Origin of the sequence: Streptomyces albus subsp. albus (assembly GCF_000725885.1) — a bacterium.
In the GTDB taxonomy this organism is placed as follows: Bacteria; Actinomycetota; Actinomycetes; order Streptomycetales; family Streptomycetaceae; genus Streptomyces; species Streptomyces albus.
Genome location: NZ_JODR01000011.1, coordinates 1 through 115,343, shown reverse-complemented (window position 1 = coordinate 115,343; position 115,343 = coordinate 1). Strand labels below are relative to the sequence as shown.

The following is a 115,343-nucleotide window of genomic DNA, read 5'->3' as shown; positions in this document are numbered from 1 at the left end:
GGACCGACCTGGACGCGGTCACGCTGAGCGAGGAGAACGCCGCCCAGGCCGCACAGGCGGTGCTCGAAGGGAGCGTCGACGCGTCCTTCCGCGCCCTGCCGGCGGACCAGGTACCGGCCGGGATCAGCACCGAACGGCTCCTGGACGCACCCCTGGAACTGCTGGTCGGCCCCGGCCACCCGCTGGCCGGCGCGCACCGGGCCACCCCGGCGGACCTGGCCGGTCACCGCATCTGGGTTCCCGGGATCAGGCCGGGCACGGAGTGGGCGGCGTTCTACCAGGCGCTCTCCGAGACCTTCGGCCTGAGCATCGACGCGCTCGGCCCCCACTTCGGTGACGAGGCCCTGATGGACGCGCTGGCCGACTCCGCCTCGCTGGCCACCCTCGTCGGCAGCGGGGACCGGTACCTGTGGCCGCAGGCCCACGATCTGCGGCGCATCCCCTTGCACGGCCCGACCCCGGTCTACCCGCACGTCCTGCTGTTCCGCAGCGGGGACCGGCACCCCGTGCTGACCGCACTGCGCGAGCATCTGCGCAGCACCCGCCCGCGCACCCCGCACGACGTGTGGGTGCCCGAGTGGGTGGCCCGCTGACCGGGCGCCCGGTCGGCGGACCCGCCCCGGCCCCTCCCGGCGGGGCCGGGGCGTCGGTGCGGGCACGGGGCCGCCCCGGGAGTCAACCACCAGGCGGCGAGGCGGAGTCGGGTGACGCCGGGGCAGCGGCAGCAAAAGCTGGGGAGTCGCCGCACCCCGCATGCTCGCGGCCGGCCGGGGTGCGCCCCCGCTGTGGGACCTGCCGGGCTGGCGGTCGCTGTGCCGGCAGCCCTCGCCGCGCTGCGGGGGCGCCCCGCCGGCCACCACGGGGCCGAGTCCCCCGGCAGGCCCGCCCGGCGGACGGACACCACGGGCTCCCGCTCCCGGGGACAGGAACCGGCAACGGTCAGCACCCCTCGGCGGTGCGGGCCGGAGGGGCGATCTCCCTTCCTCCGCACGGGGCCGTACCCAGCACCGCGCCCGGCGCCACTCCGAACAGTGATCTCCCTTCCTCCGCGCCGGGCCGCCCGGCGCGGAGGAAGGCGGTGTCCGGCCTCAGCGGCCGTCGCGGGCGAGGAACGCCAGGAGGTCCTGCCGGCTGACCACCCCGCTCGGCCGGCCGTCCGCGAGGACGACCGCCGCGTCCGCCCGCTCCAGCACGGCCATCAGTTCGCCCACGTCCTCCCCCGCCCCCACGTGCGGCAGAGGTGCGCTCATGTGCTTGTCGAGCGGGTCCCCCAGTGAGGCCCGCTGCGCGAACAGCGCGTCGAGCAGTTCCCGTTCCACGACGGAGCCGATGACCTCCGCGGCCATCACATCGGGGTGTCCCGCCCCGCGTTTGACGACGGGCATCTGCGAGACGCCGTACTCGCGCAGCACCTCGATGGCCTCGCCGACGGTCTCCTCCGGGTGCATGTGGACGAGGGAGGGCATGGGGCCGGCCTTGTGCCGCAGTACGTCACCGACCCGGGCGCCGGTGGTGCCGCCCTCCTCCAGGAAGCCGTAGTCGTTCATCCACTCGTCGTTGAAGATCTTGCTCAGATAGCCGCGTCCGCTGTCCGGCAGCAGGACGACCACCACGTCGTCGGGGCCGAGCGGGCGGGCGACCTCCAGCGCGGCGACGACGGCCATGCCGCAGGAGCCGCCGACCAGGAGCCCTTCCTCCTTGGCCAGGCGCCGCGTCATCTGAAAGGAGTCCTTGTCGGAGACGGCGACGATCTCGTCGGTGACGGAGCGGTCGTACGCGTCGGGCCAGAAGTCCTCGCCGACGCCCTCGACCAGATAGGGGCGGCCCGAGCCGCCGGAGTAGACGGAGCCCTCGGGGTCGGCGCCGATGATCCGTACGCGGCCTTCGCTGACCTCTTTCAGGTACCGTCCGGTGCCGCTGATGGTGCCACCGGTGCCGATGCCGGCGACGAAGTGGGTGATGCGCCCGTCGGTCTGCTCCCACAGCTCCGGCCCGGTGGTCTCGTAGTGGGAGCGGGGGTTGTCGGGGTTGCTGTACTGGTCGGGCTTCCAGGCGCCGGGGGTCTCGCGGACGAGCCGGTCGGACACGTTGTAGTACGAGTCGGGGTGCTCGGGGTCCACGGCGGTGGGGCAGACGACGACCTCGGCGCCGTACGCGCGCAGGACGTTGATCTTGTCGGTGGAGACCTTGTCGGGGCAGACGAAGAGGCAGCGGTAGCCCTTCTGCTGGGCCACGATGGCCAGGCCGACGCCGGTGTTGCCGGAGGTGGGCTCGACGATGACGCCGCCGGGCCGCAGCCGGCCCGACTGTTCGGCGGCCTCGATCATGCGCAGTGCGATCCGGTCCTTCACGGAGCCGCCCGGGTTGAAGTACTCCACCTTGGCCAGCACGGTGGCCTGGATGCCTTCCGTGACACTGTTGAGCTTGAGCAGCGGGGTGTTGCCGACAAGCTCGATCATCGACTCGTGATACTGCACCGTGGTCTCCGCGCGTAGTCGGGGTCGCGGGCCGCGGGGTCGCCGGCCCGTGCCGACACCATATTGGGCAACACGCGCACCCGGGGGGCGCGTTGCAGCATGGTCCGCACCGGGCAACACAGTCATAAGGGGTTCGAGCCCCGGCGCGCGAGGCGGAGTTCACCACTCCCCGTGACCGCAGAACGGAACCTGGATGACCCACGCACCCCATCCAACCGGCACACGCACCCCATCCAACCCATCCACCCCAGCACGAACATCCCGGGAGGCGGAAGAGCACAATGCCGATGTCGAAGGCGTCGAGCGCCAGAGTGGCCCGACGGATCGCTACCGCAGCGGCCTACGGAGGTGGTGGGCTCGGCCTTGTCGGCGGAGCGGCCGTCGGGCTGCTCTTCACCGAACTCCAGATGGCGAAACGTCACATCGGCGGCTCGGAGGACGAGCCGCCCAAGGCTGACGGTCTGTACGGCAGCGCCTTCGGCAGGCTGTACCCGGGACGTCCGCTGCGGCTCGCCTTCCTGGGCGACTCCACAGCGGCGGGGCAGGGCGTGCACCGGCCCCGCCAGACGCCCGGCGCCCTGCTGGCATCCGCGCTGGCGGCCGTCGCCGAACGCCCCGTGGAACTGCGCAATGTCGCTCTTTCGGGGGCCATGTCGGACGATCTGGAGCGGCAGGTCACCCTGTTGCTGAGCGAGCGGGAGCTGTCCGAGGCGCCGGACGTGTGCGTCATCATGATCGGCGCCAATGACGTCACGCACCGTATGCCCCCGGCGCGCTCGGTCCGCTATCTGTCGGACGCGGTGGCGCGGCTGCGCACGGCGGGCTGCGAAGTGGTCGTCGGCACCTGCCCCGACCTGGGCAGCGTCGAGCCCGTGGGACAGCCGTTGCGTTGGATCGCGCGGCGGCTGTCGCGTCAGCTGGCCGCGGCGCAGACCATCGCCGTGGTGGAGGAGGGCGGCCGTACGGTGTCGCTGGGCGATCTGCTCGGCCCCGAGTTCTCCGCGAACCCGCGCGAACTGTTCGGCCCGGACAACTACCACCCGTCCGCCGAGGGCTATGCGACGGCGGCGATGGCGGTGCTGCCGACCCTGTGCGCGGCCCTCGGGCTGTGGCCCACCGAGGACGAGCGGCCCGACAGCCGTCGCCGGGAGGGCGTGCTGCCGGTCGCGCGGGCCGCGGCGGAGGCGGCGGCCGAGGGCGGTACGGAGGTCACCGGGATGCGCGGCCCGTGGGCGCTGCTCAAACACCGGCGCCGCCGCCGGCTGCCGCCCCCGGAGGAGGCCACCCCGCAGCACGAACGTGAGGCCGAACGCAGGTGACGCCTCCAGGCCGGGCACGCAAGGTGAACGTCTCCGGACCCGAACGCAGGTGACGCACCCGGACCGGGCACGCAAGGTGAACGTCTCCGGGCCGGGAACGCAGGTGCCGCCTCCCGGCCGGACGGGAGCCGCATCCGGTGGGCGGACCGGCGCCTTGACCACCGGGCCGGTGGCAGCGAACCGTGGGAATCAGCGGGAAGAGGTCCGCATCACACCGTGCGGGCCGTGACCCGGACCCTACGGGCGGGTAGCTTCCGCTGCGTACGGCGCGGAACGGCTGCCGCGGCGAGCCGAGGAGCTTGTGCCGCAGCCGCCCGGAGCCGTCGTACCGCTGTCCACCGCCACCCGCCGACCCCCAGGAGCCCAGATGCCCGAAGCAGTGATCGTCTCCGCCGCCCGCTCCCCCATCGGCCGTGCCTTCAAGGGCTCCCTGAAGGACCTGCGCCCCGACGACCTGACGGCCGAGATCGTCAAGGCGGCCCTGGCCAAGGTGCCGGAACTGGACCCGGCCGACATCGACGACCTGATGCTGGGCTGCGGACTGCCCGGCGGCGAGCAGGGCCACAACCTGGGCCGGGTGGTCGCCGTGCAGATGGGCATGGACCACCTGCCGGGCTGCACCATCACCCGCTACTGCTCCTCGTCCCTCCAGACGACCCGGATGGCGCTGCACGCGATCAAGGCCGGTGAGGGCGACGTGTTCGTCTCCGCGGGTGTCGAGATGGTCTCCCGCTCGGTCAAGGGCACCTCCGACGGGCTGCCCGACACCCACAACCCGGTCTTCGCCGACGCCGAGGCCCGTACCGCGGCCCGCGCGGAGAAGGGCGGCGAGGGCTGGAGCGACCCGCGCGAGGACGGCCGGCTGCCGGACATCTACATCGCGATGGGCCAGACCGCCGAGAACCTCGCCCGGCACAAGGGCGTCACCCGCCGCGAGATGGACGAGTTCGGCGTGCGCTCGCAGAACCTGGCGGAGAAGGCCATCGCCGACGGCTTCTGGGAGCGCGAGATCACCCCCGTCACGACGCCGGACGGTACCGTCGTCAGCAAGGACGACGGCCCGCGGCCGGGCGTCACCCTCGAAGGGGTGGAGGCGCTCAAGCCCGTTTTCCGCCCGGACGGCCTGGTCACCGCGGGTAACTGCTGCCCGCTCAACGACGGCGCCGCGGCACTCGTGATCATGTCCGACACCAAGGCGCGTGAGCTGGGCGTCACCCCGCTGGCGCGGATCGTCTCCACCGGTGTCTCGGCGCTCTCCCCCGAGATCATGGGGTACGGCCCGGTGGAGGCCAGCAAGCAGGCGCTGGCCCGCGCGGGCATGTCGATCGGCGACATCGACCTGGTGGAGATCAACGAGGCGTTCGCGGCGCAGGTCATCCCCTCCTACCAGGACCTGGGCATCGACCTGGACCGGCTGAACGTCAACGGTGGGGCCATCGCCGTGGGTCACCCCTTCGGGATGACCGGGGCCCGCATCACCACCACGCTGCTCAACTCGCTCCAGTGGCACGACAAGCAGTTCGGACTGGAGACGATGTGCGTCGGCGGCGGCCAGGGCATGGCGATGGTGCTGGAACGGCTCAGCTGATCGTTCGAACCGCCTATACGCCGATGAGACAAAAGCGCCCCCAGGATGTGATATACACCCTGGGGGCGCGGCATTGCCGCAGGTCACAGCGGTGCGGTCGAGCGCGGCCCGACTCATGGCCTGTCCCTTTCGCCGGGATTTGCACTACGGTCGGAGAACCTTGGACTTCCTTCCCCGCAGCGCTGCTGTAGGAATTCAGGGACAACGACCGGGGGGACCGCGTCGGGGGGATCGAACCGGAACCGGGAGTCAAGTCAGTGAGCGCCATATCCCTCATCCTGCTGTGCGCGGCGGCCGTGGCCACCGCGTTGGGCGGTGCGGCACTGCACACGGCGCGCGGGCTGCGCCGGCAGCTGACGGCGCTGCGTGCACAGCTGGCGCCGGCCGAGGCGGAGGGCACCGGCACGGTACCGCCCGCCCGGACGGCCGCGAAGGCCGCACCGGGAGGGGACGAGGAGGCCGACAGCGCCTTCGCCCGGCAGATCCGCGCCGCCGTCGCCGCCGCGCTGGCCGACGAGCGGGAGCGCGAACTGGCCGAGGCACGTGCCTTCTGGGCCGCCCAGGAGGCGCGGGACGCGGCCCCCGGCTCCGGCGGGCTGCTGGCCGGCCACGGCACCGAGTACGAGATCGCCGAGATCGCCCCGGGCGACCTGAGTGACCACTTCCTCGACTGCGCCCGGGCCGCGGACGCCGCCGGACCGGCCGCGGAGACGGACGCGCTGCCGGGCTCCGGCCCGGTGGCGGGCGAACTGTTCATCCCGCGCCAGCCCGGCCCCGAGGACGGGGACCGCAACCCGGACGCCGGGACCGCCTGGGACGAGCACACCGGCCCCGGCGGTCTTCCGCCGATGGACGGCAGCCTGGAGGTGGACGTGGACGAGAACCTCCCGCAGCGTCCGGAAGCCGACCCGGCGTCCCGCACCCTGCGTGACGGCTCGCAGGACGATGCGTCCGGCGCGGGCCGTGGCGAGCGGTCCGGTGCCGCGGCCGAGGAGGAGCCTCCGGACCTGGCGGCGGCCCGCCGCCGCCACCCCTCCCAGCCCGACTACAACCTCAACGGGGAGCCGGTCGTGCCCGGCGCGGCGCCCTCCCCCGCGCCGACCGTCACCTACCACGAGCGCACCATCGAGCGGCTCGCCGGTCTGGCGGACGCACAGGTGCCGCTGGCCGACGTGAGGCCTGGTCCGCTGGGCACGCTCGACCTGTACGTGTTCGAGGACGGTACGACGGTCTGCCTCTCGCCGGGGCACCGCGCCACCAGCGAAGCGCTGGCCGACGCCGTGCGCCGGGGTGAGGCCCCGGTGCTGATGGGCGGCTCCGGCATCGCCGGCTCCTACGCGCTCACCTTCGGCTACCCGGACGGCAGTACGGCCTACCTGCTGGCCGACCGGGTCATCACACCCCTCTGACGGTCACGGTCACGGCCACGGCCGCGCGCCTGGCCGCTGCCGTCACACCCCGCCGACCGCCACCCTCACGCCGCGCTGACCGCTGCCGTCGCGGCCCGGACCGCCTCCGTCGCCTCGCGCAGCACGGGTTCGGCGGTCTTGGGCGGTGCCGCCTCCAAGGCGGCGGTCAGATCGTGCCCGGCGACGGCGAGTTGGTCGCCCACGGCGAAGATCCCGGCGTCGGGCATCGTCCGGGGCTGCCGGCCGGGGAACTCCAGGCGCTGCGCCAGCACGGCCAACTCGCGGGCCAGGGCGAGCCCGTGGGCCGCGGCCGAGCGGCGCAGGGTGCTCTGCGGCATGGCCCGCAACCGGTCGGCGAGCCGCTCGACGGCGGCGGTCAGGGGTCGGGTGTCAACGTGCGGCACCCGGTCACCCTATCCGGCCGGCCGTGCGGGCCGGGCGTTACCGCACTGTTGCCAATGCCCCAACACTCAGGCAACGTGGCGTCAAGGACTCGTTGCACGAGCGTCCGGAGGCGCCGATGTCCCAAGTCTTCTCCCAAGAGACCCACCGGAACATGCTGTCCCGCATCCCGCAGTGCACCGGCCGCGAGATCTCCGACTGGCTGCGCACCGTGGACGAAGGCCCCGCTCTCCTGCGCTTCGAGGAGAAGGTGAGCTGGCTGCGCGGAGCCCACAACCTCGCCTACGGGCACGCAAAGGCGATCATCCACGAGCACGATCTGCGGCGCGCGGCGCGCCACCGCTAGGCCCGGCCGACGTGGCGTTCGGGACCACGATGCGAAGACGTTGAGGACACCCCAGGAGGGGCGGAACCACTACGGCACAGCGCAGGCCACCCCGGCACAGCGCAGGGCCCCGGGAGGTGAACAACACCTTCCGGGGCCCTTTTCGCGTATCCGAGTGCTGTGCGCGCTCTTCCTGGCCGGCGGCCGGCCCGGCGCGCCCGGTGGGGTGCGCCGGACGACGGCCGGTCGTCAGTTGTCGCCCTGGAGAATGGCCACCAGGCGCAGGAACTCCAGGTAGATCCACACCAGGGTCAGCGTCAGCCCGAAGGCCGACAGCCACGCCTCCTCCTTGGGGGCGCCGTAGGCGATGCCGTCCTCGACCTGCTTGAAGTCCAGCGCGAGGAACAGCGCACCCAGCACGACGCCGATGACGCCGAAGAGGATGCCCAGGCCGCCGCTGCGGAAGCCGAGGCCGTCACCGCCGCCGAAGACGGCGAACAGCAGGTTGACCGCCATCAGCAGGACGAAGCCGATGGCCGCGGCCATCACGAAGCGGTAGAACCGCTGGGTGACGCGGATGATGCGGGTCTTGTAGAGCACCAGCACGGCGGTGAAGACCGCCATCGTCCCCAGCACGGCCTGCATGGCGGCGCCGTTGACCCACTGGTTGACGTAGTTGCTCAGCGCACCGAGGAAGAGACCTTCGAAGGCGGCGTACGCGAGGATCAGCGCGGGCGACGGCTTGCGCTTGAACGACTGCACGAACCCCAGCACCATCGCCACCAGGCCCGCGCCGACGGCGAGGCCGAGCGACAGTCCGGTGATCCAGGACACCGCGGCGGCGACGACGACGAGGCCGAGGGTCATACCCGTACGGGCGACCACGTCGTCCATCGTCATCCGTCCGGCGGACGGCGGGGCCGCCGGCGGCGCGTACGGCTGACCGGGTGCCTGCGGCTGCGGGGCGGCATAGGGGTTGGCCTGCTGGGCGTACGGATTCGTCGCGTAGGGGTTCCCGGCCTGCGGCGGCTGCTGCTGTGCGTTGAAGCCGGCGTAGCCGCCTGCGCGGCTGAAACCCCGTCGCGAGAAGACCGGGTTACTGCTCCTCATCTCACTCCTCCATGGCCACACGGCGCGGCCTCGCAGTCCAGCGTAATGCGTTAGTAAAAACAGCACGCTAGTGCAGAGTCAACAACGAAGAAAAGACGCCGATTGTTCCCTGTGCCACACAGGTGCCGCCGCCTCACCCGGCCGGGTCAGGACCGCAGCAGCAGGACGACGCCCGCGAGCACGGCACCGAGGAGCAGGGCGCCGGCGCCGTGCGCGAGCCGGTGCGGTCGCGGCAGCGGGAGCAGCGAGTCGGCCGCGAGCCGGCCGGGGCCGGTGAGGGTGAGCGCCATCGCGGCCACCACCAGCAGGAGTTCGTATTCGATGCCGGCGGGCGCGAAGAAGCCGCCGCCCCATTTGACGGCGAGCGCGTTGAGCATGGTGCCGAACACCGCGGCGCCCGCGAGCGGGGCGAGCAGGCCGAGGGCGAGACCGAGTCCGCCCAGCGTCTCGGTGAGCCCGGCGACGACGGCCATGGCCTTCGGGGAGGGGTAGCCGGCCTGGCCGAAGAACTGGGCGGTCCCGTCGATGCCACCGCCGCCGAAGGCGCCGAACAGTTTCTGGGAGCCGTGCGCCGCGACGGTCAGCCCGACCGCGAGGCGCAGCACGAGCAGTCCGACGTCGAGTCCCCGCTGTTCGGCGGGGCCCGCGTCGGCGTGGGCGGCCGGGGTGGGCGCGGTCTCGGTGAGGTGGGGGGACGGCATGGGGCCAGGCCTCCTGCTGCTGGGCGCGCGGACCGGGCGCGCGACGGTCGGTCGAGTTGTTCAAATTCGAATTGCGGGCCACCGACCGTAACAACTGAGTTCGAATTTGAACAACCTCTAGGATGGCCACATGGCGAAGACCCGGTGGCTCGACGAGCGAGAGATGGCGGCATGGCACGGCTTCCTTGAGGCGACCAGCCGGGTCTCGCGCCGCGTGGAGCAGCAGCTGAAGGAGGAAGCGGGGCTCTCCCATCCCCAGTACGAGATCCTCGTCCGGCTCGCGGAGGCACCCGGCGGCCGGATCCGTATGACGGAGCTGGCCGAGGGGCTGTTCACCTCGAAGAGCAATCTGACGTACCAGGTCGGCCAGCTGGAGAAGCAGGGACTGGTGCGGCGCCGCTCCTGCCCCACCGATGTGCGCGGCGTCCTCGCCGTCCTCACCGACGAGGGACGCGACACCCTGCGGGCCGCGGCTCCCGGCCACGTCACGGCCGTCCGCGCGGCACTGATCGACGCACTGGAGGACGAGGAGATCGACGTCCTCGCCCGCGCGCTGGGCCGGGTCGGCGCACAACTGCGCCCGGCACGCCGGCCCGACGGCGGCCCCGACGGCGGCAGCACCCCGGACAGCGGCACCCGGGGAAGCAGCGGCCCGGACGACGACAGGCCCGGCTCCTCCTCCTGACCGCAGCCGCGCCGGGGAGCGGGGCGGGACGGGACGGGGCGCGGGGTACGTCAGTCCGGCAGCGCGGCGTCGAGGGCGGCGCGCACCGTGCGGCGGGCGGTGCAGACGGGCACGGTCCCCAACAGCACGTGGTAGGCCAGCCCCTCCGCCTGGGCCACCAGAGTGACGGCCAGGGCCTCCGGTTCGCCGCCGTCGCGCAGCACCCCCGCCCTCAGCAGGCAGTCCGCCAGCCGGGTGCGCAGCTCGGCGTAGAGGCCGCGGACCCGTCCGGCGACGGCGTCGTCGGCGAGCGCACCGGCGTTGAAGGCGTGACGCACCCTCATGTGCGCCCGGGACGCGGCGTCGTGGGGGATCAGCTCGTCCAGCACCACGGCCAGCACCTCTCTCGGCGGCGCGTCCTCGGGGTCGGCGCCCAGACGGGAGCGGATGCGCTCCTCGCTGCGCCGGTTGCCCCGGTCGAACGCCGCCTCGATCAACTGCCGCTTCGCCGGAAAGTAGTGCTGGACCCGCCCGGGTGAGACACCCGCCTGTGCGGCGACCTCGGTCAGCGAGACGCCGGGCAGCCCGTGCTCGGCGACGACGGCGAGGACCGCGTCGGCGATCTCCGCGCGCCTGCGGTCGTGGTGCAGACCGGGCCCGCGACCGCGGGTGCGTGCGCTCGGCGGCATGCGCTTCTCCTTCTCCCCGGACCGGGCAGCCCTCGTCCGGCGCCCCCCGTCTCCGTATCCCAATGTTGCCACATTGAAAAACCCTCCAGGACGGCTTTACGGTGTGACCACATCGGAAAAGCCTGTCCGTGCGGGCCGGCGGGAGGGAAGGCCATGGCATCCAGGGCAGGAGCCGTGCTCGCACTGGTCTGCACGGCGCAGTTCATGGTCGTGCTGGACGTGTCCGTGCTGAACGTCGCGCTGCCCGCCGTCCGGGACGCGCTCGGTTTCGCACCGGGCGGCGAAGGTCTCTCCTGGGTCGTCACCGCCTACACACTCGCCTTCGCCGGCCTGCTGCTGCCCGGTGGACGGCTGGCCGATCTGTGCGGCCACCGGTTCGCCTTCACGGGCGGCCTGACGCTCTTCACGGCCGCCTGCCTGGCCGGCGGGCTCGCCACCACCCCCGGGTTCCTCATCGCCGCCCGGGCCGCCCAGGGAGTGGGCGCCGCCGTGCTGGCGCCCGCCACACTGACCGTGCTGACCACCGCCTTCCCGGAGGGACCGCGCCGCATCCGGGCACTGGCCGTCTGGACGGCCGTCTCCTCGGTCGGCGGCGCCGCCGGCAATCTGCTGGGCGGTCTGCTCACCGAAACGCTCTCCTGGCGCGCCGTCCTGCTCGTCAACGTCCCCGTGGGATGCGCCGCACTGCTGCCGGCCCTGCGCCTGCTGCCCGGGCCGCGTACCGCACCGGCCGCACCGGGGGGCGCGGGCATCACCGATGCCGCGAGCCGCACAGACGACGGGAGCGACAGGGACGACGGCGGTCGCGGGACCGGTGCGGCCGTCCCAGCCGGCGCCCGGCCCCGGCTGGACGTACCCGGCGCTCTCACCGTCACCGTGGCCATGGCGGCCCTCACCTACGGGGCCGGCCGCACCGGGGAGGGGTCCTGGCGGGATCCGGTCACTCTGTCCGCATTGGCGGCCGGGGCCCTGGCGCTGGGACTGTTCGCCCTGATCGAGGCCCGGTGGGCGCCCGCGCCGCTGATCCCGCCACGGCTGCTGCGGCGGCGTACGGTCGCCGTCGGCAACACGGTGGTGCTGCTGGCGGGGGCCTGCCTCCAGATCCCCGTCTGGTACTTCCTGACGTTCTTCATGCAGGACGCGCTCGGCTACTCGGCACTGCGCACCGGGCTCGGCTTCCTGCCCCACACCCTGGTGGGCGCCGCGGCGGGCGTCTGGGTGACGCCCCGTCTGATGCGCCGTTTCGCACACCGCACGCTCATCCTGTGGGGCGCTGCGCTGTGCGGGGCCGGATTCCTGTGGCAGAGCACCGTGACGGCCGGCGACGGCTACCTGGGCGGTGTACTCGGACCGGCCGTGGTCTTCTCCCTGGGCGGCGCCATATTCGTCACCCCGGCGACGGCCGTGGTGACCTCCGGGGTCGCCGCCGAGGACGCCGGTGCCGTCTCCGGACTGCTGAACACGGCCAAGCAGTTCGGAGGGGCGCTCGGGCTGGCCGCGCTGTCCGCGGTCGCGGGGCCGGAGGGGGACGCCTACGGACGGGTGTTCGCCGCCATGACGCTCACCCTCGCCGTCATCGCCGTCCTGGCCCTCGTCCTGCCCCGCCCCCGGCAGCCGCGTGCTCCGGCTGCCGGGGCGGTGTCCCGTTAGCGGGACGTGCGCAGCACACCGGCGAGGCGCCGCAGCCCCTCCCGGATCTCCTCGGGTGTGTGCGTGGTGAAGGACATCCGCAGCGTCGCCGGGTCGGGCGTCCCGGCGAAGAACGGCGCACCCGGCACGTACGCCACGTCCCTGGCGACGGCCTCCCGCAGCAGCGCGGTCGCGTCGTGCCCCTCCGGCAGCCGCGCCCAGACGAACATGCCGCCCTCCGGACGGTTCCAGGTGCTGCCGTCGGGCAGCGCGGCGGCCAGCCCGTCGACGAGGGCGTCACGGCGCGCCCGGTAGGCGTCGCGGACCCGCGCCAGATGGGCGTCCAGGTCGCTGTCCGCCAGATAGCGGGCGGCGGCGGCCTGGTCGACGGTCGAGCAGTGCAGGTCGAGGGACTGTTTGGCGATGACGCAGGCGCGGCGCAGCGCTGCGGGCGCCCGCAGCCAGCCGAGCCGCATCCCCGGGGCCATCACCTTGGAGAAGCTGCCCAGCAGTACCGTGCGGTCGGCCGCCTGCGGCAGCGAGGAAAGCCACGGCTGGTGCTCCCCCTCGAAGCGCAGTTCGCCGTACGGGTCGTCCTCCAGCACCCACAGGCCGTGCCGTGCCGCCACCTCGGCGACCGCCTGCCGGCGGGCGAGCGGCAGCGTGCGGCCGGTCGGGTTCTGGAAAGTGGGCACCAGGTAGAGCAGCTTGGGCCGCTCGCGCTCGACCACCTCGGCCAGCGCCTCCGGGTCGATCCCGTCCTCGTCCGAGGGGACGGGCACCACGCGGGCGCCGGCGAAACCGAAGCACTGGAGGGCCGCCAGATAGGTGGGGTTCTCCACCACCACCGTGTCGCCGGGTTCCAGCAGTGCGGTCGCCAGCAGGGTGAGGCCCTGCTGCGAGCCGGTGGTGACCAGCAGGGCGTCGGGACCAGTGGCCAGACCGCGCCCGGTCAGCCGCTCGGCGACGGCGTTCCGCAGGGCCGGATCGCCCTCGGTGGTCGAGTACTGGAGCACCCGGTGGGGCTCCTCGGCCAGCACCCGGTCGTAGGCGGCGCGTATGCCGTCGGCGTCGAACAGTTCCGGGGCCGGCAGACCGCCGGCGAAGGAGATCACCTCGGGGCGTTCGGTGAGCGCCAGGATCTCCCGTACGGGCGAGGCGCCGACGGAGGCGGCGCGGGCGGCGAGCGGGGGTGCGGGGGCTGCGGCCGGGGCGGGACCCATGAGCGTGCTGGGAGTCATTGGCGCAGCTTAGAGACGTGGGAGGGGCCGCACCCAGTGATATCCGGTATGTGGGCAGGGGCCCCGTGGCGCCCGCTCCGCCGCCCCCGCTCCTGTGCCCGCCCGGGGTGTGCGGCGCAGCGGTCACAGGGCATGGCCGCCGGCCACCTGGACGACCTGCCCGGTGATCCAGCGGGCCTGGTCGGAGGCGAAGAAGACCACCGCGTCGGCGATGTCCTCGGGCAGCCCCACCCGGCGCAGCGGGATGCGGGGCACCACCTCCTCGACCAGTTCCCGCGGCATCCAGCCGGTCTGCACGGGTCCCGGCGCCACGGCGTTGACCCGGATGCCGTGCGGCCCCAGATCGAGCGCCGCCGCCCGGGTGACGGCCTCCAGGGCCGCCTTCGAGGTGCCGTAGGCGGTCTGCCCGGGGAAGGCGCGGGCGGCGTCCGTGGAGATGTTGACGACGGCGGCGGGCCGCCCGCACCGGGCCAGTGCGGCGGTCAGCAGGGCGGGCGCGAAGGTGTTCACCCGGTAGCTGCGCTCCAGCCCGTCCAGCGTCAGGTCTCCGAAGCCGTCCGGGAGTTCGCAGTGCGCGGCGTTGTTCACGAGCACGTCGACGGGACCGACACGTGCACCGGCCGCCGCCAGCAGCGTCCGGACCGCGTCCCGGTCCGCGAGATCCGCCGGGATCAGGACGGCGTCCGGCGCCCCCTCCTCCCGCAGCTCCCCGACGAGCGCCTCGGCCTGCTCGCGGCCCGGCGAGGTGTGGGCGTACGACACCCCCGGCGGGCTCGCCGCGCCCGGGTGCCAGTGCACCGCCATACGCGCCCCCAGCCGGGCGAAAGCGCGGGCCGTCGCCTCCCCGATGCCGCCCACGGCGCCGGTCACCAGCACGGTGCGTCCACGGAGTCCCGGGTCGATCATGCGGTCACCCTGGCACCGGGCACGGAGGCCCTCAAGCGGATTCCGGGCCGGTGCGCGGGCGGGCCCGGAGCCCGTCGCGGGGCCGGTGCGCGGGGGCGGGTGCGGGCCTGTCCGCGTCCGGTCGCGTCAGCCGTGACGGTCGGGCCGGCGAATCGCCGGTTGGGATCACGCCGAACGGGTACCTGCGGGCCGATATTGGGCCTGGAGCGATTCGCGAGCCCGCGAGCCCATGACCAGCGAGCCGGCGAGAAGGCGAGAGAAGGAGGCCCGGAGATGACGGCGGAGATGTCCGAAGGGGAGATGGAGGTATCCGTGGAGCTCAGCGACTGTGCCTGCGAGGACGCCGAGGCGGTCTTCGGGGTGCTGAGCGGGATGTACCCCTCGGACTGGGGTGAGCTGCGCCCCGAAGGCCGCAAGGCGAACGTCTGGATGTCGCGGTTCGACGTCTCCGGCGACGGCGGCCGGCCGCAGTCGGTGCCGCTCGGTTCGCGGGTGACGGCCGAGTTGCAGGGATCGCCCTACGCGGTCGAGCGCCTGCACCGCGCACTGCTGGACGCCTTCGGCGTGGTGGAGGTGCTGGAGGTGGCCGGCGACCAGGAGAAGCAGCTGCGGCTCCGGCTGGAGACCCACGCCGGCTGAACGCGAGCCCCGCCCGGCGTGGCCGGCCGCCCCGCGGTACCCCGGGGCCCCGGGCTGTCCGGGCTGCCCGCCCTTCGGTGCCGTCAGCGGGGTCGTGCCGTCAACGCTGTCGTGCCGTCAGCGCTGCCCGGTCTTGCAGGCTTTCGGGCTTTCGGCTTCCGTGTTTCCGCGCTCCGGTGCCGGGTGACACGGCACAGCCCGGCGCCGGGCCGCCCGGCGAAGCCGCAGCGTACTGACCGGGGCCGGGGGCCGGCAGGGGCGCCCGGCGGGTCGGGCCGCACCCGTGCCGGCCGGGGTACGGAAACCGGGGCGGCGGCGTGCGGCGCGGCTCCGCAGCGGCTCCGGGTGGGGGCGGGGCGGCGCGTGGGGGCGGGCGCTGCCCGGAGGTGCGCCGTCCGTTTCGCGCCAAAGATGACCGTGCCACCGGGGAGGGTGACCCCATGGTCCGGTTGTCACTCAAAAGACTGTCGGACGCCGCCGGCGCCGCGTACGCCGTGCGGGACGGCGACGACTTCGGCGGCGTGCGCGGTGGATGCGCGCGGGCGGCGCGCGTGCCGCCGCAGGGGCCGGGGAGGGCGCCGTGCCGGGGAGGTGCGGCAGCCGTCCCAAGTCGGTTGGTGCCCGGAGCCGGACTCGAACCGGCACGGCCCTCAAGGCCAACGAGGTTTAAGCTCGTCGTGTCTGCATTCCACCATCCGGGCACCGGTCTCCGGGACCGCTTCGTGCACCGCCGGGCGCACCCGGCCCTCCCCAGGACGCGGGATGAGCCTATCCAGGGTCATCCCCCGAACAGCGGATCGACAGACCGATGTTGTCTTATTTTATTGGCAACTGACGGGGCATCAGCGTCACATGCGCCACTTCGCAGCGCTCTGACCCGTGGCCTGTGCGCGCCAGAAATGACGGAAACTCGACGTTCGACCGTTCGGTCACCAGCGCTCCAATCCGATGGCATATGCCACTGGCCTGAGCCGAGGGCCTGGTGAGCGCCCCCGCAGCCGACCGGCCCGCACTCCGCGAGGACACCCCCCCGGCACGCGATGCGCACCCCCTCCCGGCGGCCCGCGCGCACCCCTCCCGGCGGCCCCACCCGGCACCAGGCGCGCACCCCGGCCGGGCCCCGTACAAGCACCCTCGCACCCGTGGCCGCTCCTCGTCCCTCTCAGGGTCCGCCCTCATACCCAAGGATGACAACGCCGCCGCGAGCTACCTCCCAGGACTGCCCCGGAAACCGGAGCGGGGGCTGATCCGGTGACGCGGAGCGCACGGAACGATGGAGGTCAGTCGGAAGTTCCGACTTTCCGATTTCTTCCTCCGTCCACGTCCCGACAGGAGCACCGCGCCGTGACGACCAGCACCCGTCCGCACCACTCCGCGGGTGGCCCGCACTACGGAGCCCCCGCAGCCCACTCCAGCACCGGCGTCGCCGCGGCACGGGCCACGGACCTGTGCAAGGTCTACGGCCAGGGCGAGACCCAGGTGATCGCCCTCGACCATGTGTCGGTCGACTTCCGGCAGGCCGAGTTCACCGCCATCATGGGCCCCTCCGGGTCCGGCAAGTCCACCCTGATGCACTGCATGGCCGGCCTCGACTCGATCACCAGCGGCAGCGCCCGCATCGGCGACACCGAGCTGAACGGCCTCAAGGACAAGAAGCTGACCCGGCTGCGCCGCGACCGCATCGGCTTCATCTTCCAGGCGTTCAACCTGCTGCCGACGCTCACCGCGCTGGAGAACATCACGCTGCCCATGGACATCGCCGGCCGCAAGCCCGACAAGGCGTGGCTGGACCGGGTCATCCAGACCGTGGGCCTGGCCGACCGGCTCAAGCACCGGCCCAACCAGCTCTCGGGCGGCCAGCAGCAGCGCGTGGCGGTGGCCCGCGCGCTGGCCTCCAAGCCGGAGATCATCTTCGGTGACGAGCCGACCGGCAACCTCGACTCCCGGGCCGGCGCCGAGGTCCTGGGGTTCCTGCGCAACTCCGTCCGCGAGCTGGGGCAGACCGTCGTCATGGTCACCCACGACCCGGTGGCCGCCGCCTACGCGGACCGCGTCGTCTTCCTCGCCGACGGCCGCATCGTCGACGACATGACCGCTCCCACGGCCGAGAGCGTGCTGGAGCGGATGAAGTCCTTCGACGCCCGCGCCCGCCGGAGCTGACCGGGCTTTCCGGCACCGCGCCCCCTTCCAGGACCCACGCAGAAGGACCACCAGGACTTCCCCATGCTCCGTACCGCCTTGCGCAACGTGCTCGCGCACAAGGCCCGGCTGCTGATGACCATGCTCGCCGTACTGCTCGGCGTGGCGTTCGTCTCCGGCACCCTGGTCTTCACCTCGACCATCTCCGAGGCATTCCACAAGAGTTCCGAAAAGGGCTACTCCGACGTCGACGTCTCCATCCGCCAGGACAGCGGGGACGCACCGGAGGGCCGTGACACCGTCTCCCCGCTGAGCCAGCGCACCCTCGACGGGGCAGCCCGGCTGCCGGGCACCGAGTCGGCCACCGGTGTCGTCTCCGGTTTCGCCGCGCTGTCCGACAAGGACGGCAAGCTGGTCGGCGAGGGCTTCTCCTCCCAGGGCGCCAACTACTACGCGGGCGGCAACGGCAAGGGCACCGACGCGCGTTACCCGATGAAGGAGGGTGTGGCGCCCCGCGAGCGCGGCGAGATCGCGCTGGACGCCAAGACCGCCGAGCGCACCGGCTACAAGGTCGGTGACACCGCGCGGATGTCGGTCAACGGCCCCGTGCGCGAGGAGAAGATCACCGGCATCTTCCGCACCGACGACGGCAACGTGGCGGCCGGCGGCACCCTGGTGCTGTTCGACAACGCCACCGCCCAGCGGCTGTTCGCCAAGCCCGGCGAGTACACCGAGATCCAGCTGAAGGCCGAGCCCGGCGTCTCCCAGGCGGCGCTCAAGGAGCGGGCGGAGAAGATCCTGCCCGAGGGCGCCGAGGCCGTCACCGGCAAGCAGCTCGCCGACGACGAGTCGCGGATGATCGAGGACAGCATGTCCGGCATGAAGACCAGCCTGCTGGCCTTCGCGGGGATCGCCCTGTTCGTCGGCATCTTCATCATCGCCAACACCTTCACCATGCTGGTGGCCCAGCGCACCAAGGAGCTGGCACTGCTGCGCGCGGTGGGCGCCGGCCGCCGCCAGGTGACCCGCTCGGTGCTGATCGAGGCGCTGGTCGTGGGTGCCGTCGCGGGCCTGGCCGGGATGGCCGCGGGCGTCGGTATCGCCGCCGGGCTGCGAACCCTCGTCGGCAGCATGGGGAGCATGCCCGACGGGCCGCTGGTCATCGAGCCGAGCAGCGTCGTGATCTCCCTCCTGGTGGGTGTCGTCATCACCGTCCTGGCGGCCTGGCTGCCGGCCCGCCGTGCCGCCAAGATCCCGCCGGTGGCGGCCATGGGCGCCCTCCACGCCCCCGCCTCGACGCGTTCCCTGGTGGTGCGCAACACCATCGGTGCGCTGCTGTCCGCCGCGGGCGTCGTGCTGGTGCTGATGGGCACGAAGATGGACGGCGACTCCGGCAAGGCCCCGATGGGGCTGGGTGCCGCGCTGCTGCTGGTCGGTGTGTTCGTGCTGACGCCGCTGCTGTCCCGTCCGCTGATCGCGGCGGCTGCCCCGGTGCTGCGGCTGTTCAACGTGAGCGGCAAGCTGGCCCGCCAGAACGCGGTGCGCAACCCGCGCAGGACCGCGGCCACCGCCTCCGCGCTGATGGTCGGGCTGACGCTGATCACGGGTCTGACGGTGATCGCCAGCGGTGTGCAGAAGGGCATCGACAAGATGGCCTCCGCCTCGATCAAGGCCGACTACACCATCTCGATGGCCAACTACACCCCGCTCTCCCCCGCCGTGGAGAAGAAGCTGGCCCAGTCGGACCAGGTCACCGCGACCTCCCCGCTGCGCAACGCGGCGGCCGAGGTGGACGGCGACACCGAGTACCTCACCGGCGTCAACGGCGCCAGCATCGGCAAGCTCACCGCGCTGGAGTTCACCGCGGGCGGCTGGCAGGGCCTGGACGACGGCAAGCGGATCGTGGTGGACGACTCCACCGCGAAGGCGAAGGGCTGGAAGCTCGGCTCCTCCGTGCAGGTCGCCTACGACGACGGTGCCAAGGAGCGGCTGACGGTCGGCGGCCTCTACAAGGGCAACGAGATGATCAAGGGCATCCTCGTCGACAACAAGGCCGTCACGCCGCACATGGACAAGGTCGCGGACATGCAGGTCCTCGCCAAGACCAAGGACGGCGCCGGCGCAGAGGTCAAGGACGCCCTGACGAAGCAGCTCGGTGACAACCCGGCCATCCTCGTCCAGGACAAGAAGGACATCTCCGAGGGCGTCTCGCAGATGATCAGCATCCTGCTGAACATGCTGTACGGGCTGCTCGCGATGGCCGTCATCGTCGCCGTCCTCGGCGTCATCAACACCCTCGCGATGTCGGTCTTCGAGCGCGGCCAGGAGATCGGCATGCTGCGCGCCATCGGGCTCGACCGGCGCGGCGTCAAGCGGATGGTGCGGCTGGAGTCGCTGGTCATCTCGCTCTTCGGCGGGGTGCTGGGCATCGGCCTGGGCATCTTCTTCGGCTGGGCCGCCGGTGAGCTGATCGCCGGGTCCGGGCTGGACACCTACACCCTGGTGCTGCCGTGGGGCCGACTGGGCGTCTTCCTCGCACTGGCCGCCCTGGTGGGTGTGCTCGCCGCGCTGTGGCCGGCGCGGCGTGCGGCCCGGCTCAACATGCTGGCCGCCATCAAGACGGAGTGAGCCGTCCCCGGGGGCCGCTGCCCGCGCCCCCGTGAAACCCCCGTCGCACAGGCGCCGGGCGGGCCCTTCCCGGCCCGCCCGGCGCTTTTGCGTGGATGCTGCCCGGCGCTCCCCCTGCACGGCCGGACCGCCCGGCCCTAGGGCGTGCCGTCCTGCCCGGGGGCCGCTGTGTCCTCACCGTCCCCGCCGTTCTCGCCGACCCCGCCGTCCTCGTGCTGCGGCGAGGCCGTCGCGTCCGCGGTCCAGGTGCGGGTGCGCAACGGGAGGCCCGAGGCGCCGGACTCCGGCGTCCTGACGGCCAGCACCTGGTTGACGCCGATGCGGTTGTGCTCGAACGCGAGGGCGGAGGCGGCCATGTACAGCCGCCACACGCGGGCCCGTCCCGGGGTGGTCAGCCGGGCCGCACGGCCGAAGTCCGCCTCCAGATTGCGGACCCAGGCGCGCAGCGTCAGGGCGTAGTGCTCGCGCAGGGACTCCACGTCCCGCACCTCGAACCCGGCCCGCTCCAGCAGGCCGACGGTACGGCCGACCGGCGCCAGCTCCCCGTCGGGGAAGACGTAGGCGTCGATGAACTCGTCCACGGTGTAGGCCGCTTCGTCGGCCAGCGGGCGGCGGGCGATCTGGTGGTTGAGCAGACGCCCGCCGGGCTTGAGGAGGGCGTACAGGTCGTCGGCGTACTCGCGGTACCGGGCCGCGCCCACGTGTTCGGCCATGCCCACCGACGAGATCGCGTCGTAGGGACCGTCGTCGATCTCGCGGTAGTCCTGGACGCGGATCTCCACCCGGTCCGACAGCCCCTCCTCGGCGATGCGCTTGCGGCCGTAGACGGCCTGTTCGCGGGAGAGGGTGACGGCGACGGCCCGCACCCCGTACTCGCGGGCGGCGTGCAGTACGAGGGAACCCCAGCCGCCGCCGACGTCCAGCAGCCGCTGCCCCTCGCGGAGGGCGAGCTTGCGGCAGATCAGGTCGATCTTGTCGCGCTGGGCCTCCTCCAGGGTGCCGCCGGGCTGCCAGTAGGCGCAGGAGTAGACCATGCTGGGGCCGAGCACCAGTTCGTAGAAGTCGTTGCCGACGTCGTAGTGGTGGCTGATGGCCTTGCGGTCCCGGCCCAGCGTGTGGCGCAGCCCGGTGCGGCGCCGGGCCTCCTCGGCGGGCGGCGGGGGCGGCAGCGACGGCCCGGCCAGCGCGAGCAGTTCGCCCGCGGCGGCGCGGACGGCCGGATCACGGGCGAGGGACAGCGCGCTGCGCAGCCGGCCGGCGCCGCGCACGGGCGTGCCGCCCGGCTGCTGCCGACCAGGGGTCTCGTCCCGCTCCCAGATCAGTCCCGCGAGCACGTCGAGCGCCGCGTACAGATCCCCTTCGACGTCGATGTCCCCGGCGACCCAGGCCCGGGCCAGGCCCAGCTCGCCCGGCCGCCACAGCACCCGGCGCAGCGCCCTGCGGTTGCGGATGACCAGCACGGGAGCGCCGGGCGGCCCCGCCTCGCTGTGGTCCCACGCCCGCACCCGGACCGGGAGCGGGGCTCCCAGCACCTGCTGTGCGAGCGCGACGATCCGTTGGGCGGCACCGGCCATTGAGCACACCTCCGTGACAGGAAGGGGTGGATTCCCGTTACACGTAACACGATCGGGGGGTGTTGTATGCCCACTGTGCACGTAAATCCGGCCGTTGTCGTAAGGGCGGCGCCGTCCCGGCGCGGCGGGACGGCACGGGAGACGGCACCACGGGACGGCACCACGGGACGCACCACGGGACGGCACCAGCGGACGCACCACGGGACGGCGGACGGCACCGTGCGGCGGCGCCGGCTGGACGCCGCGGGGTAGCCCTGCAGCAAGGCAGCCCGCAGCGAAAGACGGCAACACCCGCACGCCGGACCCGCCGGGCGGCCCCTCCCCCTGCGCGGGCATGCCGAAGGGGCGTGAGCCCCACGGATGGCTCACGCCCCTTCGGCGTTCTCGGCTGTGTGTCCCGGCCGGGTCAGGAGGAGGCGGTCGCCTTCTCCCCCTTGCCGTCCACCGGGCTGTCCGCCCGGCTGTCGGCGGTGGCCTTCGAGGTGTCGGCGGACGCCTCGGACTTGGCGAGGGCCGCGGCCGTCACCGGTGCCGCCGCCTCGTAGAACTCGCCGCGCGGGTGCTCCATGGCGCCCAGCGAGACGACCTCGCGCTTGAGGAACATGCCCAGCGTCCAGTCGGCGAAGACCCGGATCTTGCGGTTCCAGGTCGGCACCGCCAGGCCGTGGTAGGCACGGTGGAAGTACCAGGCCAGCCGGCCGCGCAGCTTGATCTTCGTCTTGCCGAAGACGATCATCGCGACGCCCTTGTGCAGGCCCAGGCCCGCGACGGCGCCCTTGTTGTGGTGCTTGTACTTGCCCTGCGGGAAGCCGCGCATCCCGGAGATGACGTTGTCGCCGAGCACCTTCGCCTGGCGCAGCGCGTGCTGCGCGTTGGGCGGGCAGAACGCGTTCTCCTTGTCGGAGGCCAGGTCCGGGACCTGCGCGTTGTCACCGGCGGCCCAGGCGTAGTCCAGGCCCTTGACCTGCATGGTGGCGTCCACGTCCACGTGGCCCTTGGGACCGAGCGGCAGGCCGAAGCGGGAGAGCACCGGGTTGGGCTTGACGCCCGCGGTCCACACGATGGTGCTGGAGTCGACCTCCAGCCCGTTCTTGAGCACCACGTGGCCGTCCACGCAGGAGTCCATGGAGGTCTTGAGGTACACCTCGATGCCGCGCTTCTTGAGGTGTTCGAGGCCCCACTCGCCCAGCTTCGGGCCCACCTCGGGCAGGATGCCGGGGGCCGCGTCGACGAGGATGAAGCGCATGTCCTCGCGCTTCACGTTCGGGTAGTACTTGGCGGCGTCGCGCGCCATGTCCTCGACCTCGCCGATGGTCTCGGCGCCGGCGAAACCGCCGCCGATGAAGACGAAGGTGAGGGCCTTGCGGCGGGCCTCCTCGTCACGCGTGGAGTCGGCCTTGTCGAGCTGCTCGAGAACGTGGTTGCGCAGCCCGATGGCCTCCTCGACGCCCTTCATGCCGATGCCGTTCTCGGCCAGGCCGGGCACGGGGAAGGTGCGGGAGACGGCGCCCATGGCGACGACCAGGTAGTCGAAGGGCAGCTCGTAGGCGTCACCGACCAGCGGCGTGACGGAGGCGACCTTCCGGTCCTGGTCGATGGAGGTGACGCGACCGGTCAGGACCTCGGCCTTGGGAAGCACGCGTCGCAGGGGGACCACGACGTGGCGGGGGGAGATGCTGCCGGCTGCGGCTTCGGGAAGGAAGGGCTGGTACGTCATGTACGAGCGCGGGTCGACGACCGTGACGGTCGCCTCGCCGTAGCGCATCTTCTTCAGGATGCGCCGCGCTGTGTACAGACCGACGTACCCGCCACCCACTACGAGGATTCGGGGACGCTCCGTGGTGCTCATGAAATCGAGTATCCACCCAACGGCACGGGGCACTTCGTGAGGGTCTTCACAAGGATGCCCCCGCCCTCTGCTACACTTCGCCGCCCCGTGACCGAGCCCACAGGCCGGTTCCGGAACCACTCGCCCCGCCCGGCCGTTGACGCACCTTTTGAGCTGCACGGATCGACGGGAGCGGAAGTGGACCACGCATCGGCGCGGCTTCCCGTGAGCCGCCCCGCACTCGAACACCACCCGCACATTGCCGGGCCGTACCCCCCGGAACCCTTCGTTCCGGGGTGAAAACATGGCCTCACCGGGCACTTTTCCATGTGAAACATTTCACGAAAGTTCTCCGGCGACGGCTGCGCGGGACCCCGGGGAACAGCTTCCATCCCTATCAGGGGAGAACATCCCCGCTCAAGTGAGAGCGGCAGAGAACAGCGAGAACACCGTGACCGTGCGGGAAGCCCGCGCGCACCTCGCCGATCACATCAACCGGGCTGAAGAAGGCGTCCCGACTGTCATCACGCGTAACGGCGCCCCGGTGGCGGCCGTGGTCCCGATCTCTGACTTCGAAGCGCTGGAGGAAGCCGCCGACGTGATGCTGGCGCGCGAGGCCGAAGCCGTACTGGCCGAGGGCGGCACCACCGTGACGATGGCGGAACTGCTGGCGGATCTGTTCACCGAGCAGGACGACGAGGCGGCGTGAAGTACGCCTTCCGGTTCACCGCGGCGGCACAGCGCCGGCTTCGGGCGATCAGCCGGACCGACGCCATGCGCATCCTGACCGCGCTGACCGCACTTGGTGACGCCCCCTGCCGCCAGGATGCCGACGTCGAAAAGCTCACCGGACCCTCGGACCTCTACCGGCTCCGCGTCGGGAGCTACCGGGTCGCCTACCAGATCAACGATGGCGAACTCGTCGTCCTCGTGGTCAAGGTGGGCGACCGGCGGGACGTCCACCGCAACCTGTGACGCCCCGCCCGGGGACCGCGCACGTGCCTCTCCGTCAGGACGAGGCGCAGGCGAACGCGATCCCGTCGAGGATGTCGTGCTCGCTGACGACGACCTCCTCCACGGCGAGCCGTTCCATGATCGTCAGGAGGACCAGGGCGCCCGCGGTGATGACGTCCACGCGGCCCGGGTGCATCACCGGGATCGCGGCGCGTTCGTCGTGAGTGGCCGCCAGCAGGCGGGAGGTGATCTCGCGGACCCGGTCCAGCGACAGGCGGCTGTGGTGGATGCGGGACGGGTCGTAGGTGTCCAGCTCCAGTGCGACGCCGCCCAGCGTGGTGACCGTTCCGGCCAGGCCGACCAGGGTGCGGGTGCGCTCCAGCGGCACCACGCCGGCCACGTCGTCCAGCGCCGCGGACACATCGGCGCGTATGGCCGCCACCTGCTCGGGCGTCGGGGTCTCGGTCAGGCTGCCGTCGGGGCGGGCCAGATGGCGCTCGGTCAGCCGCACGCAGCCGATGTCCACGCTGCGGGCCGCCTCGGCCCGCTCGGTGCCCAGGACGAACTCGGTGGAGCCGCCGCCGATGTCCACCACCAGGTACGGCGGGGCGAAGGTGCCCGGCGCCAGCTCCTTGGTGGCGCCGGTGAAGGAGAACGCGGCCTCCTGGTCACCGGTGACGACCTCGGGTTCGACACCGAGGATGTCCACCACGCCGCGGACGAACTCGTCGCGGTTCTCGGCGTCCCGGGAGGCGGACGTCGCCACGAACCGGGTCCGCTCCGGCGGCACCCCGAAGGAGGCGACGACCTCCGCGTACCGGCGGCAGGCCGCGAACGTCCGCTCCAGCGCCTCGGGCGCCAGCCGCCCGGTGCGGTCCACGCCCTGGCCCAGCCGGACGATCTCCATGCGCCGGTCCAGTTCGGTGAAGGCCCCCGTCTCCGGGTCCAGCTCCGCCACCAGCAGACGGATCGAGTTGGTGCCGCAGTCGACGGCGGCGACCCGCTGCATCGTCATGCCTCATCGCCTTCCGGGGAGTCGGACGTTACCGGCACCGTCACGCACCGGCCCTTGCGCCACCACTCGGGCAGCATCGCCAGGGCCTCGTCGCCCAGCGGGTTGACGCCGGGGCCGGCCACCAGCGAGTGCGCCACCAGTACGTGCAGGCACTTGACCCGGTCGGGCATGCCGCCGGCGCTGGGGAAGCCCACCAGCTCCTCGATGGCGTCGCGGCGCGCGAGGTAGTCCTCGTGCGCGGCGCGGTAGGCGTCGGCCAGTTCGGCGTCCTCGCGCAGCCGGGCCGTCATCTCCTTCATCACACCGTCGGCCTCCAGCGTGCCGATGGCGGAGGCGGCCCGGGGGCAGGTCAGGTAGTACGTGGTGGGGAACGGGGAGCCGTCCTCCAGGCGGGGTGCGGTCTCCACCACGTCGGGCAGCCCGCAGGGGCAGCGGTGGGCGATGGCGCGCAGTCCGCGCGGCGGGCGGCCGAGCTGTTCGACGAAGGCGGCCACGTCCGCGTCGGTCGGCGGCGTCGGCTCGGTTCGGGGCGGTGGGGTGTCCATGGGTGTGGGTGCTCGTCGCTTCGTTCGCAGTTGACGGGTGGCGGGTGCGGGCCGGTGCGCTCGCGCGGGGTCAGCCCGCCTGGTCGGCGCGGTCCAGGCCGTCCCAGAGGTTCTCGTACCAGGGCCGGTCGGCGGGCCCGTGCTCGCGGGGCCGGCTCACGTCGGCGGTGCCGTCCCGCATGGTGTAGCCGGTCTCGCCGGGGCGTACGAAGTGCAGGTGTTCGCGGGCCTGGCGCTCCACGTAGGCGGGGTCCTGCCAGCGCGCCTTCTCCTGGCTCAGCTGCCGGACGGCGGCCCGGGCCCGCTCGGCCTGCTCGCGCTGGTCGGCGATCTGGGAGCGCTGGGTGACGTACTGCCGTGTCGGGTACGCCAGCGCGACGACGAGGGAACACAGCACGAGGGCGAGCAGTGCCGCCCTGCCGGTGAGCCGCCCCTTGCGCGGGGCGCGGATCCTCACCGGGCCCTGTGCCCGGTACACCCGCCCGGCGGCCTGGGCCCCGAGGGCGCGCAGGCGCGTCGCGGTGGAGAAACGGTCCCGGTCCGCTCCCATACCTCTCCCTGCTCCGTGTCCCGTGCGTGGCGGCTCCGCTGTCCCGCCGGGCGGGCCCACCGCTGCCCGCGGTGCCGGTCCGGTCCCGCGGCGGGTCCGGGCCGGCACCGGGGCGGTGCGGGTCAGCGCTTGTAGCGCGGGAACGCCGAGCGGCCGGCGTAGACGGCCGCGTCGTCCAGGATCTCCTCGATGCGCAGGAGCTGGTTGTACTTGGCGACGCGCTCCGAGCGGGCCGGGGCGCCGGACTTGATCTGGCCGCAGTTGACGGCGACGGCCAGGTCGGCGATGGTCACGTCCTCGGTCTCGCCCGAGCGGTGCGACATCATGCACTTGAAGCCGTTGCGCTGCGCCAGCTCGACGGCGTCCAGCGTCTCGGTCAGCGAACCGATCTGGTTGACCTTCACCAGCAGGGCGTTGGCGCAGCCCTCCTCGATGCCGCGTGCCAGGCGCTCGGGGTTGGTGACGAACAGGTCGTCACCGACCAGCTGCACCTTGTCGCCCAGCTTCTCGGTGATGGTCTTCCAGCCCGCCCAGTCGTCCTCGAACAGCGGGTCCTCGATGGAGACCAGCGGGTAGTCGGCGACCAGCTGCTCGTAGTACTCGGTCATCTCGGCGGCGGAGCGCTTCTGGCCCTCGAAGGCGTAGGTGCCGTCCTCGTAGAACTCGGAGGCGGCCACGTCCAGCGCCAGCGCGATGTCCTGGCCCGCGTTGTAGCCGGCCTTCTGGATGGCCTCGACAATCAGGTCGAGCGCCTCGCGGTTGGAGCCCAGGTTCGGCGCGAACCCGCCCTCGTCGCCCAGGCCGGTGGCCAGACCGCGCTCCTTGAGCACGCCCTTGAGGGCGTGGTAGACCTCCGCGCCCCAGCGCAGCGCCTCGGAGAACGACTCGGCGCCGATCGGCGCGATCATGAACTCCTGGATGTCCACGTTCGAGTCGGCGTGCGAGCCGCCGTTGAGGATGTTCATCATCGGCACCGGCAGCTGGTGCGCGTTCGGGCCGCCCAGGTAGCGGAAGAGCGGCAGGTCGGACGCCTCGGAGGCGGCGTGCGCGACGGCGAGCGAGACGCCCAGGATGGCGTTGGCGCCCAGGGACGACTTGTCGGCGGTCGCGTCCAGGTCGAACATCGCCTGGTCGATCAGGCGCTGCTCGGTGGCGTCGTAGCCGACCAGCTCCGGGCCGATCTGCTCGATGACGGCGAGGACGGCCTTCTCGACGCCCTTGCCGTTGTAGCGCGCGGTGTCACCGTCGCGCAGTTCGAGCGCCTCGAAGGCGCCGGTCGAGGCGCCGGACGGCACGGCAGCACGGCCGGTGCTGCCGTCGTCGAGGCCGACCTCGACCTCGACGGTGGGGTTGCCTCGCGAGTCGAGGATCTCGCGGGCTACGACGACGTCGATGGACGGCACGAGGTATCTCCTTCGTGTGGACGGACGGCTTTCTCCGACCCGAGCCTAACCGTCCCGCCCCCGAGTCCTTCGCCCCGCCGCACGATGCGGACGCCCTGCGCTGCGGGGCACGTGAGAGTGCGGCTCACTTGCGAACGAGGCGGCTCACACGCGCAGGTGCTGGCCCGGACGGATCAGGTCCGGGTCGTCGCCGATCACGCCCCGGTTGCCGTCGTACAGCTCCCGCCAGCCGCCCGGAACGTCCAGGTCCGCGGCGATCCCGGACAGGGAGTCACCCGGCTGGACGGTGACCCGGTGCCGGCCGCCGCCCTCGTGGAGCTTCTCCCTCGCGTCACCGCGTGAGGGCCGTCCGCTCCGGTCGTGCCGGCCGCCCTCCTCCTCGGCGGGCTTGCCGCGGTGCTTGCCGGTGCCCGGGGCCTCCAGCCCGCCCCCGCCGCCGGACGACGCCTTGAGCCGCTCGGGGCTCGACGGGCCCTGGCTCGTCCAGCCCCAGCTGTCGGAGGGGGCTGAATCGTCGGTGTCGTCGGTGCCGTCGTCCGGCCGTGCGGAGGGGTCCGTGGGGGCGGAGCCGCCCTTGTGTCCGTCGTGGGCCGGGCCGTCGGACGGTGCGGAATGCGATCCGTCCGCCTTGTCACTTCCGTCCGACTTGCCCTTGCCGTCGGACTTTTCCTTCCCGTCCGTCTTCTTGTGCCCGGTGTCGCCGTCGTTCCGGTCGGCCTCGCCCCGCTCACCGGAGGAACCGTGCTCACCGGAGGAAGGCCGCTCGCCGTCGTCACCCGTGGTGCCGCCGTGCGACGTCCCCTTGCCGGGCGCGGTCCGCTCCGGGGAGTGCTCGCCGGAGCCGGTGGAGTGGGAGGGCAGGTCCTCCCCCGGGTTCACCTCGGGGGCGTGGTCGGTGGTCAGACCGTCACCGCAGTGCGGGAAGGCCGCCGGGCCCTCCGCCTTGAGGATCTTCTCGGCGACGGCGATCTGCTGGCTGCGGCTGGCCAGGTCCGGGCGGGGCGCGTACGCCGTACCGCCGTACAGCTGCCAGGAGTCCAGGCTCAACTGGAGCCCGCCGTAGTACGGGTGGGCGTCGCCGGCGCTCCACACGCCGTTGCTCGCGCACTCGGCGACGCGGTCCCAGTCCGCCGCGTCGGCGGCGTGGGCGCCGGTGGCGCCGAGCAGCGGAAGGGCGATCCCGGCGCCCGTCACCCCGGCGGCGACGACGACGGCGGGGGCCTGGCGGGGGCGGCGGTGCCTACCGTTCCCGGAGCGCATGCGGAACCTCTCGTGTGTTGACGAACGTCACGACGATCGAAGTGCCCGAAGGCGGACGAAGTCGGCGACCGAACGTAGCCGCGATGGCCGGGAGTCACAAGCGAATGTCGCGGAGATCACGCCGCGGTCACACCCGCTGAGGGCCCGTCATCCGCCGTTCCGCAGCGGCTCGTGAACGCCACCGGGAGGGTGCGCAGGCCGCGCATGATCAGCCCGCCGCGCCAGCGCAGCTCGTCCGGGTCGGCGGCCAGCCGCAGATCGGGCAGCCGGCCCAGCAGGGCGGCCAGCGCGGTCCGGCCCTCCAGCCGGGCCAGCGGCGCCCCCAGGCAGTAGTGGATGCCGTGCCCGTAGCCCAGGTGCTGGTTGTCGCCGCGGGTCACATCCAGGGTGTCGGGCTCGGAGAACCTGGCCGGGTCCCGGTCGGCCGCCGCCAGCACCACCAGCACCGGTTCGCCCTCCCGCACCTGCCGGCCGCCGATGGTCAGATCGCAGGTGGCGAACCGCCAGGTGGCCAGCTCCACCGGCCCGTCGTAGCGGAGCAGTTCCTCCACGGCGGTGCCCAGCAGTTCCTCGTCCCCCTCCTCGACGGCGCGCTGGACGACGGCCCGCTGCGCGGGGTGGCGCAGCAGCGCGTAGGTGCCGTTGCCGATCAGGTTGACGGTCGTCTCGAAGCCGGCGAACAGGAGGATGAAGGCCATCGCGGCGGCCTCGTTCTCGGTGAGGTGCTCACCGTGGTCGGAGGCGCGGATCAGTCCGGAGATCAGATCGTCGGCGCCGCCGCTGTGCTCCAGCTCGGCCCGCTTGCGGTGGATCAGCTCCGCCAGGTAGCCGCGCATCTTCTTGACCGCACGGCCCACGCCACCGCGCGGGCTGCCCGGCTGATGGATCATCATGCCCGCCCAGGTCCGGAAGTCCTCCTGGTCCTGACGGGGGACACCGAGCATCTCGCAAATGGCGTAGATCGGCAGCGGGAACGCGTACTCATGGATCAGATCCGCCTCACCACGCGCCGCGAAACCGTCGATGAGGCCGTCCGCCAATTCCCTTACGCGGGGCGCGAAGGCCGCGACCCGGCGCGGGGTGAACGCCTTGGAGACCAGCCGGCGCAGCCGCGTGTGGTCCGGCGGGTCGATGTTGAGCAGATGCGTCATCAGATTGGCGCTGCGCTCACCCGGGATACCGACCTTGCCCTTGCCGTGGGCCCCCTGCTCCCCGTGGTGCCGCGGGTTCTTGCTCAGCCGCGGGTCCGCCAGCGCCTGCCGGGCGTCCGCGTACCGGGTCACCAGCCACGCCTCCACCCCGCTGGGCAGCCGGGTGCGGCGCACCGGCGCGTGCTCCCGCAGCCACGCGTACGCGGGGTACGGGTCGGCGGCGAACCGCCAGTCGAACAGCGGCGGCATGGGCGGCGGGCAGGAGGCGGGCTGCGTCGGGTCGTGCACGCCTACGACCGTAGACGGCGCCCGCACCTCTCCGGCCGTCCGGCCCCCGGCGGCTGCGGCGTCCGCTCCAGCCAGCCCTCCGCCAGCAGGTACTGGCCCAGCAGATAGCCCGCCATGATCAGCGTCTCCTGCGCCGGCACCCGGCGGCCCGCCTGCTGGAGGCCGATCAGCGCGTCCGAGGCGAGGAACGACAGCGCCCCCGCGGCCACCTTGCCCCCGACGCCGAGCGCCGCCGCCCCCATCGCGGCGAGCGCGAGGCTGTAGCCCGCCACCGGCAGGCGCAGCTCCCGGTCCAGCGCCGGGGCCAGCGCGGCGTTGACCGCGCCCCACGCGGCGAACGCGGCCACCGCGCGGCGCGGCCTGGCGCGCAGGCCCCGCACGGCGCCCAGCCGCGCGGTCAGACCGGCCGTGTAGCTGACCTGGGTGCCCAGGAAGGCGGCCATCCCGGTCAGCAGCGCGCGGCGGTTCCGGTCCCACAGCAGTGCCGTGTCCCCGACGGCGGCGCAGGCCAGGCCCGCCAGCAGTGCCCGGGGCGGTGCCGGTGACCGCTGGAGCACGTGTGCGGCCAGGACGGGCATCAGCAGCGGTTTGCCCGCGCGGGCCGGGCCCCGCGGGGACGTCGCCGTCGCGTACAGATCGGCCGCGGCCAGCCCCGCGAAAGCGGCCAGCGCGGGCGTGGGACGGTGGGCCCTCGTGATCGCCATCCGGGCAGTGTTACCGGGCGGTAAGGCAGCGTCAAGGGTGCCGCCGCACCCCGCCGGGGCGGGTACGGAACGGCGCCGGGTGCGGGCTCAGTCCCCGTCCCGGCCGGGTGCCTCCGCGGCGCGGATGCGGTCGCGGTACTCGCGCGCCGCGGCCCGCAACGCCGCCTCCGGGTCGATGCCCTCGCGCTCCGCCTCCACGGCGAGGGCGAGGAGGGCGTACCCGACCCCGGCCTCCGGAGCCGTGCCCCCGGCGTCCGGGGCGTCCACGGGGACTGTGAGCCCCGCGGTACGGGCCCGGCCGGCCAGCTTGGCGGCCAGCGCCAGCGCCGGCTGGCCGAGGGGCACGCCCTCGGTGACCGAGACGCGCTCGGTCTTCTCCAGCGCCTTGCGCCGCAGCCAGTGGGCCTTGACGTCCTCGGGGGTCTCGGCCACCTCGTCCCCGAAGACGTGCGGGTGCCGGTGCACCAGCTTCTCCACCAGGGTGGCGGCCACGTCGTCGATGCCGAACGGCTCCTCGGCATCGTCCTGGGCGATCCGAGCGTGGAAGATCACCTGGAGGAGGACGTCGCCGAGTTCCTCGCGCAACTCGGTGCGGTCGCCGCGCTCGACGGCGTCGATGAGCTCGTAGATCTCCTCGACGGCGTACTTGAGCAGGCCCTCGTGGGTGCGCTGCCCGCTCCACGGGCAGGAGCGGCGGATGCGGTCCATGACCTGGACGGCGTCCAGAAGGCGGGCACCGGGCAGATCGTAGGAGCCGGGCAGCAGTTCGAGTTCGGGCATGGCCTGGCGGCCCGAGCCGGCCAGCCGGGCGAGACCGTCGGTGAGGTCCGGCTCGCCCTCGGCGGTGGCGAGCACCACCAGGGGCCGGCCGCCACCCTCGGCGCACTCCTCCACCAGGGTGCGGGCATCGGGCACGGGACCCGTCTCCACCTCGACGCCGGCCTCCCGCAGGTACGGCAACTGGGGGTGCTCCGGGTCCGCGCACAGCACGCGGTCGGCACCCCGCAGGGCCTCCCAGGCGGGCCAGGACAGCAGGCCGGGCGCCACCCGGTGGGTGGTGGTCAGCAGGACGATACGGCCGGTCTCGGTGCTCTCGTTCACGCTACGAACGTAACCCGGACGGCGGCGGGACGGCCGACGGCCGACCGTCGGCCGGACGCAGGCCAGGACTCCACGGGGCCCGGCACCGCTCCCCCGCACCAAGGCGCCGCTCCACCGCCCCAGCGGGCGGCTCACGCGGCCAGGGCCAGGGCGCCGTCCGCCCTGCCGAGACGCCGTCCGCCCTGCCGAGGGCGCGGCCCGCCCGCCCGGGGCACCGGCCCCCGCCCCAGCGGGCGGCTCACCCACCGAGGGGACCGGTTCGCCCTCCCGGGGTCGCTCTCCGCCCGCGCAAGGGCGCGTCCGCCTGTCCCGTGCGCCGCTCCCCGCCCCCAGAAGACAGCTCATGCGGAACCGCCCTCCCGAGACGCCTCGCCCTTACGGGGGTGCCGTCCGCCCTGCCGAGGCACCATGCGCCCTCCAGGGCGCGGCCCGCCCGCCCGGGGCGCCGGTCCCGCCCCAGCAGGGGGCTCACACGCCAGGGGACCGGTTCGCCCTCCCGAGGCGCCGTCCGCCCGCCCAGGGCACCAGTCCTGCCCCGGAAGACAGCCCACGCCCCGGGGACACATCCGCCCTCCCGGGGCGCACCGGGAGGGGCAGGTCACATGCGCTGGGCCCGGTCGGCGGCCTGGCCCGTCAGGTCGCGCAGCCACGGGGTCTTCGCGCCGGCGAGGGTGGAGGTGCCGGCGTCCCAGGCGCCGTACCGCGGGTTGACGTCGATCTTCATGTCCCGGGACACCCGGGACAGCTCCTTGTTGAGCTGCTGGTTGCCCTGCGGGGAGGTCGGGTCGATGCCCTTGGCCGCGGCGATCTTCTCGACCCGCAGCTGCATCCGGATGCGGTCGTCGATCTCGTCGGGCGCGACGGCCTGCTGGCGCAGCAGCGTCGCCTCCAGCCGCTTCTTGCCGCCGGCCTGCGTCTCCAGCTGGGTGCGGACCTGCTGGACCTCGCGGCGGCTGACGCCCACCCCGGCGTCCTTCGCCGCCTGCGCGACGATGCGTTCGCGGATCATGCCGTCGAGCGTGGAGCGGGTCAGCTTGCCGCTCTGCTTGATCAGCTGCTCGCCCTGGGGTGCGGCACGCTGCGCGTCCCGTACGGCGCCGACGCGGGACTGGAGCTGCGCCATGCTGATCCGGTCGCCCTTGACCGTGGCCGCGGCCCCCGGGTGCGCTTCGTTGCCGCACGCGCTGAGCAGCGGTGCCGCGGTCAGGAGTGCCGCGGTGGTGGTCAGGGTGAGCGCGAACCTGCGGTGACGGCTTTCCATGGGGCCTCCCGGCGGCGGCGAGGGGTCGCGCCGGTGCGCGCGACCTGGCGGTGATCGATGGTAGGGAGTCGGACCGGTCCGTGACCACCGGTTCGACATCGAATCGACCAACGATTCGGGGCCCGTGGGGTCGCTGTTCCCCGGCCTCGACGCCACTTGTGCCACAGGAGTCACAGGCGTCACCGGCCCCGGCTGCCGGACGGGCCCGCGGGTGGTCAGCCGACGCGCAGATGCCCCAGCATCCCGCCCGCTGCCCCCGCGAGACCCGCTCGACGGCGTCCGGGCCCGCGGCGCCTGTGTGCTCACGGCCCGGGTCCGTGCCGTCCTCGCGGCCGTCAACAGGGCGCTGTAGCCGCCCGGCGCGCTCATGCCCCGCCCCGGCTCACCCGCCGCACTGGGTGAGCATCGTGCGCTTGTCCGGCGCGGTGACGGCCAGGTCGTACTTGAGGGCCACCTGGGCGAACCGCACGGAGTAGGCGCAGCGGATCCGCTTGTTGGGGGGCAGCCAGGAGGCGGGGCCCGAGTCGCGCTTGGCGTTGTTGGCGGGGCCGTCCACCGGCAGCAGGTTGAGGGGGTCGTTGGCGATACGGCGCCGCTTGGCGTCCGACCAGCCCGCGGCCCCCATCTGCCAGTCGTAGGAGAGCGGCATCACGTGGTCGATCTGCACCTCGGTGGCGCGGCGCTTGGTCCACTCCAGCCGCTTGCCGGTGTACGGGTCGTCCAGCGTCATGGACTCCACGACACAGTCGGACCCGGACCGGAAGCGCAGTTTGGCGCCGTCCCGTTTGAGCAGGTCGTTGCGGGTGTCGCAGCCGTTGCGGGCGAACGGGACGCCGTCGGCGGTGTCCATCCAGGCGTAGCCGAACTTGTCCCGTTCGTAGCCCGTCTTGGGCCCGCGGCCCTTGGTGCGCAGCTGCTCGATGACGCGGCGGGCCCGCGCCTTGTCGGCGTCCGAGGTCAGCGGGGCCAGTCCCGGCTTGGTGCCGTCCGGGTTGTCCAGGGGGCTGGTGGGTTTGCCGCCGCCCGGGGACGTACCGTCCGGGGCGGCGGTGCGGCCGGAGCCGTGGTCCGGGGAGCCCTTGGCGTCGTCGCGGCCCCCGGACGACCCCGTTCCGTCGCATCCGGCCACCAGGGTGCCGACGGCGACCACCGCCGCGACGGCGGCGGCGGCACGCCTGCGTGCGGAACGGGGCGCGGGTATCCGGGGGCGGGCGGGTCGGTGCTGGTCAGTGGCGTTGTCGATCACCGGGCGAGCATAGTGCGCGGCCTCGCGGGGACCCGGCCCGGATGGAACCTTCCCAGCCACGCCCCGGCACGGGGAGCACGTCACCCCGACGGCGCCCTCCACGTGGCAACGAGGGACAAAGCGGGCAGGGACGCAGGGTGCGCGATGTGACCGACCCCCTGCTCAACCTGGTCCGGCGGCACAGGGAACCCGAGTTCGCCCAGACGGCCCGGTCCACTGTCGCCGCCGTGATCAGCTACGTCGTCGCCCTCCAGCTCAGCAGCGAACAGGCGCCGCTGACCGCGCCGCTGACGGCCTTGCTGGTCACCCAGGTCACCCTCTTCACGACGCTGCGGACCGGCATCCGCCGCGTCAACGCCGTGGTCGCCGGCGTCCTGCTCTCCAGCGGATTCAGCGCCCTGGTCGGGCTCACCTGGTGGAGCCTGGGCGTGGTCATCCTCGCCGCCCTGATCGTCGGCCGGTTCGTGAAGGCCGGCGAATTCGTCCCCGAGACGGCGATCAGCGCCATGCTCGTCCTGGGGGTGACACAGGGACAGGTCGCGGCCATGGCCTGGGACCGGGTGCTGGAGACCCTGATCGGCGCCATCGTCGGACTGGCCTTCAACGTGCTGTTCGTCCCCCCGGTGTGGGTCCAGCCGGCGGGCGACGCCGTCATCGACCTCGCGGGCCGGATGAGCGGCCTGCTGAACGCGCTCGGCGAGGACGTGTGCGGCCACACCCCGGTCGGGAAGGCCGCCGACCGGCTGCACCAGGCGCGGCAGCTCGACCACGACATCGTCGAGGTGGACGTCGAACTGCGCCGGGCCGAGGACAGCCTCCGGCTCAACCCGCGGGTGCGCGAGGGGCTGCTCTCCCGGGTGGTGCTGCGCACCGGGCTGGACACCCTGGAGATCTGCGCCGTGGTGCTGCGCACCACCTGCCGGACCGTCACCGACCTGGCGAAGAAACGCACCGCCGAACCGCTGTTCCGCGACGACATCGCCGACAGCATGAACGCCCTCTTCCACCACATGGCCCAGGCGGTCGAGGCGTTCGCCGAGCTGATCACCACCCCCGTCAGCGCCAACGCGGAAGAGGCCGAGGCGCAGCTCGTACGGTCCCTGGAGGCCAGCCGCGCCAGCCGTGACACCGTCGCCTTCCAGCTCCTGGACACCGTGCGCGAGCACCCCCGCCAATGGCAGCTGCACGGCGCCCTGCTGGCCGAGGCCGACCGCATCCTGGACGAGCTGGACGTGGAGAAGCGGTCCGAACGCCTGTGGCAGGAGCTGGACCGCCAGTCCCGTGAGCAGCGCGAGAAGAACCCCTTCCTGCGCATCATGCGCCAGCTCCGCAGCAGGGAGCGCTCCCGCCGCCGCGCCCGCGAGGAGGAACGCGAACTGCAATGGGAGGAGGAGCAGTGAGCCGGCTGTGACGCCCTGTCAGTACGCGGACGGGGGCGGGGCCGGGGCGGGCGCCGAGATGTGGTGGCGGCACAGCGCCTCGTCCTGGAGGAGCTGCGCCACCGCCGGATCGCCCAGGCCGCGCTCGCGGACCGTGTCCCGGATGAGCAGCGCGAGCTGGGGCAGGGCCTCGGCGTACTGGCCGGTGTCCACCAGGACGGTGGCGTACTGCTTGCGCAGGGTGCGCACCACCGGGGAGCCCTCGCCGTAGGTCGCCTCCGCCGCCGGCAGGGCGCTGCCGAGGAGAGCGGCGACCTCGGTGTAGCGGCCGGCGCCCAGCAGGCGGCGGATGTCCTCCAGCGCGGCGTTCAGCTCGCCGCCGGCCACCGGCTGGGCGCCGCGCCGCGGCGGCCACGGCGCGGCCGGTGCCAGGAACGGCCGGGTGGGGTCCAGCGGCGGGCCCGGGGCCCGCTCGCCCGGGCGGGGCAGCAGCGGGGCGAGCTGGGCGTACACCTCGTGCGCGTCGGCGGGGCGGCCGGCCGGGTCGCGGTCCAGGAGGCGCCGCACGAGCGCCGGCAGCGGCGCGGGCACCCCGGGGGACACCAGCTCCAGCGGTTCGGGCTCCTCGTGGAGCTTCTTGTACAGCAGCCCGGCCGCCTCGGGGGCCTCGAACGGGACGCGGCGGGCCAGCAGCTCGTAGAGCACCACACCCAGTGCGTACAGATCCGCCGCGGGGCCGACCGCCGTACGGCCGGTCGCCTGTTCGGGCGCCATGTAGACGGGGGTGCCCACCAGCGCGCCCGTGCGGGTCAGCCGGGTGACGTCGGGGGCGCCGACCGAGGCGATGCCCAGGTCGAGGATGACGACCCGGCCGTCGGGGCGCACCATCACGTTGCCGGGCTTCAGATCGCGGTGGACGACACCGACCGCGTGCACGGCGGCGAGCGCCGCGCACAGCTGCGCCGCCACCGCGACGGCCCACTGCCACGGGTACGGCTCGTGCTCCGCCAGATGGTCGGCCAGGTCGCTGCCGTCGAGCCGCTGCATCACCAGGAACAGTTCGTCGCCGTCCTGGCCCGCGTCGTACACGGTCACCAGGCCGGGGTGGTCCAGTTGCGCGGTCACCCGGCACTCGCGGGCGAAGCGGCGCCGGATCTCCTGCGGGTCGGCGCTCTGCACGAGGGAGGCCATGCGGTCCGAGTGGGCCAGCTTGACGGCGACGGGCCGGCCGCCGAGCCCCGTGTCGAGCGCGCCCCACACCTGTCCCATACCGCCCTTGCCGAGCGGTTCGGACAGCTCGTAGCGGCCCGCGATCAGCCGTCCGGGCCTCATGCCGGGCCCCACTGTCCGGGCTGCCCGGGCCGGCTGGACTGTCCGGGCCGGCGGCGGGGGTCGTGCGGGGCCGCGTCCTGCCGGCCGTCGCCCTGGCGGCGCAGCGCCTCGCCGAGTTCGGCCAGCTCGGAGGCGACCTGCCGCATGCGCGGGGAGGCGGGCGGCGGCGCGGACCCGGCGGGGGCCGTCGGCGCGTACGGGCCGGGCGCACCGTAGGGGTCCGCGGACGGGACGGGGGCGGCGGGTCCGGTGGGGTTCATGGTGGGGGCGGGACCGCTGGGACCGGTGGGGCTCATCCCGGGTACGGGACCGACGGGGCCCATCGCGGGGGCGGGCCCCGCAGGCCGGCCCGGCGCCGGGCCGTGACCCGCGAGCTGACCCGGTGTCGGGGCGGGACCGGCCGGTCCCGGCGTGGCGGCGGGCGGCTGCGGCGGACCGTACGGGCCCGCGGCCGGGCCCGGCGCCGCGGTGTGGGCCGCGCCGCCCGGGTAGGGCACAGGACCGGGACCCGGCACAGGCCCGGCACCCGGCACAAGTCCAGCGCCCGGCATGGCCCCGGCACCCGGCACGGGCCCAGCGCCCGGCACGGGCCCCGGACCCGGTGCGGGCGCGCGGCGCGGGCGGTCGCCCAGGAGCGCGTGCACCACGGCGCCGCCGATCAGCAGGATGATGTAGATCCCCGCGGCAAGCTGCGCGTTGCCCTCCTCGCCCGGCTTCGTCTCGGGCACCTTGACCAGCAGCACGATGTACACCACGGTCAGCACGCACGCCAGGGCGAACACCGCCCAGTCGTACGGGCGCCGGCGCAGTACGGCGAACCGCAGCGAGGGCACCCACGAGAGCAGACCCAGCGACCAGAGCGGGAACGACGCGAAGGCGATCCGCGCCAGGAGGGCGCGGGTCGGCGTCGGCGTGGCCGGGCCGTACATCTTTCCTCCGGACGGGACAGGAGCGGACAAGGCAGGAGGTGAGCGTATACAGCGGGATGCGGCCACGGATACGTGACCGGGGAACCCGGCCCGACAAGAAGCGGAATCGTTGCAACCCGCGGGCGTCCGCGCCCGGTTCAGGAGGGCGGCACCGTGCCGTCGGCGAGCCCGTCGAACATCCCCTGGACGAACTCCCCGCCCAGCTCGCCCACCCGCCGCAGCGCGGCCTCGAACTCGGCGAGGCGGCGGAAGCGTTCGCCGTAGGCGCGCTGCCGCTCCAGCGGCAGCCGGGGCAGCCGCAGCCGGCGCACGTCGATCCGGGAGGCGCTGGAGGCGTAGCTGCTGGCCTGCCGGGTGTTGGCGGTGGAGCGCAGGAACCCGGCGACGAACCAGGCGTCCAGCGCGGCCGGGTCCACCCGCAGCAGACACAGCGGCTTGTCCAGCCGGGCGCCCTCCTCCCCCTCGGCCACCACATAGGCGGCGCCCCGCCCCTGGACCGGCACGACGACATCCCCCGGCGCCGTGGTGACCGGCTCGGCCGAGGCGGTGTGCACTTCGAGGGCGCCGGTGCGGGCCAGCTCGCCCACGGTCGCCTCGGGCAGTTCGCCGTCCGTCCCGTCCCGCCGTCCGTCCGCGGTTCCGGTCGCGTCACCGGCGGCCAGGTCGAGGGTGCGGCGCAGGGTGCGTTCCAGTTCGGCCCGTACGGCGGTGAGGGCGGCGGCGTCCGTCCGGGCGCCGCCGGGCAGCAGATGCCGGGCGGGGGTGAGGTCCACCTCGTCGTCGAGCAGGTCGATGACCGGCAGCGCGGCGCACACCCCGGGCCGTTCGGTGACGGTGCCGTCCGCGTCGAACGCCCGCCAGGCGGTCAGCACGGCCTCGGCGGTCTCCTCCCAGGGCGGCGCCGGTTCGCCCTCGGCCCGGCCGCCGGCCGCGTCCATCAGCAGCAGACGGGTGTGGGCGGCCGAGGCGCCTTCCGGCTTGCGCAGCACCCACAGGTGCAGCGGCAGGCTGTGCGGGGCCGCGGCCCCCGGGGGCAGTGCGAGGACGGCGCGCAGGGCGCCCTTGCGCAGCAGCGCGGCGCGCACCCGGCGGCCGGTGCGGCGGGCGGCGACGGCGGGCGGCAGCAGCAGGACGGCGGTGCCGCCGGGGCGCAGCCGGTACAGCGCGTGCTGCACCCAGGCCAGTTCGGACTCGGTGCGCGGCGGCAGCCCGTAGGCCCAGCGCGGGTCGTAGGCCAGCTCGTCGTGGCCCCAGTTGCGCTCGTTGAACGGCGGGTGGCACAGCACGGTGGCCACCGACGGGGCGGCGGCGGGCTCCTCGGTGCGCAGCGCGTCCTCGGCGCGGATGTCCACGGCGGTGTCCGGGGTGCGGGCGCGCGCGGCGTCCCCGGCAGGACGGGCGGCCCCGGCGCGCAGGGTGAGGCGGAGCGCGGCGAGGCGGGCCAGCAGCGGGTCGGTGTCCTGCCCGTGGAGGGTGCGCGGGGTGCCGGCACCGCCGGGTGACGGGGTGCCGGCCGTGCCCTCGGCGGTGAGGGCGGCGGCCAGGAGTTCGCCCGAGCCGCAGGCGGGGTCGAGGACGGAGTCGCCGGGTCCGGCGAGCCGGGCCATCAGCGCGGCCGTGCCGGGCGGGGTGAGGGTGTACTGGCGGGGGTTGGCGTCGAGGTAGTCGGCCAGCAGCTGGGCGAACGCCGTCTCGGTGCCCACCTCGCGGGCCAGCTGCTCCAGCTCGGAGCGGTCGGCCGGCTGCGCCGGCTCGCCGAGTCCGGCCAGGTGTTCGCCCGCGCGGACGAGGGCCGGCCCGTGTCCCTCCGGGTCGCTCTCCAGCCGGCGGCGTACCCGCTCCCGGGGCGGGGCCTCGGCGAGTTTGCCCTGGGCGCGCAGCCAGCTCTCCACCTCGGTCAGCGAGAAGGTGGGGCTGGTCTCGGTCCCGCCGACCGGGCGGGGGAAGTCGGGGTGGCGGCGGCGCCAGTTGCTGACCGCGGCCCTGCCGACTCCGGCGAGCCGGGCGATGGCCGCCGCCGTCACCTCGGTGCCGTCCGACGCCCCGTTCGCCCCGCTCATCGCCCGTTCCCTCCCGTATCGCCTCGTCCGCCGGGCCGGTCACGGCGGTGCGCACGAGCATACCCACCACCCTGTGAACTGCCTCCGTTCACGGCGTGAAGATTCCCGGATTCATGGATCGTGGTTGACTCGGTTCACAGACGATGGTCTTATTGACCCGTCGGTTCACAGTTCACCGCACCGGCTCGCTCACATCTGTCCGGAGGACGACCCATGCCCACCCGCGCCCAGCCCCGTACGCGCCCACTGCTCGCCACCGCCGCCGCCGTGCTCGCCCTCGGCGCGCTCGGCGCCTGCACACCGGAGGAGCCCACAACGGAGAAGCCCGCCGGCAAGGCGGCCGGCGCCGAGGACGGGCCGGGCAAGGGGAGCGGCAAGGGCCAGGACGGCAAAGACGGCGGGCAGGCCGCCGGGCCGCGGGCCGCCGGCGAGAGCGCCGTCTACCCGGGCAAGGGCCTCAAGGTCACCGTCTCGGCGCCGACCGCGTTCACCCCGTCCGCCTACGCGGCCGGGCACAAGAACGGACAGCAGGCCTGGAAACTGCGGGTCACGCTGGAGAACACCTCGGACCGCAAGATCGACACCACGCTCGTCACCGTCGGCGCCCGCCAGGGCGAGGACGGCGAGACGACCGAGGGCATCTTCGACGGCGAGACCGTCGGCAGCGGATTCACCGGCCGGCTGCTGCCCGGCAAACGGGCCACCGCCTTCTACGGCTTCGACGCCCCGCGCGGCGCCAAGACCCTCGACGTGGAGGTCAGCCTCAACGACTTCGAGACCGAACCGGCCCAGTGGAGCCTCACGCTCTGACCGCTCCGCACACCGGCCACACCACCGGCACCACTCACACCACCGGCGCCGGCCACCACTTCACCACGCAGACGCAAGAGGGCACACGCACAGCCCGTACCCACAGGGGGGATCCCATGTCGCACGCCTACGACGCCCACAGCCACACGCCCGCACCCGCCGCCGCGCCCCGCAACGGGCTCGGACTCACCGCACTCGTCCTCGGCCTGGTCGGCGTGGTGTGCGGGCTCGTCCCGATCCTCTTCTGGGCCTCCGGCACCCTGGGACTGATCGGCTTCGTCCTCGGCCTGGCCGGCCGCTCCCGCGCCAAGAAGGGCATCGCCACCAACCGCAAGGCCGCCCTCAGCGGCGTACTCCTGTCGCTGGCGGCCTTCGCCCTCGGCGTCTGGGGCCTGGTCACCGTCGTCACGGCGGTCGGCGACGCCGCGGAGGAGATCGACAAGGAGCTCAACAACGGCTCAGCCGCCGTCACCGCGCCCTACCTGGTACCGGCCCGGCACTGAGCCCGCGTGCCCCGCCCGTGGGCCACGGGCGGGGCACGGCGCGTTCGCGGATATGTGCTTCCGCGGACCTCGCTGCCGGGGCCCTCGCTGCCGGGCCCCTCGCTGTCAGGACCCGGGAACGGTGGTGAGGAACTCCCCCACCCAGGCCAGCAGTTCGCGGCCCGTCACCGGCTGTCCGCCGATGCCCGCCGGCTTGGGCCGGGGCACCAGGACCTGATGGCTGGCCGTCTTGACGACGGAACCGGGGTAGACCCGCTTGAGCCGCAGCTCCTGCGACTCGCGCAGCTCCACCGGGCTGAACCGGATCTTGTTGCCCTGGAGCGTGATGTCGGAGACCCCCACCGACCGGGCCAGCATCCGCAGCCCCGCCACCAGCAGCAGGTTCTCCACCGGTTCGGGCAGCGGCCCGTACCGGTCGGTCAGCTCCTCCCGGACGGAGGCGATGTCCTCCTCCGTCGCCGCCGCGGCGATCGACCGGTACGCCTGGAGCCGCAGCCGCTCGCCCGGCGCGTAGTCGTGCGGGACGTGCGCGTCGACCGGCAGCTCGATCTTGACCTCCGGCGGGGCCTCCTCCACCGGCCCGGCCCCACCGGACTCCAGCGCCGCCCGGTAGTCGGCCACCGCCTCCCCGACCATCCGTACGTACAGGTCGAAGCCGACGCCCGCGATGTGACCCGACTGCTCGCCGCCGAGCAGATTGCCCGCCCCGCGGATCTCCAGGTCCTTCATCGCCACGTACATGCCCGCACCCATCTCGGTGTGCTGGGCGATGGTGGCCAGCCGCTCGTGCGCCGTCTCCGTCAGCGGCTTCTCCGGCGGGTAGAGGAAATAGGCGTAACCGCGGTCGCGGCCCCGGCCCACCCGGCCCCGCAGCTGGTGCAGCTGCGACAGGCCGAAGGTGTCACCCCGCTCCACGATCAGGGTGTTGGCGTTGGAGATGTCGATGCCGTTCTCCACGATCGTGGTGGAGACCAGCACGTCGAACTTCTTCTCCCAGAAGTCCACGACGACCTGCTCCAGCGCCTGCTCCGTCATCTGCCCGTGCGCCGTGGCGACCCGGGCCTCCGGCACGATCTGGCGCAGCCGGGCCGCCGCCCGGTCGATGGACTCCACCCGGTTGTGGATGTAGAAGACCTGGCCCTCGCGCAGCAGCTCACGGCGGATCGCGGCACCGATCTGCTTGTCCTCGAACGGGCCGACGAACGTGAGCACCGGGTGCCGCTCCTCCGGCGGCGTGGTGATCGTGGACATCTCGCGGATGCCGGTCACCGCCATCTCCAGCGTGCGCGGGATCGGCGTCGCGGACATCGTCAGCACGTCCACGTTCGCCCGCAGCTTCTTCAGCTGCTCCTTGTGCTCGACGCCGAACCGCTGCTCCTCGTCCACGATGACCAGGCCCAGATCCTTGAACTTGGTCTCCGACGAGAACAGCCGGTGCGTACCGATCACCACGTCGACGGTGCCGTCCCGCAGCCCGTCCAGCGTCGCCCGCGCCTCGCTGTCGCTCTGGAACCGGGAGAGCGCCCGCACATTGACCGGGAACTGCCCGTACCGCTCCGTGAACGTGGAGAAGTGCTGCTGCACCAGCAGCGTCGTCGGCACCAGGACCGCGACCTGCTTGCCGTCCTGGACCGCCTTGAAGGCCGCCCGCACGGCGATCTCCGTCTTGCCGTAGCCGACGTCGCCGCAGATCAGCCGGTCCATCGGCACCGACTTCTCCATGTCCTCCTTGACCTCGCCGATCGTCGTCAGCTGGTCCGGGGTCTCGGCGTACGGGAACGCGTCCTCCAGCTCCCGCTGCCAGGGGGTGTCCGCGCCGAACGCGTGACCGGGCGCCGCCATCCGCGCGCTGTAGAGCTTGATCAGGTCGGCGGCGATCTCCTTGACCGCCTTCTTCGCCCGCGCCTTCGTCTTCGTCCAGTCCGCGCCGCCCAGCCGGTGCAAGGTGGGCTGCTCGCCGCCCACGTACTTGGTGATCTGCTCCAGCTGGTCGGTGGGCACGAACAGCCGGTCCCCGGGCTGGCCGCGCTTGGCCGGCGCGTACTCCACCAGCAGGTACTCGCGGGTCGCGCCCTGCACCGTGCGCTGCACCATCTCGATGTAGCGGCCCACACCGTGCTGCTCGTGGACGATGTAGTCGCCCGGCTGGAGCGTGAGCGGATCGATCTGCTTGCGGCGCCGCGCCGGCATCCGGGCCGTCTGGCTGCCCGCCGCCTTCTGGCCGGTCAGATCCGTCTCCGTCAGCACGGCCAGCTTCAGACCGGGGGCGAGGAAGCCCCGGTCGAGGGAGCCGCACGCCACGTGCACCAGATTCGCGTCGAGCGTCAGTTCGGGCCCGGCCAGCCGCGCCGGCACCCCCTCGCCGCCCAGCACCTCGACCGTGCGGGACGCCGGGCCGTGCCCCTCCGTGACGTACACACAGCGCCAGCCGTCGGCCAGCCAGCCCTTGGTGTCGGCCAGCGCCCGCGCGGTGTCGCCCCGGTAGGTCTCCGGGGCCTGCATGCCCAGCCGGAGGGTGTCCCCGTCCTCCTCGGCCTCCGTGTCGGCGGTGAACTGGCTCACCGTCCACCACATCATGCCCAGCTCACGCGCGTGCTCCCGCACCTCGGCGATACCGCGCAGCGAGGCCGCCCCCACGTCGATGGGGGCCTTGCCGCCCTCCCCGTCGCCGCTGCCGGCCGCCGCCGCCCACGACGCCTGGAGGAACTCCTGGCTGGTCGCCACCAGATCCGCGGCCCGCGTACGCACCCGCTCCGGGTCGCACACCACCGTCATGCTGCCCGCCGGCATCACATCCAGCAGCAGTTCCATCTCGTCCACCAGCACCGGCGCCAGGGACTCCATGCCCTCCACCGCGATGCCCTCGGCGATCTTGCCGAGCAGTTCGTGCAGCTCCGGATGGACCTCGGCCAGCTGGGCTGCCCGCTCCCGCACCTGGCGGGTCAGCAGCAGCTCCCGGCACGGCGGCGCCCACAGCCCGTGCTCCGCGATCTCCAGCGACCGCTGGTCGGCGACCTTGAAATAGCGGATCTCCTCGACCTCGTCGCCCCAGAACTCCACCCGGACCGGGTGCTCCTCCGTCGGCGGGAAGACGTCGAGGATGCCGCCGCGCACCGCGAAGTCGCCGCGCTTCTCCACCAGCTCGACCCGCGCGTACGCCGCGGCCGAGAGCGCGTCCACGACCTCTTCCAGATCCGCGCTCTGCCCCTGCCGCAGCGCGACCGGCACCAGGTCCCCCAGGCCCTTGACCTGCGGCTGGAGCACCGAGCGGATCGGCGCCACCACCACCGAGACCGGGCCCGCCTGCGGATCGTCCGCATCCGGGTGCGCGAGCCTGCGCAGCACCGCCAGCCGGCGGCCCACGGTGTCCGAGCGGGGGCTCAGCCTCTCGTGCGGCAGCGTCTCCCACGAGGGGTACTCCACGACGCCCTCCTCCGGGAGGAGGGAGCGCAGCGCCGCACCCAGGTCCTCGGCCTCGCGGCCGGTGGCCGTCACCGCCAGCACCGGGCGCTGCGCGGAACGGGCCAGGGCGGCCACCGCGAAGGGGCGGGCCGCCGCCGGGCCCACGATGTCCACATGGTGGCGATTGCCGTCGGCCGCGGCCTTGACGGCTTCCGCCAGCGCGGGGTCCTTGGTGACGGCGTCGAGCAGACCGTGCAGGCTCATGAAGGCTTCGCTTTCGGCTTTCCGTCCGGTGGGTCGGCGTGGCCGGCCACGCCGAAAAGCCCGACACGCGGCCGGGCCCCTTCCACCCTACGCCGACGCGCAGACACCCCGTCCCGGCTCACTGCCCACCGGACCCCCACGCCCGGCGGGCACCCGGGCCCGGTGCCGGACCCGCCCCGGCGCCGCGCCCTCGCCCCCCTCGGAGGCCCCCTCCCCGGAGGACCCGCCGGGGAGGAAAGGCCCGGGTGAAGTGCTCCCCGGGCGCACAACCCGACCGGCCCCCGGTGCAGGCGCGGCTTCTCCCGCGCACGGCCCGCACAGGGGCACCCGGGTGCGGCCTCCGGCCGGGTCTCAGTCCTGGGTGGAGGTGGACTGCTGGGCGGGGAGGGTGGGGGCCGCATCGGAGGTGCGGCCGGTCAGCGCGGCGAGGGAGGCCCGCACATGCGCCATGTGCTGCTTCAGTTCGTCGCCCTGCTCCGCGTGCTCCCGCAGCACCCGTTCGGTCTCCCGGGCGATGGCCTCTTCGCGGACCCGCGCCTGGGCGAGGAGTTCCTCCCCCTGCGCGACCGCGTCCTCGTGCCGGTGCCGGGCCCACTCCTCGGCCTCGGCGTGCTGCCGCCTGGCATCGGCGAGGACGTGCTGCCCGCGCTCGTCGAGGTCGGCGACGCGGGCGTCGCAGGCCGCCTCCTGTGCGGCGAGCTCCCGGTCGGTGGCGTCGGACTCGGCGGCCTGCTCCTTCTCCTGTTCGGCGAGGAGGGCGGCGCAGCGGCGGGACATCTCGCGGAGCGCCTCGGTGGCCTCCCGGACGACCTTGTCGGCCTGGGCGCGGGCCTGGGCGCGGAGTTCGTCGGCGTGGTCCTGCGCGGTCTCCACGGTGCGGGCGGCGGCGGCCTCGGCGTCGGCGCGGCGCCGGGCGGCGGCCTCGCGGGCGGTGTCGCGGAGGGTGCGGGCCTCCTCCTCGGCCTGTTCGGTGAGGGCCTGGGCCTCGGCCTCGGCGGCGGCCCGCAGGTCGGCGGCCTCGGCCTCGGCGGTGGCGAGGAGCCCTTGGGCGCGGGGCCCGAGGGCTTCGTAGGTCTGCGGGGGGAGGGCGGCGACGACGGCGTGGAGCCGTTCGATCTCCTCCGTCATCTCCTGGGCCTGCCGGGTGAGCTGTGCGGTGCGTTCCCGGGCGGCCTCGCGCTGGGCGTTCAGCTCGGTCATCCGGGCGTCGACCTGTTCGGGCCGGTACCCGCGGCCCCTGACGACAGTGAAGCCGTGCGGTGACGACGCACTCATATCGAGCCCCTTATCTCGGCTGTTCCGTCTCCTGATGCGATCCCGACGATCTTGGCGAGACCGGCCCGTTACCAGGATGCGTCACGTCACGGTGGTTGCCGTAATCGGCACATCACGGCGCAACTGATCAAAAAGCGCACGTGACCCGGATGGGTCCCACGCGACGACACTGCCCACACCAGGCACGCTGAGCCCGGGGTTCGCCACAGGAACGGTTGTTGTCCCTCCTTTCCCGTCCGTCAGCCCCCTGATCTCCCAGCCCATCCTTGTGAGTGACCCCACGGAGCCCATCCGGTCGACGGTGATCGCGTCGAGGACGGAGCCGGTGAACGCGTAGAAGCGGGGCGGGTCGGCCACCACCGAGGCCCCCGTGCCCTCCCGCACGAGAGCGCTCAGCAGCTGCCGCTGGCGTTTGACGCGGCCCAGATCGCCCTGCGGATCGCTGTAGCGGGCCCGGACGAAGGCCAGCGCCTGCTTGCCGTCGAGGATCTGGCAGCCCGCGTCCAGATCGGCGCCGGACTTCTTGTCGTGCAGCGGCGCCTTGAGGCAGATCCGCACCCCCTCCAACGCGTCGACCACATGAGTGAAGCCGAGGAAGTCGATCTCCGCGTAGTGGTCGAGGCGCAGTCCGGTGGCCTGTTCGACGGTGCGGGTGAGCAGTTCGGGGCCGCCCTGGGCGTACGCCGAGTTGATCTTCGCCTTGCCGTGGCCCGGCACGGGGACGTACGAGTCGCGCGGGAGGCTCACCAGATACGGGCCCGCCTCCCCGTAGTGCAGCAGCATCACCGTGTCGGTGTTGCGCTGTCCGCCGCCGCCCACATGGAGCTTCCGGCGCTGTTCGGGGGTCAGATCGGCACGGGTGTCCGAGCCGATGATCAGCCAGTTGGTGCCCTCACCGCGGGAGGGGCGGCCGGGGTAGTCGGCCAGCGCGTCGGTCTGCTTCAGCCGGGTGCCCGCCCACAGATAGGTCGCGGAGACGGCCGCGGCCACCACCAGGAAGAGCACCACGAGGGTCAGCACGGTGATCCTCGGCCACCGGCGTCTGTGGCGCGGGCGGCCCGCGCGGTGGAGGGTGCTGCTCTCCCCGTACATGGACCGAGCGTCTCGTGTACGGGGCGGGGCCGCGCGCGCTCGTGCTCCGTCCGGCGGAGAGGGCTCGCGCCTCACCCCGGCGCCGGCGGCCCGGTGCCGCCCCGCCCCGCCGGGGGCAGCGAGGGAGCACCGGGCCGGCCGGACGAGCGGGCGGTCCGACGGCCAGACGGTCAGGCAGTCAGACGGTCAGGCCGTCAGGCAGTCAGGCTGTCGCAGGGGGCGTCAGAACAGGCCGTCCCACATCTGTTCCAGCAGGACCGCCCACCAGTTCTCGGGGGAGCCGAGCGCCGCCGGGTCGAGCGCGGCGAGCTGCGCCTGGAAGTCGACGGTCCACCGTCCGGCCTGCTCGGGCGTCAGCCCGTACCGCAGCCGCCACATCCGGCCCAGCATGGCCATGCACCGTACGAACTCCGGCAGCCCGGTGTTGACGAACTGCGGCGCCGCCGCCGGCTGCCCGCCGGGCCCCGCCTCCAGCGGGACGGCGACGATGTGCGCCGTCCCGTACTGGACGCACAGCTGCCGGCCGAAGTCGGTGCCGACCACCAGGTACGACGCGGCGTCCGACGCGGGCTGCACCCCGCGTTCCTGGGCGAGCTCGGCCAGCGTCGGAATGGGCCTGCCCGGCTGCGCCTGGCCCCAGAAGAAGGGCCCCATGTCGAGGGGGACCCCGGCCCACACCAGGGTCTGCGCCACGATGTCGGGCACGCCCTGGCGGGAGACGGCCCGCTGGTCGAAGCGGAAGACGCCCTGCGGGCCGAACGCCTGCATCAGCTCCTGGCCGACGGCGTCGGGCGGCAGGGGCGGTGCGGGCGGGATCTGGCCGGGCGGCGGCAGCGGCACCGGGTTGGGCGCGGGCCGCGCGGGCGCGTCGGCGACCTGGTGCAGTTCGCCCTGGTGCTCGATCAGGTGGCGCATGCCCTGCTGCCGGGAGGCGTGGTCGGTGCCGTACGAGGCGGTGTGGCTGACCCGCACCTGCGGCCAGGTCTCCCGGATCATCCGGGCGCAGTAGCCGCCGGGCAGGTCGCACGGCTCCAGCTCGGTGTGCAGCTCCACCACCTGCTGCGGCGGCACGTTCATGGCCCGCAACTCGTGCAGCAGCTGCCATTCGGGGTGCGGGGTGCCCGGCGCGGAACGGCGGATGAGCTGCTGCTCGGAGCCGTCGTGCGCGCGGTAGCGCAGTACGGCCATGTAACCGGGGCCGACCGTCGGCAGACCGGACGGCGGCGGCTGTGCGGCGGCTCCCGGGGGCGGGGTGCCCATGCCGGGGGCACCGCCGGGGACCGCGCCGGGCGGCATGCCGACAGCGCCTGGCGGCGGGGTGCCGGGCGCGGCCGGGGGCGCCCCGGGTGGTGGGGGCGTGCCGGGGCCCACCGTCCCGGGACCGGCGAGCATCGTCGCGGCGTGGTGGACGTCACCGCCGGGAGCGGCGGGCGGTGGTGTGGCCGCGCCGCCGGGTGCGTCCGCGTCCGGCTTCGGGCCGCCGCCCTGGCCGACCTTCTCCGCGAGCTCGTCCGCCGAGACGAGCTGCGTGGGCACATAGCCGCCGCCCGCACCGCCGGACGAACCCTCGGTGCCGCCCGGGGCGCCGGGCGGGCCCGGCGGGGAGGGCGGCGGCGGGGTGGCGGAGCCGCCGGGGCGGGACCCGGCACCGGGGGTGCCGGGGGCGCCGGGCGGCGGGGGCACGGTGGGGCCGCCACCGCGGGCGGGCCGCGGCGTCCCGCGCGGGGCGCGGCCGGTGGCGGCGTCGGCGAGGTCACCGTCGCCGCCGGAGGCACCCGGCGCGGGGGGCGCACCGGGTGCGGGGGGCGCGGGGAAGCCGCCCTGGGAGGGGTCGGCGAGCATCGTGGCGGCATGGTGGACAGCACCACCGCCGGTACCGGTGCTGCCGCCCGCGCCGCCGTCACCCTTCGCGCTGTCGGCCTTCCCGCTGCCGCCCGTGCCGGTGTCGGCCGTCCCGGCGTCGCCCGTACCGCTACCGCCCGTGCCGGTGTCGTCGGCGTGGGGCGCGCCGTCCTGAGAGGGCCGGTCCGGTCCCGGGGCGGACGCGGCGGACTTCCCGGCCGCGTGATCCGGGGCGTCCGGATCGTCGAGCGCGGGAGCGATCGCCGTCGGCGGCAGCACACCGCCCTCGGGCAGCAGCGCCGTGCGGGCCTCGGAGCCGGGGGGCGGCGGGGTGTCGTCCTCGTCGCTGCCCATCAGCGGCGGCGCGAACACCGTCGCGGGGGGCTGCTGCGCCTCACCGCTGCCGAGCCCGCCGGTGTCCGCCCCGTCCCACGGGCTGGCCCCGGCGGTGGACCCCCCGGTGGGACCGGGGCCCGTACCGCCCGACGGTGTGGCACCGCCCGGTGCCTCGGGCCAGCTCGGCGCACCGGCACCACCCGTACCACTCGTATCGCCCGCACCGGCGTCGTCACCGGCCGGGCCCGACGAGGCGGTGCCGGAAAGGTCCCGGGACGGCGTGGAGCCCTGGGGCGGCGCGGAGGCCGGACCGGGGGCGGCGGAGGCACTGCCCGTGCCGGACGCGGACTCCGCACGCCGGTCGGGAATGCCCATCTTGTCGGCCGCTTCCTGAAGCCACTCGGGCGGTGTCAGCAGGAAGGACGTCGCCTCCAGATCGAGCCGCTGCTGCGGCGCGGCCGGAGGCGCGGCCGGCTCCTCCGCGCCGTACTCCTCCTCGTAGCGCCGGATGACCTCACCCACCGGCAGCGCGGGCCACAGCGTCGTCTCGCCGCTGTCACGGGCGATGACCAGGCGGGTGTTGCCGCCGTCCGAGACCGGGCCGCCCTCCCGGTCCTCGGCCCAGGCCACGAAGCCCAGGTCGAACTCGCGGACGCGCACCTCGCGGTGCTGGTACCCGGGTACGTCACCGTTGATCCAGTGCTCGGCACGCTCCTGGGCCTGCGCGAAGGTCACCATCGCGCTCTCACCTCTCCACAGGGACGGCGCGGGCGAAGCCGCCGTCCACCATCAGGTTCGCCACGGTCTCCAGCTCCGGCGGGTTGCCGGCCAGCCGCAGCAGGAACTCGTCGAAGTCGGTGCCGCACGGCCTCAGCAGACGCTCCACACGCTCCTGCACCTGCATGCCGTCGGCGTCCCGCGCGTCGTCGTACGCGCAGAACCACACCGAACCGGGCGCCTCCCCCTTCACCTTCACCGCGATCAGGCCGCCCTGGACGAAACCGACACCCAGATAGTCCTTGGTGAGGTGGTCGCGCAGGCACTTGTTGATGTAGACGAGGTCGTTGACGGCGGCGTCGTCGCGCACCGTGAAGAACGGCTGGTCCACCAGCAGGCCCAACTCCGCGTCCAGCGCGACCCCTTGCGGCGCGCAGCCTCCGGCGGCCTTGAGGAACGACCGGTAGGCGCCGGGCAGCCGGTAGCCGAGCCGCTCCTCGACGTCGGTGATCTGCCGCTCGGTGACGGCGGGCTCGGGACCGTGCGGCACGGCGAAGTGCGCGGGCCGGGTCTCCTGGAGCGGGCGGGTGCCGGTCTTCGTGTGGTCGACAGCCGCCGTGGCCAGCCCCCCGTGGTGCCGCAGCAGCGCCTTGACCTCGACGGGGATCAGTTCCATGCGGCGGCTGTGCGCCACGTGGTGCCAGGTCCAGCCGTGCGGGGTGGCGACCGGCGGCAGGTCCGACCAGAGTTCGTGCCCCTCGGCGTGCAGCGCGGCGTTGGCCGACACGTAGTCCGTCAGCCGCAGTTCGTCACCGCCGAAACCGTCCGGCGGCTCGGCGATCTCGGCCGCCGCACGGGCGTACGCGGAGAAGTCCGGGAACCCGTTGTGGTCGACCCGCACCCCGTGCGGATGGCGGGCGGCCCGGACGGGGTCCGGGAACTGCACGACCTGCCCGGCGTACGCCCGGTTCGGTGGCGCTGCGGCGTTTCCCTGGCCCTGGGGGCCGGGCGGTGCCCCCAGCCCAATCCGACCTGTCGTCATGGCGTTGGCCTTCTGCTGGTGCTGGCTGGTACCGAACAGCCTATGCGGTAGGACGATCGGCGGTCACCGCCCCCGCCCCCGGTGACCGGGGGCCCCGCCGCCGGCGCGGACACCCTGCGGCGGCCTCGCCACTCCCGCGCGGGAGGGCCCAACTCCCGCCGTACCGGCGCCGCTCGCCGGGCCCCTCCCGCAGGGCCGGCGGACGCCGCCCCTGCCGCGGGTCCCCCTTTCCGGCATCTTTCCGGCGCCCCTCCGGGCTCCCTTCCGGCGCCCCGCCCGGCTCCCTCCCGGCGTCCCCTCGCCTCCCGTCGGCGGCCGGTCGCGGCCCCGTCCCGGGTGCTCACCGGCAGCCCGTACGACGGGGGCGCGCGGGACGTCACCGGCCCTGTGCCGTGCGGTCCCGGCGCCGGGCGGCCGGAGCGACACCGGGGCATGACGCCACCGGGGGAATGATCGACTCGTGGGCCACACTGCATACTTGGGCGAGCCCCGGCACTTAAGGGGACACTCGGGGAGGAAGCTCCATTGCATATGGCACAACAGGCGCAGACACCACAGGCGCACATCGCGCCGCAGTCGCACACCGCCGCGTACGGCGGCGGTGACCCGCGCATCGGCTGGACGAACGCGGCCGACTCCCTCAGCGCGACCGCACCGGTACTCCGCCAGCGCCGCGACGGCATCCTTCCCGCCGTCGCCGCCGCGCTGTCCATCCGCGGCGAGACCCTCACCTGCACGGGCAGCAAGAGCGAACGCGCGCCCGTCCACCACCCCCTCGTCCAGGACTTCCTCGACACGCTGACCACCGAGCGGCGCTCCCGCAGCACCGGCCGCTGCCCCGAAGCGGTCCTGCTGTCCCGCTATCTGACTGCCACGGAGGCCGCCCGCGCCGACAAACGGGCCGGCCGCAAGCCCGGCAAGAACGGGAAGAACGGCCGCAGCGGCGCCGCGAAGGCCACCAAGGCGCCGCGTCCCGGCAAGCCGCCGAAACCGCTCACCCTCAGCGAGGCAAAACGTGCCCTCAAGCACGCCAAGCTGACCGCGCGCCGCATCAGGGAGGACGGGGACCCGCTGCACGGCAGCTACGTCCCGCCGTGCCGCTCCTGCGCCCCGCTGCTGGCCCACTTCGGCGTACGGGCCGTCGATCCCGCACAGGAGCGCGACCGATGACCACCCGTTTCCCCGTCGCCGTCGACGACCCGCTGCGCAACGCCGGGTGGCAGCCCGGACGGTGGGACATCCGGCAGGCCGAACAGTGGGCCGACACCCTGCGCGGCCATCTGTCACCCGGCGGGCACCGGCACGCGGTCTTCCCCGCCGCCGTCGAGGTCTGGGCGGAGTTCGGCGGACTGCACATCGTCCCCACCGGACCGGGACGGCACATCGCGCCCTCGGCCGTGCACATCGACCCGCTGAGCGGACTGCACGCGGCCCGTACGTTCAACGACCTCGGCCGCGCCCTGGGCACCCAGGTCTGCCCCATCGGCACGGAGGGCGAGTACACCGGACCGGGCGAGACCGCGGACGGGGACGACGGCGGGCACTACAGCGCGCTGCTGGCCATCGACGCCCAGCGCCGCGTCTACAGCCTCGACGCCACCGGCGACTGGTACCTGGGCATCGACTTCGACTCCGCGCTCTCCGCCCTGCTGATGGGGCACCTCCCCGCAAAGCTCAGCGCGGGCGCCCCGCCCGCCCCGCGTCCGGCCGACGACCTCACGCCGACGGACGCGGTCTGAAACTCCCGGCCAGGCCCCGACGGCAGGACCCGGCGGCAGGCCCCCCAGGTGACGCACCCGGCCACGACCGGCCCGCGACGGACACGGCCGAGAGTCACAGGGCACGGCTGACGGTCACAGGGCCAGCCGACGGGCACGAGCACAGCCGGACGGTCACGGGGCACGGCTGACGGTCACGAGCACAGCCGGACGGACACAGGGCACGGCCGACGGCCACGCGCGCAGCCGGACGGCCACAGGACCGGACGGACATCGCGCACGGTCGGGCGGTCACAGGGCGCGGCCGACGGACACAGACACGGCCGGGCGGTCACAGGGCACAGCCGGACGGCCACGCTCACAGCCGGACGGTCACGCCACAGCGGGACGGTCAGGAGCGCGCGTACGGGATGATCGCCGAGACCCGGAAGCCGCCCGCGTCCGTCGGGCCCGACACGAAGCCGCCGCCCAGCGCCGTGACCCGCTCGCGCATGCCCACCAGGCCGTTGCCCCCACTGGGCAGGCCCGCGTCGGCCGCGCCGTCCGCCGCCGGCTCGTTCTCCACCTGGAGCGCCACCTCCGCCTCGCGGTGCGCGACGCGTACCCGGGTGGCGGCCCCCGCCGCGTGCTTGTGGACGTTGGTCAGCGCCTCCTGCACCACCCGGTAGGCGGTCTGCTCCACCGTGGGCGGGCAGGCACCGTCCGGGGCGCCCTCGACGCTCAGCTCCACCGCCATGCCGGCCGCACGCGACTGGCCGACCAGCACCTCCAGCTGCGCCAGCGACGGCGCGTCCGGCGAGCCGGCCGGCCGATGCCCGCGGTGCGCGCCGCCGCCCGCACGGCCGTCCGCGGTGCCGTACGCGGAACCGTCCGCGGCGGCGCTGTTCCGGCCCCGGGCGTCCCCCGGCACCTCGCCGCGGCTGTCCTCGCGTTCTCCGGCCGCCCGGCCCGCGGCGGCCGGGGCGGCCGGGGCGAACGCGGCCGGGGCCGCCGTCGCCGCCGCGGGTCCGCCGCCGGAGGGGGCCGCGGGCGACGTGGAGCCGGCCGGGGCCGCCGCGGAGGGCGCGGGGGCGAGGGCGGCGGGCAGCGGCGATACCGCCGACGGGGCGCGGACGGCGTCCTTGCCCTGCCGGTCCGGGTCGCCGGACCGCAGCACGCCCAGCATCGTCCGCAGTTCGTCGAGGGCCTGGCGGCCCATGTCCCCCACCAGCGCGGCGTTCTTCGCCGCCTTCTGCGGGTCCTTGAGCGCCACCGCCTGGAGCGCCGCCGCGTGCACCACCATCAGACTGACCCGGTGCGCCACCACGTCGTGCATCTCGCGGGCTATCCGGGTGCGCTCCTCGTTGCGCGCCCACTCGGCGCGCTCCTCCGCCCGGTCGGCGAGCAGCGACAGTTCGCGCTCCAGACCGTCCGCGCGCTCCCGCAGCGACTCCACGAGCCGCCGCCTGGCCCCCACGTACAGGCCGAGCAGCACCGGCGGTGCGGTGACACCGATCGCCAGGGCGACGGCCACCAGGGGGACGAACCACCCTGGAGGATTGAAATCCGGTTCCTGTCCGACGCTCTGGTCCAGCCGGAAGGCCGCCATCGCCAGTATGCCGAGCGCCGCCATCGTGGCCAGCAGGCCGGTGATGCGCCGCGGCACCTCCGCCGCGGCGAGCGTGTAGAGGCCGACGACGCTCAGCACGGTGCCCATGTCGGCCGGTATCACGGCGATGGCCACCAGGACGACGGCTATCGGCCAGCGCCGGCGCAGCACCAGCGTCGCTCCCACGACGACGCCCAGCAGTGTCGCCAGTACGCCGGGCAGCCCCGTCTCGTCGGCGAAGCCCTGCCCCTGCAGCGCGCACTCCGCGGCGGAGACCGCCGCGAGAGTGACGTCGAGCACCGCACTCCGTGGCCGCTTCCACCACCACGGCCCGCCCCGCGTACGGTTTTCCCCCGTCTCGGTCATGCCGACCACCCTACGACCGGGCCCTGTCCCCTTTTCCGGCCGAGTCCCCGGAACGTCCCATTCCGCGCTTCCGTCCGCGATGGATGATTTAGCAGTCAATAACCCCTCCCCCGCGCACCCCTCGCACAGCCTCCACGCACACCTATACGAGGAACAGTTATTCCCCGTTCCATGAGGACGCGCGTACAGCAGAGCGCGGAGCCAGACCGTCGCATCGAAGGCCACCGGTACGGCATAGTGTGGGGAGCCGGTCCGGCACCCCGGAGAGGATGTCCGGATTGGCAGCATTGGCCATCCCCTGTGGTGTAATTGGCAACACTGCTCACTTTGGATGAGTTATTCCAGGTTCGAGTCCTGGCAGGGGAGCCCCTCCACTCCTCACGGCCCGCCCGGAGAGCCGCTTCACGCTCCCGACGGCCGGCCCCCGGGCCGCCGCCCCCTCTCCCGCGCGGCCCCTCCTCACACCGCCCGTCCCCTGCCTGCGGCGGACCCCCCGGTATCCTGCGGGGCAGCACCCACCCCCGAAGCCGAAGGGCACCCCCGTGAGCGTCACTCGCCCGGCAGCCGTCGTCGTTCTCGCAGCGGGTGAGGGCACCCGCATGAAGTCGGCGACGCCGAAGGTTCTGCACGAGATCTGCGGCCGTTCGCTGGTCGGCCACGTGGTGAGCGCCGCGCGGGCGCTGGACCCCGCACAGCTGGTCGTGGTCGTCGGGCACGCGCGGGAGAAGGTGACGGCCCACCTGGCCGGGCTGGACGCACAGATCCGCACGGCGGTGCAGCACGAGCAGAACGGCACCGGTCACGCGGTCCGGATGGCACTGGCCGAGCTGGCCGACGAGGACCTGTCCGGCACCGTGCTGGTGACCTGCGGCGACACCCCCCTGCTGCGGGGCTCCACACTCCAGCAGCTCGCGGACACGCACGCCGCGGACGGCAACGCGGTCACCGTGCTGACCGCCGAGGTCCCGGACGCGACCGGGTACGGCCGGATCGTGCGGGACGCGGCCGACGGCGCGGTGACGGCGATCGTGGAGCACAAGGACGCCACGGGCGAGCAGCGCGCGATCCGCGAGATCAACTCGGGTGTGTTCGCGTTCGACGGCCGGCTGCTGGCCGAGGCGCTGGGGAAGGTCCGCAGGGACAACAGCCAGGGCGAGGAGTACCTGACGGACGTGCTCGGCATCCTCCGCGAGGAGGGGCACCGGGTGGGCGCCTCCGTGGCGGCCGACCACCGGGAGATCGCGGGCATCAACAACCGGGTGCAGCTCGCCGAGGCCCGCCGGATGCTCAACGGCCGGCTGGTGGAGGACGCCATGCTGGCCGGGGTCACCGTGGTGGACCCGGCGACCACGTGGCTGGACGTGAGCGTGACGTACGAGCCGGACGCCGTGGTGCACCCGGGCACCCAGCTGCTGGGCGCCACGCATCTGGGCGCGGAGTGCGAGGTGGGCCCGAACTCGCGGCTGACGGACACCCGGGTGGGCGCGGGCGCGACGGTGAGCAACACGGTGGCGCAGGGCGCCGAGATCGGCGAGAGCGCGTCGGTCGGCCCGTACACGTATCTGCGCCCCGGTACGCGGCTGGGCCGCAAGGTGAAGGCCGGCAGCTACGTCGAGATGAAGAACGCCGTGCTGGGCGAGGGCACGAAGGTGCCGCACCTGTCCTACGTGGGCGACGCGGAGATCGGCGAGCACAGCAACATCGGTGCGGCGAGCGTCTTCGTCAACTACGACGGTGAGAGCAAGCACAAGACGACGGTGGGCTCGCACTGCCGGATGGGCGCCGACAACATGTATGTGGCACCTGTCACGGTGGGGGACGGCGCGTACAGCGCGGCCGGATCCGTGATCACCAAGGACGTACCGCCCGGCTCGCTGGCGGTGGCGCGGGGCCAGCAGCGGAACATCGAGGGCTGGGTCGCCCGCAAGCGCCCTGGTAGCGCGGCTGCGCTGGCCGCCGAGGCGGCGACGCGCGAGGCCGCGGACGGCGCGGCGCAGGCTGCGGACGAGCCCGCCGGAACGGCTGGAACGCCTCGTTCGGCGCAGGGTGCGGCCGGGCAGGTTCCGGCCGAGGAGGGTTAAGACCGGGTATCCGGTTGTATGACACGGGGCGTACGGTTATGGAGAGCCTGATTGGCCATGCGGCCGAAAACCGACGCCGCCCCCGCTAACCCGACGGCTAACCGACGCCGCCCCCCGCTGAGCCGCTGTGCGGCGCACCACACAGGGAGACAACAGCAGTGACCGGGATCAAGACGACCGGCGAGAAGAAACTCATGCTCTTCTCCGGCCGCGCCCACCCCGAACTCGCCGAGGAGGTCGCCAAGCAACTCGGCATCGGCGTGGTCCCGACCAAGGCTTTCGACTTCGCGAACGGTGAGATCTACGTCCGCTTCCAGGAGTCCGCGCGCGGTGCCGACTGCTTCTTGATGCAGAGCCACACGGCTCCCATCAACAAGTGGATCGTCGAGCAGCTCATCATGATCGATGCGCTCAAGCGGGCCTCGGCGCGGAGCATCACGGTGATCGTCCCGTTCTACGGCTACGCGCGGCAGGACAAGAAGCACCGGGGCCGCGAGCCCATCTCGGCCCGGCTGATGGCCGATCTGTTCCGTACGGCCGGCGCGGACCGCATCCTGACGGTCGACCTGCACACCGACCAGATCCAGGGCTTCTTCGACGGGCCGGTGGACCACCTGTTCGCGCTGCCGCTGCTGGCGGACTACGTGGCCGCCAAGGTGGACCGCAACAAGCTGACGGTGGTCTCCCCCGACGCCGGCCGGGTGCGGGTGGCCGACCGCTGGGCGGACCGGCTGGGCGCCCCGCTGGCGATCGTCCACAAGCGGCGCGACCCGGACGTGGCCAACCAGGTCACCGTGCACGAGGTGGTCGGTGACGTCGAGGGCCGGGTGTGCGTGCTGGTCGACGACATGATCGACACCGGTGGCACGATCTGCGCCGCCGCCGACGCGCTGTTCGCCAACGGCGCCGAGGACGTGATCGTGACGGCCACGCACGGCGTGCTGTCCGGCCCGGCCGCCGACCGGCTGAAGAACTCCAAGGTCAGCGAGTTCGTCTTCACCAACACGCTGCCCACCCCGGGCGAGCTGGAGCTGGACAAGATCACGGTGCTGTCCATGGCCCCGACCATCGCCCGCGCGGTGCGCGAGGTGTTCGAGGACGGCTCGGTGACCAGCCTCTTCGACGAGCAGGCGTGAGCGGGACGAGGCCTGGGCGCACCTTCCCGCACTGATCGATTTTCGACCGGCCTCCTTCGCCGCGTAGACTCTGCGAGTCGCTCGGCGAGGGAGGCCGGCGCCGTCTCGGCCCACAGTCTCCGTTATCGACGCGCGCTCTTCGTAGCAGGTCCGTCGGGACCGAGTGGCACCGCACTGTCCGACCCCTGTTGCACAAGAGGAGCGCAGCATGGCCGATGTGAACATCAACGCGACGATCCGCAAGGAATTCGGCAAGGGCGCCTCGCGCCGCCTGCGCCGCGAGGAGAAGATCCCCGCGGTCATCTACGGTCACGGGTCCGACCCCGTGCACGTGGAGCTGCCGAGCTACGACATGATGATGGCGCTCAAGACGCCGAACGTCCTGATCCACCTGGACGTCGACGGCGACAAGCAGCTGGTGATCCCGAAGGCCGTCCAGCGCGAGGCCATCCGCCAGTTCCTCGTCCACGTCGACCTGCTGGTCGTCAAGCAGGGCGAGAAGGTCCAGGTCGAGGTCCCGATCCACATCGAGGGCGAGCTGGCCCCGGGCCAGAACCTGCTGGAGCACGTCTACAACTCGCTGCCGGTGGAGGCCGAGGCCACCCACATCCCCGAGTCCGTGACCGTCTCCGTGGAGGGTCTGGGCGCCGGCGACTCGATCCTGGCCAAGGACGTCAAGCTGCCGGGCAACACCACCCTGGCCATCGACGGCGAGGAGACCGTCATCCAGGTGCTGGCCGCCCAGGCCGAGGAGCCGGCCGCCGAGGGTGCCGAGGGCGAGGCCGAGGGCGCCGAGTAAGAGCCGCCTTCCGACTCCGGGCCGGCGGGGCGGGTGCGCCCGCCCCGCCGGCCCGACCGGACCACATCACCGGAGGATCCACCGCATGGCGGCCACCAGCACCGACGCCTGGCTCATCGCCGGGCTGGGCAACCCCGGTCCCGAGTACGCCGGCAACCGCCACAACGTGGGCTTCATGGTGGCCGACCTGCTCGCGGACCGGATGGGCGCGAGGTTCAAGTCCCACAAGGCGGGCCGCGCGCACGCCGTGGAGGGCCGCCTGGGCGTGCCCGGCACCACCAGCACCCGGGTGGTGCTGGCCAAGCCCATGGCGTACATGAACGTCTCCGGCGGCCCCGTCAAGGCACTGCTGGACTTCTACGGCGTCCCCGCCTCGCGTCTGGTCGTCGTCCACGACGAGCTGGACATCGACTACGGCACCCTGCGGCTGAAGCTGGGCGGCGGCGACAACGGCCACAACGGGCTCAAGTCGCTCACCAAGGTGCTGGGCCGGGACTACTACCGCGTCCGGTTCGGCATCGGCCGCCCGCCGGGGCGCATGCCGGTCGCCGATTTCGTCCTCAAGGACTTCTCCTCGGCCGAGCGCAAGGAGCTCGACTACTTCGTCGACCGCGCCGCCGACGCCTGCGAGGCCCTCGTCACCGAGGGGCTGGAGCGGGCGCAGAGCACGTACAACAGCTGAGGCACCCGGCAGCGGCCCGTCCGGGCCGGGCCGGTCATCTCCGGTCGGTGCCGCGCAGCAGTTCCTCGATCGCGGTCAGACGCTGCGCCAGGCGGTCGATGTCGGCGCGGGTCGCCTGGGCGTTCGGCGGCTTGGGGACGATCAGCAGCCGACCGTCGGGTTCGAGGCTGCCGCGCTCGACCCCCTCCACGCCGCCGCCGGTCTGCACCCGTACGGCCTGCTGCAACTCCCCCGCGCGCAACCCGAGGCGCCGCATGGCGCGCCGCACGACCCGGCCGTCCTCGATGACGGTGGTCGGGTCGCCCTCCAGCACGCGCGCGGCCCGCCTGTCGGCGGCCAGCCAGCGGTTGACCAGCGCGTTGACGGCGACCAGCGTGGCGGCTCCGACGGCGCCGCCCAGCAGGCTGTAGTCGTTGCCGATGATGGCGTTCTGCACCACGTTGGACAGCAGGAAGACGACGACGAAGTCGAAGGTGTTCATCGACGCCAGCCCGCGTTTCCCCGACAGCCGGAACAGCACGATGATGACGGCGTAGACCAGTACGGTGCGCAGGATCTTCTCGACGACGGGGATCTCGATCGTCATCATGTCGTGCCACATGTGCTGCCCGGCCTCCCTGTCGGTGTCTGCGGTCGCCTCCCACAGTGCTGCCGGCCGGACCGCGGGGCGCGCTCCCACGCGCGGGCGGCGGGAAGACAGCGGGGCCGTGCCGGTCCCCTGCCCGTGCCGGGGGAGGAGCCACCTCACTCATCGGCGCGCGCCATCGCCCGAATTGCGCCGCTGCCGCCGGTACCCGAGTCTGAACGGGAGCAGCGACCGCACGGGGACGACACGGGAAGAAGGTGACCCCGATGCGCAAGGTGGCGGACTGCCGGGAACATCCGAGTGAGTCACAGTGCACGCTCACCATTTCGGGTGAGGAGGACGAGGTGGTGCGGGCGGCGGCCGAACACGCGGTCTCCGTCCACGGCCACACGGACTCGCCGGAGCTGCGGGAGCAGATCCGGTCGATGCTCAAGGACGAGAAGACGTGACGGGACGCGGGAGAACATCCCCGTAGGGAACCGGAGCGATGCCGCCCACAAGGGGGCGCAGGCGGCATAGGCGTCCCCTTGTGCACAAGCCCACCGCCGAGGTTGACCGGCCGCCACCGCGTAGGCAATGGTCGCGGCCATGTCATCCAGACCCGCCAAGAAGAAGACCAAGCGGAGCCGCGTGCGACGGCTCGGCGAGAGCGCCTTCGGGCCGCTGTTGCTGGCCCGCGCCGGGCTGATGGCACTGATCGCCCTCGTGCTCGTGGTGGCGGGCGCGTGGACCTCCTGGGACACCGCGTCCGTCGCCATGGCGGGCGACGAGCGCGGCACCGTGACGGTCGGCCCCTGCGGCGACGACGAGTGCACGGGCACGTTCCACGCCGAGGACACCGCGGAACAGCAGAAGGTGACCGTCTCGGAGTTCGCCTCCGGCGGGCGGGGACAGACGCTGGCCGTCGCGGTCAAGCCGGGCACCGACCACGTCGTGCGCACGGGCCCGGGCGGCATCCTCTACTCCTGGGTCCCGCTGGGCGGCGCGCTGCTGCTGGCGTCCCTGGTGATCGCCGGCGGGCTGCGGATGCGGAAGACCGCTTTCGTGACCGGCGCGTGCGGCGCCCTGATCATGGGCGGGGCCTGGGCCCTGCTCTCGTTCTGAGTCACCCGTACGAAGACGAACGGGTCACCCACACGAAGACGCAGGGCCCAGGCCCCGTCGGCGCCCCGCGGCCGTCAGCCGGTGTTCCGCAGGCCCGCGGCCACCCCGTTGACGGTCAGCAGCAGCGCGCGGCCCAGGTTCTCGTCCGGCTCCTTGCCCTCCGCCGCCGCCTGCCGCTGGCGGTGCAGCAACGACACCTGGAGGTAGGAGATCGGGTCGAGGTAGGCGTCACGGATCCTGAGCGTCTGCTTGAGCACCGGATCGGCCTCCAGCAGCTCGCTCTCACCCGTTATGCGCAGCACCTCCTCCACCGTGAGGGCGTGTTCGGCCTCGATGGTGGCGAAGACGTGCCGCAGCTCCTCGGGCACCAGCGTCTCGACGTAGTGCCGGGCGATCCGCAGATCCGTCTTGGCCAGCGTCATCTCGACGTTGGAGAGGAAGTTGCGGAAGAAGTGCCAGTGGGTGTGCGCCTCCTCCAGCACGCTGTCGAGCCCGGCCTCCCTCGCCGCCTTGAGCCCCGTGCCGACCCCGAACCATCCGGGGACGATCTGCCGCGACTGCGTCCAGCCGAACACCCACGGGATCGCCCGCAGCCCGTCCAGCCCGGCACCGGTGTCCGGGCGGCGGGAGGGACGGGAGCCCAGGTGCAGCTCGGCGAGCTGGTCAACCGGGGTGGAGGCGAAGAAGTACGCCGGCAGGTCCGGGTCCTCCACCAGCTTCCGGTACGCCCGGTGGGCGGCGTCCGAGACGGTGTCCATCGCCGCGTCCCAGCGGGCCAGCGCCTCGTCCGACTGGCGGGGCGCGGTGTGCAGCGCGGACGCCTGGAGGGTCGCCGAGACGGTCAGCTCCAGGTTCTCCCGCGCCAGGGACGGCACCAGGTACTTGTCGGAGATGACCTCGCCCTGCTCCGTCACCTTGATCTCGCCCTCCAGGGTGCCCCACGGCTGGGCGAGGATCGCGTCGTGGGTGGGGCCGCCGCCCCGGCCCACGGTGCCGCCCCGGCCGTGGAAGAGCCGCAGCCGCACCCCGTGCCGGTGGGCGACGTCCCGCAGCCGGCGCTGCGCGCGGTGGATCTCCCACTGGCTGGTGGTGATGCCGCCGAACTTGGAGGAGTCGCTGTAGCCGAGCATGACCTCCTGGAGGTCGCCGCGGAGCGACACCAGCTTGCGGTAGGAGGGGTCGGAGAGCATCGCGTCGAGCAGCTCGTCGGCGATCCTCAGCTCGTCCGTCGTCTCCAGCAGCGGGACGATGCCGATCTTGGCCCAGCCGCCGTGCAGATCGATCAGTCCGGCCTCGCGGGCGAGGACGGCGGCGGCGAACACGTCGTCGGCGCCCTGGCACATCGAGATGATGTACGACTCGATGACCTCCGGCCCGAACGTGTCCAGCGCCTTGCGGATCGTCTCGAAGACACCGAGCGTCCTGGCGCCGGCGGCGTCCAGCGGTGCGGGGCTGGGCGAGAGCGGACGCCGGGAGCGCAGCTCCTTGGCCAGCAGCCGCTGCCGGTAGTCGCGGGGCATGTCCGCGTACCGCCACGACTCCTCGCCGAGCCGGTCGAAGAGCTGGCCGAGCGCGTGGTGGTGGGCCTCGGCGTGCTCGCGCACGTCCATGGTGGCCAGCTGGAGGCCGAATGCCGCCATGGTGCGCAGCGCCCGCTCCACCCGGCCGTCGGCGATCAGGCCGCCGCGGTGCTCGCGCAGCGACTCCTGGACGAGGGCGAGGTCGTCGAGCAGTTCGCCGGTGCCCAGATAGTCCCAGCCGGGCTTGTGCGGCAGCTTCTCGGCGAGCCGGGTGCGGGTGTTGAGCAGCTTCTGCCGGATGCAGGTGGCCTTGAGCCGGTAGGGCTCCTCGGCGTTGAGCCGCTTGTAGCGGGGGCTGATCTCCGGCAGGCGGGCCAGGTCCGCCTCCAGCGAGTCCAGCAGCGGCCGGGTGGCGCCGCAGTTGCGGATGGAGTTGGACAGTGCCCCGCGCAGCTCGTCCACGTGGGCGAGCGCGTCCGTGATGCCGTGCTCGTGCTGGAGCAGCAGCACGTCCCAGGTGACCTCGGGGGTGACGTTGGGGTTGCCGTCCCGGTCGCCGCCGATCCAGGTGCCGAACGTCAGCGGCCGGGTGCCCGGCGGCAGCGGGGCACCGGCCCGCTCCAGCTCCGCCGCCAGGTCCTCCAGCACGTCACCGACGGCGCCCTGGTGCAGCTCGTCCAGGTAGTAGATGGCGTTGCGGGCCTCGTCGGCCGGCTCGGGGCGGGCGACCCGCAGCTCGTCCGTCTGCCAGATGAGATCGACGTTCTCGGCCAGCCGCAGATCCGTGCGGCGCCGCTCGGCGCCGCCCATCTCCTGGCCGGACTCCTCCAGCAGCTCCGCGATGCGGCGCAGCTTGGTCAGCACGGAGCGGCGGGCCGCCTCGGTGGGGTGGGCGGTGAAGACGGGCCGTACCGACAGATTGCGGGCGGTGTCCGCCAGGTGCGCCGGGTCGGCGTCCTTGAGCATGTCGGCGGTGCGGGCCAGCATCCCGCCGTCACCGATGCGGCGGGCGCGCAGTTCCCGGCCGCGGTGCACCTGCTCGGTGACGTTGGCCAGGTGGAAGTAGGTCGAGAAGGCCCGGACCAGCTTGGTGGCCGTCCCGATGTCCGTCTCGCTCAGCAGGGCGGCAGCCGCCTCCCCGTCGCTGCGGGTCAGTGCGCGCACCCGCTCGACCAGATCGAGGAGTTCCGGGCCCTCCTGCCGCACCAGCGTCTCGCCCAGCAGATCGCCGAGCCTTCGGATGTCGGCGCGCAGGGCTGCGGTGCCCGGGGCGGCGTCACCGAGCTCTCCGGGGGCGTCCGCTGTGGTGTCTTTCGGACGGTTCCCGGACGACGTGGATTCACTCGTTCCGGGGGTGTTCGGCGACGGTGTCGGGGCGGGCTGATGGCTGTCGGCGCTGCTCACAGGTGCTGCTCCCTTGGGGGTTCACGTCCCTTGCGGGGTGGCTTCGGGCAGGTGGCGGACCGCGCTGTCCGACGGGACAAGGATAGGTCGGCCCCAGCGTGGTACAGCACTTCTGTCCGAGAGGTGGGCACCGCGCGGCGGCCGGCCGCCCTGGTGCGCACCCCTCTTGTTCCGTGCCCGACGGCTGCCATACTTACGACGCCGTAGGTTACGGAACCGTAGCCAAGCCGAGGTCCAATGAGGGACATCTATGACGACTAGCCCGGACGTGCTCGACAGTTCGCCGAAGGCTGCCCCCACTGCCACCCCCGCCACCCCGGCCGCCGGTGCCGAAGCCGCCGACGCCCCCGCCACCCCGCTGCCCTCCGCGACGCTGGGCGGTGAACAGCGCCGCTCCGTGGAACAGCTCGCGCTGCTGGCCTTCATCACCGTCCCGTTCATCGCCCTGGTGGCCGCCGTGCCGCTCGCCTGGGGATGGGGGGTGAGCTGGCTCGATCTGGGACTGCTGGTCGCGATGTACTTCATCGGCTGCCACGGCATCACGATCGGCTTCCACCGCTACTTCACCCACGGCTCGTTCAAGGCCAAGCGCCCGCTGCGCATCGTGCTGGCGATCATGGGCTCGCTCGCCGTCGAAGGCCCCCTGGTGCGCTGGGTCGCCGACCACCGCAAGCACCACAAGTTCTCCGACGCCGAGGGCGACCCGCACTCCCCGTGGCGCTACGGGGAGACCATCCCCGCCCTGCTCAAGGGCCTGTGGTGGGCCCACATGGCGTGGATGTTCGACGAGGAGCAGACGCCGCAGCACAAATACGCACCCGACCTGATCAAGGACCCGGCGCTGCGCCTCATCTCCCGCCAGTTCGTGCTGTGGACGACGGTCTCGCTGCTGATCCCGCCGCTGGTGGGCGGCCTGGTCACCTGGTCGTGGCAGGGCGCGCTGACCGCGTTCTTCTGGGGCTCCCTGGTGCGGGTGGCGCTGCTGCACCACGTCACCTGGTCCATCAACTCCATCTGCCACGCCGTCGGCAAGCGCCCCTTCAAGTCCCGCGACCGCTCCGGCAACGTGTGGTGGCTGGCGATCCTGTCCTGCGGCGAGTCCTGGCACAACCTGCACCACGCGGACCCCACCTGCGCACGGCACGGCGTCGAGCGCGGGCAGATCGACTCCAGCGCCCGGCTCATCAGCTGGTTCGAGAAGGCCGGCTGGGCGTACGACGTGCGCTGGCCCAAGCAGGACCGGCTGGAGTCCAAGCGGCACCCCGACGGTTCGCGCCGGCGCCGCACCACGGCCGCCGAGAACGGTACGGACGGCGCCGGGCCGGTGGGCACCGCCGCCGCGTCGGAATCCCGGCGTGAGGAGCAGGCGGCCGGGGCGGCATGATGCTGTGCTGACCGACCCGGGGGTCCGGCCCCCGGGTCCCGAGGCAGCCAACGACAGGGAAGGCCCCACCCCGTGCCGACCGACGAGACGCCGCAGCCGTACAGCGGTGCGCCCACCCAGCCGTACGACGGCTTGACGCCCCCGTCCGGCGGCCCGAAACCCGCCAAGAGCCCCAAACGCGCCCGCCGCCGGATGACCGGCAAGGAGCGGCGCGAGCAGTTGCTGGACATCGGCCGCACCCTCTTCGCCGAACGCGGCTTCGAGGGCACGTCGGTGGAGGAGATCGCCCACAAGGCCGGTGTCTCCAAACCGGTCGTCTACGAGCACTTCGGCGGCAAGGAGGGCCTGTACGCGGTCGTCGTGGACCGTGAGATGCGGCGCCTGCTGGACATGGTGACCGGGGCGCTCACCGGCGGCCACCCGCGCGAGCTGCTGGAGCAGGCCGCGTTCGCCCTGCTCGACTACATCGACCACTTCACGGACGGCTTCCGCATCCTGGTGCGGGACTCGCCCCTCCCCCAGTCCACCGGCACCTTCGCCTCGCTCATCTCGGACATCGCCACCCAGGTCGAGGACATCCTCGGCCGCGAGTTCAAGTCCCGCGGGTTCGACGCCAAGCTCTCCCCGCTGTACGCCCAGGCCCTCGTCGGCATGGTCGCCCTCACCGGGCAGTGGTGGCTCAACGTCCGCAAGCCGAAGAAGGCGGAGGTCGCCGCCCACTTGGTGAACCTCGCCTGGCACGGCCTCGACGGACTGGAGCAGAAACCGAGGCTCATAGGCCACCGGCGGTCGTAGCGCGTGCCCGGCCGCCGGTGGCGGCGTGATGCCCCCGGCTCACCCGGCCTCGTGGACGACCCTGCCGTCCACAACCGTCATCCGCACAAGTATGTCCGCCAGTTCCGTCGCCGGTACGGTCAGCGGGTCGGCCGCGAAGACCGTCAGGTCCGCGCGGTGGCCCACGCGTACCCGGCCCGCACGGTCCCCCTCCCCCGCCACCTGCGCGGGTGCGACCGTCATCGCGTGCAGGGCCTCCGCCGCACCGAGCGCCTGCTCGGGGCGGACGGGAACGCGGCCGGGCTCGTGCGGCGGGCGCCGCAGCCGGGCGGAGGCCAGTACCTCGCGGGCGTCGAAGTGCGCGATGGGCCAGTCCGAGCCCAGCACCAGCAGCGCCCCGGCACGCAGCAGATCCCCGCAGCGGAAAGCGCGGTCGGCGCGCTCGTCACCGAGCCGGGTCGACCAGTTGTCGCTGTGGTCCGCCAGGGTGTACTGCGCGTGGCTGGGCTGCATGGAGGCGGCCACGCCCGAGGCGGCGAACTTCCGGATCAGCTCGTCGGGTGCCGTCTCTATGTGCTCGATCCGGTGCCGCGCCCCGGACGGTGTGGCCCCCAGCGGGGCGAGCTGGTCGAGCGCGTAGGAGACGGCCGCGTCACCGATGGCGTGCGTCGCCGTCGGCACCCCCGCCCCGGCCAGGGCCCGTACCGCACGCGCGTACTTCTCGGGCGGCAGCCAGAACGGGCGGGTGGACTCCCCGTGGCAGTCCGGCTCGTGCAGCCAGGCGGTGCCGTTGTCGATGGTGCCGTCCATGAACAGCTTGACGCCGTCCACCTTCCACAGCCGCCCGCCGGTGCCCTGGAGCGCCACCAGTTCGCGCAGGCCCTCCTCCCCGGTGCCCGGCTGGCACCAGGGGGCGAAGCGCAGCCGCATCGTCACCGCGTCCTGCTCCTCCAGGGCGCGCAGTGCCGGAAGTCCGCCGTCGCGCAGGTCCATGGCGTGCCCGCCGGTCAGGCCGGTGGCGTTCATCCGGGCCATCAGCGTGCGCAGCCCGGCGGCCAGCTCGTCCGCGTCCGGCTCCGGTACGGCCCGCTCCACCAGGGATTTGGCCGGTTCCTCCCGCAATTCGCCGGTGGGGTGCCCGTCCGGGTCGCAGACCACCTGTGCCGTGCTGTCGGGGAAGCCGACGGGGCCCGTCACCCCGGCCAGTTCGAGGGCCCGGGTGGAGGCGAGCGCGGCGTGTCCGTCGAAGAGCGTCAGCAGGGCGGGGGCGCCGTCGAGTACGTCGTCGATCAGGCGGCGGTGCGGTGCGCTGCCGCCCAGTGCGTTGGGGTCGAGGCCGAAGCCGAGGAGCCAGCCGTCGCGGGCCCGGCCGCCGCCGCTTAGGCGCTCCTCGGCCAGCGCGGCCCGCAGCTGCCCGGGCGTACGGCAGCCGGAGAGGTCCACCCCCTGCGTCATCATCATGCCGGTGACGGGGTGGATGTGGCCGTCCGTGAGCCCCGGGGTGACCACCGTGCCGGTCCCGTCCACGATCCGGGTGCGCGCGTCGCACATCGCGCGCACTTCCGCGTCGTCACCGACCGCGACGATCGTCCCGCCGCGCAGGGCGACGGCCGTCGCGCGGGGACGGTCCGCGTCGAGGGTGTGGACGGTGGCGCCGAGGACGGCGAGATCGGCGGAACGACGTGACACGGGTGACTCCTTCGGTACCGGACGGCGACGGCGCGGGCCGCCGTCCCGCCGGTGGGTGTGGTGCGGGTACTGAGCTGGGATACGGGGGCGCCGGCCGGTGCCGGCCGGGGTGCGGGGCTGCGGTTCAGGGTGCGGCGGGCGGTGCTCCTTCCGGTCCGGGCGCATCGGGGCGGGCGAGGCCCAGTGCGGACAGGTCCCGGCGGCCGGCGGGGCGGCGGGTGAAGCGGACGGCCGCCGCGAGGGCGAGCAGCAGGATCAGCCCGGTCCACAGCCAGTACAGGTTTCCGGGCGCGGGCTGGTCCGGGCGGACGTTGCCCCAGACGCCCCAGCCGATCACCACGAGCCCCACCAGGGGGATCACCAGGTGCGGGAGGGGACGCAGGGTGTGCCGCGCGGTACGCAGCAGATACACGGGGAGTCCCACCAGCCCCACGAACAGGCTGATCAGCAGCGGCACCGTCCCGATACCGGCCTCCCACGCGGAGACGGTCGTCGGCGCGGCGCCCAGCAGCGCGGTGGGCAGCACCACGCAGGCGCCGATCAGCACCAGCCACAGCACGGCGGCCCCCGTCGGCACCGCACGCCGTGCCGAGACGTGGCCGAGGGCGCGCGGCAGCATCCCGGCCCGCGCGGCGGTGAAGGTGATCCGCGACATGGCGGTGGTCGCGGCGATGAGGCAGGCGACGGAGCTGATGGCGCCGAACGCGGCGAGCACGGGGCGCGCCAGTGGCAGGTAGTGGTCGGCCAGTTCGAGGAAGGGGGCGCTGTTGGCCGGGTCGCCGAAGCGGCCGGTGCCCGCGGCCGGGCCCTGCCAGTGCGCGTAACCGGCGACACCGGCCCAGGTGGACAGCGCGTACACGCCGCCGGCCAGCGCCACGGCCGCCGCCAGGGTGACGGGCACGACGCGGCGCGGACGGCGGATCTCGGCCGCCATGCTCGCCGAGTTGTCCCAGCCGACCATTCCGGCGACGGCGAGCGGGAACGTCAGGCCGCTGAGCCCGGCGAGCCCTCCGGGGTCGCCGCCGGCCGCGTGCAGCGCGCCGCCGCGTCAGCCCCGGAACGCACCAGCAGCAGCACGGAGAAGCCGGCCAGAACGGCGAACTGGCCCGCGGCCAGCGCCATCGCGACCCGGCTCGACTCGACGATGCCGCGCAGCACGACCGCCCCGCCGAAGACGAGGACCGCGAGGGAGAGCGCCATCCACCACAGTCCGCCCAGGTGCAGCGAGGCGGCCATCCAGGTGCCGGCGAAGACGGCGACGCCGCCGATGGTCAACGGGCCGGAGAGCAGGGTGATGTAGAACATCGCGCTGGACAGCAGCACGCCGAGCCGTGAACTGAGGGGCGCATAGGCGTGGTAGGCGAAGGCCACCGGGCCGCCGGAGGAGACGATGCGGCGGGCGAACTGACCGAGCGTCAGTGCTGTGGCCAGCAGTCCGAGCGTGGTCAGCACGAACGCCCACGGCGCCTGGGTCCCCATGGCGGCGACGACGGCCGGCGCGGTCAGGAACGCCCCGTTGACCGGCGCCATGTTGGAGAGCGTGACCCCCAGCGCACCGGGCAGCCCGACGGCTCCCTCGCGGAGTTCCCCGTCCCGGGACGACACGGCCGGAGCCGAGGGGGACGAGGGGGACGAGGGGGACGGGGACGGGCCGGCGGAGGAACCGGCAGCGGCAGCGCGGGAGTCGGCAGGTGAACCGGCCAAGGAGCCGGCAGGGCAGTCGGTGGGGGATTCGACGGGGGGATCGGTGGGGGAATCGGTGGAACGCACTGGCACCCTCCAGGGTTCGGTCCCCGTGGGGGCCCGGAGCGGGTTTCTGAGCGGGGGCGGGTGGGAGCGGCACTCGGCGGGTGGCGTCGGCCGACGCCGCCGGCGCGCGCCGTGCGGCCTTGCGACCGCCGACGCGTGCCGTTCCGTCCGGGACGCGCGGACGGGGTGCGGGAGCCGGGTTCGCCGGTCCGTCCACGGGCCGGAACCCGGTTCGCGGGCGCCCGTGGACACGCCCCGGCAGCCCCACGACAGCGCGGACGGCGGTCACGGAAGGGGTCGGTGCGGCCGTTGCCGAACTGTTCGTGAAGCCAGTTAATGAATGGGGTTAACTTTCGCGGAGCAAGCTACCCCAGCCGGTGGCCGGCAGGGAAGAGCCCGACGGCAATCGATCCGCGCCCGCCCCGGGACCCCTCGTAGAATCTGCCGAAGCCCGCGGTGGCACTCCGCGACGGTCCACGGTCACGACGCTGCCGCTCCCCGACCCCTGGAGCCCGCCCCCATGCCCCGCCCGCCCCGGATCTCCCGCGCCGCAGTGCTCGACGAGGCGCTGCGCACCCTGGACGAGGAGGGCGTGGAGGGCCTGTCGATGCGCCGGCTCGCCCAGCGGCTCGGCGTCACCAGCCCGTCGCTGTACAAGTACGTACGGGACCGCGAGGGCGTCCACGAGGCCGTCGTGGACGCCATCGTCCGGGAGATCACCGGGGACTGGCACCCGTCGGGCGGCTGGCGCACCGAGCTGACCAGCCTGGCCCACCGGTACTTCCGCACCTTCCGCCGGCACCCCAACGCGGTGCCGCTCGTGATGCACCGGCCCACGCGCAACCCGCACTCGCTGGACGGTCTGGAAGGTGTCTTCGGCGCGCTCTCCCGGGACGGCTGGCCCCCGCAGGACGCGGCCCGCGCGGTGCTGCTGGTCGAGTCGTACGCGCTGGGCGCCACCCTGACCGCCGTCAGCCCCGGCATCCCGCCCAGCGAGGCGGACCTGGAGACGAGGCCGTCACTCGCGGCGGCGCTCACGGGGGAGCACCGCGCCTTCCGCCTCACCGAGGAGGACTTCCACCTCGGTCTGGCGATGGTGCTCGACGGGATCGCCCGGGACCTCGCCCCCGCGTCCGCTGCCGACGGCCACGACGCGACGCCGCCGACGGCGCGCCCCGGCGAGCCGGCACAGCCACGGCACTGACGGCGCAGCCACGGCATTGACGACACGGCCGCGGCATTGACGGCACGGCCCCGAACGGCGCCCGCCCGACGGGGAGTCCGGGCGGGGACGGGCACCACGCGGTGACATCCCGCGGCGCCGGAAAATCACCGGCCGACGCCGGACGCCTGTGCGAGGATCCGTCGCGGTGCGCACCGGTGCGCACCGGGCTGCGACCGTGGAGGCGACGATGTTCGCGATATCCCTGGGTGACGACGGCGCCGAGCTGCGCCCCCTCGAACCGTGGCAGGCGGAGGAGTTCCTGGCCCACATGGACCGGGGGCGGGAGTACATCGGGAAGTACATCGCCTTCCCGGACAAGTCGACGGATCTGGAATCGAGCCGCGCCTGTCTCCAGTCGTACGCGGACAAGGCGGCGGCGGACACCGGACGGATCTGGGGCATCTGGCTGGGCGGCAGCGGCGGGCGGGGCGGCACACTGGTCGGCGGGGTGCTCTTCCGGACGATGGACGCGCCGCAGGGCACCGCGGAGGCGGGCTGCTGGCTGGAGCCCTCCGCGGTCGGCAAGGGCCTGATCACGCGGGCGGCGCGGGTCGTCATCGACTGGGCGATCGAGGAGCGCGGCTTCCACCGGGTGGAGTGGCTGGTCTCCGACGAGAACGCGGCCAGCATCGCGGTGGCCCGCCGGCTGGGCATGACGAAGGAGGGCACCCTGCGCGAGAGCTATCTGTACCGCGGCAGGCGGACCTCGATGGAGGTCTGGTCGGTCCTCGCCCACGAGTGGCGGGCGGCCCGGGACGGCTGACGACCGCCGCGGAGCCCCGGCACCCGGCCGGTCACCGTCTGACGGCGATGACGAAGACCCGGCGGAACGGGAAGGCCGTCACCCCGTCCGGGCCGGGCGGATAGGCGTCGCGCAGGGCCGCGGCGTACTCGGCGAGGAAAGCGTCACGGGCGGCCGGATCGTCCTTGAGCCGGGCGAGGACGGGGCGGAGGGTGGAGCCCTTCGTCCAGTCGAGGACCGGATCGGGACCGGTGAGGCGGTGCAGATAGGTGGTCTCCCAGGCATCCACGCCGCAGCCGTGCGGGCCGAGCGGGGCCAGGAGCGCGGCGTAGCCGGCCGGGTCGAGGACGGGGCGGGTGCGGGCGGGTCCGCCGCCGAGGCGGGCGCGCCAGCGCGGGGAGCCGCGCAGTTCCGCCAGCAGGGTGTGGGTGGGGGCGTCGAAGTTGCCCGGCACCTGGAAGGCGAGGACACCGCCGGCGGGGAGGGCGCCGATCCAGTCGGCGAACGCCTCGGGGTGGCCGGGCACCCAGTGGAGCGCCGCGTTGGAGAAGAGCAGCCCGAAGCGCTCGCCCGGGTCGGGGCGCCAGTGGGCGAGGTCGGCGTGGGCGAAGTCGAGGCGGCCGGGACGGGTGTGGGCGGCGGCCTCGGCGAGCATCTGCGGGGAGCTGTCATAGCCGGTGATGTGGGCGCCGGGCCAGCGGGCGGCGAGGGCTTCGCTGGGGCCGCCGGGTCCGCAGCCGAGGTCGGCGATGCGGGGGCGGGGGCTGCCGGGGAGGTCGTCGGGGACATGGGCGAGGAGGTCCAGGAGGGGCCGCAGGCGCGGACCGGAGTGGCGGAGATACTGCTCGGGGTCCCACATGGCAGCAGCGTGCCGCTCAGGCTCTCTTGACGTCAAGAGACTTCACGTCGACACAACCTCTACACTGATCCCATGGAGGACGAGGTCGACCGTTTGGTGGCAGCTTGGCGCCGGGAGCGCCCTGACCTCGATGTCGAGCCGCTGGAGGTGCTCAGCCGGGTCAGCAGACTGGCACGGCACCTGGACCGCGCCCGCCGCATCGCGTTCTCCGAGCACAATCTGGAGCCCTGGGAGTTCGACGTGCTGACCGCGCTGCGCCGCGCCGGCACCCCCTACCAGCTCTCCCCCGGCCAGCTGCTCACCCAGACACTGGTGACGTCGGGGACGATGACCAACCGCATCGACCGCCTCGCCAAGAAGGGCCTGGTCGAGCGGCTACCCGACCCCAACGACCGGCGCGGCGTCCTGGTGCGGCTCACCACGGAGGGCCGGGACCGCGCCGACAGCGCCCTGGCCGGCCTGCTCGACCAGGAGCGCGCCATCCTCGCCGAACTGTCCGCCGGCCAGCGCGGCGAACTCGCCTCCCTGCTGCGCCGGCTGACGGCGCCCTTCGACAACATCCCCATCTGATCCCCGTCCCCTGCGGGACCGCCGGGACCGGTGTTCCGCAACGGCCTGTGCGCCCGCCCGGCAGGACCGTACGATCACGCTCATGGCCATGGCTGCACGGTTCGCGTCACGTACGGTCGTCATCAGCGGAGGCGGCTTCGGGATCGGCGCCGCGACGGCGCACCGGCTGGCGGACGAGGGGGCGGCCGTGGTCCTGCTCGACCAGGACGAGGCCGGGGCACGCCGTACCGCACGGGAGATCACCGTCTCGGGCGGCCGGGCGGCGTTCGTGCGCGGTGACGTGACGGACGAGCCGGCCTGGGCCCGCGCCGTGGCGACCGCCCGGGAGGGCTTCGGCCCCGTGGACGGGCTGGTGTGCAACGCGGCGACGATCCGCGGCGGCCCCGCCGACGCGATCACGCTCTCCGACTGGGAGGCGCAGCTGGGGGTCAATCTGACCGGGGCGTTCCTGGGCGTGCGGGCCTGTCTGGACGATCTGCACCGGCGGGCCGGCGCGATCGTGCTGACGTCCTGCGTCCAGGCCCTGGCCGGACTGCCGGGCCGGCCCGCGTACGCCGCGAGCAAGGCCGGTCTCACCGGGCTCGGACGCCAGCTCGCCGCGGAGTACGGCCCCCGGATACGGGTCAACTGCGTACTGCCCGGACCGGTCATGACACCCGCCTGGGACCGGGTGCCCGATGACGAGCGCCGGCAGGCGGCACACGAGACGGTCATCGGCCGGCACGGCCGCCCCGACGAGGTCGCGGCGGCCATAGCCTTTCTGCTCTCGGACGACGCCTCGTTCGTGACCGGCACCGAACTGGTGGTGGACGGCGGCTGGAGCGTCGGCCGGCACGGCGGGTGAACCACCCGGCAGCCCGGCTTTCCAGCCGGTTCTCAGTCCGCGATGTCCGCGTATGCGATCGCGTGTTCCACCCGGGCCCGCACCAGATACTCGCCGGGCACGGCGTTGCGGCTGCCGAACGCCTCGGCCTGCTCCTCGCCCATGTAGCGGCCCCCGATACGGGTGGCCCACTCGCGCAGCTCGTCGAGGTCCTCGACGAACTCCGCGGCCACGCATTCGAGCATCACGAAGCTGAACGGCGGCTCCTGGTCGTCCACGCAGAGCGCGAACCGCGGCTCGCGGCGCAGGACCTTGCACTTGAGGGAGTCGCTGCCCGTGGTGAACAGCAGATGCCCCTCGTCGTCCAGCAGGAACCAGACGGGGGTCACGTGCGGGCGGCCGTCCTTGCGGGTGATGGCCAGCTTCCCGGTCCGCGTCCCCGTCAGGACGAACTCCCGCCACTGCTGCTCGGTCATCTGCTGCATCGCCGCTCGCCTCCGCTGTCGCGCTCCGGATCCGGGGCGGCACAGCATAGGCAGTGGGCGGCGCGCACGGTGGGACCGAAGGGCGGGGGTGCCTCAGCGTGCCCCGGCCGGCTCCAGTTCCACGGGACCCACACCGGCCCGGCGGGCCAGCGCCACGGCGGCCAGCGTCGAGTGGACGCCCAGTTTGCCCAGGACGTTCTGCATGTGGGTGCGCACCGTGTGCGGCGACAGATACAGCCGCTCCGCGACGGCCTTGCGGCCCAGCCCGGCCACCATGCAGCGCAGCACCTCCCGCTCGCGCGGGGTGAGGGACTCCACCAGGCGTTCGCTCTCGGTGCGGTGCTTGCGGGTGGCCGTCAGTTCCTTGAGGACGCCGGTGAGCAGGGCGGGCGGCAGATGTGTCTCGTCCTTGAGGACGCCGCGGATGACCTGGAGCAGACGGGAGAGCGAGCAGTCCTTGGCGACCCAGCCGCCCGCGCCGGCCTGGAGCGCGGCGGCGGCGTGCCTGGGGTCGTCACGTTCGGCGAGGACCACGGTGCGCACGTGCGGGTAGTCGGCGCGGACCCGGGCCACCAGCGGTAAACCGCCCGGTGCCTCCGCCGTGCCCGCCACGGCGCCGACGGCGGTGCCCGACGGGTCCTCCAGCGCGGCCAGCGCTCTGCCGGGTGCGGGGCCCGGCCCGGCCGCCAGGGCAGCGGGTGCGGGCGGGGCGGACACCGGTTTCTCCCCGCCGGGGCGGGGCGGAGCCGCGCCCGGCTGCGCCGCTCCGTTCAGCGGGGCGCCCAGATTCGCGTCCACCAGGAGCACGTCGAAGCGGCGGCCCTCGGCCGCGGCGCGCTCCAGATGGCGCAGCGCCGCGGCGCCGCTGCCGGCCGCGCCGACTTCGACGTCCTGCTCGGCCGCGAGCGCGGCGGCCAAGGACTCGGCGAAGATCCGGTGGTCGTCGACCACCAGTACCCGAATGCGTTGCATGGCACCCCCTCGCAGTGCGGGTACGGCGCCCGTGCGCGGGGAGGCGTCGGCGGCACGGCCGCCGCCGTGTCGCACCGTCCATCCCGCCCCTGGGCGTCGTACCCGGCTGTCTCGCCCCCTGATCAGCACCGGCCCCCACCGGTGCCACCTGGCTTTCAGAGTACGGGCGGGCTGCGACAGTGGAAGGCCAATCACAAAAATCGTGCCACTCGTCACCCGGCCCAGGGGGTGTACGCGGCGCACTCACACCGCACGGAAGCACACTCAGCGCGCGGACACCCTCCGTGCGCCTCGCACCAGCCGGCCCGTGCGCCCCGTGCCGCGAACGCCGTGCGGCGGAACGGCCAGTCGCCCGCGCCAGCGGTTCACAGCCGCTGTGCGCCCGCGCTCGGCACCGCCTCGAACAGCTGCGGCGCCAGATGGCCGGCGGCCTCGAACGCCGAGGTCACCGCCGCGCCGACCTTCTCCGTCGCGGACTCCTCCACCAGCACGACGGCGGACCCTCCGAACCCGCCGCCGGTCATCCGCGCCCCCAGTGCGCCCGCGCCCAGGGCCGTGTCGACCACCAGGTCCAACTCGGCGCAGGAGACGCGGAAATCGTCACGCAGGGAGGCATGTCCCGCGCTCAGCAGCGGACCCACCGCACGGACCTCGCCCGCGTCGAGCAGCGCGACGACTTCTTCCACACGGCGGTTCTCCGTGACGACGTGCCGGACGCAGTCACGCACCTGCGGGTCGTCCAGACGGGCGTCCAGCCGGGAGAGGGCCGTATCCAGGTCCTCGTACGCCACCTGACGCAGGGACGGCACCCCGAGGGCCGCCGCGCCGGCCTCGCAGGCGCGGCGGCGTCCGGCGTACGCCCCGTCGGCCAGGGTGTGCTTGACGCGGGTGTCCACCACCAGCATCCGCAGGCCGGAGGCGGCCAGGTCGAAAGGGACCTGACGCCGCGTCAGGTCGCGGGCGTCCAGGTGCAGTACATGGCCCTCCGTGCAGCAGGCGGAGGCCATCTGGTCCATGATGCCGCAGGGCATGCCGACGAACTCGTTCTCCGCGCGCTGGCACAGCCGCGCCAGCCGGTCGCGCGGCAGGTCCAGCCCGTACAGCTCGGACAGCGCGAGCCCGGTGGCGACCTCCAGCGCCGCCGACGAGGACAGTCCGGCCCCCGTGGGCACCGTGCTGGTCACATGGATGTCCGCGCCGCCGACGGGGAGACCGGCCTCGCGCAGCGCCCAGACGACCCCCGCCGGGTAGGCCACCCAGCCGCCGTCCGCGCCCGGGGCGAGCGCGTCCAGGGGCAGCTGGTAGGCCGCGCCGGGCACGTCCCCCGAGTGCAGCCGAAGGACGCCGTCGGTGCGCCGGGCGGCAGCCGCGTGCACCGTGTGCGGGAGGGCGAAGGGCATCACGAACCCGTCGTTGTAGTCCGTGTGTTCGCCGATCAGGTTGACCCGCCCGGGGGCCGCCCACACGCCCTCCGGGTCGGCGCCGTAGACCGCGCGGAACCCCTCCCGCGCGTCGCCCGTCACGCCTGGCCCTCTTCCGCCGTCAGCCGGGCGAACCGCCAGGCGTCCTCGACGATCTGCGCCAGTCCGCTGCGTTCGGGGCGCCAGCCCAGCCGGGTGCGGGCGCGCTCGGCGGAGGCGACCAGGACGGCCGGGTCGCCGCCCCGGCGCCCGGCCACCACCTCCGGGATCTCGTGCCCGGTGACCTTGCGGACCGTCTCGACGACCTCGCGGACGGAGAAGCCGCTGCCGTTGCCCAGGTTGCAGATCAGGTGCTCGCCCGGCGCGGCGTGCTCCAGGGCCAGCAGATGGGCGCGGGCCAGGTCGGCGACGTGGATGTAGTCGCGCACACAGGTGCCGTCGGGGGTGGGGTAGTCGTCGCCGAAGACGGAGACGGCCTCCCGGCGGCCCTGCGCCACCTGGAGGACGAGCGGGATCAGATGCGACTCGGGGTCGTGCCGCTCGCCGAAGGCGGTGCCGTCCGCGGCGAAGTAGGCGCCCGCGACGTTGAAGTAGCGCAGGGAGACGGCGGCCATGCCGTGCGCCCGGCACTCCCCGCCGATCATGTGGTCCACGGCCAGTTTGGAGGCGCCGTAGGGGCTGGTGGGGGCCGCGGGGTCGGTCTCGGTGATGGGGGTGCGCCCGGGCTCGCCGTAGACGGCGGCGGTGGAGGAGAACACCAGCTTGCGCACTCCGGCCTGCCGCATGGCCGTCAGCAGTTCGACGGTGCCGCCGACGTTGTTGCGCCAGTACTTCTCCGGCTGCTCGACGGACTCGCCCACCCTGGAGTGCGCGGCGAAGTGCAGCACCCCGTCGTACGAGCCGTCCAGCACCCGTCCGGCGTCCTGGATGCGCCCCTCGACGAACGCGGCGCCCCGGGGAACCCCCTGGGGGAAACCGGTGTCCAGGTCGTCCAGCACGGTGACGGTGTGCCCCGCCTCCAGCAGGTGTGCCGCCACGACACTGCCGACGTACCCGGCCCCGCCGGTCACCAAATACTTAGCCATGGGTGGCCACCTCTCGCAGTCGTGCTGCCGCGGCCTCCGGCGGCACGTCGTTGATGAACACGTTCATGCCGGACTCGGAACCCGCGAGGAACTTCAGTTTGCCGGGAGCCCGGCGGATGGTGAAAAGCTCCAGATGGAGGGCGAACTCCTCGCGGGCCGCCCGCCGTGCCCCGTCGCCTTTCGCCAAGGGCGCCTGGTGCCAGGCGGAGATGTAGGGGGTGCGCGGCTCGTCCGGTCCGAAGATGCGGTCGAAACGGCGCAGCAGTTCCAGATATATCGCGGGGAACTCGGCGCGGGCGGCCTCGTCGAGCGCCGGCAGGTCGGGCACCCGCCGGACGGGGTGGAGGTGCACCTCGTAGGGCCAGTGGGCGGCGTAGGGGACGAACGCGGTCCAGTGCTCGCCCTGGAGGACGATCCGCTCGCCGGCGGCCCGTTCGGCCGCGACCAGGTCGTCGAAGAGGTTGCCGCCCGATGTCCGCTCCGCGTAGGCGGCCAGGGAGTCGAGCATCCGCGCGGTGCGCGGCGTGGTGAACGGATAGGCGTAGATCTGGCCGTGCGGGTGGGAGAGGGTCACCCCGATCTCCTCGCCGCGGTTCTCGAAGCAGTAGACCTGCTCGACACCCGGGGTGGCGGACAGTTCGGCGGTGCGGTCGGTCCACACGTCGAGGACGAGCCGGGCCTGTTCCTCGTCCAGATCGGCGAAGGAGGCCCGGTGGTCACCGGTGAAGGCGACGACCTCGCAGCGGCCGGCGCCCGGGGCGTGCCGGAAGAGCCCGGCGGGGTCCGCGTGCTGCACGGCGCCGGGCGCGCCGTGGAAGGAGGGGAACCGGTTCTCGAAGACGACGACGTCGTAGTCCGCCTCGGGGATCTCACTGTGGCGGCCGTCGCGGGAGGGGCACAGCGGGCACTCGTCGGCCGGCGGATGGTAGGTGCGCGCGTTGCGGTGGGCGGTGACGCCGACCCAGTCGTCCAGCAGCGGGTCGTGCCGGATCTCGGACCGCGCCTCCACGGGCGGCATCGGGCGCGGGTCGGCGGCGGTGCGGGTCACATCGTCACGCAGGTCGTAATAAACGATCTCGCGGCCGTCGGCAAGGCGGCCTGAGGTCTTCTTCACCGGGTGGCTCCTCGTTCCTTGACCTCAAACATAATCGCACACAAGGAACCATGAGCCAACAGAATGTTCAACGCGGGCGAGCTGCGCCGCACTCGGGGGCACACTCCGTCCCGGGGCGTGCCGCACGGCACCTCCTCCCGGATGCCAGGAGCGGGCAAAACAGGCGAACCACCCATAACGACACTCGACAATCATCACAATCAAACAAACCTGTGCAACACGTCCTTTCAAAAGTCGAAAACTTGTGGGTACGTTCGCGTCCGTTCCGATCGCGCAATGAAGCGAGTGACCCATGTTGCACCTGGCCGAAGGGCTACGGCTCCCCACCAACGGACTCGATTACACAATTCTCGGCATCTACTTCGCCGTCGTGCTCGGGATCGGCTTCGCCGCCCGCCGCAGCGTGAAGACCAGCCTGGACTTCTTCCTCTCCGGCCGGTCGCTGCCCGCGTGGATCACCGGTCTCGCCTTCGTGGCCGCCAACCTCGGCGCCACCGAGATCCTCGGCATGGCCGCCAACGGCGCCCAGTACGGCGTCTACACCGTGCACTGGTACTGGATCGGCGCCATCCCCGCCATGGTCTTCCTCGGCCTGGTGATGATGCCGTTCTACTACGGTTCCAAGGTCCGCTCCGTTCCCGAGTTCCTGCTGCACAGGTTCGGACCCTCCTCCCATCTGCTCAGCTCGGTGATCTTCGCCGTCTCCTCGGTGCTGATCGCCGGCGTCAACCTCTACGCACTGGCGCTCGTCCTCAAGGCACTGCTGGGCTGGGAGCTGTGGGTGTCCATCGTGGTCGCGGGCTTCTTCGTGCTCGCCTACATCACGCTGGGCGGACTCTCCTCGGCCATCTACACCGAGGTGCTCCAGTTCTTCGTCATCCTCGCGGCGCTGATCCCGCTGACCGTCGTCGGCCTCAAGCGGGTCGGCGGCTGGGACGGCATCACCGACACCCTCTCCGGGCGCAACGGCGACGCCTTCATGACCGCCTGGGACGGCACCGGCATCGGCTCGGCCAACCCGCTGGGCGCCAACTGGCTGACCATCGTGCTGGGCCTCGGCTTCGTGATGAGCTTCGGCTACTGGACGACCAACTTCGCCGAGGTGCAGCGGGCGCTGTCCGCCAAGAACCTGTCCGCCGCCCAGCGCACCCCGCTGATCGCGGCCTTCCCGAAGATCCTCATCCCGGCCGTCGTCGTCATCCCCGGACTGATCGCGCTCGTCATGGAGCCCACGCTGGGCAAGCACAAGGACGGCCTCCAGTACAACGACGCCATCCCGGTGCTGATGCGGGACCTGCTGCCCAACGGCGTGCTCGGCGTCGCGGTGACCGGTCTGCTGGCGGCGTTCATGGCGGGCATGGCGGCGAACATCTCATCGTTCAACACGGTGTTCACCAACGACATCTACGCGGCCTACCTCAAGAAGGACCGGCCCGACGAGCACTACGTGGCCACGGCACGCTGGGTCACCGTCGTCGGCGTCCTGGTCGGCATGGGGACGGCGTTCATCGCCTCCTCGTTCAGCAACATCATGAACTACCTCCAGACGCTGTTCTCCTTCTTCAACGTGCCGCTGTTCGTCGTCTTCATCATCGGCATGTTCTGGAAGAAGACCACGCCCGCGGCCGGCTTCTGGGGGCTGCTGACCGGCACCGTCGGTGCGATGGTGAACTACTTCTGGTTCTACAAGCAGGGCATCGTCGACATCCCCAGCGACCAGGGCGCCAACTTCGTCTCCTCCATCGTGGCCTTCGTCGTCGGCTCCGTGGTGATGGTCGTCGTCACGCTGTTCACCAAGCCCAAGCCGGCCGAACAGCTCGCGGGGCTCGTCTACGGCACCCGGTCGCCCGGCGAACCGGAACTGCCCGAGAAGGGCGACGACGCCTGGTACCGCAAGCCGGCGCTGCTGGGCTGGGGTGCCGTCGTCCTGGCCGCCCTGTGCTACATCCCCTTCTCCTTCTGAGCCCCGAGACGAAGGACACCGAACCCCAATGAGCGACAAGAGCAACACCCCCGCCGCCGCGCAGGCGGCCAAGGACGTCGAGGAGCTGGAGCGCCGCTCCCAGACCGCCGCCCGTCTCTTCGACGTACGGCGCATCATCGGCGGACTCTTCGTGGTCTACGGCGTGATCGTGACCCTCGCGGGCGTCTTCGCCTCCGACGAGGACCTCAAGAAGGCGCAGGACATCAACATCAACCTGTGGACCGGCATCGGCATGCTGATCCTCGGGCTGGCCTTCCTGCTGTGGCTCCGCCTCAGCCCGACGATCCCCCCGCCGGACGCCGGGCAGGAGAAGGAAGAGCGGTAACGCACCGCCCCCGGCCCGGTCGTGGGCACCGGTTCCGCCGCGCGCGGGACGGGTGTGCGCGACCGGGCCCCGCGCCCCGGCCGGCTCGGACGCAGCAGTCCAGGCCGGTTCAGGCGCCGGAGCCCTGGCCTGCCCGGTCCAGCAGTCCCGTACGGGCGGCCAGCGCGGCGGCCTCCAGCCGCGAGCCCACCCCCAGCTTCATCAGCACCCGCTGCACATGGGTGCGTGCGGTGGACGGCGCGATGCCCATGCCCGCGGCGATCAGCCGGGTGTCCTCGCCCTCGGCGACCCGCACCAGCACCTCCACCTCCCGCGGCGTGAGCATCTGCAACAGCCGCGCCCCCTCGTCGTCGGGCTCGGCGGCGGGGTTGAGCAGCTCCGCGAACGACTGCTGGAGCAGCTGCGGAGCGATCGCGGACTCACCGGCACGGGCCTTGACCATGGCGCGCTCGACGCCCTCGATCCGCTCGTCGTGCCGCACATAGCCGGACGCCCCCGCCGCGAAGGCGGAGGCGATACCGCGCGGGTTCGGCACCGGGCCGAGCACGACGACCGCGATCTGCGGTTTCTCCCTCTTGATGCGCACCACGGGATCGAAGACCCCCGGCTCGGCGGGCGTCGCCGTCCCCAGCAGGCACACCTCCGGGGCCCTGCTGATCACCAGTTCGGCCGCGCCCGCGCTGGGCGCCGCCGCCGCGAGCACCCGGTGCCCGCGCAGCTTGAGCGCCGAGGCCAGGGCCTCGGCGAGCAGGCGGTGGTCGTCGACCACCATGAGCCGTACGCTCATAAAGCTCGCTCCCCCACACACTGCTGCGACTGCAAAAGGCCCCGCACCCCCTGCGCAGCCCCTCCTCTTGTTCTCCGGGAAGCTACACGCTCACTCGCCGTTCCGCGCCCCTTACGTAACGAAATCCCGGAGCGAAGGCGGGAACCCGCCGGGCCTCGAGCAGCCCGCGAGGGCGTCGCACGACGGCGGCCGGCCCGCCACCGAGTACAGTGACGGGCCGGCCGCTGCCTGCTGCGGTGCTGTTCAGCCGCCCATGGGGGCGTATCCGACGGCGAGGCGCGGGGCCTCGTCGTCCAGGGACGAACGCTCCGAGATCATGTTGTCCTGAATGAAGAACCTGTTGTTCACGAAGATGAGCGGGGCGTCCACCGAGTAGGCGTCGACCGAGAACGCCTGCTCGCCCTGGCCGATGTCCGAGGCGGGCATCTTGAGCAGAGTGGTCTGCTTGCCCTTCTTCGGCTCCAGGGTGACGATCTCGCCGCCGTGGCCCAGACTCGGCGTCTTGTAGCCGAGGACGTTCTCGCCCTGCATCTTGAACGGGATGATCGTGCGGTCCTCGCCGGCACCGGACTTCCACTTGGCACGGCCGGTGGCGAAGTCGAAGGCCATGATCTCGTTCGTCTCGGACATGTCCGAGGAACCGTCGTGCTCGGTCGTGGACAGGTACACCGTGTCGGAGCCGACGGCCATCCCGTAGCAGCCGTTGACCTCCAGTTCGCAGGGCTTGTTGTAGCGCTTGCCCAGCGAGATCTTCGCCTTGAGCTTCTTGTCCTCGCCGATGGTCAGCACATCGCTGGCGAGTTCGTCACCGGCGCCGACCACCAGCACCATGGGGTCGGTTGAGGCCACGCGGACGTTCTTGACGCCCTTGGGGGGCTCGTACTTCCACTTGGCCTTGCCGGTGTCCGGGTCCAGCTTCTGGACGGAGACCTGCGGCCGGTCGAAGTCGTGACCGCACTCGACGACGGCCACGAGGGACTTGCCGCCCTGGTAGCCGACGTCACGGCAGTTGCTCGGCTTGGCCTCCCACAGCTTCTTCTTGGAGGAGATCTTGTAGCCGACCGAGCCGCCGATCCACGCGGAGGCCACCGTGTCACCGCTGATGGCCACGTTGTCCACGGAGCGGGTCTTCGCGTTGGGCATCGTCTCGTCCCAGGCGATCTTCTTCGCGTCCAGGTCGACGATGACCATACGGGTGCAGTCGGCGCTGTTGGAGATGGTCTCCTGGACGACGACGGCCACCTTGTGGTCCTTCGTCATCTCGTTGGAGGCCGCGCAGACGTTGCCCTTGAGCGGGATCTTCGTCTGCTTGCCGGACGCGAGGTCCTGGACGAGCATCTCGCGGACCGACGACTTGGCGAACACCTTGTCGGTGGCCCACGCCCCGGCGACGGTGGTGACGTCGTTGACCGTGGGCGCCTTCATGTCCACGACCTGCTCGGCCTGGGTGTTTCCGGGGGGCGAGTTGGGGTTCTCGCCGCCGGTCGCCGACGTGCCGCCCTTGCCCTTGGACTCGTCCTCCTTCTTGCCGTCGTCCTTGGTCAGGAAGAAGACACCGACGCCGGCCACGAGCACGACGGCGACGACCGCCGCCACGATCGCGACGACCTTGGAGTTCTTCCTGCCGCCGCCACCGCCGCCGGGCATCCCCGCGGCCGTGTTGGCGTACGGGTAACCACCGGGCGGCTGCGCATAGCCGCCGGGCGGCGGACCGGGCGGGCCGGGCGGCCCGGGGGGAGGCGAGGGCGGGCCCGGCGGAGGAGGCGTGACGGCGCCGAACGCGGCCTGCGTGGGGGCCGCGTGCGTCGGGGCCGCGTGCGTCCCCTGCGGATAGCCGTACCCCGGGGGCGTCCCCGGTGCCGGCGGCTGGTCCGGCTGCCCGCCGGGCCCCTGCGGGGACTGCGGAGGCTGCGGGGGCTGCTGCGGATAGCCGTAACCCGCCGGGCCGGACAGCTGGGTGGGCTGCTGGCCGGAATGCGACTGCTGCGGAGCGCCGTAGGGCGGCTGCCCCTGCGTGTTCTGCGGCGGTTCCTGCGGTGCGCCGAAGCCTCCTGATGGCGGCTGGCTAGGCGGCGGAGGCGGCTGCGACATGAACAATCCCTCGTTATGGGCAGACCGGCGCCGGACCTCTAACCCCCGTAGGGCCGAGCGAATCGGACATGTGGCCCACCAATGGCAGACATCTGAGCGGAAGTTCTTTCTACCATCGGACACGATCCGGCCACCGAGTCGGTTCCGGCCCCCCACCGCCGTGACACCGACTCGCAACACCCCCGGAACCGAGTCGGTACCCGCACCGCCCCCGAGGCCGCAACGGCGCCGCATCGGCGCCCCTCCGGAAGGCCCCCGGCGCGGCCCGGCGAGCCGGGACGCCAGGGGCCCGCGGTGGGCGTCAGGCCCCTTCGGACTCGGCCAGTTCCAGCCAGCGCATCTCCAGCTCGTCCCGCTTCTCGCGCACCTGGCGCAGCTGCGCGTCCAGCCCGGCCACCCGCTCGAAGTCGGTGGCGTGCTCGGCCATTTCCGCGTGCAGGGCCGCCTCCTCCTGCTCCGCCTTCTCCAGCTGACGCTCGATGCGCTGCATCTCCTTCTGCGCGGCACGGGAGAGCGCCGCCGGCTTCGCCGGTGCCTTCGCCTCCGGCCTGCCCGCCGTCGCGGCCGGCCTGCCCGCGGTCCGCTCCGCCGCGGCGCCGGCCGGTGCGGCGGCCCGCGCCTGGACGCGGGCGCGGCGCTCCAGGTACTCGTCGATGCCGCGCGGCAGCATCCGCAGCGTGGCGTCCCCCAGCAGCGCGAGGACCCGGTCCGTGGTCCGCTCGACGAAGTAGCGGTCGTGGGAGATGACCACCAGCGAGCCCGGCCAGCTGTCCAGCAGATCCTCCAGCTGGGTGAGGGTCTCGATGTCCAGGTCGTTGGTCGGCTCGTCCAGGAACAGCACGTTGGGCTCGTCCATCAGCAGCCGCAGGATCTGCAGCCGGCGCCGCTCACCGCCGGACAGGTCGCCCACCGGCGTCCACTGCTTCTCCTTGGCGAAGCCGAACCGCTCGCACAGCTGCGACGCCGTCATCTCACGGCCCTTGCCCAGATCGACCCGGGAGCGCACCGCCTCGACCGCCTCCAGCACCCGCAGGGCCGGGTCCAGCTCGGCCACCTCCTGCGAGAGGTAGGCCAGCTTCACGGTCTTGCCGACCTTGATCCGGCCACCGGTCACCAGCGGTGACTGGCGCTCACCACCAGTGGCGGCGGTCTCGGCCAGGGCCCGCAGCAGCGATGTCTTGCCCGCACCGTTCACGCCGACCAGACCGATGCGGTCGCCGGGGCCGAGCTGCCAGGTCAGATGCTTGAGCAGCACCTTCGGCCCGGCCTGCACCGTCACGTCCTCCAGGTCGAAGACGGTCTTGCCCAGCCGGGAGTTGGCGAACCGCATCAGTTCCTGGCTGTCGCGCGGCGGCGGCTCGCCCTCGATGAGCGCGTTGGCCGCCTCGATGCGGAACCGCGGCTTGCTCGTCCGGGCCGGGGCGCCGCGCCGCAGCCAGGCCAGCTCCTTGCGGACCAGGTTCTGCCGCTTGGCCTCCTCCTGCTGGGCGATCCGCTCCCGCTCGGCCCGCGCGAAGACGTAGTCCGAGTAACCGCCCTCGTACTCGTGGACCGCGCCCCGCTGCACGTCCCACATGCGGGTGGCGACCTGGTCGAGGAACCAGCGGTCGTGGGTGACGCACACCAGCGCCGAGCGGCGGGCGCGCAGATGGCCCGCCAGCCACGAGATGCCCTCGACGTCGAGGTGGTTGGTCGGCTCGTCCAGGACGATCAGGTCCTGCTCGGCGATCAGCAGCTTGGCCAGCGCGATCCGGCGGCGCTCACCGCCGGAGAGCGGACCGATGACCGTGTCCAGTCCCTGCGGGAAGCCCGGCAGGTCCAGGCCGCCGAACAGCCCGGTCAGTACGTCGCGGATCTTGGCGTCGCCCGCCCATTCGTGATCGGCCATGTCGCCGACCACCTCGTGGCGGACCGTCGCCGCCGGGTCGAGGGAGTCGTGCTGGGTGAGCACGCCCAGCCGCAGCCCTCCCGCGTGCGTGACCCGGCCCGCGTCCGGCTCCTCCTGCCGGGCCAGCACCTTGACCAGGGTCGTCTTGCCGTCGCCGTTGCGGCCGACCACACCGATCTTGTCGGACTCGTTGACGCCCAGGGAGACGGCGTCGAGGAGGGTACGGGTGCCGTGCACCTTGTCGACGGCTTCGAGGTTGACGAGATTGACAGCCATCTCTCTCCTGTCGGGGACCAGCCCCCAAGGGTAGCCCCGGTGCAGGGTGCGCCTGCCGGCCGCGGTGCCGCAGGCCGGTGCGGCACCGCGCCCGGGTCAGGTGCCGTGCAGCATGAGGGCGATACCGCCCACCATCAGGACGCTCGCGGCGGTGCGCGGCCAGCCGAAGCGCTCCTTGAAGAACAGCGCCCCGATGGCGGCGCCCGCGATGATCGAGGACTCGCGCAGTGCCGCCACCGGCGCCAGCGGTGCCCGGGTCTGCGCCCACAGCACCAGCCCGTAGGCGGCCACCGACAGCACGCCGCCCAGCAGCCCGCGCAGCGCGATCGGCCGCAGCCGGGCCACCAGGGCGCCGCGCCACCTGGCCAGGGCCCACAGCGGGATCGCCAGGCCCTCCAGCAGCATCAGCCAGGCGATGTAGCCCAGCGAGGTGCCGGAGGCGCGCACGCCGATCCCGTCCACGACGGTGTACGAGGCGATGGCCAGGCCGGTGCCGACGGCGGCGGCCAGCGCGGGCCACTGCGGTGTGCCGCCGCCCCGGCCGCCCTCGTCGGCCCCGGCGGACTCGGCGGATGTGTCGGCCTCGGTGGCCCCGGCGGCTCCGGTGGCCCCGGCGTCCGCGTGTCCCGCCGGCTTCTTCCTCCGAAGGCCCCACAGGGCGACGCCCACCAGCCCCGCCGAGGCCAGCAGGACCCCCGCGAGCTGCCAGGCGTCCGGTAGCTCGTGCACGAAGACGGCGGCCAGCACCGTCACCACCAGGGGTGCGGTGCCCCGCGCGATGGGGTACATCTGCCCGAACTCGCCCATCTGGAAGGAGCGCATCAGCAGGAGCTGGTACACCACGTGCAGGAGGGCGGAGACGAGCAGCGGGGGCCAGGCTCCGGCGGCGGGCAGCGGTGCGAAGCAGGCCAGCACGGCACCGCAGAGCGAGCCGCCGCCCCCGACCAGGGTGAAGGCGAGCAGCTGGTCCCTGATGCCGTGGGCCAGCGCGTTCCAGCTGGCGTGGGTCAGCGCCGCGAGCAGGACCGCGGCGACGACTATCGGGGTCATCCGGCCGCTTCGCGGACGTCGGCGAGGGTGCCGCCCGCGTGCTGGATGAGCATCTTGGGTTCGAGTGCGAAGACCGCGTGCGGGGTGCCGGCCGCGCCCCACACCGTCTCGTGCGCGAGCAGACCGCGGTCGGCCAGCACTCGCATCTTCGTGACATGGCCGAAGGGCGGTACGCCGCCGATCGCGTAACCGGTGGCGGCGCGTACGGTCGCGGCGTCGGCGCGCTTGACCTCGGTGGCGCCCAGCGCGTCCCGTACGAGGTCCACATCGACGCGGGAGGCGCCGTCCATGAGGACGAGCACGGGCTCGCCGTCCGCGGTGAAGACGAGGGACTTGACGATCTGCGCCAGCTCGCATCCGATCGCGGCGGCGGCTTCGGCTGCCGTCCGGGTCGAGTCGGGGAAGGTGCGGACCTCGACGTGGCCGAGGCCGAGGGCGGAGAGGGCTTGTGCGAAACGCGGGTTGATGGCGGCTGACTGCGTCATGCAGGGACAGTACAACCAACGGGCGTGAGAACGCCCCGGTCCCCTCGCGGGGACCGGGGCGGGCACGTCGCGCGGGCGCCGCCGGCGGGCGGGTCAGCCCCGGGCGGCGTCCAGCACCTTGCGGACCACGGGGCCGGCGTTGGTGCCGCCGTGCCCGGCGGCGGGCACCACGGCGGCTGCGGCCACGTCACCGGAGTAGGCGGTGAACCAGGCGTTCGGCTTCTTCTGCCCGTCCACCTCGGCGGAGCCGGTCTTGCCGCCGATGTCGCCGCTCATCCCGGACATCGCGGTGGCGGCGGTGCCGTTGGTGGCGGTGAGCTTCATCAGGGCCTTGAGGTCCTTCTGCACGCTCGGCTTGAGGGGGCGCGGGGCCTTGGCCAGGGTGCGGTCGTCCAGCGACTGCGGCACGATCACCGGCTGCCGGAAGGTGCCGTTCTGCACGGTGGCGGAGACGGACGCCATGGTGAGCGGGTTCATCCGCACGGCGCCCTGGCCGATGAGGGAGGCGGCCATCTGCGCGTTGGACTGCACGGGGACGCTGCCGTCGAAGGTGCCGGTGCCCGTCTGCCAGTCCAGGCCGATGCCGAAGACCTCACGGGCCTCCTTGGTGAGGTCGTCGTCGTTGATCTTGGACGCCTGGGTGATGAACGCGGTGTTGCAGGAACGGGCGAAGCTCTGCGCGAACGTGCCGCCCTTGATGTCGAACTTGTCCAGGTTCTGGAACTTGAAGCCGCCGTACGCCGCGTACTTGGGGCACGGGTGCTGCTTGCCCGGCGCGGTGATGCCCTTGTCGAGCAGCATCGCGCTGGTGACCACCTTCATGGTGGAGCCGGGCGCCAGCGAGCCGCGCAGCGCGACGTCGAAGCCCTTGGCCGGGGAGTTGGCGACCGCCAGGATCTCGCCCGTGCTGGGCTTGACGGCCACCACGGAAGCGCTGCGCTTGCCCTGCACGGCCGCCTCGGCCGCGTTCTGCGCCTTGGTGTCGAGGGTGGTGCGCAGCTTGCCGGGCGTCGGCTTGGTCAACTGCCGCAGCAACACCTTTGTCTTACCCTTGGCGTCCGCGATCCGCAGCTGGACACCCGGCGAGCCGTCGGTCTTGTCGCCGTACCGCCGGCCGATGTCGGTGATGACGTCGGCGAGGGTGGGGTGCGCGGACGCCTCCAGCACCTTGCCGTCGCGGTCGGTCGCCGTGATGGGCGGAGCGCCCTTCTCGTCCGTCCGCAGCGTCAGACCGTCCTTCAGCTGCGGGTGGAGCACGGCCGGCTTCCAGTCCACGACAGGCTTGCCGGTCTCCCGGTCACGGACGACCTTGAGCGCCGAATCGTAGGAGTAGGACGTCTTCTTGGTGCCGTAGGCGATCCGCGCGGTGACGGCGAAGGGCACCTTCTCGCCGTCGGCCGCCTTGGGGGTGGTCGCGACCCGGGAGACGTGGGCCTTGCCGCGGTAGCCGGCCAGCGCCTTGGCGGCCTTGCCCGGCTCGTCGGTCAGACCGGCCGCCTTCTTGGTGTCGCCGTCGGCCCAGGCGCCGAGGAACTCCTTGGCCGCCGTGCGCACTTCCTTCGCGCTGAGCGGACCTGTCTTGATCGCGCGCGGCTTGCCGTCGTCGGCGGCGACGGTGCTCGTACCGCCCTCACCGTCACCGTCGTTGCCGACCAGGGCGTAGACGCCGACGCCGGTCAGCCCGACGACGGCGGCGGCGACCCCGCCGATGACGGCCATCTTCTGTGTGTCGCGCATGCGAGTTCTGCCCCTCCACCCCGCTCCGGCTCACCGGGCCGGAGTTCTGACGCGAGGCACCCTAGAGCACGGTCATGACGGGTCGTGCTCCGGTGTGCCGTTCGGCCCCTGCTGCCGGGGATGTCGTGTCCACGATTCGCCCGGTCGGTCCCGGGTTTCCGGGTCCCGGACGGGCCCGCCGCGGCGGTCGCCGCGTTCGCGTGGCCTCTGAGGCAGACGAGCGGGGCGGGGCGATCGGTTCCGGATCACGGCTTTGTGTCCGAAACGCTATCTTCGAGGATCGTTTTCGTAATCTCTCATGTCCCGTCCGTGCACGGAAAGGTCGGTTCACGACCGCATCGTGACCCGCCCGTTCACGACTGCACGATGTCCCATCCGCTCACCGCCGCACGATGTCTCGTCCTTCACGACCGACCGCGTGGTCGGCCCCGCACGGTGACGTGCCGTCAGCCGTCCCGCCCGTCCGCCGCGGACGACCACCCCGTCCACCGCGTCACCGTGATGGCCACCACCGGGCCGTCCGGCCTGCGCGCGGCGTACTGCGGATACTTCGCGGCCAATTCGGCCAGCGCCCCCTCCCGCTGTGCGTCCGGCAGCACGCGGGCCAGCCCGTCGGCGCGCACCCACCACAACCGCGACCAGTCCTCGGCGTACTCGTCGGCCAGCACGCACACCCGCGGCTCCCGCACCATGTTGCGCAGCCTGCGCAGATCCTGACGGCGTTTGGGTTTGTGGTCCACCGCCGTGACGATCTCCCCGCCGCGCACCGCGAACGTGGCCGGCACCAGATGCGGCGCCCCGTCCGGGCCAACCGTCGCCAGCCGCATCACCCGCGCCCCGGCCAGCCGCCGCCGCGCCTCCCGGTGTGACAACCGCACATCCGCCTCCGTCGCCGGCCCCACCCGAGTGCCCGCACCGGAACCGGGGCGCGACGGCGGACAGGGGTCAGATCCAGGTGTCCAGCCACATCCTGTGCCGCCACTCCCCCAGGGGGATGGTCTGCCCCGTGTAGATCGGCCAGAAGTAGACGAAGTTCCACACGATCAGCAGCCCGACCACCCCGGCCGCGACGATGCCCACGGTGCGCCGTCTGTCGTCCGTGCCCGGCGGTCCGGCCAGCGCACCGGCCGCCATCGCCAGCGCCAGGCACAGGAACGGCACGAACACCACCGCGTAGAACAGGAAGATGGTCCGCTCCTGGTAGAAGAACCAGGGCAGATAGCCCGCGGCCACCCCGCACAGAATGGCGCCCGCCCGCCAGTCGCGGCGGAAGAACCACCGGTAGAGGACGTACAGCAGCGCCACGCAGGCCGCCCACCACAGCACCGGCGTGCCCAGCGCCAGCACCTCACGGGCGCAGCCCTCGGCCTTGTCGGTGCAGCCGTCGGTCCCCGCGTCGGGCGACTCGTAGAAATAGGACACCGGCCGCCCCAGGACCAGCCAGCTCCACGGGTTCGACTGGTAGGTGTGCCCCGAGGTCAGGTGCACGTGGAAGTCGTAGACCTGGAACTCGTAGTGCCACAGGCTGCGCAGCGGGCCCGGCAGCCAGCCCCACGGCCCGCCCGCGCCCTGCTTGTCCGCCCAGTCGCGGAAATAGCCGCCCGAGGTGGCGAACCAGCCCGACCACGACACCACATAGGTGACCAGCGCCAGCACCGGCAGCGACACGAAAGCGGGCAGCGCGTCCTTGCGGAGCATCGCCAGGAGGGGCCGCGAGGCCCCCGCGGAGCGGCGCGCCCCCATGTCCCACAGGACGGTCAGCACCCCGAAAGCGGCCAGCACGTACAGGCCGTTCCACTTGGTGGCGAAGGCCAGCCCCAGGCACAGGCCCGCCAGCAGCCGCCACGGGCGCCAGCCCAGGCTCGTGCTGTCGCCCACGAAGGCGTCCGGCATCACCTCCCCGCGGCCGGCCCCCGCACCGTCCGGCACCCGCGGCAGCCGGGCCGCCAGCCGGGCCCGGGAGGCGTCCCGGTCCACCAGCAGGCAGCCGAAGGCGGCCAGCACCCAGAACATCACCACCAGGTCCAGCAGCGCCGTACGGCTCATCACGAAGTGCAGCCCGTCCACCGCCATCAGGGCGCCCGCCAGGCAGCCCAGCGCGGTCGAGCGGAACAGCCGCCGTCCGATACGGCACAGCATGAGCACCGAGAGGGACCCCAGCAGCGCCACCATGAACCGCCAGCCGAACGGGTTCAGCCCGAAGAGTGCCTCCCCCAGCCCGATGATCCACTTGCCGACGGGCGGGTGGACGACGTACGAGCCCTCCGGCGACAGGGGGATGCGCTGCGGGTCGCCCAGGATGCGCTCGTCGGCGTTGTCCGGCCAGGTGCCCTCGTACCCCAGGTGGATGAGGGACCAGGCGTCCTTGGCGTAGTAGGTCTCGTCGAATATGACGGCGTGCGGCGAGCCGAGCTGCCAGAAGCGCAACGCCCCCGCCACGAAGGCCACCAGCAGCGGGCCGCCCCAGGCCGCCCAGCGCGCCAGCCGCGCCGCCGTGTCCGGGGCCAGTCCGAACAGGGCGCCCCAGCGGGGGTCCGGGCCGGGGAACGCGGGCGTCAGCCGTTCGCGGACACCGGGCCGCCGCACGGGCGCGTACCCGAACCGGCGCAGCCGCAGCCGCCACCCGGGCACGCCCCTCTCCGGGTGCGCGTCGCCGGGGCCGTCCCCGCTGTCCGGGCCGCCGGCCGAGCCCTGTTCGCGGTCGGCGTCGCCCACGGTCTCGCTGCTCGTCACGCGGGCCATCGTAGGGATCGCGGGGGCGCTGTGCGCGGGCGCGTCGCCGCCGCTGCGAGGATGGGCGGGTGACTGGAACGCTCGTGCTCGCCGGCACCCCCATCGGTGACCCCTCGGACGCCCCGCCGCGGCTCGCGGCCGAACTGGCCGCCGCCGACCTCGTCGCCGCGGAGGACACCCGGCGGCTGCGCCGGCTCGCCCAGGCGCTCGGGGTGACGCCCGCGGGGCGCGTCGTCTCCTACTTCGAGGGCAACGAGGCCGCGCGCACCCCGGAGCTCACCGACGCGCTGGCCGGCGGTGCCCGCGTGGTGCTGGTGACCGACGCGGGCATGCCCTCCGTGTCCGACCCCGGCTACCGGCTGGTGGCGGCGGCCGTGGAAAGAGGCGTACGGGTCACCGCCGTGCCCGGCCCCTCCGCGGTGCTCACCGCACTGGCCGTCTCCGGGATGCCGGTCGACCGGTTCTGCTTCGAGGGGTTCCTGCCCCGCAAACAGGGCGAGCGCCTGGCCCGGCTGCGGGAGGCGGCCGACGAGCGGCGCACCCTGGTGTACTTCGAGTCGCCGCACCGGCTGGCCGCCGCCCTCGGCGCGATGGCGGAGGTCTTCGGCCCCGCCCGACCGGCCGCCGTGTGCCGGGAGCTGACCAAGACGTACGAAGAGGTCAAGCGCGGCCCCCTCGGCGAACTGGCGCAGTGGGCCGCCGAAGGGGTGCGCGGCGAGATCACCGTGGTGGTGCGGGGCGCCGAGGCGGCCGACGCCGACGAGCCGGACGCGGCGGAGCTCGCCCGCCGGGTGGCCGTCCGCGAGGAGGCGGGCGAACGGCGCAAGGAAGCCATCGCGGAGGTGGCCCGTGAGGCGGGCGTGCCGAAACGCGACGTATTCGACGCCGTCGTCGCCCGCAAGAAAGCGCAGTAGCCGCCGCACCGGACCGAGGCCGGCCGGGCGACGGGCGATGGAGACGGGTAAAGGAATCGCGTGGCAGAGCAAAGGGACCTTCCATGGAAGCCCTTCTTCTTGACGCTTTGCCCAAAAGTCCACAAACGAAGTGAAAGAGCAGCCGGATTTCCTTCCGGAGCACCACCGCGAGGAGTGCACTGGGGAGTGGGCGTACTCGCCCACGAGGAAGGAGCTGCCAATGAAGCAAGAGAGCGGCATCGAGAAGGACATAACCTCCACGGCCCAGGCGTCCGGCCCCGCCCGTGCGGCCCGCCCGGCCACGGCAGCGGGCAGCACTCCGCAGGACACGGTGCATGAGGCGTACTCCTTCGCCTGCATGCGGTGCGGGCACGGCTGGGAACAGGAGTACGAGATCCGGCACCTGGAATACGCGGACGGCAAACCGCTGATCGTCTACTACGCGGACGGCGAACGCGTTCCCTCACCGCTCACCAATCCCACGTGCCGCTTTTGCGACGGCCATGTCGTCCGCATCATGCGGTCCGGCCGTGTCTCCGCCGCGGAAGCCGCCCTTCTGCACCACTGAACGCGCATCTGAGCGAGCGCGTCGGCGTCCCTGCCCGGCGCGGCGTGGTGTTACCGGCATTCCCGGAAAACACACGCCCCGGCCCGCCCGGAAAAGGAACCGGAAAACACCCGCCCGCCTGTGACGGGAAACCCCGCACAGCCCCTTCCCCGTGGCGGCCTCCCACGAAGTCCACGGGGAAGGCCCGGGCCGGGCGGGCCATATCATCGCCCGTATGTCCAGCTCCGCGACCCCGCACAGCACCGCGACCGGCGCCGCCAAGGCCCGGGCCGCACAGACGCCCCCGCCCCCGCCCGCACCGCTCGCCCACCCCGTCGCGGACTCCCACACCCACCTGGACATGCAGGAGCCGTCCGTCGCCGACGCGCTCGCCGCAGCCGCCGCCGTCAACGTCACCACCGTCATCCAGGTCGGCTGCGACCTGGAGCGCTCCCGCTGGGCCGCCGAGACCGCCGCCGCCTGGGACCCCGTCTGGGCCGCCGTCGCCCTCCACCCCAACGAGGCGCCCCGGCTCGCCGCCGAAGGCGGCCGTGCGCTGCTCGACGAAGCCCTCGACGGCATCGCCGAGCTGGCCGCCCTCCCCCAGGTGCTGGCCGTCGGCGAGACCGGCCTCGACTACTTCCGCACCGGCCCCGAGGGCGTCGAAGCGCAGCACCACTCGTTCCGCGCCCACATCGAGATGGCCAAACGCCTCGACAAGGCCCTGGTCATCCACGACCGCGAGGCACACGCCGACGTCCTGCGCATCCTGGCGGAGGAAGGCGCACCCGAGCGGACCGTCTTCCACTGCTACTCCGGGGACGCCGAGATGGCCCGCACCTGCGCCGAAGCGGGCTACTTCATGTCGTTCGCCGGGAACGTCACCTTCAAGAACGCCCAGCCGCTGCGCGACGCCCTCGCCGTCGCCCCGCCCGAACTGCTGCTGGTCGAGACCGACGCCCCGTTCCTGACCCCCGCCCCCTACCGGGGCCGCCCCAACGCGCCGTACCTCATCCCGCTCACCCTCCGCGCCATGGCCGAGACCAAGGGCATGACGGAGGAGGCCCTGGCCCGCCACATCGCGGCCAACACAGCACGCGCCTTCGACTACTGAGCCCGGCCCCGCGGGACGGGGCACGCGGCACGGCCGGACTGCGCGTGATGAGGGCCCGCGGCACCGTCCCACTCGCCGCGCGACAAGGGCCCGCGGCACAGCTGTGCGCCGCGCAACCGGGACGCACGGCACGGCCGGGCACCGTGCGACGGGGACCTACTGCCCGGCCGGGCAGCACGCGACGGGCCCGCGGCACAGTCCCGCTCGCCGCGCGACGAGGGCCCGCGGCGCAGCCGGGCGCCGCGCAACCGGGACGCACGGCACGGCCAGGCGCCGCACGACGAGGAGCCCGGTACGGCCCGGCACCGCGCGGCGGGGACTCGCGGCACAGCCCGGCATCGCGCGGCGGGGACTCGCGGCACAGCCCGGCACCGGGCGACAAGGACTCGCAGTACAGCCCGGCGCCGCGCGACGAGGACCCTCGGGGGCGCGGCCCGGTGCCGTGCGACGGGGAGCCCCGTACAGTCCGGCAGCCGCCGTCCGGCGTCGGGCGGTCCGCCGCCCGGCCGTAAACTGGCCCGGTGAGCGCGACCCCTTCCGGCCCGTCCTCCGGCCCGTCCACCGGACCGCCCGAGGCCCCGTCCGACGCCGACGACAGCGGCGTACTGCTCGGCCCCGCCGACGTACGCCGGCTCGCCGACGTGCTGGGGGTACGGCCCACCAAGCAGCGCGGCCAGAACTTCGTCATCGACCCCAACACGGTGCGCCGCATCGTGCGCACCGCCGAGGTACGGCCCGACGACACCGTGCTGGAGGTCGGCCCCGGGCTCGGCTCGCTCACCCTGGCACTGCTCCAGACGGCACGGCACGTCACCGCCGTCGAGATCGACGACACCCTCGCCGCCGCCCTGCCGGCCACCGTCGAGGCCCGGCTGCCTCAGCGGGCCGGTGACTTCCGCCTGGTGCACGAGGACGCCCTGCGGGTCACCGAACTGCCCGGCCCGCCGCCCACCGCGCTCGTCGCCAACCTGCCCTACAACGTCGCCGTCCCGGTGCTGCTGCACCTGCTGGCCACCTTCCCCGGCATCGAGCGCACGCTGGTGATGGTCCAGTCCGAGGTCGCCGACCGGCTCGCGGCGGCCCCCGGTTCGAAGGTGTACGGGGTGCCGTCCGTCAAGGCCGCCTGGTACTGCGACGTCAAGCGGGCCGGCGCCATCGGGCGCAATGTCTTCTGGCCCGCCCCCAACGTCGACTCCGGCCTCGTCTCACTCGTCCGCCGCCCCCACCCGCCGCGCACCGACGTGCGCCGCGAGGAGGTGTTCGCCGTCGTGGACGCGGCGTTCGCCCAGCGGCGCAAGACGCTGCGCGCCGCACTCGCCGGCTGGGCGGGCTCCGGCGCCGCAGCCGAGGAGGTGCTGCGCGCAGCCGGTGTCTCCCCGCAGGCCCGCGGGGAGTCGCTGACCGTCACCGAGTTCACCGCGATCGCCGAGGCCGGCGCACGCCTGCGCGGCACCCCGCCCCCGTCCGGCCCGCACGGGACGGGCGGGGCCCGGCAGGCCGCCCGCGCACAGGAACCGGGCACCGCACGAACGTCTGCCGCCACACGCACGTCAGCCGCCGCACACGAGACAGACAGGGAGCGTCCCGCGTGACCCAGCCAGCCGCCGCCGCGCCCGCCCGGACGGTCACCGTCCGCGTACCGGCCAAGGTCAACGTCCAGCTGTCGGTCGGCGGTCTGCGGCCCGACGGCTTCCACGGGCTGGCCAACGTCTTCCTCGCCGTCGGCCTCTACGACTCGGTCAGCGCCACCCGCGCCGAGCAGCCCAGGCTGACCGTCTCCGGGCCGGACGCGGCGCTCGTCCCGCAGGACCGCACCAACCTGGCCGCCCGTGCCGCCCGGCTGCTCGCCCAGCGGCACGGCATCAGCCCCGACGTCCACCTGCACATCGCCAAGGACATCCCCGTCGCCGGCGGCATGGCCGGCGGCAGTGCCGACGCCGCCGGGGCACTCCTGGCCTGCGACCGCCTGTGGGGCCTCGGCTCCACCCGCGAGGAACTGCTCCAGCTGTGCGCCGAGTTGGGCTCGGACGTGCCGTTCAGCTTCGCGGGCGGCGCCGCGCTCGGCGAAGGACGCGGCGAGAAGCTCACCCCGCTGGAGGTCGGCGGCACCTTCCACTGGGTGTTCGCCGTCGCGGAGGGCGGACTGTCCACCCCCGACGTCTACCGCGAGTGCGACCGGCTGCGCGAACAGCACGGCGGCTCCTCGGAAGCGGACGTCCCCGCCCCCACCGCCGACCCGGCCCTGCTGGCGGCCCTGCGGACGGGCGACCCGCAGGCGCTCGCCGCCGCCGTCCGCAACGACCTCCAGCCCGCGGCGCTCTCCCTGCGCCCCGCCCTCGCCGAGACCCTGACCGCCGGCCTGGAGGCCGGCGCCCTGGCCGCCCTCGTCTCCGGCTCCGGCCCCACCTGCGCCTTCCTGGTCGCCGACGCCGCATCGGCGACCCGCACCGCCCAGACCCTCACCGCCTCCGGCACCTGCCGCACGGCCCGCCCCGCGACAGGCCCCGCCCCGGGGGCCACGGTGGTCTGAGGGTCAGCCACGCACGGAGGTGACGTAGACGGTCACTTCGCGCGGCCGGTCGGTCATGTCGACGGTCACGTCATGACGGGGAGCCGACGCACGCGTTCCGGGAGAACTCCCTTTCACGTACGACCGGCCGGCCCGCTTCTTCCATCCGGTCTGCTCGGTGGCCACGTCCCCCAGGAAATACCCCTGCCGGAGTGCGGACTTCGGCACCCGGGCCGCGCGCAGGAAACCGTCGAGACGGCGCTCCGGGACGCGGAACGTGAGCGCGAGCCCGTACGACGACCAGCCGTCGTCCCGCGCGTAGGCGACGTGCCGGGCGCCTGACGGCACCGACAGCTGGTGCAGACGCAGCACCTTCGCTGAGGGCAGCCCGCGCTGCATCCGGGGCTCGGCCGGCGCGGACTTCTCCTGCGCACAACCGGTGCCGCCGACAAGAAGGATCCCGAGCACCACACCGCAGGCCGGACGAAGCACGCGCCCCTGCCTCGCCCTGTTCACCATTTTCCGACCACGAAACGAGTCTTCCCCACCACGTTGTATTCGCGCGCCATTCCAGATGTATGCAAATGGGCCATGTCTTTCTGCTTCAGCTCTATCGGCCCTTTGTGGAGATCTTTCCGAGGTACCGACTCGGAACCATTTCCCCAGTTGTAACGCTTGTAGACAGACAACTCGGCGACCATTCTAGGCTTACCCGAACCGTCATACACTTGGCGACCTTGAACACGGTACTGAAATCCATTGAGAGCGTAATACCAGTCCAAGCTGTCTTTCTCGTTCGCCCTGGTGGACTGCCAACCGGTATCGAAGGAGCTTTTTCCCTTGTACTTCGCCAAATCTTCACCCAGCGTTTTACGGAAACGAGGCAGCGACTGCAACATGACAGCCGGATCAACTTTATAATCCTTCCCCGTTCTCTCCATGTAGTGAGTGAGAAGATTGTAGGCGTTGCCGTACCCTTGGTAGGCGAGCCCTGAAAGAATGAGGGTGTTCACCTTCCACCAAGTGTTCTGATCCGTCGAGTTCGGATCCTCGACATTGAAGGGACGACGGTCGGAAGGCAGAAGTGGCGGATTCCCGTGCTCCGAAAACCCCGGATAGACACCGTTCGGATCCCACTCCAAGGCCCACTTGAGCGTACGGTCAGCACGGATTGCGTCATCCATAGCACGACCGATTCGCCCGTTGTAGCTGCGCACAGTCTCGGAGTACCCCTTGGACAGGGACTGCTTCTCCCCGTCATCCAGCCCGTGCGCCTTCTCTAGAGTGAAGGAAACTTCCCCCTTCCTCTCATCCAGCTTCAGATATTTATCTTCTTCGATCTCCCCCCTGCATTTCTCCAAACGCCCTTTCGCATCATCAAGATCCCTGTACACATCGCTGAGGGACTTGTGGACATACTCGGCCGTCGCCGCAGCGAACTCTAGCTCCCGGGCCGCCCGCTTGAACTGTGCCTTCACCGCCTCCGCCGTCTCTCCGCGCCAGTCAGAGTCACCGAAAGGCTTTTTCACCCGGGAGTCGAAATCCCCCTTCACCTTCCGCATCTTGCCGGGCAGCTTCTCCCATTTCAGCATCGCTTCGTGTAGGGGTTTCAGATCGGCGGAGACGACATCCTTGAAAGTCAGCAACTACACCCTCGCTTCCCGACGCGTGGAAACCTTAGCTCCCATGCTTCGCGCCGGAACCGTCCGGCTGCAATATACCCCTGAACCTGGTTTCGGTCCGCAGCTCATTCCCTTTGAAATTTTTCGCCGCATTTCGAAGCTTCTTCGCAATATGCGTGACCATGAAGCTGCGGACGTATTTCATCTGCTTGGCCCAGCGGTCGTCGAAGGTATCGAAGGCCGTAGCGCATTCGAACCCGCGCAGGCCCGCCTTCACCTGCCTGATCTCCCTGATCGCCTCGTTGTCTGTGCGCAGGAACTGAGAAGCCAGCTCTTCCACATCACCTGCCTTGGCCCGTAGAACGGAACGAGAAATATGCAGACCGGTCTTTGCGGCTCCTGGGCCGGCGCCATCCGGAGGCAATGGGCCGTTCAGCCTCGTGTGGACCGTCTCCTCCCCCCGAACTCCTTTTGAGCGCCGCCCACTCTTCTTCAAAACTCATGTTGTTCCCCCTCACTGAGCGCTTGACGCTCGATCCATCGCTCAGCCACGCGCGGTGCCTGGTCCGCCATCGCGTACCGGTTGCCCGCCGAACTGCCGGTGGGCATCCCATATCTGCCTGCCCGGCCCCCGTGGCAACACCGACGACTCGGCCGTTCCCGAGCGTAGTCAACTCCTCACCGGGGCGACAGGGGGCGGCCCTTTCGCGGCCGGGGGTGCGGCATCACCCGCGCAGCACCGTGCGGAGGGTGCGGATCAGGGACTGGGGGCGGGGGTCGTTGGTGACCGAGCGGTGGAGGGTGTTGGTGACGTAGCCGAAGGACGTGCCCGTCTCCGGGTCGGCGAAGCCGAGGGAGCCGCCGCGGCCGGGGTGGCCGAAGGAGTCCGGGCCCAGCATGGGGCAGGCGGAACCGTGCAGCATGTAGCCGAGGCCGAAACGGGTGTTGATGACCAGCACCCGGTCGGGGCCCTCGGACTCCTCGGAGCGCGCCTGGGTCAGCGTCGCGGGGGTGAACAGGCGGCGGGCGCCGGGGAGCGGGCCGAGCAGCGCGGCGTAGAAGGCGGACAGGGAGCGGGCCGTCGCGATGCCGTTGGCGGCGGGGAGTTCGGCCGCGCGGTAGGCGGCGTCGTTCTCGTCGGGCTTGGGGTGGATCGCGTCGAAGGCGCGGCGGGTGAGGGAGCCGGGGTCCGCGTACGCCTCGGTCACCGACCGTTTGGGCCGCATGCGCAGGGCACCCGTCGCCGGTGCGGGGGCGGGCAGTTCGGCGACACGGGCGACGCGTCCGGAGGCGGCCACTTCGCCGGGCAGGCCGATCCACAGGTCGAGCCCCAGGGGGCGGGCGATCTCGTCGGCGAACCAGCGGCCCAGGGTGCGGCCTCCGCTGGCGCGCAGCACCAGTTCGGCCAGCAGCCATCCGAAGGTGTGCGCGTGATAGCCGTGCGCCTCGCCGGGCTGCCACTGGGGGGCCTGCGCGGCCAGGGCGCGCGGTCCGGCGGCCGGGTCGAGCACCTCGTGCGGGTGGAGCGGTGTGTCGAGGACGGGCAGTCCGGCGCGGTGGGCCAGCAGATGGCGGACGAGGACCCGCTCCTTGCCGGCCGTTTTGAACTGCGGCCAGTACGCGCCCACGGGTGCGTCCAGGTCGAGTTGGCCGCGCTGGTGCAGCAGGTGGGGGACGGCCGCGGCCAGTCCCTTGGTGGCGGAGCGGACGACGACGGCGGTGTCCCGGCGCCAGGGTCCGGCCTCCGGGTCGGCCGGGTCGAGGGTGCCGCCCCACAGGTCGACGACCGTGCGGCCGTCCCGGTGCACGGCGAGTGCCGCGCCCTTCTCGCCGCGCTCGGTGAAGTTGCGCACGAACGCTTCCCGGACGGGCTCGTAGCCGTCCGCGACCGTGCCGTGCACCTCCACCGGCGCGGCCGTGTCGGTTGTCTGCGCTGTCGTGCCCGGTACCGCCGCCGATCCGTGAACGACCTTAGCCACGTTTGATTCGCTCCTGTCGCCTTGAGGGCGCCTGTCGCCTTGGAGGCGTTTCGTGCGCCGCGCCCCCCATGGTCCTATGCGACCGGGAGCACCGTGCGACGGGGGCGGCCACCGCACGGGCCCCGGGGCGACGCCCGGACGGGCCCGGTTCCGGCGCGGCCGGCCGTTGCGCGCGGCGCCCGTACGGGTTCCGGGAGTGCCATGCGAGAAGAGCAATCAGAGGCAAATTCTTCGCAATGACAGGGGTGTCGCCACGGTGTTCACACGGGTCACAAGCTGCTGTGGCACACCTCACCAGGCTCCTCGGGTGACTGACGGCGGGTGCCATGCGTCTGACAAGACGAAGGGGCAACCCGGTCCGGGCGATGAGCGCACCGGGAGTCCCCGACCCAGAGGAGCAGATGTGTCCAAGGTCATCACCCGCACCGTGCAGGCTCAACTGATCACCCGGCCGCCGGCCACCCGGTCCCTGACACCTGCTCTGCGCTACGACACGGCCGACCCGCTGGCCGTGTCGCTCGTCTTCCCCGCCGAGATCTCGCTGGACGGCGAGGAGGTCGCCTGGGCGTTCTCGCGCGATCTGCTGGCCGCGGGGCTGCGCGGGCCGGCCGGGGAGGGGGACGTCCATGTGTGCCCGTGCGGACAGCGCCGCACGGTGGTCGAGTTGCACGCCGGGGAGGGAGTGGCGGTCCTGGAGTTCCCCAGCGCCGAGCTGTGGGCGTTCCTGCGGGCCACCTACGATCTGGTGCCCGCCGGGGCCGAGGGTGCGCTGCTGGACCTGGAGGAGGGCTTCGCGGCCCTGCTGCGCGGCGTGTGACCGTACGGCGAGCGACAGTACGGCGGGCCAGGGGCCTGTCCGTGTGCGACCCGTACGGCGGGTCATGGCCGGCCGGTGTGTGACCGTACGGCGAGCCAGGACTGGCCGACGTGTGACCGAACGACGGCCTGCTGCCCGCCGCACCTGACCGCCCCTCGCCGGCCGTAGGGAACCCGCCCCGCGTACGGCTCAGGGCCGCGCCCTCCGTCCGGGTGGGGGTCGAAGGGCGCGGCCCGGTCGGTGGCGCTCCGTCAGACGAGGGTGCGCTCCTCCTCGCGTGGCGGTCCGGGCGCCACGGCCGCGTGCTCTTCCGGGTGCGGTGCGGTGCGCAGGCGTTCGCCCTCGACGTCGACGGAGGGCAGGAGGCGGTCCAGCCACCGGGGCAGCCACCAGGCGTGCCGGCCCAGGAGGGCGAGCACGGCGGGGACGAGGGCCATCCGTACGACGAAGGCGTCGAAGAGGATGGCGACGGCGAGGCCGAAGCCCATCATCTTGATCATGGGTTCGGAAGCGCCGATGAACCCGGCGAAGACGCTGATCATGATGACGGCCGCGGCGGTCACCACGCGGGCGCCGAGCCGGAATCCGGTGATGACGGCCTGTCCGGGGCCTTCTCCGTGGACGTACGCCTCGCGCATCCGGGTCACCAGGAAGACCTCGTAGTCCATCGCGAGGCCGAAGATCACGCCGATCATGAAGATCGGCATCATGCTCATGATCGGCCCGGTCTGTTCGACGCCCAGCAGGCCCCCCAGCCAGCCCCACTGGAAGACGGCGACGACGGAGCCCAGCGCGGCCAGTACGGACAGCAGGAACCCGAGGGCGGCCTTCAGCGGCACCAGCACGGAACGGAAGACGAGCGTCAGCAGGACGAACGCCAGCCCGACCACCAGTGTCAGATAGGGCACCAGGGCGTCGTCCATCACCTGCGAGAAGTCGATGGCGACCGCCGTGGAGCCGGTGACCAGCACGGTGGCCCCGGTGGTGCGCTCGATGTCGCCGGCCTGGTCGCGGATGGCGTGCACGACGTCCTCGGTGCGCGCGTCGCCGGGGCCGTACTTCGGGACGGCGGTGAGGATGAGGGTGTCACCGGCCTTGTTGAACGCCGCGGGGCCGACCGCGACCACGCCGTCGGTCTTCTTCAGCCGCCGCGTCACCTCGGCCGCCGCCCCCTCGGCGTCGTCGGCGTCCCGCAGGTCGGCGACGAGCTGGAACGGGCCGTTGAAGCCGGGCCCGAAACCGTCCGACAGCATGTCGTAGGCCTTGCGCTGCGTGGTGTGCGGCGGCTGGTTGCCCTCGTCGGGCAGGCCCAGCTTCATGGCGCCGACGGGCAGCGCGAGCGTGCCCAGCGCCAGTACGGCCGTCACCAGGACGAGCAGCGGGCGGCGCAGGACGAAACCGGCCCACCGGGCGCCTGCCTTGGGGCGCTGCCCGGCAGCGTCGGCGGCGGGCGGTACCCCGGTGGCCGGGTGGGCCTTGCGCACCCGGCGGCCGAATATCCGCTTGCCGACCATGCCGAGGGCCGCCGGCACCAGGGTGAGGGCGATCAGGACGGCGATGACGACCGTGCCGGCCGCGGCCAGCCCCATCTTGGTGAGGACGGGGATGTTGACGACGGCGAGCCCGGCCAGTGCGATCACCACGGTGAGGCCGGCGAAGACGACGGCGGACCCGGCGGTGCCGACCGCGCGCCCCGCGGCCTCCTCCCGGTCCCGTCCCTCGGTCAGTTCGGCGCGGTAGCGGGAGGCGATGAACAGCGCGTAGTCGATGCCGACGGCCAGGCCGATCATCATGGCCAGGGTGGTGGTGTTGGCCGACAGTCCGAGCGTGGCCCCGAGCGCGGTGATGGACGAGATGCCGATCACCACGCCGATCAGCGCGGTGACCAGCGGCAGCCCGGCGGCGATCAGCGAGCCGAAGGTGAGGACGAGGACGACGGCGGCCACGGCGATGCCGATGATCTCCGCGTTGCCCATCTCGGGTTCGACGAGGATGGCGTCGCCGCCGGTCTCCACGGTCAGCCCGGCCTCCCGCGCCGAGCCGGCCGCGTCCTCGATGCCTTCCCGGGTCCGGTCGGTGATATCGGTGGCGGGGACCTGGTAGGTGACGGAGACGTAGGCGGTGCGGCCGTCGGCGCTGATGGCGCCGCTGCCCTTGGCGAACGGGTCGGAGACGTCGGCGGCCTGGCCGCCGCCCAGCTTGCCGATCGTCTCGGTGACGGCCGTCCTGTTGTCAGTGGCGGTGATCTTCTCCCCGGAGGGCGCGCGGAAGACCATGCGGGCGGTGGCGCCCTCGGCGTTCGCATCGGGGAAACGTTCCTCCAGAAGGTCGAAGGCCTTCTGGGCCTGCGTGCCGGGCAGCGCGAAGTCGTCGTCGGGCGGTGCGGAGGCGGTGGACGCGCCCACCCCGGCCGCCACCAGCAGCGCCACCCAGACGAGGGCGACGATGCGGCGGCGCCGGAAGGCGAGTCTTCCGAGCCTGTAGAGGAAGGTGGCCACGGGTCAGGTACTCCGGGTCTCGGGGTCCGGGTGCGGACGGATCGGACGCGATCTGACGGAAAGGGGATGGAGCGTTGTGGTGCGCGGTACGAAGGGGAGAAGCGGAGAGTGAACGACGGGGAGGTGAGGACGCGGCCGGAAAAATGAGAGCTCATGTCAAACGACGTTCCCTCGCACCCGCAGGGTGAGCCCTGAGACGGAAATGAGGGACAGATCACAACTTGCCGACGCCCAAGTCGGCCCGAACCATGGGAGAGATGATCGACGACGGCGCGTACCTCCGCTTTCCGCACCTGCACAGCGACCTGCTGTGCTTCGTCGCCGAGGACGACCTGTGGGTCGCCCCGCTGCCCGGGGACGGGGAGCCCTCCCCGAGAGCCTGGCGGCTGACCGTCGACCGCACCCGCGTCAGTGACCCGCGCTTCTCCCCGGACGGCCGCCGCATCGCCTTCATCACCTGGCGCAGCCTCGACCCCGAGGTCCATCTGGTGCCGGTGGCCGGCGGCCCCGCCCGGCAGCTGACGTACTGGGGCGCCACCGACACCCGGGTACGCGGCTGGACCCCCGAGGGCGACGTGCTGGCGGTGGCCTCGCACGGGGAGCCCTTCGCCCACCGCGCCTGGTCCTACCGGGTCCCCGTGGACGGCCCCGACGGCCCGCCCGCCGACCGTTCCGACGTCTCCTGCCCGGGCAGCCGGCTCCCCTGGGGCCCGGTCTCCGACATCGCCGTCGCCGAGCAGGAGGGAGAACGGCGCACCCTGCTGCTGACCGGGACACCGCCGCACGAGCCGGCGAGCTGGAAGCGGTACCGGGGCGGCGCCACAGGACGCATGTGGCTCCAGGGCGAACGGCTGCTGGCCGAGCTGGAAGGCCACCTGGACTCGGTGATGCTCGTCGGGGACCGCATCGCGTTCCTCTCCGACCACGAGGGCATCGGCAACCTGTACTCCTGCCGCCCGGACGGCACCGACCTGCGGCGGCACACCGACCACGACACCTTCTACGCCCGGCACGCGGCCACGGACGGGCGCCGCGTCGTCTACCAGTGCGCGGGCGACCTGTGGCTCGTGGACGACTTCTCCCGCGCCGCGCACCCCCGGCGCCTGGATGTGCGCCTGGGCGGCCAGCGTGCCGGCCGGCGCCCCCACCAGGTGCCCGCCGGCGCCCATCTGGACGGGATCGCCGTCGATCCGACCGGACGGGCCAGCGCGGTCGGCGTACGCGGCAGCCTGTACTGGCTCACCCACCGCGACGGCCCCGCGCGGGCCATCGCGGACACCCCCGGCGTCCGGGTGCGGCTGCCCGAGATGCTCGGCGACACCGGCCGCATCGCCTATGTCACCGACGCGGAGGGCGAGGACGCCATCGAGATCGCCGACCTGCCCCGCGCCTCCCGGCAGCGGCCCGCCTACCGGATCGCCGCCGGGAAACTCGGCCGGGTCCTGGAACTGGTGGCCTCGCCCTCCGGCGAACGGCTGGCCGTGGTGGCGCACGACGGACGGCTGCTGATCGTCGACGTGCCCGAACTCGACGAGGACGGGGCCGGCCCCGAGGCGTCCGTCACCGAGTTGATCCGCTCCTCCAACGGACCCGTGCGCGACCCCGCCTTCTCCCCCGACTCACGGTGGCTCACCTGGGCGCACCCCGGCGTGGGACGGTCCCTGTCCTGCATCAAGCTGGCGAAGGTCACCGAGGAGGAGGACGAGCGCACCGTCCTGGACGTCACCGACGGCCGCTTCGAGGACGAGCAGCCCGTCTTCACCCGCGACGGCCGCTATCTGGCCTTCCTGTCCTGGCGCGGCTTCGACCCCGTGTACGACGTGCACACCGGTGACCTGTCCTTCCCGGTGGGCTGCCGCCCCTACCTCGTCCCGCTCGCCTCCGCGACGCTCTCCCCCTTCGCGCTCACCCCCGAGGGCCGTCCCGCGGCCGGCGGGCTCGACCCGCAGGACCGGGTCGGCACCGGCGGTGACGAGGAGGGCGAGACACCCGTCCTGGTGGAGGCGGAGGGCCTGGCCAACCGGGTCACCCCCTTCCCCGTCACCGCGTCCAAGTACGCCGCGCTGCGCCCGGTCGCCGGAGGGGGCCTCATCTGGCTGCGGTTCCCCATCTCCGGGGTGCTCGGCGAGACGTTCGTCAACCCCGCCGACACCTCCGGACGGCCCACCCTGGAGCACTTCGACCTGACCACCGCCAAGCGCACCGAACTGACCAGCGACATCGACTGGTACGCGCTCAGCGGCGACGGCACCCGGCTGGTCGTCAACGACGACGGGGTGCTCCGCGTCGTCCCCGCCGAACAGCAGGCCGACTCCGACACCACCACCTACATCGACCTGCGCCGCATCCTCCACGACGTCGACCCGGCCGCCGAATGGCGCCAGGCGTACGAGGAGGCCGGACGGCTCATCCGGGCCTACTTCTGGGACCCGGGCATGAGCGGCATCGACTGGGACGCCGTCCTCGACCAGTACCGGCCGCTGGTCGAACGCGTCGCCTCCCCGGACGAGTTCGCCGACCTGCTGCGCGAAGTCCTCGGCGAACTCGGCACCTCGCACGCCTACGTCACCCCCGCCCGCCGCGACGAGGGCCCGCCGCACTACCAGCGGCCCATCGGATTCCTGGGCGCCGATCTGATCCGCACCCCGGAAGGCGCCTGGCAGATCGGCCGCATCCTGCCCGGCAACTCCTCCGACTCGCGCGCCCGCTCCCCGCTGGCCGGCGCCCCCGTGCGCGAGGGCGCGCTCCTCACCCACGTGGACGCCCGCCCCGTGGACCCGTGCAGCGGTCCCGCGCCCCTGCTGGCCGCCGCGGGCGGCACCACCGTCGAGCTGACGCTGGAGCAGGCCGGGCCGCGCCGCGTCGCCGTCGTCCCCCTGATCGACGAACGGCCGCTGCGCTACCAGGACTGGGTGGCCCGGCGCCGCGAGATCGTCCGCGAACTGAGCGACGGACAGTGCGGCTACCTGCACATCCCCGACATGGGCGGCTCCGGCTGGGCCCAGTTCAACCGCGACCTGCGGCTGGAGGTCTCCCGGCCCGCGCTGATCGTCGACGTGCGCGGCAACGCGGGCGGGAACATCAGCGAGCTCGTCCTGGAGAAGCTCACCCGCACCATCCTCGGCTGGGACCTGACCCGCAACGCCGAACCGGTCTCCTACGCCGGCAACGCCCCGCGCGGGCCCGTCGTCGCGGTGGCCGACGAGGCGACGGCATCCGACGGCGACATGATCATCGCCGCGTTCCGGCTGCTGGGCCTCGGCCCCGTCGTCGGCGCCCGCACCTGGGGCGGTGTCGTCGGCATGACGGGCCGGCACCGGCTCGGCGACGGCACGGTGATCACGGTGCCGATGAACGCCGCGTGGTTCGAGGGCTACGGATGGTCGGTGGAGAACCGCGGCGTCGACCCGGACATCGAGGTGCTGCGCACCCCGCTGGACTGGGCCGAGGGACGCAGCTCCGTACTGGGGACGGCGGTCAGCACGGCGCTCGATCTGCTGGAGCGGCATCCGGCACGCACCCCGCCCGGCTACGGGGACGTACCGGACCGCTCCCGGCCGACGCTGCCGCCCCGGCCCTGAGCTGCACCGGCCCTGAGCTGCACCGGAGCAGGCCGAGCCCGGCAGCCCTGTGCCCCATTTGGTCGACATGCGTGGTTCGCACCGCTGTGCGAGGGTGGAGGGAGCCCGTGAGGACACCTACCCCGAGGAGTGACTAATGGGCCTCGCAGACCAGTTCAAGGACAAGATGGAGCAGATGCAGAACAAGGCCAAGGAGAAGAGCTCCCAGCAGAAGTCCGGGGACAAGGACCGCGGGGAGCGTGGCCAGCAGGTCCAGCAGAAGACGGAGGAGATGAAGGGCAAGGCGCAAGAGCGCGCCCAGGAGTGGAAGAACAAGCGCGACGAGCACTGAGACCGTCGCGCACTCCCCCTCCGCCCAGGGGGCCCCGCCCCCTGGGACCCCCCTTCCGTGACGGCGCCCGGCGGCGCGGACGGCCACACGTCCGGCCCCGCCGGGCGCCGGCCTGTGCGGGAGGGCTGCCCGCACAGGTGGTTCGCGTCTGGACGCGTTCCGCGGTGGGCGCCGCCAGGTGGTTCGGAATTGAACGGCTCGTGTGGTGGATGCGGCTGGGCGGTTCGAAACCGAACGGATCTCACGACAGGTGCGGCCCGCCAGGTGGTTCGGATCTGAACGCATCCCGCAGCGAGCGCCGCCGGGCGGTTCGAAACCGGACGCATGCCACAGCGAACGCCCTCCAGGCGATACGAAGCCGAACACCCTCAGAGCCTCGCCGGGGTCGTCGCGCGGTTCGAAATTGAGCCACAGGCAGGTTCCGCTCAGGTGGTGCGAAACCGAACCACTCCCAGGCTTACCGGGAGGTGGTTCGAAACTGAACGCCCTCGCCGGGGCGTCGGTTTCCCTTCGAAAACCGGCTCCGGGGCGGACACGGTCTCGCACACCGTCCGGACCGGGCGCCGGGCGCGGGTTCGCACACCGCCCGCCACTCGCCCGGCGCCCGGGTCGGTGCCGGGCCGACACTCGACGACAGGGCCGGCCCGGGCTCGGGGCCACTCACCGTCAGGGCCCTCCCGGAGTCGTGGCCCGCCCGGCGCCCGAGTCGGCACTCAGCGTCCGGGCGGGCGCCCGCTCAGCGGCCCGCGCGGGCCTTCTCGTCCGCTGCTCCGCCGGCGCCGACCAGGCCGGTGGCCACGCCGCCGGCCTGGCGTATCCGGTCGGCGACCGCCCGCATCTCGCGCTGTCCCAGCGGCCCGCCGACCAGTGGTGCCAGGTAGCCGCGGATGCCCTGCATCCCGCGCAGCCACCACTGGCCGTATACATGGGGCGAGCGCCGTTCGATCCCCGCGACCAGACGGTCGACGGCGGGCCCGAGCGGATACGTCTTGTTCGTCGGCCACGGGAGCCGCTGCCGTACGTCCCGCAGCAGTTCGTCGGCGTCGGCGCCGCGCACCATGTCGGTGTCCGTCCAGCTCAGATAGCCGACACCGACGCCGACGCCCTTGTAGCCGACCTCCGCGCGCAGACTGTGCGCGAACGCCTCCACCCCGGACTTGGACGCGCAGTAGGCGGTCATCATCGGCGCCGGGGTGATGGCGGCCAGGGAGGCGATCTGGAGGAAGTAGCCGCGTGACTCCTCCAGTACGGGCAGGAAGGCGCGCGCTGTGACGGCGCCGCCGATGAGGTTGACCTCGATGACCCGTCGCCAGGCGACGGGATCGGAGTCCTGGAACGGGCCGCCCGCAGCGACCCCCGCGTTGGCGACGGCGATGTCCACCTTGCCGAAGCGTTCCTTGACCTCGGCGGCGACCCTGGCCATCGCCTCGTGGTCGGTGACGTCGGCGTGCCAGTACGCCGAGTCGCCGTGCAGTGAAGCGCTCACCCGCTCCAGTTCCTCGGGCTCCAGACCGACCAGGGCGACCTTCGCGCCCCGTGCCGCCATCTTGCGGGCGAGCAGCGCCCCGACGCCGCGTGCCGCACCGGTGATCACGGCGACCTGTCCGTCCAGGCTGACTCGGGTCATGCGCTCTTCTCCTTCGTCGTGGCGGCGGTGAGATGGCGGCTCGCGAGCTGGGCCAGGACGTCGCTGACCGTCCCGGGCTCCTCCAGGGGCGTCATGTGGCCGCGCCGTGCCAGCCGGTGCACACCCGCGCAGTCCGGCAGCAGCGCTGCCAGCCGGTGCGCGTGCGGGAGCGGGGTGAGACGGTCGTGGGTGCCGATGATCACTGCGGTGGGCGCTGCCAGGTGCGGCACCTTGGCCGACAGGTCGAGTCCGGCCAGCACTCCGCCCCAGGCGGCGCGCACCTGCGTGGGGCAGGCGTGCACGATCCGGGCGGTCGCCTCGACGACCTCCGGGTCGGGGTCGGGCCCGAGCGTGCCGTAGGCGAGCGCCTTGCGGGTGAGGGGGGTGACGGGCCCCAGCGGCGCGGCGGAGCCCAGGAGGAGGCGGTGGCCGTGGTGCCGCATCCGTTCGGAGCGGAACGGCAGGACGCGGGCCCCTCCCGTCAGGTGCTCGGCACCGGTGCTGCACAGCAGCAGTGCGGCGCCGTGTTCGCGCAGTTGGTCGCGGCCGGCGGCGGCCATGATCGTCATGCCGCCCATGGAGTGACCGCCGATGACGGCCTTCTCCCCCGACTCCAGGGCGACATCGAGGACGGCGCACAGGTCGTCGGCGAGCATCGCGGTGCTGTAGGCCATCGGTGCCGCCGCCGCGGGGCTGCGCCCGTGCCCGCGCTGGTCGTAGACGACGACGCGGTGGCCGCTCGCGGTCAGTTCGCGGATGACCGGCGCCCAGAAGAGCGTCGAGCAGGTCCAGCCGTGGGACAGCACGACGGCGGGGTCGTCGGCACGGCCGTGGACCTCGACGGGGAAGCGCACCCCGTCACCGGAGCGCGCGGTCAGCTCGCGCGCCGGCGTGGGCGGCGCGAACCGTCCCCGCAGCCCCTTGAGACCGGTCCCCGAGGCACCCGTCGTACGCGTTGCGGTGCGGCTCATCGGGCGTCCTCCGCGGTGTGGAAGGCCGCGGTGGCCGTGCCGCGGCTGGTGGTGCCGGCCAGCAGCGGCGCCTTGCGGCGTGCCGTCCCCGCGTCCCGTGCCGCGCGCAGCACCTCGTACTCCTCCAGCCATACCTCGCGGGTCGTCCTGCGGAACTCGGCGGTGGTGCCGGGCCACACGGCGACCGGCCGGCCCTGCGCGTCCAGGTACCAGCTGGTGCAGCCCGTCTCCCACACGCTGGAGGTGATGCGTTCGCGCAGCTTCGCGTTGTAGGTGTGCTGCGCGATGGGCCGCACGTCCAGCGCCACCTTGTCGCCGCCCCCGAGGGTGTCGAGTTTGCGCAGGTAGTCGATCAGGTAGTTGAGCTGCGCCTCGATGATCAGCACCATCGAGCTGGTGCCCAGGCCGGTGTTGGGGCCGATGATGAACAGGAAGTTGGGGAACCCGGTCGTCGTCGTGCCGCGCAGCGCGTTCATCCCGTCCTCGGCCCACGACTCGGCCAGCGTCTCGCCGTTGGCGCCCTTGACGAGATCGGCCACCGGCATGTCCGCGACGTGGAAGCCGCTGCAGAAGACGATCGCGTCGACCTCCGCCTCCCGCCCGTCGGCCGACACCAGCGTGTTGCCGCGGATCTCCTTGAGACCGGAGTCGATCACGTGGGTGTTGGGCTGGGCGAGCGCCGGATAGTAGTCGTCGGACAGCAGCGTGCGCTTGCAGCCGAGCCGGTAGTCGGGGGTCAGCTTGCGGCGCAGCCCGGGGTCCTTGACGGCCCGCTTCATGTGCAGGGTGGCGACCTTCTCCACCGCCGGCAGCAGGTACGGGTGGTCGGCGAACACCTTCGTCTCCAGCTCGCGCACGCCCCACAGGGCGAAACGGCGCAGCTTCTGGGTGACGGGGAACCTCGCGTGCAGCAGGCGCTCGGCCTTGGTGATCCGCCGGTCGTTCCGCGGCAGCACCCAGGCCGGGGTGCGCTGGAAGACCGTCAGCTCCCCCACCACCGGCTGGATGGCGGGGATGATCTGGATCGCGGAGGCGCCGGTGCCGATGACGGCGACCCGCTTGCCCCGCAGGTCGTAGTCGTGGTCCCAGGTGGCGGAGTGGAAGACCTTGCCCTCGAAGCCGTCGAGGCCGGGGATCTCGGGCAGTTTGGGCTCCGAGAGGGGTCCGGTCGCGGAGACCACCACGTCGGCGGTGAGAGTGCCGGCGGAGGTCTCCACCCGCCAGTGGAGCTCTTCGGCGTCCCACACCATCTGCCGCACCTCGGTGTTGAACCGGATGTGCTGGCGCAGCCCGAAGGTGTCGGTGATCCGCTCCAGGTAGGCGCGGATGTCCGGCTGCTGCGAGAAGCTGCGCGGCCACTCGGAGTTGGGCGCGAACGAGAGGGAGTACAGGTGCGACGGGACGTCGCAGGCGCACCCCGGATACGTGTTGTCGCGCCAGGTGCCGCCCACGGAGTCCCGGCGTTCCAGGAGGACGAAATCCGTCATCCCCGCGCGGCGCAGCCGTACGGCGGCCCCCAGGCCGCCGAATCCGGTGCCGATCACCGCCACTCGTACATGCTCCTGCTCGTACTCGGCCGCCATGCCGCCGCCTCCCGAGGTCTGTCGCGTCCTGCGCGCTGCGTGTCGTGGCCGGCGGTGTGCACCGCCACGAAACCGTGCCAGTAATCACTGGCACGATCCGAGAGTAGGACAGACGGATACCCATGGGTAGCCCTCGGCGCGAGGAAAGTTACCGCCGGTCGCACCCGATCCTGGGTCCTCGGCCGACGCCTAGGCTGTGCAGCGTGGCGAGCGCGAACGAGCAACACACCAGGGCGGACACCGACGGCACCCGTGCCGCGACGGGCACACCCGGCGCGGCGAACGGCCCCGGCGCGGCGGACGACCCTGGTGCGACAGCCGACCCCGGCGCCGCGGAAGCACCCGGCGCCACAGACGGCCCCAGCGCCGCGGACAGCCACGGCCCAGCAGCCGGCCCCGGCAGGGCGGAGGCGGACGGCCTCGGCAAGACGGAGACGGACGTGCCCGGCAGGGCGGGCGCGGACGGCCCCGGCAGGGCGGAGACGGACGTGCCCGGCAGGGCGGGCGCGGACGGCCCCGGCAGGGCGAACACGGACGGCCCCGGCAGGGCGGAGACGAACGCGCCCGGCAGGGCGAACACGGACGACCCCGGCAAGACGGAGACGGACGTGCCCGGCAGGGCGAACACGGACGACCCCGCAGGAACGGCGGCGACCGGCGCCACCGGTGGGCCCGGGGCCCCCGCGGCGCGGAAGCGGGAGTACCGGGCCCATGAACTGGCCGAGGCCGCCGGCATCACCACCCGCACCCTGCGCTTCTACCGCGAACGCAAACTCCTGCCGCCGCCCCGCCGCGAGGGCCGTATCGCCTGGTACGACGAGCACCACCTCGCGCGGCTGCGCAGCATCACCGCCCTGCTGGCCCGCGGACACACCCTCGGCGGCATCGCCGATCTGCTGGACGCCTTCGAGAAGGGCCGCGACGCACGCTCCGCGGCCGAGGTGATGGGACTCGACACCACCCTGATCACCCCGTTCTCCCAGGAGACGCCCGTCCGCCTCACCCCGGAGGAGCTGGCCGACTACTTCCAGGGCGAGGTCACCGTCGACAACCTCGCCGCCTCGCTCGACATCGGCTACGTCGCCATCGACGGCGACGAGTTCGTCCACACCAGCCGCCGCCTGCTGGAGGGCTCCGCCGAACTGGTCGCCAAAGGCATCCCGCTGGCCGCCGTCCTGGAGGCCGGCCGCGAACTGCGCGAGCGCACCGACGAGATCGCCGCCCTCTTCGCCCGCCTCTTCCGCACCCATCTGCTGCCCCGCCAGGAAGCCACCGACCCGGCCGCCCTCAACGAACTGCTGGCCCGCGTCGCCCCGGTGGCCAAACAGGTGGTCGAGGCAGAGCTCGGCCTGGCGCTGGACCGCCGCGTCCGGGCGGAACTGGAAGACCTGATGGGGGAGTCGGAGAGCAGCTCCGGAGAATGAGCCGCCATACCACGCATCGTCGCCCCTCGTGAGTTGTTCAGGGGCTATGACTGATGAACACACGTATGCGTGACGACGCCTATACGGTCGTGACTCAGCCGATTGACGATCGACCCGATGGAGACTTCATGCGTCGTGCGCTCCGCTCAGCCGCTGTCCTGGCCGTCCTCGGTTCGGCGTACCTGATGTGCTCCGGTACGGCCCAGGCCCAGAGCGCTCCGGCGCAGCACGCCCAGACCCGCGTCCACGAACAGCCCGCCCGGGACGCCGCCCCTGTCGTCCGGACCGACGTCGCCGGACAGCCCGCCCAGGTGGGCACCGACGAGGTGACGGTGCTGGCCGCGCCCCTGTTCGCACAGCGGATGAAATGGTGACCGCTCGGGCCCCGGCCCCGGCGACGGCAAGCCGTCCGCGCACGTGAGTTGTCATATCCGTGCAACAAACAATCTTGTCCCCTTGGGCCGGTCCTCGCTCACGTGATCGGGTGCGAATACCGGGGAAACCCTCACTCCGGTGTCCAACCGCGTCTTGGCCCGGCCGGGAAATCTCCGGCCGACCCCCAGCCGGGGCAGTGCCGACCCCGGTTCCCCCGCTGTCCGGGGCGGTCGCGAACGCCGCCGTGACAGTGCGGGGCCCGCCCGCCGGCGCCCCCGCAGGCGCGGAAGCGCACGCCGCCGAGCGTGCACACGTCACGTATGTACGAAGGAGCAACACCATTCGCAAGGTCAAGCGCGCAGCCATTGTCGGTGCCGGCCTCCTGGCTTTCTCCGGCCTCGCCGTCGGAGCCGCCCAGGCCGATGTCCCCCGCCCCCCGGGGTTCATGATCGGTGACCAGTACAAGGAGCCGAGCGCGGACGAGTGCATG

96 protein-coding genes and 2 tRNA genes (1 of these 98 running past the window's edge) are annotated in these 115,343 nt (G+C 73.0%); 42 read left to right on the top strand and 56 right to left on the bottom strand.

Annotated elements, in window-relative coordinates:
- Positions 1-593, top strand: the 3' portion of a protein-coding gene (locus tag IO40_RS0114265; RefSeq protein ID WP_016472697.1) for a LysR family transcriptional regulator. It extends 337 nt beyond the left edge of the window; the window shows 593 of its 930 coding nt (coding positions 338-930); its start codon lies off the left edge, out of view; it ends in the stop codon at positions 591-593.
- Positions 594-1,088: 495 nt separating this feature from the next.
- Here the strand turns inward: IO40_RS0114265 and IO40_RS0114260 are convergent, their stop codons facing one another.
- Entirely contained in the window at positions 1,089-2,477 is a 1,389-nt protein-coding gene (locus tag IO40_RS0114260) for a cystathionine beta-synthase (protein WP_016472696.1), read from the bottom strand.
- Between the two features lie 281 nt (positions 2,478-2,758).
- On the opposite strand from IO40_RS0114260, the gene IO40_RS0114255 reads away from it, so the two are divergent.
- From IO40_RS0114255 to IO40_RS0114245, 3 genes are all read left to right on the top strand, one after another.
- Positions 2,759-3,796 carry an SGNH/GDSL hydrolase family protein gene (locus IO40_RS0114255; RefSeq protein WP_016472695.1) on the top strand — a complete coding sequence of 346 codons (1,038 nt, stop codon included), beginning with the start codon at positions 2,759-2,761 and terminating at the stop codon, positions 3,794-3,796.
- 367 nt (positions 3,797-4,163) lie between these two features.
- Positions 4,164-5,384: an acetyl-CoA C-acetyltransferase gene (locus tag IO40_RS0114250; RefSeq protein WP_016472694.1), complete on the top strand. Its 1,221-nt coding sequence runs from the start codon at positions 4,164-4,166 to the stop codon at positions 5,382-5,384.
- Positions 5,385-5,641: 257 nt separating this feature from the next.
- A complete protein-coding gene (locus tag IO40_RS0114245; RefSeq protein WP_016472693.1) occupies positions 5,642-6,793 on the top strand; it encodes a hypothetical protein in 1,152 nt (383 codons plus the stop codon).
- A 65-nt stretch (positions 6,794-6,858) separates the two neighbouring features.
- Here IO40_RS0114245 and IO40_RS0114240 read toward each other — a convergent pair whose 3' ends face one another.
- Positions 6,859-7,197: a hypothetical protein gene (locus IO40_RS0114240; RefSeq protein ID WP_016472692.1), complete on the bottom strand. Its 339-nt coding sequence runs from the start codon at positions 7,195-7,197 to the stop codon at positions 6,859-6,861.
- 116 nt (positions 7,198-7,313) lie between these two features.
- Here IO40_RS0114240 and IO40_RS0114235 point away from each other — a divergent pair, with 116 nt between their 5' ends.
- Positions 7,314-7,541, top strand: coding sequence for a DUF4287 domain-containing protein (locus IO40_RS0114235; protein WP_016472691.1), 228 nt, complete (start codon positions 7,314-7,316; stop codon positions 7,539-7,541).
- Between the two features lie 228 nt (positions 7,542-7,769).
- Here the strand turns inward: IO40_RS0114235 and IO40_RS0114230 are convergent, their stop codons facing one another.
- Positions 7,770-8,630 (bottom strand): Bax inhibitor-1/YccA family protein, encoded by an 861-nt coding sequence (locus IO40_RS0114230; protein ID WP_016472690.1) that lies wholly within the window; start codon positions 8,628-8,630, stop codon positions 7,770-7,772.
- Between the two features lie 146 nt (positions 8,631-8,776).
- Positions 8,777-9,331, bottom strand: a complete 555-nt coding sequence (locus IO40_RS0114225; protein ID WP_030406405.1) for a DoxX family protein — start codon at positions 9,329-9,331, stop codon at positions 8,777-8,779.
- A 130-nt stretch (positions 9,332-9,461) separates the two neighbouring features.
- On the opposite strand from IO40_RS0114225, the gene IO40_RS0114220 reads away from it, so the two are divergent.
- Positions 9,462-10,016, top strand: coding sequence for a MarR family winged helix-turn-helix transcriptional regulator (locus IO40_RS0114220; protein WP_031175513.1), 555 nt, complete (start codon positions 9,462-9,464; stop codon positions 10,014-10,016).
- 50 nt (positions 10,017-10,066) lie between these two features.
- On the opposite strand, the gene IO40_RS0114215 is transcribed toward IO40_RS0114220, so the two are convergent.
- Positions 10,067-10,684 (bottom strand): TetR/AcrR family transcriptional regulator, encoded by a 618-nt coding sequence (locus IO40_RS0114215; RefSeq protein ID WP_041968981.1) that lies wholly within the window; start codon positions 10,682-10,684, stop codon positions 10,067-10,069.
- A gap of 153 nt (positions 10,685-10,837) precedes the next feature.
- On the opposite strand from IO40_RS0114215, the gene IO40_RS0114210 reads away from it, so the two are divergent.
- Positions 10,838-12,334, top strand: coding sequence for an MFS transporter (locus IO40_RS0114210; RefSeq protein ID WP_030406408.1), 1,497 nt, complete (start codon positions 10,838-10,840; stop codon positions 12,332-12,334).
- Here IO40_RS0114210 and IO40_RS0114205 read toward each other — a convergent pair.
- Entirely contained in the window at positions 12,331-13,554 is a 1,224-nt protein-coding gene (locus IO40_RS0114205; protein WP_106963895.1) for an aminotransferase-like domain-containing protein, read from the bottom strand. The two genes, IO40_RS0114210 and IO40_RS0114205, sit on opposite strands and share 4 nt — an antisense overlap.
- 123 nt (positions 13,555-13,677) lie before the next feature.
- On the bottom strand, positions 13,678-14,460 hold the full coding sequence (locus tag IO40_RS0114200; protein WP_031175511.1) for an SDR family NAD(P)-dependent oxidoreductase: 783 nt from the start codon (positions 14,458-14,460) through the stop codon (positions 13,678-13,680).
- A 273-nt stretch (positions 14,461-14,733) separates the two neighbouring features.
- On the opposite strand from IO40_RS0114200, the gene IO40_RS0114195 reads away from it, so the two are divergent.
- Positions 14,734-15,099, top strand: coding sequence for a hypothetical protein (locus IO40_RS0114195; protein ID WP_031175510.1), 366 nt, complete (start codon positions 14,734-14,736; stop codon positions 15,097-15,099).
- Between the two features lie 615 nt (positions 15,100-15,714).
- Here IO40_RS0114195 and IO40_RS0114190 read toward each other — a convergent pair.
- Positions 15,715-15,800 (bottom strand) — tRNA-Leu (locus IO40_RS0114190).
- 643 nt (positions 15,801-16,443) lie between these two features.
- On the opposite strand from IO40_RS0114190, the gene IO40_RS0114185 reads away from it, so the two are divergent.
- Entirely contained in the window at positions 16,444-17,259 is an 816-nt protein-coding gene (locus IO40_RS0114185; protein WP_016472681.1) for an ABC transporter ATP-binding protein, read from the top strand.
- A 63-nt stretch (positions 17,260-17,322) separates the two neighbouring features.
- A complete protein-coding gene (locus tag IO40_RS0114180) occupies positions 17,323-19,866 on the top strand; it encodes an ABC transporter permease (protein WP_016472680.1) in 2,544 nt (847 codons plus the stop codon).
- A gap of 137 nt (positions 19,867-20,003) precedes the next feature.
- Here IO40_RS0114180 and IO40_RS0114175 read toward each other — a convergent pair whose 3' ends face one another.
- Both IO40_RS0114175 and IO40_RS0114170 read right to left on the bottom strand, forming a co-directional pair.
- Positions 20,004-21,440, bottom strand: a complete 1,437-nt coding sequence (locus tag IO40_RS0114175; RefSeq protein WP_016472679.1) for an SAM-dependent methyltransferase — start codon at positions 21,438-21,440, stop codon at positions 20,004-20,006.
- Between the two features lie 406 nt (positions 21,441-21,846).
- Positions 21,847-23,289: an NAD(P)/FAD-dependent oxidoreductase gene (locus IO40_RS0114170; protein WP_016472678.1), complete on the bottom strand. Its 1,443-nt coding sequence runs from the start codon at positions 23,287-23,289 to the stop codon at positions 21,847-21,849.
- Positions 23,290-23,689: 400 nt separating this feature from the next.
- On the opposite strand from IO40_RS0114170, the gene IO40_RS0114165 reads away from it, so the two are divergent.
- Positions 23,690-23,977 (top strand): type II toxin-antitoxin system Phd/YefM family antitoxin, encoded by a 288-nt coding sequence (locus IO40_RS0114165; RefSeq protein ID WP_031175509.1) that lies wholly within the window; start codon positions 23,690-23,692, stop codon positions 23,975-23,977.
- Entirely contained in the window at positions 23,974-24,243 is a 270-nt protein-coding gene (locus IO40_RS0114160) for a type II toxin-antitoxin system RelE family toxin (RefSeq protein WP_031175508.1), read from the top strand. Before IO40_RS0114165 ends, IO40_RS0114160 begins: the two co-directional genes overlap by 4 nt.
- Before the next feature lie 34 nt (positions 24,244-24,277).
- Here IO40_RS0114160 and IO40_RS0114155 read toward each other — a convergent pair whose 3' ends face one another.
- From IO40_RS0114155 to IO40_RS0114110, 10 genes are all read right to left on the bottom strand, one after another.
- Positions 24,278-25,231 (bottom strand): Ppx/GppA phosphatase family protein, encoded by a 954-nt coding sequence (locus IO40_RS0114155; protein ID WP_030406414.1) that lies wholly within the window; start codon positions 25,229-25,231, stop codon positions 24,278-24,280.
- Between the two features lie 2 nt (positions 25,232-25,233).
- Positions 25,234-25,782: a DUF501 domain-containing protein gene (locus IO40_RS0114150; RefSeq protein WP_016472674.1), complete on the bottom strand. Its 549-nt coding sequence runs from the start codon at positions 25,780-25,782 to the stop codon at positions 25,234-25,236.
- A 70-nt stretch (positions 25,783-25,852) separates the two neighbouring features.
- Complete coding sequence (locus IO40_RS0114145) at positions 25,853-26,332, bottom strand: FtsB family cell division protein (protein ID WP_016472673.1); 480 nt, start codon at positions 26,330-26,332, stop codon at positions 25,853-25,855.
- A 122-nt stretch (positions 26,333-26,454) separates the two neighbouring features.
- Positions 26,455-27,735, bottom strand: a complete 1,281-nt coding sequence (gene eno / locus IO40_RS0114140; RefSeq protein ID WP_016472672.1) for a phosphopyruvate hydratase — start codon at positions 27,733-27,735, stop codon at positions 26,455-26,457.
- A gap of 144 nt (positions 27,736-27,879) precedes the next feature.
- A complete protein-coding gene (locus IO40_RS0114135) occupies positions 27,880-28,995 on the bottom strand; it encodes a transglycosylase family protein (protein WP_016472671.1) in 1,116 nt (371 codons plus the stop codon).
- Positions 28,996-29,111: 116 nt separating this feature from the next.
- The gene (locus IO40_RS0114130) at positions 29,112-30,395 is read right to left on the bottom strand and encodes a cytochrome P450 family protein (protein WP_016472670.1); all 1,284 of its coding nucleotides are present in this window, start codon (positions 30,393-30,395) and stop codon (positions 29,112-29,114) included.
- Positions 30,396-30,436: 41 nt separating this feature from the next.
- On the bottom strand, positions 30,437-31,138 hold the full coding sequence (locus IO40_RS0114125; RefSeq protein ID WP_016472669.1) for a lysoplasmalogenase family protein: 702 nt from the start codon (positions 31,136-31,138) through the stop codon (positions 30,437-30,439).
- 87 nt (positions 31,139-31,225) lie between these two features.
- Positions 31,226-32,239: a nucleoside triphosphate pyrophosphohydrolase gene (locus IO40_RS0114120; protein ID WP_016472668.1), complete on the bottom strand. Its 1,014-nt coding sequence runs from the start codon at positions 32,237-32,239 to the stop codon at positions 31,226-31,228.
- A gap of 598 nt (positions 32,240-32,837) precedes the next feature.
- Positions 32,838-33,500 carry a SurA N-terminal domain-containing protein gene (locus IO40_RS0114115; protein ID WP_016472667.1) on the bottom strand — a complete coding sequence of 221 codons (663 nt, stop codon included), beginning with the start codon at positions 33,498-33,500 and terminating at the stop codon, positions 32,838-32,840.
- A 382-nt stretch (positions 33,501-33,882) separates the two neighbouring features.
- Positions 33,883-34,701 carry an HNH endonuclease family protein gene (locus IO40_RS0114110; protein WP_031175506.1) on the bottom strand — a complete coding sequence of 273 codons (819 nt, stop codon included), beginning with the start codon at positions 34,699-34,701 and terminating at the stop codon, positions 33,883-33,885.
- 182 nt (positions 34,702-34,883) lie between these two features.
- On the opposite strand from IO40_RS0114110, the gene IO40_RS0114105 reads away from it, so the two are divergent.
- Entirely contained in the window at positions 34,884-36,146 is a 1,263-nt protein-coding gene (locus tag IO40_RS0114105) for an FUSC family protein (protein WP_031175505.1), read from the top strand.
- Positions 36,147-36,164: 18 nt separating this feature from the next.
- Here IO40_RS0114105 and IO40_RS0114100 read toward each other — a convergent pair whose 3' ends face one another.
- The 3 genes from IO40_RS0114100 to IO40_RS0114090 form a co-directional block, all read right to left on the bottom strand.
- Positions 36,165-37,457 carry a serine/threonine-protein kinase gene (locus IO40_RS0114100; RefSeq protein ID WP_016472664.1) on the bottom strand — a complete coding sequence of 431 codons (1,293 nt, stop codon included), beginning with the start codon at positions 37,455-37,457 and terminating at the stop codon, positions 36,165-36,167.
- Positions 37,454-38,386, bottom strand: coding sequence for a collagen-like domain-containing protein (locus IO40_RS34840; protein ID WP_051719293.1), 933 nt, complete (start codon positions 38,384-38,386; stop codon positions 37,454-37,456). Before IO40_RS34840 ends, IO40_RS0114100 begins: the two co-directional genes overlap by 4 nt.
- 137 nt (positions 38,387-38,523) lie before the next feature.
- Positions 38,524-40,446 (bottom strand): N-6 DNA methylase, encoded by a 1,923-nt coding sequence (locus IO40_RS0114090; RefSeq protein ID WP_031175503.1) that lies wholly within the window; start codon positions 40,444-40,446, stop codon positions 38,524-38,526.
- A 213-nt stretch (positions 40,447-40,659) separates the two neighbouring features.
- Here IO40_RS0114090 and IO40_RS0114085 point away from each other — a divergent pair, with 213 nt between their 5' ends.
- A complete protein-coding gene (locus tag IO40_RS0114085; RefSeq protein ID WP_016472661.1) occupies positions 40,660-41,256 on the top strand; it encodes a DUF4352 domain-containing protein in 597 nt (198 codons plus the stop codon).
- 116 nt (positions 41,257-41,372) lie between these two features.
- Positions 41,373-41,759: a hypothetical protein gene (locus tag IO40_RS0114080; protein WP_016472660.1), complete on the top strand. Its 387-nt coding sequence runs from the start codon at positions 41,373-41,375 to the stop codon at positions 41,757-41,759.
- Between the two features lie 105 nt (positions 41,760-41,864).
- Here IO40_RS0114080 and mfd read toward each other — a convergent pair whose 3' ends face one another.
- From mfd to IO40_RS0114055, 5 genes are all read right to left on the bottom strand, one after another.
- A complete protein-coding gene (mfd, locus tag IO40_RS0114075; protein ID WP_016472659.1) occupies positions 41,865-45,425 on the bottom strand; it encodes a transcription-repair coupling factor in 3,561 nt (1,186 codons plus the stop codon).
- A gap of 351 nt (positions 45,426-45,776) precedes the next feature.
- On the bottom strand, positions 45,777-46,700 hold the full coding sequence (locus IO40_RS0114070; protein ID WP_016472658.1) for a coiled-coil domain-containing protein: 924 nt from the start codon (positions 46,698-46,700) through the stop codon (positions 45,777-45,779).
- Positions 46,701-46,781: 81 nt separating this feature from the next.
- Entirely contained in the window at positions 46,782-47,792 is a 1,011-nt protein-coding gene (locus IO40_RS0114065) for an LCP family protein (protein ID WP_106967431.1), read from the bottom strand.
- A gap of 222 nt (positions 47,793-48,014) precedes the next feature.
- A complete protein-coding gene (locus IO40_RS0114060) occupies positions 48,015-50,708 on the bottom strand; it encodes an SUKH-4 family immunity protein (protein WP_031175501.1) in 2,694 nt (897 codons plus the stop codon).
- 7 nt (positions 50,709-50,715) lie between these two features.
- Entirely contained in the window at positions 50,716-51,729 is a 1,014-nt protein-coding gene (locus tag IO40_RS0114055; RefSeq protein ID WP_016472654.1) for an SMI1/KNR4 family protein, read from the bottom strand.
- A gap of 531 nt (positions 51,730-52,260) precedes the next feature.
- Here IO40_RS0114055 and IO40_RS0114050 point away from each other — a divergent pair.
- Together IO40_RS0114050 and IO40_RS0114045 are read left to right on the top strand one after the other, a co-directional pair.
- On the top strand, positions 52,261-52,899 hold the full coding sequence (locus IO40_RS0114050; RefSeq protein WP_033229974.1) for a YwqJ-related putative deaminase: 639 nt from the start codon (positions 52,261-52,263) through the stop codon (positions 52,897-52,899).
- The gene (locus IO40_RS0114045; protein WP_016472652.1) at positions 52,896-53,468 is read left to right on the top strand and encodes an SUKH-3 domain-containing protein; all 573 of its coding nucleotides are present in this window, start codon (positions 52,896-52,898) and stop codon (positions 53,466-53,468) included. The genes IO40_RS0114050 and IO40_RS0114045 overlap by 4 nt, the downstream gene beginning before the upstream one ends.
- A gap of 370 nt (positions 53,469-53,838) precedes the next feature.
- On the opposite strand, the gene IO40_RS0114040 is transcribed toward IO40_RS0114045, so the two are convergent.
- Positions 53,839-55,401 carry a sensor histidine kinase gene (locus IO40_RS0114040; RefSeq protein ID WP_031175500.1) on the bottom strand — a complete coding sequence of 521 codons (1,563 nt, stop codon included), beginning with the start codon at positions 55,399-55,401 and terminating at the stop codon, positions 53,839-53,841.
- Positions 55,402-55,695: 294 nt separating this feature from the next.
- Here IO40_RS0114040 and IO40_RS0114035 point away from each other — a divergent pair.
- The 5 genes from IO40_RS0114035 to pth all read left to right on the top strand — a co-directional run bounded on the left by IO40_RS0114035 (position 55,696) and on the right by pth (position 60,099).
- Positions 55,696-55,767 (top strand) — tRNA-Gln (locus IO40_RS0114035).
- Positions 55,768-55,943: 176 nt separating this feature from the next.
- Positions 55,944-57,482 carry a bifunctional UDP-N-acetylglucosamine diphosphorylase/glucosamine-1-phosphate N-acetyltransferase GlmU gene (gene glmU / locus IO40_RS0114030; RefSeq protein ID WP_078565985.1) on the top strand — a complete coding sequence of 513 codons (1,539 nt, stop codon included), beginning with the start codon at positions 55,944-55,946 and terminating at the stop codon, positions 57,480-57,482.
- A 158-nt stretch (positions 57,483-57,640) separates the two neighbouring features.
- Entirely contained in the window at positions 57,641-58,618 is a 978-nt protein-coding gene (locus IO40_RS0114025) for a ribose-phosphate diphosphokinase (protein WP_016472648.1), read from the top strand.
- A 208-nt stretch (positions 58,619-58,826) separates the two neighbouring features.
- Positions 58,827-59,417, top strand: a complete 591-nt coding sequence (locus IO40_RS0114020) for a 50S ribosomal protein L25/general stress protein Ctc (protein ID WP_016472647.1) — start codon at positions 58,827-58,829, stop codon at positions 59,415-59,417.
- An 85-nt stretch (positions 59,418-59,502) separates the two neighbouring features.
- Positions 59,503-60,099, top strand: a complete 597-nt coding sequence (gene pth, locus IO40_RS0114015; RefSeq protein WP_016472646.1) for an aminoacyl-tRNA hydrolase — start codon at positions 59,503-59,505, stop codon at positions 60,097-60,099.
- A gap of 34 nt (positions 60,100-60,133) precedes the next feature.
- Here the strand turns inward: pth and IO40_RS0114010 are convergent, their stop codons facing one another.
- A complete protein-coding gene (locus IO40_RS0114010; protein WP_016472645.1) occupies positions 60,134-60,700 on the bottom strand; it encodes a DUF421 domain-containing protein in 567 nt (188 codons plus the stop codon).
- 251 nt (positions 60,701-60,951) lie between these two features.
- Between IO40_RS0114010 and IO40_RS0114005 the strand changes: the two genes are divergently transcribed.
- Together IO40_RS0114005 and IO40_RS0114000 are read left to right on the top strand one after the other, a co-directional pair.
- The gene (locus IO40_RS0114005; RefSeq protein ID WP_016472644.1) at positions 60,952-61,134 is read left to right on the top strand and encodes a DUF1059 domain-containing protein; all 183 of its coding nucleotides are present in this window, start codon (positions 60,952-60,954) and stop codon (positions 61,132-61,134) included.
- Positions 61,135-61,273: 139 nt separating this feature from the next.
- The gene (locus IO40_RS0114000; protein WP_031175499.1) at positions 61,274-61,789 is read left to right on the top strand and encodes a hypothetical protein; all 516 of its coding nucleotides are present in this window, start codon (positions 61,274-61,276) and stop codon (positions 61,787-61,789) included.
- A gap of 74 nt (positions 61,790-61,863) precedes the next feature.
- Here the strand turns inward: IO40_RS0114000 and ppc are convergent, their stop codons facing one another.
- Positions 61,864-64,563, bottom strand: a complete 2,700-nt coding sequence (gene ppc, locus IO40_RS0113995; protein WP_041968873.1) for a phosphoenolpyruvate carboxylase — start codon at positions 64,561-64,563, stop codon at positions 61,864-61,866.
- Positions 64,564-64,963: 400 nt separating this feature from the next.
- Here ppc and IO40_RS0113990 point away from each other — a divergent pair, with 400 nt between their 5' ends.
- Positions 64,964-66,097 (top strand): acyl-CoA desaturase, encoded by a 1,134-nt coding sequence (locus IO40_RS0113990; protein ID WP_016472641.1) that lies wholly within the window; start codon positions 64,964-64,966, stop codon positions 66,095-66,097.
- Between the two features lie 132 nt (positions 66,098-66,229).
- The gene (locus IO40_RS0113985) at positions 66,230-66,892 is read left to right on the top strand and encodes a TetR/AcrR family transcriptional regulator (protein WP_030406437.1); all 663 of its coding nucleotides are present in this window, start codon (positions 66,230-66,232) and stop codon (positions 66,890-66,892) included.
- A gap of 39 nt (positions 66,893-66,931) precedes the next feature.
- On the opposite strand, the gene IO40_RS0113980 is transcribed toward IO40_RS0113985, so the two are convergent.
- The 3 genes from IO40_RS0113980 to IO40_RS0113970 all read right to left on the bottom strand — a co-directional run bounded on the left by IO40_RS0113980 (position 66,932) and on the right by IO40_RS0113970 (position 70,165).
- Positions 66,932-68,560 carry an amidohydrolase gene (locus IO40_RS0113980; protein WP_031175498.1) on the bottom strand — a complete coding sequence of 543 codons (1,629 nt, stop codon included), beginning with the start codon at positions 68,558-68,560 and terminating at the stop codon, positions 66,932-66,934.
- 124 nt (positions 68,561-68,684) lie between these two features.
- Positions 68,685-69,548 (bottom strand): amino acid permease, encoded by an 864-nt coding sequence (locus tag IO40_RS0113975; protein ID WP_258775794.1) that lies wholly within the window; start codon positions 69,546-69,548, stop codon positions 68,685-68,687.
- On the bottom strand, positions 69,545-70,165 hold the full coding sequence (locus IO40_RS0113970) for an APC family permease (protein ID WP_031175497.1): 621 nt from the start codon (positions 70,163-70,165) through the stop codon (positions 69,545-69,547). The genes IO40_RS0113975 and IO40_RS0113970 overlap by 4 nt, the downstream gene beginning before the upstream one ends.
- A 664-nt stretch (positions 70,166-70,829) precedes the next feature.
- Here IO40_RS0113970 and IO40_RS0113965 point away from each other — a divergent pair.
- Together IO40_RS0113965 and IO40_RS0113960 are read left to right on the top strand one after the other, a co-directional pair.
- The gene (locus IO40_RS0113965; protein ID WP_031175496.1) at positions 70,830-71,513 is read left to right on the top strand and encodes a TetR/AcrR family transcriptional regulator; all 684 of its coding nucleotides are present in this window, start codon (positions 70,830-70,832) and stop codon (positions 71,511-71,513) included.
- A gap of 208 nt (positions 71,514-71,721) precedes the next feature.
- A complete protein-coding gene (locus IO40_RS0113960) occupies positions 71,722-72,297 on the top strand; it encodes a GNAT family N-acetyltransferase (RefSeq protein ID WP_016472635.1) in 576 nt (191 codons plus the stop codon).
- A gap of 31 nt (positions 72,298-72,328) precedes the next feature.
- Here IO40_RS0113960 and IO40_RS0113955 read toward each other — a convergent pair whose 3' ends face one another.
- Positions 72,329-73,135: a trans-aconitate 2-methyltransferase gene (locus tag IO40_RS0113955; protein ID WP_016472634.1), complete on the bottom strand. Its 807-nt coding sequence runs from the start codon at positions 73,133-73,135 to the stop codon at positions 72,329-72,331.
- Positions 73,136-73,207: 72 nt separating this feature from the next.
- Here IO40_RS0113955 and IO40_RS0113950 point away from each other — a divergent pair, with 72 nt between their 5' ends.
- Complete coding sequence (locus IO40_RS0113950; protein WP_016472633.1) at positions 73,208-73,705, top strand: MarR family winged helix-turn-helix transcriptional regulator; 498 nt, start codon at positions 73,208-73,210, stop codon at positions 73,703-73,705.
- An 82-nt stretch (positions 73,706-73,787) separates the two neighbouring features.
- A complete protein-coding gene (locus IO40_RS0113945) occupies positions 73,788-74,549 on the top strand; it encodes an SDR family NAD(P)-dependent oxidoreductase (RefSeq protein WP_031175495.1) in 762 nt (253 codons plus the stop codon).
- A gap of 32 nt (positions 74,550-74,581) precedes the next feature.
- Here the strand turns inward: IO40_RS0113945 and IO40_RS0113940 are convergent, their stop codons facing one another.
- The 5 genes from IO40_RS0113940 to galT all read right to left on the bottom strand — a co-directional run bounded on the left by IO40_RS0113940 (position 74,582) and on the right by galT (position 79,605).
- On the bottom strand, positions 74,582-75,013 hold the full coding sequence (locus IO40_RS0113940; protein ID WP_030406444.1) for a PPOX class F420-dependent oxidoreductase: 432 nt from the start codon (positions 75,011-75,013) through the stop codon (positions 74,582-74,584).
- 93 nt (positions 75,014-75,106) lie between these two features.
- Positions 75,107-75,985 carry a response regulator transcription factor gene (locus tag IO40_RS0113935; protein ID WP_016472630.1) on the bottom strand — a complete coding sequence of 293 codons (879 nt, stop codon included), beginning with the start codon at positions 75,983-75,985 and terminating at the stop codon, positions 75,107-75,109.
- 365 nt (positions 75,986-76,350) lie between these two features.
- Complete coding sequence (galK, locus tag IO40_RS0113930) at positions 76,351-77,508, bottom strand: galactokinase (protein ID WP_031175494.1); 1,158 nt, start codon at positions 77,506-77,508, stop codon at positions 76,351-76,353.
- Positions 77,505-78,491, bottom strand: coding sequence for a UDP-glucose 4-epimerase GalE (gene galE / locus IO40_RS0113925; protein ID WP_016472628.1), 987 nt, complete (start codon positions 78,489-78,491; stop codon positions 77,505-77,507). The genes galK and galE overlap by 4 nt, the downstream gene beginning before the upstream one ends.
- Positions 78,484-79,605 (bottom strand): galactose-1-phosphate uridylyltransferase, encoded by a 1,122-nt coding sequence (galT, locus tag IO40_RS0113920; protein WP_031175493.1) that lies wholly within the window; start codon positions 79,603-79,605, stop codon positions 78,484-78,486. Before galT ends, galE begins: the two co-directional genes overlap by 8 nt.
- Before the next feature lie 292 nt (positions 79,606-79,897).
- Between galT and IO40_RS0113915 the strand changes: the two genes are divergently transcribed.
- Positions 79,898-81,568 (top strand): sodium:solute symporter family protein, encoded by a 1,671-nt coding sequence (locus IO40_RS0113915; RefSeq protein WP_016472626.1) that lies wholly within the window; start codon positions 79,898-79,900, stop codon positions 81,566-81,568.
- Between the two features lie 28 nt (positions 81,569-81,596).
- The gene (locus IO40_RS0113910) at positions 81,597-81,914 is read left to right on the top strand and encodes a hypothetical protein (RefSeq protein WP_016472625.1); all 318 of its coding nucleotides are present in this window, start codon (positions 81,597-81,599) and stop codon (positions 81,912-81,914) included.
- A 109-nt stretch (positions 81,915-82,023) separates the two neighbouring features.
- Here IO40_RS0113910 and IO40_RS0113905 read toward each other — a convergent pair whose 3' ends face one another.
- The 8 genes from IO40_RS0113905 to IO40_RS0113870 all read right to left on the bottom strand — a co-directional run bounded on the left by IO40_RS0113905 (position 82,024) and on the right by IO40_RS0113870 (position 92,970).
- Positions 82,024-82,701: a helix-turn-helix transcriptional regulator gene (locus IO40_RS0113905; RefSeq protein ID WP_030406450.1), complete on the bottom strand. Its 678-nt coding sequence runs from the start codon at positions 82,699-82,701 to the stop codon at positions 82,024-82,026.
- 243 nt (positions 82,702-82,944) lie between these two features.
- Complete coding sequence (locus IO40_RS0113900; RefSeq protein ID WP_031175492.1) at positions 82,945-84,792, bottom strand: outer membrane protein assembly factor BamB family protein; 1,848 nt, start codon at positions 84,790-84,792, stop codon at positions 82,945-82,947.
- 301 nt (positions 84,793-85,093) lie between these two features.
- Positions 85,094-86,956 carry an ABC-F family ATP-binding cassette domain-containing protein gene (locus tag IO40_RS0113895; protein ID WP_031175491.1) on the bottom strand — a complete coding sequence of 621 codons (1,863 nt, stop codon included), beginning with the start codon at positions 86,954-86,956 and terminating at the stop codon, positions 85,094-85,096.
- Positions 86,957-87,052: 96 nt separating this feature from the next.
- The gene (locus tag IO40_RS0113890; RefSeq protein WP_031175490.1) at positions 87,053-88,006 is read right to left on the bottom strand and encodes a DMT family transporter; all 954 of its coding nucleotides are present in this window, start codon (positions 88,004-88,006) and stop codon (positions 87,053-87,055) included.
- Positions 88,003-88,491, bottom strand: coding sequence for a YbaK/EbsC family protein (locus IO40_RS0113885; protein WP_031175489.1), 489 nt, complete (start codon positions 88,489-88,491; stop codon positions 88,003-88,005). Before IO40_RS0113885 ends, IO40_RS0113890 begins: the two co-directional genes overlap by 4 nt.
- A gap of 93 nt (positions 88,492-88,584) precedes the next feature.
- Positions 88,585-90,228, bottom strand: a complete 1,644-nt coding sequence (locus tag IO40_RS0113880) for a penicillin-binding transpeptidase domain-containing protein (RefSeq protein ID WP_030406454.1) — start codon at positions 90,226-90,228, stop codon at positions 88,585-88,587.
- Positions 90,229-90,674: 446 nt separating this feature from the next.
- Complete coding sequence (locus IO40_RS0113875; protein ID WP_031175488.1) at positions 90,675-91,106, bottom strand: TIGR03668 family PPOX class F420-dependent oxidoreductase; 432 nt, start codon at positions 91,104-91,106, stop codon at positions 90,675-90,677.
- 67 nt (positions 91,107-91,173) lie between these two features.
- Positions 91,174-92,970 (bottom strand): dolichyl-phosphate-mannose--protein mannosyltransferase, encoded by a 1,797-nt coding sequence (locus IO40_RS0113870; protein WP_031030766.1) that lies wholly within the window; start codon positions 92,968-92,970, stop codon positions 91,174-91,176.
- Between the two features lie 59 nt (positions 92,971-93,029).
- On the opposite strand from IO40_RS0113870, the gene rsmI reads away from it, so the two are divergent.
- The 5 genes from rsmI to IO40_RS0113845 all read left to right on the top strand — a co-directional run bounded on the left by rsmI (position 93,030) and on the right by IO40_RS0113845 (position 98,066).
- Complete coding sequence (rsmI, locus tag IO40_RS0113865; protein WP_031175487.1) at positions 93,030-93,875, top strand: 16S rRNA (cytidine(1402)-2'-O)-methyltransferase; 846 nt, start codon at positions 93,030-93,032, stop codon at positions 93,873-93,875.
- A 220-nt stretch (positions 93,876-94,095) separates the two neighbouring features.
- Entirely contained in the window at positions 94,096-94,443 is a 348-nt protein-coding gene (locus IO40_RS0113860; RefSeq protein WP_016472614.1) for a hypothetical protein, read from the top strand.
- Between the two features lie 214 nt (positions 94,444-94,657).
- Positions 94,658-95,536 (top strand): TatD family hydrolase, encoded by an 879-nt coding sequence (locus IO40_RS0113855; protein WP_031175486.1) that lies wholly within the window; start codon positions 94,658-94,660, stop codon positions 95,534-95,536.
- 605 nt (positions 95,537-96,141) lie between these two features.
- Positions 96,142-97,128, top strand: a complete 987-nt coding sequence (gene rsmA / locus IO40_RS0113850) for a 16S rRNA (adenine(1518)-N(6)/adenine(1519)-N(6))-dimethyltransferase RsmA (RefSeq protein WP_234324746.1) — start codon at positions 96,142-96,144, stop codon at positions 97,126-97,128.
- Complete coding sequence (locus IO40_RS0113845; protein WP_031030757.1) at positions 97,125-98,066, top strand: 4-(cytidine 5'-diphospho)-2-C-methyl-D-erythritol kinase; 942 nt, start codon at positions 97,125-97,127, stop codon at positions 98,064-98,066. Before rsmA ends, IO40_RS0113845 begins: the two co-directional genes overlap by 4 nt.
- 3 nt (positions 98,067-98,069) lie before the next feature.
- On the opposite strand, the gene IO40_RS0113840 is transcribed toward IO40_RS0113845, so the two are convergent.
- The 4 genes from IO40_RS0113840 to IO40_RS0113825 all read right to left on the bottom strand — a co-directional run bounded on the left by IO40_RS0113840 (position 98,070) and on the right by IO40_RS0113825 (position 101,574).
- Positions 98,070-98,537 (bottom strand): hypothetical protein, encoded by a 468-nt coding sequence (locus IO40_RS0113840; RefSeq protein ID WP_016472610.1) that lies wholly within the window; start codon positions 98,535-98,537, stop codon positions 98,070-98,072.
- 20 nt (positions 98,538-98,557) lie between these two features.
- Complete coding sequence (locus IO40_RS0113835; RefSeq protein ID WP_135566947.1) at positions 98,558-99,691, bottom strand: hypothetical protein; 1,134 nt, start codon at positions 99,689-99,691, stop codon at positions 98,558-98,560.
- 31 nt (positions 99,692-99,722) lie between these two features.
- On the bottom strand, positions 99,723-100,007 hold the full coding sequence (locus tag IO40_RS0113830; protein ID WP_016472607.1) for a hypothetical protein: 285 nt from the start codon (positions 100,005-100,007) through the stop codon (positions 99,723-99,725).
- 385 nt (positions 100,008-100,392) lie between these two features.
- Complete coding sequence (locus IO40_RS0113825) at positions 100,393-101,574, bottom strand: serine hydrolase domain-containing protein (protein WP_031030755.1); 1,182 nt, start codon at positions 101,572-101,574, stop codon at positions 100,393-100,395.
- A 475-nt stretch (positions 101,575-102,049) separates the two neighbouring features.
- Here IO40_RS0113825 and IO40_RS0113820 point away from each other — a divergent pair, with 475 nt between their 5' ends.
- Positions 102,050-102,463: an SsgA family sporulation/cell division regulator gene (locus IO40_RS0113820; RefSeq protein WP_016472605.1), complete on the top strand. Its 414-nt coding sequence runs from the start codon at positions 102,050-102,052 to the stop codon at positions 102,461-102,463.
- Positions 102,464-102,714: 251 nt separating this feature from the next.
- Here the strand turns inward: IO40_RS0113820 and IO40_RS0113815 are convergent, their stop codons facing one another.
- The gene (locus IO40_RS0113815) at positions 102,715-104,961 is read right to left on the bottom strand and encodes an MMPL family transporter (RefSeq protein ID WP_031175482.1); all 2,247 of its coding nucleotides are present in this window, start codon (positions 104,959-104,961) and stop codon (positions 102,715-102,717) included.
- Between the two features lie 248 nt (positions 104,962-105,209).
- Here IO40_RS0113815 and IO40_RS0113810 point away from each other — a divergent pair, with 248 nt between their 5' ends.
- A complete protein-coding gene (locus tag IO40_RS0113810; RefSeq protein WP_016472603.1) occupies positions 105,210-108,542 on the top strand; it encodes a S41 family peptidase in 3,333 nt (1,110 codons plus the stop codon).
- A 136-nt stretch (positions 108,543-108,678) separates the two neighbouring features.
- A complete protein-coding gene (locus IO40_RS0113805) occupies positions 108,679-108,873 on the top strand; it encodes a hypothetical protein (RefSeq protein WP_031030747.1) in 195 nt (64 codons plus the stop codon).
- Positions 108,874-109,609: 736 nt separating this feature from the next.
- Here the strand turns inward: IO40_RS0113805 and IO40_RS0113800 are convergent.
- The 3 genes from IO40_RS0113800 to IO40_RS0113790 are packed head-to-tail and all read right to left on the bottom strand — an operon-like array spanning position 109,610 to position 113,054.
- Positions 109,610-110,500 carry an SDR family oxidoreductase gene (locus IO40_RS0113800; protein WP_016472601.1) on the bottom strand — a complete coding sequence of 297 codons (891 nt, stop codon included), beginning with the start codon at positions 110,498-110,500 and terminating at the stop codon, positions 109,610-109,612.
- On the bottom strand, positions 110,497-111,471 hold the full coding sequence (locus IO40_RS0113795; RefSeq protein ID WP_016472600.1) for an alpha/beta fold hydrolase: 975 nt from the start codon (positions 111,469-111,471) through the stop codon (positions 110,497-110,499). Before IO40_RS0113795 ends, IO40_RS0113800 begins: the two co-directional genes overlap by 4 nt.
- Entirely contained in the window at positions 111,468-113,054 is a 1,587-nt protein-coding gene (locus IO40_RS0113790) for a flavin-containing monooxygenase (RefSeq protein WP_016472599.1), read from the bottom strand. Before IO40_RS0113790 ends, IO40_RS0113795 begins: the two co-directional genes overlap by 4 nt.
- Before the next feature lie 608 nt (positions 113,055-113,662).
- On the opposite strand from IO40_RS0113790, the gene IO40_RS0113785 reads away from it, so the two are divergent.
- A complete protein-coding gene (locus tag IO40_RS0113785) occupies positions 113,663-114,478 on the top strand; it encodes a MerR family transcriptional regulator (RefSeq protein ID WP_078659806.1) in 816 nt (271 codons plus the stop codon).
- A 128-nt stretch (positions 114,479-114,606) separates the two neighbouring features.
- Positions 114,607-114,852: a hypothetical protein gene (locus tag IO40_RS0113780; protein WP_016472596.1), complete on the top strand. Its 246-nt coding sequence runs from the start codon at positions 114,607-114,609 to the stop codon at positions 114,850-114,852.
- The last annotated feature ends 491 nt before the right edge of the window (positions 114,853-115,343 follow it).

Bases quoted from the DNA above. Each gene is read 5' to 3' on its own strand.
- IO40_RS0113935 (WP_016472630.1), bottom strand. From the start codon at position 75,985: ATGCAACGCATTCGGGTACTGGTGGTCGACGACCACCGGATCTTCGCC.
- IO40_RS0113810 (WP_016472603.1), top strand. From the start codon at position 105,210: ATGGGAGAGATGATCGACGACGGCGCGTACCTCCGCTTTCCGCACCTG.
- IO40_RS0114080 (WP_016472660.1), top strand. From the start codon at position 41,373: ATGTCGCACGCCTACGACGCCCACAGCCACACGCCCGCACCCGCCGCC.
- IO40_RS0114145 (WP_016472673.1), bottom strand. From the start codon at position 26,332: ATGGGAGCGGACCGGGACCGTTTCTCCACCGCGACGCGCCTGCGCGCC.
- IO40_RS0113780 (WP_016472596.1), top strand. From the start codon at position 114,607: ATGCGTCGTGCGCTCCGCTCAGCCGCTGTCCTGGCCGTCCTCGGTTCG.
- IO40_RS0114215 (WP_041968981.1), bottom strand. From the start codon at position 10,684: ATGCCGCCGAGCGCACGCACCCGCGGTCGCGGGCCCGGTCTGCACCAC.
- IO40_RS34840 (WP_051719293.1), bottom strand. From the start codon at position 38,386: ATGTACGGCCCGGCCACGCCGACGCCGACCCGCGCCCTCCTGGCGCGG.
- IO40_RS0113870 (WP_031030766.1), bottom strand. From the start codon at position 92,970: ATGGCCCGCGTGACGAGCAGCGAGACCGTGGGCGACGCCGACCGCGAA.
- IO40_RS0113915 (WP_016472626.1), top strand. From the start codon at position 79,898: ATGTTGCACCTGGCCGAAGGGCTACGGCTCCCCACCAACGGACTCGAT.
- IO40_RS0113910 (WP_016472625.1), top strand. From the start codon at position 81,597: ATGAGCGACAAGAGCAACACCCCCGCCGCCGCGCAGGCGGCCAAGGAC.
- IO40_RS0113965 (WP_031175496.1), top strand. From the start codon at position 70,830: ATGCCCCGCCCGCCCCGGATCTCCCGCGCCGCAGTGCTCGACGAGGCG.
- IO40_RS0113800 (WP_016472601.1), bottom strand. From the start codon at position 110,500: ATGACCCGAGTCAGCCTGGACGGACAGGTCGCCGTGATCACCGGTGCG.
- IO40_RS0114040 (WP_031175500.1), bottom strand. From the start codon at position 55,401: ATGACCGAGACGGGGGAAAACCGTACGCGGGGCGGGCCGTGGTGGTGG.
- IO40_RS0113885 (WP_031175489.1), bottom strand. From the start codon at position 88,491: ATGACGCAGTCAGCCGCCATCAACCCGCGTTTCGCACAAGCCCTCTCC.
- IO40_RS0114000 (WP_031175499.1), top strand. From the start codon at position 61,274: ATGTCATCCAGACCCGCCAAGAAGAAGACCAAGCGGAGCCGCGTGCGA.
- galE (WP_016472628.1), bottom strand. From the start codon at position 78,491: ATGGCTAAGTATTTGGTGACCGGCGGGGCCGGGTACGTCGGCAGTGTC.
- IO40_RS0113945 (WP_031175495.1), top strand. From the start codon at position 73,788: ATGGCCATGGCTGCACGGTTCGCGTCACGTACGGTCGTCATCAGCGGA.
- IO40_RS0114225 (WP_030406405.1), bottom strand. From the start codon at position 9,331: ATGCCGTCCCCCCACCTCACCGAGACCGCGCCCACCCCGGCCGCCCAC.
- IO40_RS0114220 (WP_031175513.1), top strand. From the start codon at position 9,462: ATGGCGAAGACCCGGTGGCTCGACGAGCGAGAGATGGCGGCATGGCAC.
- IO40_RS0114020 (WP_016472647.1), top strand. From the start codon at position 58,827: ATGGCCGATGTGAACATCAACGCGACGATCCGCAAGGAATTCGGCAAG.
- IO40_RS0113905 (WP_030406450.1), bottom strand. From the start codon at position 82,701: ATGAGCGTACGGCTCATGGTGGTCGACGACCACCGCCTGCTCGCCGAG.
- IO40_RS0114065 (WP_106967431.1), bottom strand. From the start codon at position 47,792: ATGTACGGGGAGAGCAGCACCCTCCACCGCGCGGGCCGCCCGCGCCAC.
- IO40_RS0113895 (WP_031175491.1), bottom strand. From the start codon at position 86,956: ATGGCTGTCAATCTCGTCAACCTCGAAGCCGTCGACAAGGTGCACGGC.
- IO40_RS0114230 (WP_016472690.1), bottom strand. From the start codon at position 8,630: ATGAGGAGCAGTAACCCGGTCTTCTCGCGACGGGGTTTCAGCCGCGCA.
- IO40_RS0113900 (WP_031175492.1), bottom strand. From the start codon at position 84,792: ATGTCGCAGCCGCCTCCGCCGCCTAGCCAGCCGCCATCAGGAGGCTTC.
- IO40_RS0114175 (WP_016472679.1), bottom strand. From the start codon at position 21,440: ATGGCCGGTGCCGCCCAACGGATCGTCGCGCTCGCACAGCAGGTGCTG.
- IO40_RS0114150 (WP_016472674.1), bottom strand. From the start codon at position 25,782: ATGGACACCCCACCGCCCCGAACCGAGCCGACGCCGCCGACCGACGCG.
- IO40_RS0113960 (WP_016472635.1), top strand. From the start codon at position 71,722: ATGTTCGCGATATCCCTGGGTGACGACGGCGCCGAGCTGCGCCCCCTC.
- IO40_RS0114255 (WP_016472695.1), top strand. From the start codon at position 2,759: ATGCCGATGTCGAAGGCGTCGAGCGCCAGAGTGGCCCGACGGATCGCT.
- IO40_RS0114205 (WP_106963895.1), bottom strand. From the start codon at position 13,554: ATGACTCCCAGCACGCTCATGGGTCCCGCCCCGGCCGCAGCCCCCGCA.
- IO40_RS0114090 (WP_031175503.1), bottom strand. From the start codon at position 40,446: ATGAGCGGGGCGAACGGGGCGTCGGACGGCACCGAGGTGACGGCGGCG.
- IO40_RS0114070 (WP_016472658.1), bottom strand. From the start codon at position 46,700: ATGAGTGCGTCGTCACCGCACGGCTTCACTGTCGTCAGGGGCCGCGGG.
- IO40_RS0114210 (WP_030406408.1), top strand. From the start codon at position 10,838: ATGGCATCCAGGGCAGGAGCCGTGCTCGCACTGGTCTGCACGGCGCAG.
- IO40_RS0114250 (WP_016472694.1), top strand. From the start codon at position 4,164: ATGCCCGAAGCAGTGATCGTCTCCGCCGCCCGCTCCCCCATCGGCCGT.
- IO40_RS0114010 (WP_016472645.1), bottom strand. From the start codon at position 60,700: ATGTGGCACGACATGATGACGATCGAGATCCCCGTCGTCGAGAAGATC.
- IO40_RS0114055 (WP_016472654.1), bottom strand. From the start codon at position 51,729: ATGACGACAGGTCGGATTGGGCTGGGGGCACCGCCCGGCCCCCAGGGC.
- pth (WP_016472646.1), top strand. From the start codon at position 59,503: ATGGCGGCCACCAGCACCGACGCCTGGCTCATCGCCGGGCTGGGCAAC.
- IO40_RS0113790 (WP_016472599.1), bottom strand. From the start codon at position 113,054: ATGGCGGCCGAGTACGAGCAGGAGCATGTACGAGTGGCGGTGATCGGC.
- IO40_RS0113880 (WP_030406454.1), bottom strand. From the start codon at position 90,228: ATGCGCGACACACAGAAGATGGCCGTCATCGGCGGGGTCGCCGCCGCC.
- IO40_RS0114115 (WP_016472667.1), bottom strand. From the start codon at position 33,500: ATGGAAAGCCGTCACCGCAGGTTCGCGCTCACCCTGACCACCACCGCG.
- IO40_RS0114195 (WP_031175510.1), top strand. From the start codon at position 14,734: ATGACGGCGGAGATGTCCGAAGGGGAGATGGAGGTATCCGTGGAGCTC.
- IO40_RS0114005 (WP_016472644.1), top strand. From the start codon at position 60,952: ATGCGCAAGGTGGCGGACTGCCGGGAACATCCGAGTGAGTCACAGTGC.
- IO40_RS0113940 (WP_030406444.1), bottom strand. From the start codon at position 75,013: ATGCAGCAGATGACCGAGCAGCAGTGGCGGGAGTTCGTCCTGACGGGG.
- IO40_RS0113855 (WP_031175486.1), top strand. From the start codon at position 94,658: ATGTCCAGCTCCGCGACCCCGCACAGCACCGCGACCGGCGCCGCCAAG.
- IO40_RS0114045 (WP_016472652.1), top strand. From the start codon at position 52,896: ATGACCACCCGTTTCCCCGTCGCCGTCGACGACCCGCTGCGCAACGCC.
- IO40_RS0114135 (WP_016472671.1), bottom strand. From the start codon at position 28,995: ATGCGCTCCGGGAACGGTAGGCACCGCCGCCCCCGCCAGGCCCCCGCC.
- IO40_RS0113860 (WP_016472614.1), top strand. From the start codon at position 94,096: ATGAAGCAAGAGAGCGGCATCGAGAAGGACATAACCTCCACGGCCCAG.
- IO40_RS0113955 (WP_016472634.1), bottom strand. From the start codon at position 73,135: ATGTGGGACCCCGAGCAGTATCTCCGCCACTCCGGTCCGCGCCTGCGG.
- IO40_RS0113805 (WP_031030747.1), top strand. From the start codon at position 108,679: ATGGGCCTCGCAGACCAGTTCAAGGACAAGATGGAGCAGATGCAGAAC.
- IO40_RS0114155 (WP_030406414.1), bottom strand. From the start codon at position 25,231: ATGCAGCGGGTCGCCGCCGTCGACTGCGGCACCAACTCGATCCGTCTG.
- IO40_RS0114170 (WP_016472678.1), bottom strand. From the start codon at position 23,289: ATGAGCACCACGGAGCGTCCCCGAATCCTCGTAGTGGGTGGCGGGTAC.
- IO40_RS0114060 (WP_031175501.1), bottom strand. From the start codon at position 50,708: ATGGTGACCTTCGCGCAGGCCCAGGAGCGTGCCGAGCACTGGATCAAC.
- IO40_RS0114130 (WP_016472670.1), bottom strand. From the start codon at position 30,395: ATGCCGCCGCTGTTCGACTGGCGGTTCGCCGCCGACCCGTACCCCGCG.
- mfd (WP_016472659.1), bottom strand. From the start codon at position 45,425: ATGAGCCTGCACGGTCTGCTCGACGCCGTCACCAAGGACCCCGCGCTG.
- IO40_RS0113890 (WP_031175490.1), bottom strand. From the start codon at position 88,006: ATGACCCCGATAGTCGTCGCCGCGGTCCTGCTCGCGGCGCTGACCCAC.
- IO40_RS0114085 (WP_016472661.1), top strand. From the start codon at position 40,660: ATGCCCACCCGCGCCCAGCCCCGTACGCGCCCACTGCTCGCCACCGCC.
- IO40_RS0113795 (WP_016472600.1), bottom strand. From the start codon at position 111,471: ATGAGCCGCACCGCAACGCGTACGACGGGTGCCTCGGGGACCGGTCTC.
- IO40_RS0114180 (WP_016472680.1), top strand. From the start codon at position 17,323: ATGCTCCGTACCGCCTTGCGCAACGTGCTCGCGCACAAGGCCCGGCTG.
- IO40_RS0114235 (WP_016472691.1), top strand. From the start codon at position 7,314: ATGTCCCAAGTCTTCTCCCAAGAGACCCACCGGAACATGCTGTCCCGC.
- IO40_RS0114050 (WP_033229974.1), top strand. From the start codon at position 52,261: ATGGCACAACAGGCGCAGACACCACAGGCGCACATCGCGCCGCAGTCG.
- IO40_RS0114200 (WP_031175511.1), bottom strand. From the start codon at position 14,460: ATGATCGACCCGGGACTCCGTGGACGCACCGTGCTGGTGACCGGCGCC.
- IO40_RS0114125 (WP_016472669.1), bottom strand. From the start codon at position 31,138: ATGGCGATCACGAGGGCCCACCGTCCCACGCCCGCGCTGGCCGCTTTC.
- IO40_RS0113950 (WP_016472633.1), top strand. From the start codon at position 73,208: ATGGAGGACGAGGTCGACCGTTTGGTGGCAGCTTGGCGCCGGGAGCGC.
- IO40_RS0113990 (WP_016472641.1), top strand. From the start codon at position 64,964: ATGACGACTAGCCCGGACGTGCTCGACAGTTCGCCGAAGGCTGCCCCC.
- IO40_RS0114100 (WP_016472664.1), bottom strand. From the start codon at position 37,457: ATGAGGCCCGGACGGCTGATCGCGGGCCGCTACGAGCTGTCCGAACCG.